The 115,343-nt window shown below is 67.9% G+C and carries 97 protein-coding genes, 3 tRNA genes and 1 riboswitch (1 of these 101 only partly in view); of the genes, 33 read left to right on the forward strand and 67 right to left on the reverse strand.

What is annotated here, in order from left to right; genetic code table 11:
* Window positions 1-723 carry the 3' portion of a sigma-70 family RNA polymerase sigma factor gene (locus BKA25_RS18910; RefSeq protein ID WP_069847885.1) on the forward strand. The gene continues 252 nt to the left of window position 1, outside the view, so only the last 723 of its 975 coding nucleotides appear in the window; its start codon lies beyond the left edge, outside the window; the stop codon is at window positions 721-723.
* Window positions 724-1,104: 381 nt separating this feature from the next.
* Here BKA25_RS18910 and BKA25_RS18915 read toward each other — a convergent pair whose 3' ends face one another.
* On the reverse strand, window positions 1,105-1,572 hold the full coding sequence (locus tag BKA25_RS18915) for a hypothetical protein (protein ID WP_221312373.1): 468 nt from the start codon (window positions 1,570-1,572) through the stop codon (window positions 1,105-1,107).
* 161 nt (window positions 1,573-1,733) lie between these two features.
* On the reverse strand, window positions 1,734-2,117 hold the full coding sequence (locus BKA25_RS18920) for a VOC family protein (RefSeq protein WP_069847883.1): 384 nt from the start codon (window positions 2,115-2,117) through the stop codon (window positions 1,734-1,736).
* Window positions 2,118-2,271: 154 nt separating this feature from the next.
* Between BKA25_RS18920 and BKA25_RS18925 the strand changes: the two genes are divergently transcribed.
* The 3 genes from BKA25_RS18925 to BKA25_RS18930 all read left to right on the forward strand — a co-directional run bounded on the left by BKA25_RS18925 (window position 2,272) and on the right by BKA25_RS18930 (window position 4,799).
* Window positions 2,272-3,186: an SPFH domain-containing protein gene (locus tag BKA25_RS18925; protein ID WP_069847881.1), complete on the forward strand. Its 915-nt coding sequence runs from the start codon at window positions 2,272-2,274 to the stop codon at window positions 3,184-3,186.
* Between the two features lie 4 nt (window positions 3,187-3,190).
* On the forward strand, window positions 3,191-3,439 hold the full coding sequence (locus BKA25_RS27975) for a type II toxin-antitoxin system antitoxin (RefSeq protein ID WP_069847879.1): 249 nt from the start codon (window positions 3,191-3,193) through the stop codon (window positions 3,437-3,439).
* Window positions 3,440-3,707: 268 nt separating this feature from the next.
* Window positions 3,708-4,799, forward strand: a complete 1,092-nt coding sequence (locus BKA25_RS18930) for a 3-deoxy-7-phosphoheptulonate synthase (RefSeq protein WP_069847877.1) — start codon at window positions 3,708-3,710, stop codon at window positions 4,797-4,799.
* Window positions 4,800-4,893: 94 nt separating this feature from the next.
* On the opposite strand, the gene BKA25_RS18935 is transcribed toward BKA25_RS18930, so the two are convergent.
* Together BKA25_RS18935 and BKA25_RS18940 are read right to left on the reverse strand one after the other, a co-directional pair.
* A complete protein-coding gene (locus tag BKA25_RS18935; RefSeq protein WP_069847875.1) occupies window positions 4,894-5,364 on the reverse strand; it encodes a hypothetical protein in 471 nt (156 codons plus the stop codon).
* A gap of 102 nt (window positions 5,365-5,466) precedes the next feature.
* On the reverse strand, window positions 5,467-6,273 hold the full coding sequence (locus BKA25_RS18940) for a sulfite exporter TauE/SafE family protein (protein ID WP_069847873.1): 807 nt from the start codon (window positions 6,271-6,273) through the stop codon (window positions 5,467-5,469).
* 252 nt (window positions 6,274-6,525) lie between these two features.
* Here BKA25_RS18940 and rpsT point away from each other — a divergent pair, with 252 nt between their 5' ends.
* Entirely contained in the window at window positions 6,526-6,786 is a 261-nt protein-coding gene (rpsT, locus tag BKA25_RS18945; RefSeq protein WP_069847871.1) for a 30S ribosomal protein S20, read from the forward strand.
* Between the two features lie 186 nt (window positions 6,787-6,972).
* Here rpsT and holA read toward each other — a convergent pair whose 3' ends face one another.
* Window positions 6,973-7,956 (reverse strand): DNA polymerase III subunit delta, encoded by a 984-nt coding sequence (gene holA / locus BKA25_RS18950; protein WP_069853420.1) that lies wholly within the window; start codon window positions 7,954-7,956, stop codon window positions 6,973-6,975.
* Window positions 7,957-8,134: 178 nt separating this feature from the next.
* A riboswitch (SAM riboswitch) is annotated at window positions 8,135-8,265 on the forward strand.
* A gap of 11 nt (window positions 8,266-8,276) precedes the next feature.
* Here holA and thrC point away from each other — a divergent pair.
* On the forward strand, window positions 8,277-9,539 hold the full coding sequence (gene thrC, locus BKA25_RS18955; RefSeq protein WP_069853419.1) for a threonine synthase: 1,263 nt from the start codon (window positions 8,277-8,279) through the stop codon (window positions 9,537-9,539).
* Between the two features lie 82 nt (window positions 9,540-9,621).
* On the opposite strand, the gene BKA25_RS18960 is transcribed toward thrC, so the two are convergent.
* From BKA25_RS18960 to BKA25_RS19005, 10 genes are all read right to left on the reverse strand, one after another.
* Window positions 9,622-11,994 carry a ComEC/Rec2 family competence protein gene (locus tag BKA25_RS18960; RefSeq protein WP_069847869.1) on the reverse strand — a complete coding sequence of 791 codons (2,373 nt, stop codon included), beginning with the start codon at window positions 11,992-11,994 and terminating at the stop codon, window positions 9,622-9,624.
* A complete protein-coding gene (locus tag BKA25_RS27980; RefSeq protein WP_069853418.1) occupies window positions 11,991-12,692 on the reverse strand; it encodes a ComEA family DNA-binding protein in 702 nt (233 codons plus the stop codon). Before BKA25_RS27980 ends, BKA25_RS18960 begins: the two co-directional genes overlap by 4 nt.
* A gap of 376 nt (window positions 12,693-13,068) precedes the next feature.
* On the reverse strand, window positions 13,069-13,929 hold the full coding sequence (locus BKA25_RS18970; protein ID WP_069847867.1) for a DegV family protein: 861 nt from the start codon (window positions 13,927-13,929) through the stop codon (window positions 13,069-13,071).
* Entirely contained in the window at window positions 13,926-14,735 is an 810-nt protein-coding gene (gene octT / locus BKA25_RS18975) for a diglucosylglycerate octanoyltransferase (RefSeq protein WP_069847865.1), read from the reverse strand. Before octT ends, BKA25_RS18970 begins: the two co-directional genes overlap by 4 nt.
* The gene (locus tag BKA25_RS18980; protein ID WP_069847863.1) at window positions 14,732-15,343 is read right to left on the reverse strand and encodes a histidine phosphatase family protein; all 612 of its coding nucleotides are present in this window, start codon (window positions 15,341-15,343) and stop codon (window positions 14,732-14,734) included. The genes octT and BKA25_RS18980 overlap by 4 nt, the downstream gene beginning before the upstream one ends.
* The gene (rsfS, locus tag BKA25_RS18985; protein ID WP_069847861.1) at window positions 15,340-15,765 is read right to left on the reverse strand and encodes a ribosome silencing factor; all 426 of its coding nucleotides are present in this window, start codon (window positions 15,763-15,765) and stop codon (window positions 15,340-15,342) included. Before rsfS ends, BKA25_RS18980 begins: the two co-directional genes overlap by 4 nt.
* 583 nt (window positions 15,766-16,348) lie before the next feature.
* The gene (nadD, locus tag BKA25_RS18990) at window positions 16,349-16,954 is read right to left on the reverse strand and encodes a nicotinate-nucleotide adenylyltransferase (RefSeq protein ID WP_084643598.1); all 606 of its coding nucleotides are present in this window, start codon (window positions 16,952-16,954) and stop codon (window positions 16,349-16,351) included.
* A gap of 73 nt (window positions 16,955-17,027) precedes the next feature.
* On the reverse strand, window positions 17,028-17,252 hold the full coding sequence (locus BKA25_RS18995) for a ferredoxin (protein ID WP_069853417.1): 225 nt from the start codon (window positions 17,250-17,252) through the stop codon (window positions 17,028-17,030).
* 14 nt (window positions 17,253-17,266) lie between these two features.
* Window positions 17,267-18,460, reverse strand: a complete 1,194-nt coding sequence (locus tag BKA25_RS19000; protein ID WP_069847857.1) for a cytochrome P450 — start codon at window positions 18,458-18,460, stop codon at window positions 17,267-17,269.
* A gap of 163 nt (window positions 18,461-18,623) precedes the next feature.
* Window positions 18,624-19,973 (reverse strand): glutamate-5-semialdehyde dehydrogenase, encoded by a 1,350-nt coding sequence (locus BKA25_RS19005; protein ID WP_084643597.1) that lies wholly within the window; start codon window positions 19,971-19,973, stop codon window positions 18,624-18,626.
* A 93-nt stretch (window positions 19,974-20,066) separates the two neighbouring features.
* Here BKA25_RS19005 and BKA25_RS19010 point away from each other — a divergent pair, with 93 nt between their 5' ends.
* Complete coding sequence (locus BKA25_RS19010; protein WP_221312375.1) at window positions 20,067-22,187, forward strand: RecQ family ATP-dependent DNA helicase; 2,121 nt, start codon at window positions 20,067-20,069, stop codon at window positions 22,185-22,187.
* Here BKA25_RS19010 and BKA25_RS19015 read toward each other — a convergent pair.
* The 11 genes from BKA25_RS19015 to BKA25_RS19065 form a co-directional block, all read right to left on the reverse strand.
* Complete coding sequence (locus tag BKA25_RS19015; protein WP_446323462.1) at window positions 22,177-24,015, reverse strand: DUF7937 domain-containing protein; 1,839 nt, start codon at window positions 24,013-24,015, stop codon at window positions 22,177-22,179. The genes BKA25_RS19010 and BKA25_RS19015 overlap by 11 nt on opposite strands.
* A 186-nt stretch (window positions 24,016-24,201) precedes the next feature.
* Window positions 24,202-25,338: a glutamate 5-kinase gene (gene proB / locus BKA25_RS19020; protein WP_069847852.1), complete on the reverse strand. Its 1,137-nt coding sequence runs from the start codon at window positions 25,336-25,338 to the stop codon at window positions 24,202-24,204.
* Window positions 25,335-26,777 carry a GTPase ObgE gene (gene obgE, locus BKA25_RS19025; protein ID WP_069847850.1) on the reverse strand — a complete coding sequence of 481 codons (1,443 nt, stop codon included), beginning with the start codon at window positions 26,775-26,777 and terminating at the stop codon, window positions 25,335-25,337. The genes proB and obgE overlap by 4 nt, the downstream gene beginning before the upstream one ends.
* Window positions 26,778-26,904: 127 nt before the next feature.
* A complete protein-coding gene (gene rpmA, locus BKA25_RS19030) occupies window positions 26,905-27,162 on the reverse strand; it encodes a 50S ribosomal protein L27 (protein ID WP_069847849.1) in 258 nt (85 codons plus the stop codon).
* A gap of 14 nt (window positions 27,163-27,176) precedes the next feature.
* Window positions 27,177-27,488, reverse strand: a complete 312-nt coding sequence (gene rplU / locus BKA25_RS19035; protein WP_069847847.1) for a 50S ribosomal protein L21 — start codon at window positions 27,486-27,488, stop codon at window positions 27,177-27,179.
* A gap of 144 nt (window positions 27,489-27,632) precedes the next feature.
* Window positions 27,633-29,150 carry a hypothetical protein gene (locus BKA25_RS19040; RefSeq protein ID WP_069847845.1) on the reverse strand — a complete coding sequence of 506 codons (1,518 nt, stop codon included), beginning with the start codon at window positions 29,148-29,150 and terminating at the stop codon, window positions 27,633-27,635.
* Window positions 29,140-31,494: an ABC transporter permease subunit gene (locus tag BKA25_RS19045; RefSeq protein ID WP_069847843.1), complete on the reverse strand. Its 2,355-nt coding sequence runs from the start codon at window positions 31,492-31,494 to the stop codon at window positions 29,140-29,142. Before BKA25_RS19045 ends, BKA25_RS19040 begins: the two co-directional genes overlap by 11 nt.
* Window positions 31,491-32,807, reverse strand: a complete 1,317-nt coding sequence (locus BKA25_RS19050) for an ABC transporter substrate-binding protein (protein WP_157420999.1) — start codon at window positions 32,805-32,807, stop codon at window positions 31,491-31,493. The genes BKA25_RS19045 and BKA25_RS19050 overlap by 4 nt, the downstream gene beginning before the upstream one ends.
* Window positions 32,804-33,454, reverse strand: a complete 651-nt coding sequence (locus BKA25_RS19055; RefSeq protein ID WP_069847840.1) for an ATP-binding cassette domain-containing protein — start codon at window positions 33,452-33,454, stop codon at window positions 32,804-32,806. Before BKA25_RS19055 ends, BKA25_RS19050 begins: the two co-directional genes overlap by 4 nt.
* Before the next feature lie 203 nt (window positions 33,455-33,657).
* Window positions 33,658-36,519 carry a translation initiation factor IF-2 N-terminal domain-containing protein gene (locus tag BKA25_RS19060; protein WP_069847838.1) on the reverse strand — a complete coding sequence of 954 codons (2,862 nt, stop codon included), beginning with the start codon at window positions 36,517-36,519 and terminating at the stop codon, window positions 33,658-33,660.
* A 176-nt stretch (window positions 36,520-36,695) separates the two neighbouring features.
* Window positions 36,696-37,655 (reverse strand): TIGR03936 family radical SAM-associated protein, encoded by a 960-nt coding sequence (locus BKA25_RS19065; RefSeq protein WP_375791860.1) that lies wholly within the window; start codon window positions 37,653-37,655, stop codon window positions 36,696-36,698.
* A 135-nt stretch (window positions 37,656-37,790) separates the two neighbouring features.
* Here BKA25_RS19065 and BKA25_RS19070 point away from each other — a divergent pair, with 135 nt between their 5' ends.
* Window positions 37,791-39,197, forward strand: a complete 1,407-nt coding sequence (locus BKA25_RS19070) for a S8 family peptidase (protein WP_069847835.1) — start codon at window positions 37,791-37,793, stop codon at window positions 39,195-39,197.
* Window positions 39,198-39,240: 43 nt separating this feature from the next.
* On the opposite strand, the gene idi is transcribed toward BKA25_RS19070, so the two are convergent.
* From idi to BKA25_RS19115, 9 genes are all read right to left on the reverse strand, one after another.
* Window positions 39,241-39,813, reverse strand: a complete 573-nt coding sequence (gene idi / locus BKA25_RS19075; RefSeq protein ID WP_069847833.1) for an isopentenyl-diphosphate Delta-isomerase — start codon at window positions 39,811-39,813, stop codon at window positions 39,241-39,243.
* A gap of 77 nt (window positions 39,814-39,890) precedes the next feature.
* A complete protein-coding gene (locus tag BKA25_RS19080) occupies window positions 39,891-41,858 on the reverse strand; it encodes a TIGR03960 family B12-binding radical SAM protein (RefSeq protein WP_069847831.1) in 1,968 nt (655 codons plus the stop codon).
* A gap of 44 nt (window positions 41,859-41,902) precedes the next feature.
* Window positions 41,903-42,757 carry an ABC transporter permease gene (locus tag BKA25_RS19085; RefSeq protein WP_084642710.1) on the reverse strand — a complete coding sequence of 285 codons (855 nt, stop codon included), beginning with the start codon at window positions 42,755-42,757 and terminating at the stop codon, window positions 41,903-41,905.
* Entirely contained in the window at window positions 42,757-43,590 is an 834-nt protein-coding gene (locus BKA25_RS19090) for an ABC transporter permease (protein ID WP_069847829.1), read from the reverse strand. Before BKA25_RS19090 ends, BKA25_RS19085 begins: the two co-directional genes overlap by 1 nt.
* Window positions 43,590-44,522, reverse strand: coding sequence for an ABC transporter ATP-binding protein (locus BKA25_RS19095; RefSeq protein WP_069847827.1), 933 nt, complete (start codon window positions 44,520-44,522; stop codon window positions 43,590-43,592). The genes BKA25_RS19090 and BKA25_RS19095 overlap by 1 nt, the downstream gene beginning before the upstream one ends.
* A 181-nt stretch (window positions 44,523-44,703) precedes the next feature.
* Window positions 44,704-45,114, reverse strand: coding sequence for a nucleoside-diphosphate kinase (gene ndk, locus BKA25_RS19100; RefSeq protein WP_069847825.1), 411 nt, complete (start codon window positions 45,112-45,114; stop codon window positions 44,704-44,706).
* Window positions 45,115-45,227: 113 nt separating this feature from the next.
* Window positions 45,228-45,704: a DUF4233 domain-containing protein gene (locus tag BKA25_RS19105; RefSeq protein ID WP_236750563.1), complete on the reverse strand. Its 477-nt coding sequence runs from the start codon at window positions 45,702-45,704 to the stop codon at window positions 45,228-45,230.
* The gene (gene folC / locus BKA25_RS19110) at window positions 45,701-47,068 is read right to left on the reverse strand and encodes a bifunctional tetrahydrofolate synthase/dihydrofolate synthase (protein WP_069847823.1); all 1,368 of its coding nucleotides are present in this window, start codon (window positions 47,066-47,068) and stop codon (window positions 45,701-45,703) included. The genes BKA25_RS19105 and folC overlap by 4 nt, the downstream gene beginning before the upstream one ends.
* A complete protein-coding gene (locus BKA25_RS19115; protein WP_221313559.1) occupies window positions 47,065-49,653 on the reverse strand; it encodes a valine--tRNA ligase in 2,589 nt (862 codons plus the stop codon). Before BKA25_RS19115 ends, folC begins: the two co-directional genes overlap by 4 nt.
* Before the next feature lie 251 nt (window positions 49,654-49,904).
* Here BKA25_RS19115 and BKA25_RS19120 point away from each other — a divergent pair, with 251 nt between their 5' ends.
* Together BKA25_RS19120 and BKA25_RS19125 are read left to right on the forward strand one after the other, a co-directional pair.
* The gene (locus tag BKA25_RS19120; protein WP_157420998.1) at window positions 49,905-50,927 is read left to right on the forward strand and encodes a hypothetical protein; all 1,023 of its coding nucleotides are present in this window, start codon (window positions 49,905-49,907) and stop codon (window positions 50,925-50,927) included.
* Window positions 50,928-51,021: 94 nt separating this feature from the next.
* The gene (locus tag BKA25_RS19125) at window positions 51,022-53,370 is read left to right on the forward strand and encodes an FdhF/YdeP family oxidoreductase (RefSeq protein ID WP_069853413.1); all 2,349 of its coding nucleotides are present in this window, start codon (window positions 51,022-51,024) and stop codon (window positions 53,368-53,370) included.
* Between the two features lie 85 nt (window positions 53,371-53,455).
* Here BKA25_RS19125 and BKA25_RS19130 read toward each other — a convergent pair whose 3' ends face one another.
* Window positions 53,456-53,602 carry an MFS transporter small subunit gene (locus BKA25_RS19130; RefSeq protein ID WP_172803752.1) on the reverse strand — a complete coding sequence of 49 codons (147 nt, stop codon included), beginning with the start codon at window positions 53,600-53,602 and terminating at the stop codon, window positions 53,456-53,458.
* The gene (locus BKA25_RS19135) at window positions 53,599-54,984 is read right to left on the reverse strand and encodes an OFA family MFS transporter (protein WP_069847818.1); all 1,386 of its coding nucleotides are present in this window, start codon (window positions 54,982-54,984) and stop codon (window positions 53,599-53,601) included. Before BKA25_RS19135 ends, BKA25_RS19130 begins: the two co-directional genes overlap by 4 nt.
* A 541-nt stretch (window positions 54,985-55,525) precedes the next feature.
* On the opposite strand from BKA25_RS19135, the gene fdhD reads away from it, so the two are divergent.
* Together fdhD and BKA25_RS19145 are read left to right on the forward strand one after the other, a co-directional pair.
* A complete protein-coding gene (gene fdhD / locus BKA25_RS19140) occupies window positions 55,526-56,446 on the forward strand; it encodes a formate dehydrogenase accessory sulfurtransferase FdhD (protein WP_084642709.1) in 921 nt (306 codons plus the stop codon).
* 111 nt (window positions 56,447-56,557) lie between these two features.
* A complete protein-coding gene (locus BKA25_RS19145) occupies window positions 56,558-57,466 on the forward strand; it encodes an alpha/beta hydrolase (RefSeq protein WP_069847816.1) in 909 nt (302 codons plus the stop codon).
* A gap of 11 nt (window positions 57,467-57,477) precedes the next feature.
* Here the strand turns inward: BKA25_RS19145 and BKA25_RS19150 are convergent, their stop codons facing one another.
* The 9 genes from BKA25_RS19150 to BKA25_RS19190 form a co-directional block, all read right to left on the reverse strand.
* Complete coding sequence (locus tag BKA25_RS19150) at window positions 57,478-58,092, reverse strand: RBBP9/YdeN family alpha/beta hydrolase (RefSeq protein WP_069847814.1); 615 nt, start codon at window positions 58,090-58,092, stop codon at window positions 57,478-57,480.
* Window positions 58,093-58,583: 491 nt separating this feature from the next.
* A complete protein-coding gene (gene clpX, locus BKA25_RS19155) occupies window positions 58,584-59,864 on the reverse strand; it encodes an ATP-dependent Clp protease ATP-binding subunit ClpX (RefSeq protein WP_069847812.1) in 1,281 nt (426 codons plus the stop codon).
* 156 nt (window positions 59,865-60,020) lie between these two features.
* Window positions 60,021-60,647 carry an ATP-dependent Clp protease proteolytic subunit gene (locus BKA25_RS19160; RefSeq protein WP_069847810.1) on the reverse strand — a complete coding sequence of 209 codons (627 nt, stop codon included), beginning with the start codon at window positions 60,645-60,647 and terminating at the stop codon, window positions 60,021-60,023.
* 46 nt (window positions 60,648-60,693) lie between these two features.
* Window positions 60,694-61,293 carry an ATP-dependent Clp protease proteolytic subunit gene (locus BKA25_RS19165; protein ID WP_069847808.1) on the reverse strand — a complete coding sequence of 200 codons (600 nt, stop codon included), beginning with the start codon at window positions 61,291-61,293 and terminating at the stop codon, window positions 60,694-60,696.
* Between the two features lie 188 nt (window positions 61,294-61,481).
* Window positions 61,482-62,915, reverse strand: coding sequence for a trigger factor (gene tig, locus BKA25_RS19170; protein WP_069853412.1), 1,434 nt, complete (start codon window positions 62,913-62,915; stop codon window positions 61,482-61,484).
* A gap of 376 nt (window positions 62,916-63,291) precedes the next feature.
* Window positions 63,292-63,368: transfer RNA gene (locus tag BKA25_RS19175), tRNA-Pro, on the reverse strand.
* A 274-nt stretch (window positions 63,369-63,642) separates the two neighbouring features.
* Window positions 63,643-64,386 (reverse strand): methyltransferase domain-containing protein, encoded by a 744-nt coding sequence (locus tag BKA25_RS19180; protein ID WP_084643596.1) that lies wholly within the window; start codon window positions 64,384-64,386, stop codon window positions 63,643-63,645.
* 350 nt (window positions 64,387-64,736) lie between these two features.
* Window positions 64,737-64,807, reverse strand: a tRNA-Gly gene (locus tag BKA25_RS19185).
* 104 nt (window positions 64,808-64,911) lie between these two features.
* Window positions 64,912-65,523, reverse strand: a complete 612-nt coding sequence (locus tag BKA25_RS19190) for a TetR/AcrR family transcriptional regulator (protein ID WP_069847803.1) — start codon at window positions 65,521-65,523, stop codon at window positions 64,912-64,914.
* 96 nt (window positions 65,524-65,619) lie between these two features.
* Here BKA25_RS19190 and BKA25_RS19195 point away from each other — a divergent pair, with 96 nt between their 5' ends.
* Window positions 65,620-66,276: a hypothetical protein gene (locus BKA25_RS19195; protein WP_069847801.1), complete on the forward strand. Its 657-nt coding sequence runs from the start codon at window positions 65,620-65,622 to the stop codon at window positions 66,274-66,276.
* A gap of 123 nt (window positions 66,277-66,399) precedes the next feature.
* Here the strand turns inward: BKA25_RS19195 and BKA25_RS19200 are convergent, their stop codons facing one another.
* Together BKA25_RS19200 and BKA25_RS19205 are read right to left on the reverse strand one after the other, a co-directional pair.
* Window positions 66,400-67,194 (reverse strand): peptidoglycan recognition protein family protein, encoded by a 795-nt coding sequence (locus BKA25_RS19200; protein WP_069847799.1) that lies wholly within the window; start codon window positions 67,192-67,194, stop codon window positions 66,400-66,402.
* Window positions 67,194-67,400 carry a hypothetical protein gene (locus BKA25_RS19205; protein WP_184285096.1) on the reverse strand — a complete coding sequence of 69 codons (207 nt, stop codon included), beginning with the start codon at window positions 67,398-67,400 and terminating at the stop codon, window positions 67,194-67,196. Before BKA25_RS19205 ends, BKA25_RS19200 begins: the two co-directional genes overlap by 1 nt.
* Before the next feature lie 441 nt (window positions 67,401-67,841).
* Here BKA25_RS19205 and BKA25_RS19210 point away from each other — a divergent pair, with 441 nt between their 5' ends.
* The 3 genes from BKA25_RS19210 to BKA25_RS19220 all read left to right on the forward strand — a co-directional run bounded on the left by BKA25_RS19210 (window position 67,842) and on the right by BKA25_RS19220 (window position 71,159).
* Window positions 67,842-70,238 carry a phosphoketolase family protein gene (locus BKA25_RS19210; protein ID WP_069847797.1) on the forward strand — a complete coding sequence of 799 codons (2,397 nt, stop codon included), beginning with the start codon at window positions 67,842-67,844 and terminating at the stop codon, window positions 70,236-70,238.
* Window positions 70,239-70,320: 82 nt separating this feature from the next.
* On the forward strand, window positions 70,321-70,737 hold the full coding sequence (locus tag BKA25_RS19215) for an ASCH domain-containing protein (protein WP_069847795.1): 417 nt from the start codon (window positions 70,321-70,323) through the stop codon (window positions 70,735-70,737).
* A gap of 56 nt (window positions 70,738-70,793) precedes the next feature.
* On the forward strand, window positions 70,794-71,159 hold the full coding sequence (locus tag BKA25_RS19220) for a hypothetical protein (protein WP_069847794.1): 366 nt from the start codon (window positions 70,794-70,796) through the stop codon (window positions 71,157-71,159).
* A gap of 12 nt (window positions 71,160-71,171) precedes the next feature.
* On the opposite strand, the gene BKA25_RS19225 is transcribed toward BKA25_RS19220, so the two are convergent.
* Genes BKA25_RS19225 through modA form a run of 3 tightly spaced genes read right to left on the reverse strand, consistent with a single transcriptional unit; the run spans window position 71,172 to window position 73,803 of the window.
* Window positions 71,172-72,218 (reverse strand): ABC transporter ATP-binding protein, encoded by a 1,047-nt coding sequence (locus tag BKA25_RS19225; protein ID WP_069847792.1) that lies wholly within the window; start codon window positions 72,216-72,218, stop codon window positions 71,172-71,174.
* Window positions 72,215-73,027, reverse strand: a complete 813-nt coding sequence (modB, locus tag BKA25_RS19230) for a molybdate ABC transporter permease subunit (protein ID WP_069847790.1) — start codon at window positions 73,025-73,027, stop codon at window positions 72,215-72,217. The genes BKA25_RS19225 and modB overlap by 4 nt, the downstream gene beginning before the upstream one ends.
* Entirely contained in the window at window positions 73,027-73,803 is a 777-nt protein-coding gene (gene modA / locus BKA25_RS19235; RefSeq protein WP_069847788.1) for a molybdate ABC transporter substrate-binding protein, read from the reverse strand. The genes modB and modA overlap by 1 nt, the downstream gene beginning before the upstream one ends.
* Window positions 73,804-74,050: 247 nt before the next feature.
* Between modA and BKA25_RS19240 the strand changes: the two genes are divergently transcribed.
* Both BKA25_RS19240 and BKA25_RS19245 read left to right on the forward strand, forming a co-directional pair.
* Window positions 74,051-75,268 (forward strand): GNAT family N-acetyltransferase, encoded by a 1,218-nt coding sequence (locus tag BKA25_RS19240; RefSeq protein WP_069847786.1) that lies wholly within the window; start codon window positions 74,051-74,053, stop codon window positions 75,266-75,268.
* A gap of 190 nt (window positions 75,269-75,458) precedes the next feature.
* Window positions 75,459-76,226: a hypothetical protein gene (locus BKA25_RS19245; protein ID WP_069847784.1), complete on the forward strand. Its 768-nt coding sequence runs from the start codon at window positions 75,459-75,461 to the stop codon at window positions 76,224-76,226.
* 194 nt (window positions 76,227-76,420) lie between these two features.
* On the opposite strand, the gene BKA25_RS19250 is transcribed toward BKA25_RS19245, so the two are convergent.
* The 4 genes from BKA25_RS19250 to BKA25_RS19265 are packed head-to-tail and all read right to left on the reverse strand — an operon-like array spanning window position 76,421 to window position 78,662.
* Complete coding sequence (locus tag BKA25_RS19250) at window positions 76,421-76,999, reverse strand: hypothetical protein (RefSeq protein ID WP_157420996.1); 579 nt, start codon at window positions 76,997-76,999, stop codon at window positions 76,421-76,423.
* A gap of 10 nt (window positions 77,000-77,009) precedes the next feature.
* Window positions 77,010-77,819: an Fpg/Nei family DNA glycosylase gene (locus BKA25_RS19255; RefSeq protein ID WP_069853411.1), complete on the reverse strand. Its 810-nt coding sequence runs from the start codon at window positions 77,817-77,819 to the stop codon at window positions 77,010-77,012.
* Complete coding sequence (locus BKA25_RS19260) at window positions 77,819-78,184, reverse strand: hypothetical protein (RefSeq protein WP_069847780.1); 366 nt, start codon at window positions 78,182-78,184, stop codon at window positions 77,819-77,821. The genes BKA25_RS19255 and BKA25_RS19260 overlap by 1 nt, the downstream gene beginning before the upstream one ends.
* Before the next feature lie 4 nt (window positions 78,185-78,188).
* Entirely contained in the window at window positions 78,189-78,662 is a 474-nt protein-coding gene (locus tag BKA25_RS19265) for a ribose-5-phosphate isomerase (protein WP_069853410.1), read from the reverse strand.
* Window positions 78,663-78,760: 98 nt separating this feature from the next.
* Between BKA25_RS19265 and BKA25_RS19270 the strand changes: the two genes are divergently transcribed.
* The 3 genes from BKA25_RS19270 (at window position 78,761) to BKA25_RS19280 (ending at window position 81,565) form a co-directional block, all read left to right on the forward strand.
* Window positions 78,761-79,522 (forward strand): 2-phosphosulfolactate phosphatase, encoded by a 762-nt coding sequence (locus BKA25_RS19270; protein WP_069853409.1) that lies wholly within the window; start codon window positions 78,761-78,763, stop codon window positions 79,520-79,522.
* Between the two features lie 19 nt (window positions 79,523-79,541).
* Window positions 79,542-80,360, forward strand: coding sequence for an MBL fold metallo-hydrolase (locus tag BKA25_RS19275; protein ID WP_172803751.1), 819 nt, complete (start codon window positions 79,542-79,544; stop codon window positions 80,358-80,360).
* Between the two features lie 185 nt (window positions 80,361-80,545).
* The gene (locus tag BKA25_RS19280) at window positions 80,546-81,565 is read left to right on the forward strand and encodes a hypothetical protein (RefSeq protein ID WP_084642703.1); all 1,020 of its coding nucleotides are present in this window, start codon (window positions 80,546-80,548) and stop codon (window positions 81,563-81,565) included.
* A 24-nt stretch (window positions 81,566-81,589) separates the two neighbouring features.
* Here BKA25_RS19280 and BKA25_RS19285 read toward each other — a convergent pair whose 3' ends face one another.
* On the reverse strand, window positions 81,590-83,020 hold the full coding sequence (locus BKA25_RS19285) for an aldehyde dehydrogenase family protein (protein WP_069847778.1): 1,431 nt from the start codon (window positions 83,018-83,020) through the stop codon (window positions 81,590-81,592).
* A 110-nt stretch (window positions 83,021-83,130) separates the two neighbouring features.
* Window positions 83,131-83,760 (reverse strand): mycothiol-dependent nitroreductase Rv2466c family protein, encoded by a 630-nt coding sequence (locus BKA25_RS19290; protein ID WP_069847776.1) that lies wholly within the window; start codon window positions 83,758-83,760, stop codon window positions 83,131-83,133.
* A gap of 179 nt (window positions 83,761-83,939) precedes the next feature.
* Here BKA25_RS19290 and pepN point away from each other — a divergent pair, with 179 nt between their 5' ends.
* Window positions 83,940-86,498: an aminopeptidase N gene (gene pepN, locus BKA25_RS19295; RefSeq protein WP_069853406.1), complete on the forward strand. Its 2,559-nt coding sequence runs from the start codon at window positions 83,940-83,942 to the stop codon at window positions 86,496-86,498.
* 77 nt (window positions 86,499-86,575) lie between these two features.
* Here pepN and BKA25_RS19300 read toward each other — a convergent pair whose 3' ends face one another.
* Both BKA25_RS19300 and ctaJ read right to left on the reverse strand, forming a co-directional pair.
* Window positions 86,576-87,058, reverse strand: a complete 483-nt coding sequence (locus BKA25_RS19300; protein WP_069853405.1) for a DUF5130 family protein — start codon at window positions 87,056-87,058, stop codon at window positions 86,576-86,578.
* Window positions 87,045-87,326: an aa3-type cytochrome oxidase subunit CtaJ gene (gene ctaJ, locus BKA25_RS19305; protein WP_069847774.1), complete on the reverse strand. Its 282-nt coding sequence runs from the start codon at window positions 87,324-87,326 to the stop codon at window positions 87,045-87,047. Before ctaJ ends, BKA25_RS19300 begins: the two co-directional genes overlap by 14 nt.
* A gap of 597 nt (window positions 87,327-87,923) precedes the next feature.
* Here ctaJ and BKA25_RS19310 point away from each other — a divergent pair.
* Window positions 87,924-88,310 (forward strand): hypothetical protein, encoded by a 387-nt coding sequence (locus BKA25_RS19310; RefSeq protein ID WP_157420995.1) that lies wholly within the window; start codon window positions 87,924-87,926, stop codon window positions 88,308-88,310.
* Window positions 88,311-88,448: 138 nt separating this feature from the next.
* Here BKA25_RS19310 and BKA25_RS19315 read toward each other — a convergent pair whose 3' ends face one another.
* Entirely contained in the window at window positions 88,449-89,123 is a 675-nt protein-coding gene (locus BKA25_RS19315; protein ID WP_375791861.1) for an HNH endonuclease, read from the reverse strand.
* A 188-nt stretch (window positions 89,124-89,311) separates the two neighbouring features.
* Here BKA25_RS19315 and BKA25_RS19320 point away from each other — a divergent pair, with 188 nt between their 5' ends.
* The 9 genes from BKA25_RS19320 (at window position 89,312) to BKA25_RS19360 (ending at window position 98,934) form a co-directional block, all read left to right on the forward strand.
* Window positions 89,312-91,429: a prolyl oligopeptidase family serine peptidase gene (locus BKA25_RS19320; RefSeq protein WP_069847768.1), complete on the forward strand. Its 2,118-nt coding sequence runs from the start codon at window positions 89,312-89,314 to the stop codon at window positions 91,427-91,429.
* A gap of 31 nt (window positions 91,430-91,460) precedes the next feature.
* Window positions 91,461-92,066, forward strand: coding sequence for a DUF3558 domain-containing protein (locus tag BKA25_RS19325; protein WP_069847766.1), 606 nt, complete (start codon window positions 91,461-91,463; stop codon window positions 92,064-92,066).
* Between the two features lie 385 nt (window positions 92,067-92,451).
* Window positions 92,452-92,823 (forward strand): hypothetical protein, encoded by a 372-nt coding sequence (locus BKA25_RS19330; RefSeq protein WP_069847764.1) that lies wholly within the window; start codon window positions 92,452-92,454, stop codon window positions 92,821-92,823.
* Window positions 92,820-93,455 (forward strand): DUF3558 domain-containing protein, encoded by a 636-nt coding sequence (locus tag BKA25_RS19335; RefSeq protein ID WP_069847762.1) that lies wholly within the window; start codon window positions 92,820-92,822, stop codon window positions 93,453-93,455. Before BKA25_RS19330 ends, BKA25_RS19335 begins: the two co-directional genes overlap by 4 nt.
* Window position 93,456: 1 nt before the next feature.
* Complete coding sequence (locus tag BKA25_RS28460; protein ID WP_069847759.1) at window positions 93,457-94,854, forward strand: hypothetical protein; 1,398 nt, start codon at window positions 93,457-93,459, stop codon at window positions 94,852-94,854.
* Between the two features lie 67 nt (window positions 94,855-94,921).
* Window positions 94,922-95,698, forward strand: coding sequence for an ESX secretion-associated protein EspG (locus BKA25_RS19345; protein WP_069847757.1), 777 nt, complete (start codon window positions 94,922-94,924; stop codon window positions 95,696-95,698).
* 92 nt (window positions 95,699-95,790) lie between these two features.
* Window positions 95,791-96,753 (forward strand): mechanosensitive ion channel family protein, encoded by a 963-nt coding sequence (locus BKA25_RS19350; RefSeq protein WP_069847755.1) that lies wholly within the window; start codon window positions 95,791-95,793, stop codon window positions 96,751-96,753.
* 57 nt (window positions 96,754-96,810) lie between these two features.
* Window positions 96,811-97,194, forward strand: coding sequence for a globin (locus BKA25_RS19355; RefSeq protein WP_069853404.1), 384 nt, complete (start codon window positions 96,811-96,813; stop codon window positions 97,192-97,194).
* 144 nt (window positions 97,195-97,338) lie between these two features.
* Entirely contained in the window at window positions 97,339-98,934 is a 1,596-nt protein-coding gene (locus tag BKA25_RS19360; RefSeq protein ID WP_069847753.1) for a glycoside hydrolase family 13 protein, read from the forward strand.
* Between the two features lie 93 nt (window positions 98,935-99,027).
* On the opposite strand, the gene BKA25_RS19365 is transcribed toward BKA25_RS19360, so the two are convergent.
* The 7 genes from BKA25_RS19365 to BKA25_RS19395 all read right to left on the reverse strand — a co-directional run bounded on the left by BKA25_RS19365 (window position 99,028) and on the right by BKA25_RS19395 (window position 114,615).
* Window positions 99,028-99,681, reverse strand: a complete 654-nt coding sequence (locus tag BKA25_RS19365; RefSeq protein ID WP_069847750.1) for a DUF8185 domain-containing protein — start codon at window positions 99,679-99,681, stop codon at window positions 99,028-99,030.
* Window positions 99,674-100,090 carry an acyl-CoA thioesterase gene (locus tag BKA25_RS19370; protein ID WP_236750559.1) on the reverse strand — a complete coding sequence of 139 codons (417 nt, stop codon included), beginning with the start codon at window positions 100,088-100,090 and terminating at the stop codon, window positions 99,674-99,676. The genes BKA25_RS19365 and BKA25_RS19370 overlap by 8 nt, the downstream gene beginning before the upstream one ends.
* Window positions 100,091-100,215: 125 nt before the next feature.
* Window positions 100,216-105,228: an NAD-glutamate dehydrogenase gene (locus BKA25_RS19375; protein WP_236750557.1), complete on the reverse strand. Its 5,013-nt coding sequence runs from the start codon at window positions 105,226-105,228 to the stop codon at window positions 100,216-100,218.
* 153 nt (window positions 105,229-105,381) lie between these two features.
* Window positions 105,382-110,016, reverse strand: coding sequence for a hypothetical protein (locus BKA25_RS19380; RefSeq protein ID WP_157420992.1), 4,635 nt, complete (start codon window positions 110,014-110,016; stop codon window positions 105,382-105,384).
* Window positions 110,017-110,026: 10 nt separating this feature from the next.
* Window positions 110,027-111,703, reverse strand: a complete 1,677-nt coding sequence (gene ettA, locus BKA25_RS19385; RefSeq protein WP_069847744.1) for an energy-dependent translational throttle protein EttA — start codon at window positions 111,701-111,703, stop codon at window positions 110,027-110,029.
* Between the two features lie 204 nt (window positions 111,704-111,907).
* Window positions 111,908-112,390 carry a single-stranded DNA-binding protein gene (locus BKA25_RS19390; RefSeq protein ID WP_069847742.1) on the reverse strand — a complete coding sequence of 161 codons (483 nt, stop codon included), beginning with the start codon at window positions 112,388-112,390 and terminating at the stop codon, window positions 111,908-111,910.
* Window positions 112,391-112,581: 191 nt separating this feature from the next.
* Window positions 112,582-114,615 (reverse strand): bifunctional copper resistance protein CopD/cytochrome c oxidase assembly protein, encoded by a 2,034-nt coding sequence (locus BKA25_RS19395; protein ID WP_069847740.1) that lies wholly within the window; start codon window positions 114,613-114,615, stop codon window positions 112,582-112,584.
* 379 nt (window positions 114,616-114,994) lie between these two features.
* Between BKA25_RS19395 and BKA25_RS19400 the strand changes: the two genes are divergently transcribed.
* Window positions 114,995-115,070, forward strand: a tRNA-Arg gene (locus BKA25_RS19400).
* Window positions 115,071-115,343: the final 273 nt, after the last annotated feature.

Consider the following 115,343-nt stretch of genomic DNA (forward strand, 5'->3'; position numbering starts at 1 on the left):
CACCGGGCGAAGAATCACCTGCTGGAGGCCAACCTGCGCCTGGTGGTCAGCCTCGCCAAGCGCTACACCGGCCGAGGCATGCCGTTGCTCGACCTGATCCAGGAGGGCAACCTCGGGTTGATCCGCGCCGTGGAGAAGTTCGACTACACCAAGGGCTTCAAGTTCTCCACGTACGCCACCTGGTGGATTCGTCAGGCGATCACCCGGGGAATGGCCGACCAGGGCCGCACGATCCGGCTACCCGTCCACCTCGTCGAACAGGTCAACAAGCTGGCCAGGATCAAGCGTGACCTGCACCAACGGCTGGGCCGCGAGGCGACCCACGAGGAACTGAGCGAGGAATCCGGCATCCCGGCGCACAAGGTCGGCGACCTGTTGGACCACTCCCGCGACCCGGTGAGCCTGGACATGCCGGTCGGAGCCGAGGAGGACGCCCCGTTGGGCGACTTCATCGAGGACTCCGAGGCCACCGACGCGGAGAACTCGGTCATCTCCGGCCTGCTCCAGGACGACCTCCGTCGAGTGCTGGGCACGCTGGACGATCGCGAGCAACATGTGATCCGACTGCGCTACGGGCTCGACGACGGCCAGCCGCGGACGCTCGACCAGATCGGACGCAGCTTCGGTCTGTCGCGGGAACGGGTTCGCCAGATCGAACGCGAGGTGATGGCCAAGCTCAGGCAGGGCGACCGTGCCGAACGGTTGCGTGCCTACGCGAGCTGATTCGTCGGCCGCATCACCCGAACAGCCGAGTTGACTTGTGATTCAGATCACGGCAATCTCGTAGTCAAGCGCGCGCGGGGACGGTCGATCAGCCCGTCCCCGCCTCCATCCGGGAGGTCGGACTCGTCGGGGGCGAGTCCGACCTCCCGTCCACGTCCGAGAACGACTCGCGCGCCAACCCGGCCCACTGCCTAGCCCGTCGACCTGGCGCCTCGGCGTGCCCGAGCACCGAGCGGCATCGGCCGTCGAGGAGACCCAACGCTCGTGCGCGATGCTCCCCTCTCTCCAGCGTGTGTCGTACGCAGCACGATGCCCGGCCCCGCATTCGCGGAACCGGGCATCGGCTGGGGGGCTGGTCGGTTGGCCTGCTGGGGAACCCGATCAACTCGCTTCGAGGACCACGGTGCGCTCGCCGATCGGCTCGGCCAGTTCGACGCTGACCGGGCGGATACGGATGTCCTGGGTGCAGATCGCGTCCTCACCGGGGCCGGTCTCCACGAGCTCGATGGTGACCGAGTCCGCGGTCTCCTCGACGAGCTCGGCGCTGACGACCGTGCAGCCACCCTCGCGGCCATCGGTGCCGACCACGGTGCCGTCCTCGCTGGTCCACACCTCGACGGGGTAGTCCTCGGGCAGCGCCGCGCTGTCGACCTGCTCGACGGCGAAGGGCTCCGCGTCCGCAGGTGCCTCCTCGATCGGCGGAATCTCCGGCGCGGACATGTCCCGGCTGTGCGACTCGGTCGCCTCGGTCTCCTCGGGTGTGGGCGTCCCGCCGTACCCGACGTCGTCTCCGGTATCGGCGCACGCGGAGACTGCCAGGAGCAGGACCCCCGCACCTACTGCGTTCATAAGGCGTCTCATGCTCATAGGACGGAGTGCGCGCCGGACCGGGTTGCTCCGAATGGTGCAGTTACCTGTTCGTTATCTTCGCGTGGACGCCGGGAGGACCGACCGGGCAGCTCGGCGCAGCCACCCGGATCACGCGATGTCGACATCCCTTGCCGGACCGACTATGGCAACGGCCGGATGTCGCGGCGGAGCGGATGGTCGGCCGGGATCTCGACCAGGACGATGCGCATCCCGTCCGGATCCTCGATCCACGCCTCGTCGAGCCCCCATGGCTCGCGACGGGCCTCCCGGAGGATGGGTAGATTGCGCCCGCGTAGCTCGTCGAGCGTCGCAGACAGATCACGAACCTGTAGCCACAGGGATTGATCGGGGCTCGCACCGCGACCGCCCTCTCCGGAGACCTCCAGAAAGCCGGAGCCCAGGAAGAAGACGGTTCCGACGGCGAACTCCCGGTGGACCGCCAGTCCGAGAGTGTCCCGATAGAACGCCACACTGCGGTCGCGATCCGCCGGTCGCAGCAGCATCCGACCGCTCAAAACCTCCATAGCCACGCCCTTCTCCGCTCGAAGTCAGGATCTTCAGCCTCGCACGGCCCGAGGACTCCTACCGGACTCAGCAGGATCGATCTCGCCCTGCCGATCAAAAATCTGATATCAGTTTGCTATAGTCGGCGGCAACGGAGAACAACGGGAGGAAACCATGACCACCTCGACACCGGCTATCGAGCAGGTGCCCATGCCGGCACCGGTAGTCCGCGAACGGAAAGCGTTCGTGGCATCCGGACCACTCATGCTGCTGCTCGGGTTCATCCTGCTCGTCGGCGGAGTGATCCTCGGCTTGGCGGGCATCGACCGCGGCATCGCACTCATCGGCGTGGCCGCAGTCGTGCTGATCCTGGGGATCGTCATCCTCAGCGGCCTGATCATGGTGCAGCCCCGCGAGGCGCGTGTCCTGCAATTCCTCGGCCGTTACACCGGCACCGTCCGTGAGGACGGACTGCGCTGGGTCAACCCCTTCACCTCACGCACCAAGGTCTCGACCAGGATCCGCAACCACGAGACCACCGTCCTCAAGGTCAACGACGCGGATGGCAGCCCCATCGAGATCGCGGCCGTGGTCGTCTGGCACGTCGAGGACTCGGCACGGGCCATGTTCGAGGTCGACAGCTTCGTCCGGTTCGTCCAGACCCAGACGGAGACCGCGGTCCGTCACATCGCCACCAGCTACCCCTACGACTCCAACAGCTCGACCCGAACCTCCTTGCGCGAGAATGCCGAGGACATCACCGAGCAGCTGTCCGCCGAGATCGGGCTCCGGGTGGAGTCCGCCGGGGTCAGGGTCATCGAGTCGCGATTGACCCACCTGGCCTACGCACCGGAGATCGCCCAGGCCATGCTGCAGCGGCAGCAGGCAGGCGCGGTCGTCGCCGCCCGTACTCGCATCGTCGAAGGCGCCGTCGGCATGGTGGAGATGGCGTTGGACAAGATCGCCGAACACGGCGTGGTCGAGCTCGACGAGGAACGGAAGGCAACCATGGTCAGCAACCTTCTAGTGGTTCTGTGCGGCGACCGGTCCACGCAACCGGTGGTCAACACGGGATCCCTCTACCAGTAGCGCCGTGGCGGAGCGAAAAAGCGTCCTCCTCAGGTTGGACCCAGCGGTGCACGACGCGCTGGTGCGGTGGGCCAACGATGATCTGCGCAGTGCGAACTCGCAGATCGAATTCCTCCTCCGCCGTGCCCTCGACTCCGCTGGACGACTCCCCAAGAACGCAGGTAAGCCCGCCCGGCGCGGTCGACCACCCAAGAAACAACCTGACGAGCCGCCACCCGAGACCGACCCCGTCGAGAAACCGATAGACGAGTGAATCGGCGTAGTACGCGATCGAAGTCGACCGACTCGCAGTGCCTCGGCGGAGGTGCTACTCGAAACCTCGGGTAGCATCTCCGCCGTGCAGCGCTATTGGTGGTTTACCGAGCCGGCCCTGGGTGGGCCGGGCGGCGAGACCACGCGCTGACCAGACAACTCCCATCCAGAGCCGGCGAACAGGGTCTTCTCCCTGTTCTCGCGTGCACTGCCCATTCATGGCAGGCCGGCTCTGATGCTGTTGGGGTTCGGTCTGCGGAAAGGCGCCGATCGTGTCCCTCGCAATCCCCGCCAGCACCGACTCGGTTCGAGATCGGCATATCGCCGAGATCAGGCCGTTGGTCTCCCCCGCCCTGCTCCGTGACGAACTGCCGCTGAGCGACGATGCCGCTCGGGTCGTCACCACCGGACGGGACGAGGTCACCGACATCCTCGACGGTCGGGACGATCGCCTACTCGTCGTGGTCGGACCATGTTCGGTGCACGACCCGGACGCCGCGCTGACCTACGCTCGCCGATTGGCCGAGCTCGCCCAATCGGTAGGCACGGAACTGCGCATCGTGATGCGCGTCTACTTCGAGAAGCCCCGCACCACGCTCGGGTGGAAGGGCTTGATCAACGACCCCGAGCTCGACGGCAGCTTCCAGGTCAACAAGGGCCTGCGGTTGGCGCGGAAGCTGCTGTTGGATATCCTCGATCTCGGTCTGCCGGTCGGCTGCGAATTCCTCGACCCGATCACACCGCAGTACATCTCCGACACCGTGAGCTGGGGCTCCATCGGCGCGCGGACCGCACAGAGCCAGGTGCACCGACAACTCTCCAGCGGCCTGTCGATGCCCATCGGCATCAAGAACGGCACCGACGGGGATGTACAGGTCGCGGTCGATGCCGTCGCTGCGGCAGGCTCCAGCCACGTCTTCACCGGCATCACCGACGGCGGTTTGGCCGCGATCCTGCGCACCACCGGCAACCCCGACTGCCATGTCGTGCTCCGAGGTAGCTCGGCGGGACCCAACTACGACGCGGCGACGATCGCCACGACGATGGACCTCCTGCGATCCGCCGGACTGCCTGCCCGCGCGATCGTCGACGCCAGCCACGGCAACAGCGGCAAGGACCACCGAAGGCAACCGGTCGTCGCGGGCGAACTCGCCGAGCGATTGGCCGGGGGCGAACAGGGACTGGTCGGCGTGATGCTGGAGAGCTTCCTCGTCGAGGGCAGGCAGAACGTCGTGGCGGGCGAGGAACTCCGCTACGGCCAGAGCATCACCGACGCCTGCATGAGCTGGGAATCGACCGAGTCCACGCTGCGTACGCTGGCCGACGCCGTCGCCCGACGGCGCGGCGCAGCGGCAGGCTGACCGATCCGGTGACCACGCCGGGAGGACTCCGGGCAGCCCGCAGGCTCGGAGCCCCCGGCGTCGGGGCCGATCGATCGGTGGACTCGAACCTCGGTCAGACCAGGCCCTCGAAGGCGTCGTCGAGGTACGCGCCGAAGTCGGGGCCCGCTTGATTGGTCAACACGTGCCGCATCCACGCTGCGCGTTCGTAACCGGTGACCGCCAGTTCCCAGACCGTCGCGGCGGGCGCGTCACGGACCTCGACGAACTCCTCGGGCCGCTCGACCGGCGCGTGGAAGGTGCGTTGCCACAGTTCATGCCGCCGCATCCACCAGTCCACCGACACCACGCACGCGTTCCGTGCGTCGTGGGCAACGAGGTAGGCGACACCGTGGGCACCCTGATCGGCTCCGACCGCGCCCAGGACCTCCACCGCACGCGAGACACCCGCGTCGACCAGTTCGGCTCTCGGATACCAGGTGCCCTCCGCGATGCCATAACACTTGATCCGCCAACCACCCGCCTCCTCGATGCCGAGGAAACGAACCGGACGCGGGGCATAGGACGTGTCTGTCCGAGGCTGCACGCGGTCATCCTGATGCCGCCGGACACCGCTTGTCGACCGCCAGGGGAGAACCGATACCGGACCTATGCCCGCTATTCGTTCAGAATGCTGGTGGGCGTCGATTCAGGTTCCGAAGATCAGACGTGCGCCGAGGGTCAAGGCCATCGCCGCCACCACGGAGAGGAAGACCCGTCGCACGAAGCCCGAGCCCTGACGGGTGGCGATCAGCGCCCCCGTGACGCTGCCTGCGATGTTGCAGGCCGCCATCGTCAGACCGAGTCCCCACAGCACCTTGCCTGCGGGAATGAAGTAGCACAGCGCTCCGAGGTTCGTGGCGGTGTTGACCAGCTTGGCCGTCGCCGAAGCGTGCAGGAACGCGTAGCCGAGCATCCCGACCAATAGGAAGACCAGGAACGATCCGGTGCCGGGGCCGGCCAGCCCGTCCCAGAAGCCGATGGTGAGGCCACCCAGCGCGGCCAACGCGATCTGTGCTCGGCGGCCGAAGCGCGGGGTCTCCACCGAGCCGAGTGCCGGTTTGCGCCAGGTATAGATTCCGACGCCCACCAGGGCGATCAACACGACCCAGTTGAGCACGTCGGTGGGCAGCAGGTTCGCGAAGGCCGCCCCGCCGACCGCGCCCCCGAAGGCGATCAGTGCCATAGGCACCGCCGTCCACCAGTCGATACGCGTCCGTCGAGCGTAGGTCGGGACCGCCGAGGCCGTGCCTGCGAACGCCGCCACCTTGCTCGTGGCCAGACTCAGCAGGGTGTCGCCACCCGGCATGACCAGCAGCAGCGCGGGCAGCTGTATCAGTCCCCCGCCTCCGACGATCGCGTCGACGGCACCTGCGGCGAAGGCCGCGACGCATAAGAAGAGAAGCGCTGCCAGGGACACGTCGGCGAACCCGGCCCACTCCAGAGGACTCGACACCCATCGAGCCTACGATCAGTGCGTGGCGGCTCAGACCTGCGTCGATGGCGAGAATCGTCACAGCCCGACCGGCTTCCGGCGCCCCACGGCGCGCGGTTTCCCGGCTGTTAGACTGCGCCGTCGTGCCGTGTGGCATTCCGCCATGGAGGAAGACTGTCGTTCCCGATCCGGGCTTCGCCTGCGTGAACGCTCGGCAGCGCCACGAGAGATACGCGGCACGACTGACACACATCGAGACCGAGGGGTTGTCGCATGGCGAACATCAAGTCACAGGTCAAGCGGATCCGGACCAACGAGAAGGCCCGGCTTCGGAACAAGGCGGTGAAGTCCTCGGTCAAGACCGCGATCCGCAAGTTCCGTGAGGCTGCCGAGGCCGGCGACAAGGACAAGGCCATCACGTTGAGCCGCGAGGCGGGCCGCAAGCTGGACAAGGCTGCCAGCAAGGGCGTCATCCACGCGAACCAGGCCGCCAACAAGAAGTCGGCGATCGCCAAGCGCGTGAACCAGCTCTGAGCTGTCTGCCAGGACTTCGTCCTGGCTATCCGTGACGCAGGCCGTCGGCCGCGTACAGCGGCAGCTCGGTGGCGCACGGACAGGTCGATCGAGACCGCCGAGGGGCATTCCCTCGGCGGTCTCTCGCTTTTCAGAGCGTCGGAGCGCGGTGACACAGGAGACCGCACCGCCGCAGACGCAGGTCTCTCAGTGGGCGGCGGATCTGGCGTCGATGATTCCGAACACCGCGCGTTCCAGCGCGTACGAGGAATCGGCCGCCATGCCCTTCACCTCGCCGTTGAGCGCGGCCACCAGGTGCATCGCCCTGCCCAACCCGGCTTCCTCCCAGCCTCGGACCTGGGTACGCACCTTCTTGATCTTCCACGGCGGCATGCCCAGTTCACCAGCCATCTGCATGGGATCCCCATTACGGGCGCCGCGCACCAGGGCGATGCTGCGCACGGCGTCCGCCAACGCGTCCGCGATCAGCACGGCGGGCACCCCGGTCTGCAGAGCCCACCGAAGTGCTTCGAGGGCGCCCGTCCGATCGCCGGTGACGGCCTTCTCCGCGACGGCGAACCCGGTGACCTCCGCGCGGCCCCGGTGGTACCGACGGACAACCGTCTCGTCGATGGGTCCGTCGGTGTCGGCGACCAGTTGAACTGCGGCGGCGGCGAGTTCTCGCAGGTCCGAGCCCACCGTCTCGACCAGGGCCGATACCGCCCGAGCGTCGATCCGGCCACCGACCCGCCGCACCTCGTTGCGAACGAAGGCCTCGCGCTCGTTGCTCCGAGTGATCTTTCCGCATTCCTCCACGGCTGCGCCGTTGCCCTTGAGCGCGGCCGGAAGCTGTTTGGCCAGCTTGGCACGACCGCCGCCGGAATGGACCACGACCAGGACGATCCCGTCATCGGGCTGCGGCCGATAGGCGACGAGCGCCTCGGCGAGCTCCGCGCCGGCGTCCTGGGCCGTATCCACCACCACCACCCGCCCCTCGCCGAACAACGAGGGGCTCACCAACTCGGCGAACCGTGGCACGGTCAGTTCGGCTGCTTTGATCCGGACCGTCTCGGTCATCGGGTCGAGTGCCTTCGCCGCGTCCGACGCCGCTCGCACGGCGCGCTCGACGAGTAGCTCCTCCTCCCCCAGGACCAGCAGAAGCGGGGCGGCCGGGGCGGCTTGCTTGCTCACCCGACCATCCTGGCACGGGTGCCCGACCGGCTTCGGCGCCGAGAGGCCGACGGCGGTCCGATCCTGCCGCGCGGATGCGGCGAAGGCCACCGTCGGAAGAGGGCATCCGGTCCCACGCTTCGGACGCAGGGTGGTTTCGGACTGTTTCGATGCCCTAGGGTTGGCCGCACAACTGAAGACTTCATCCAGAGGGGTAGAGGGTCCGGCCCTACGAAACCCCGGCAACCGGCGTCGCCTGCCAACCGCGCTCTGCGGGCTGTCGACGATCACGGTGCCAATTCCGGCCCGCGACAGCGGGAAAGATGAGGAGAGGCCTCGCGATGACGACCACCCTGCGCAATTCCACGGATGCCACGTTGGATCTCGGTCCGGCAATCGCATTGTCCTGCAGGGAGTGCGGCAACCGCATTCCGCTCGCGGCCGAATTCGCCTGTGCCGAATGTTTCGGACCGCTGGAAGTGGCCTACGAGTTCGGCAGGATCCGCCGGGAGGACATCGAGGCGGGCCCCCGTTCCATCTGGCGCTACCGCAACCTGCTCCCCGTACCCGCCGACGTCGATGAGCACGCCAACACCCAGCCCGGACTGACCCGGCTCGTGCGTGCCGACCGACTGGGCGCCGAACTCGGGCTGAAGAACCTGTGGGTCAAGGACGACACCGGTAACCCCACCCACTCTTTCAAGGACCGCGTGGTCGCTGTGGCCTTGGCCGCAGCCCGGGAATTGGGATTCCAGGTGTTGGCCTGTCCCTCCACCGGCAACCTCGCCAACGCCGTCGCCGCTGCGGCGGCTCGTGCGGGTTGGCGCTCCGTGGTGCTGATCCCGTCGACATTGGAGCGGGCCAAGGTGTTGACCACCGCGGCCTACGACGGTGCCCTCATCGCGGTGGAGGGCAACTACGACGACGTCAACCGGCTTGCCACCGAGCTGGCGGCCGAGCACGAGGACTGGGCGTTCGTCAACGTCAACGTGCGGCCGTACTACGCCGAGGGCTCGAAGACGCTCGGTTACGAGGTCGCCGAGCAGCTCGGCTGGCGACTTCCGGAGCAGATCGTCGTCCCGATCGCCTCCGGTGCGCAACTCACCAAGGTCGACAAAGGCTTCCGCGAACTGGGCGAACTGGGTCTTGTGGAGCCCACGCCCTACCGGATCTTCGGTGCCCAGGCCACCGGCTGCTCTCCGGTGTCCGCCGCGTTCCGAGCGGGCAGTGACGTGGTCCAGCCCGTTCGCCCGGACACCATCGCCCGTTCACTGGCGATCGGCGCACCTGCCGACGGCCCCTACGTGCTCGACGCCGTCCGACGCACCGGCGGTGCCATCGAGGACGTCAGTGACGAGGAGGTGGTCGCGGGCATCCGCCTGTTGGCCAGGACCGAGGGCATCTTCACCGAGACCGCAGGCGGGGTCACCGTGGCCACGACGAAGAAGTTGGTCGAGGCCGGAAAGATCGACCCGGAGGCCGAGACGGTACTGCTGATCACCGGCGACGGCCTCAAGACCCTCGACGCGATTCAGGATCACGTCGGACCCACGGCCACCGTGCCGCCGTCGGCGCAGGCCGTGCACGAGGCGCTCGGCTACTGAGCGAACCGGCGTCTCGAATCGGACTTGGGACTTCGGGGCGGTCGAGGAGCCGGCGGGATCGGTGAATCGGTCCCGCCCCGGCTCACGGCTGGGCCACCTCCGGGGTACGACGAGCCACCAACGGCGCCTCGGCTCCCTCGGCCACCGCCACGTCGCCGCCGAGGTCGGTACGCACCACCTCGGCGCCCAGCGTCGTCAGCTCGTCGATCACCGTGGCATTGGGATGCCCGTAGCGGTTGTCGGCACCCACGCTGATCAGGGCGACTCTCGGTCTGATCGCCGCGAGGAAACGTGGTGAGGTGTAGCGCGAGCCGTGATGCGGCACCTTGAGCACGTCCGCACCGAGGTCGACGCCCGAGCCGAGCAGGGCATCCTGACCGGCCAATTCGACGTCCCCGGTCAGCAGTACGCGACCGACCGGCGTCGTCGCGCGGATCACCAACGAGGCATCGTTGATCTCCGTGCCGGATTCCTCGTCGACCCGGGTAGGTGGGGCGACCGGTCCGAGTACCTCCATGGTCAGCTCGGGCCAGTCCAGGCGTTGATCGGCCCGGAGCTCCACGATCGGCACCTGGGCCGCAGCCGCCGATTCGCGCACCCGAGTATCGGCCCAGGCGGGTGCACGAAGCGGGCCGACCGCGACCGCCGACACCCGCCGCCCGGTCATCGCCGAGGTCAGCCCGCCGATGTGGTCGGCATGGAGATGACTCAGCACGATCAGCGCGAGAGTGTGGACGCCGAGATCACGCAGGCATGCGTGCACGGCCCCGTTGTCCGGTCCGGTGTCCACGACCACCGCGCTGCCGGGCTCGCCGGTGGCGAGCACGATGGCATCGCCCTGTTCGACGTCGCAGGCCACCACCGTCCAATCCCGTGGCGGCCAACCCGGTGCGACGATCCGGCTCGGCACCAGGAAGAGCACCAGCACCAAGACCAGTGCCAGCACCAGGGTCCGGGTTCGCCGCGATCGCACGAGGAGGATCAGCACCACGAGAACCACCGCGAGCAGCACCCCGCCGCCCATCCCGCCCGGCCAGTCCAGGCGCGCCCCGGGAACAGCAGCGGCATGACGTCCGACCAGGATCAACCACCACACCTCGGGCCCGGCCAACCGCACGAGCAGCTCGGCGGTACCCAGGTGCAGCGGCGCGATCAGCGCCGCCAGCACCCCCAGCACCGTGGCAGGTGGCACCGCCGGTGCTGCCAGCAGGTTCGCCAATACCGAGATGAGACTGACCTCGCCGGACAGCCCGGCGACCAGCGGGGCGGTGGCCAGCTGCGCGGCCATCGCGACGGCCAGAGCCTCCGCGAGCACAACGGGGACACCTCGATCCCGCAGGGCACCCGCCCACCTCGGCGCCAGGATCACCAGACCCGCCGTCGCCGCCACCGACAATGCGAACCCCGGATGCGTGGCCAACTCCGGGCGCACCATCAACAGGACGATCACCGTTCCCGCCAGCGCCGGCAGGGCACAGCGACGCCGTCCGAGCACCAAGGCCAGCAGGGTGACCGCGCCCATCGCAGCCGCCCGAAGCACGCTGGGTTCCGGACGAGCCAGGATCACGAAGCCCACGAGCGTCACGCCCGCTGCCAAGGTCGACGGGATCGGCCCGAGGCTCAATGCCCGACATCCCAACAGGACGGCCCCGCACAGAATCGCCAGATTGGCGCCGGACACAGCGGTCAAGTGCGTCAATCCCGCAGCTTGGAACTCCTCCTCGACCTGAGCCGATTGATCGCGGGTGTCGCCGACCACCAGTGCGGGCAGCAGGCCTGCCGGATCGGGATGCAGCACGCTGGCTGCGGTCCGCAGTCCACCGCGGATCACGTCGGCAGCCGATTGCCACCACGAGACCGGCCCGACCGCCGTGGGTGGTCCCCGCACCCGGAGCACCGCCACCGTGAGGTCGCCGGAGCGGGCAGGGAGCAGCGAGCCCTCGACGGTCACCTGTTGACCGGGTAGCAGCGTCGCCCATTCGGGGTCATCGGCGAGGACTATCGTTCCTCCCCAGGTCGGGGTCCATCCGTCGTCCCCTCGCATCGCGGTCAACTGAGTGCGGATCAACAACCTGCCGTCGTCCGGCGAGCCTGCATAGCCCGCGCTGCTCAACCGGACCGGATCCTCGGTGAGTCGTAGCCGCACGAGGGCCTCGGCGCCTCGCTCGGCTGCGGCCCGCAGTTCATGGCCGCTGGTGTGTTGGACCCGAAGGGCGATACCGATCGAGGCCGTGATCGTCAGTGCCCCGACGGCCAGCACGCCCGCCATCATTCGTCGAGCGAGCGGGAATCGATGCCAGGCCCGGAGGCCGCAGCCGATCACCAGCAGGCAGGCCACTATCCCGACCAGGATCGCGGCGTGGTGGCCGCCGTACATCCCGACCAGGGTGGTGCCCCACACCGCCAGCGCCGAGGGCACCAGTCGGAGGTCACGGCGAGCCGGTTGCTCGATCATGCCGTCACCAGGTCCTTCAATCGCTCGTACCTGGTGGGGCCGATCCCGTCCACCTCGCGCAGGTCCTCGACGGAATCGAACCGACCGTGTTCGGTCCGCCAATCGAGAATGCGTTGCGCGGTGACCGGCCCCACGCCGGGCAGCGAGTCGAGCTGGGCGACCGATGCCGCGTTCAGGTCGATCGCGGCACCACCACCGGCGGTGGCCGCGGCCTCGCCACCGCCGACCACGCCGCCGTCGGACTGCGCTCCGGGTGGCACGGGCGCATCGACGTGGATCTGCTCACCATCTGCCAGCGGACGAGCCAGGTTCACCGTGTCGAGATCGGCATCCGGGTGTGCCCCGCCCGCAGCCGCCACCGCGTCCGCCACTCTGGCTGGCGCGCTGAGCGTGACCAGTCCGGGTGTCATGACCCGCCCGACGACGCTGACCACCAGTTCGGCGGGCGCCGTCGTCGTCTCTGCCACCGAGGTCGACGAGGTCTGCGGAGTGGCGGCGGCGGGCACCAGCGGTAGTGGTTCCGCAGCAGGCGCGGACCGCCAGAGCAATCCCACCGTGACGACCAAGGCGATACCCACCGCGCCGAGCCCGAGCGCCAGCGCGCCCGATCGGCCGGGGTCCAGTCGGGCCGAGCCGATGCCAGCGGGCACCCAGCGCCGGACGAGGCGGTTGAGCCTGCCTTCGGTGGGTAGCTTCACGGAGGTCGGGTCACCGACGCGACTGCGATGTCGCCCGCCGACGGGTGGAGCACCTCGACCGGTCCCGTCCCGCCGTCTCCAGCCATCCCCGACGGCCCTCGTCACACCGGCGTCCGGCGGCACGCCATCGCCGTCCTCCCCGGTGACGATGACGTCGAGTCGCCGCCGAGGGCCCGGGAAGACAGCTCGGCGTGGTGTCGTGGAAACGGCCATGCCGTGCATTCAAGCCGTCGATCACGAGCAACACCCGAGTTCAAGATCCACATGTGGATGGATCGGACGGTGTGGACAACTCCCCGGTCAGAACGCGACGGCGGCCTTCCGATCGCCCTCGGTTGCGTAACGTCGTGGGGTTACGCCCAGCCACTCGGGTGGCTCAGCCGATCAGGTCAGGGCCGCCCGGCAACACGACCGCGCCCAGCACGCCGGGCCCGGTATGCGCGCCGATCACCGCGCCCAACTCCGAGATCAGACAGGCCCGGCAGCCGGGAACGCGTTCCTCGATCCTCGACGCCAGTTCCACCGCTCGCTCCGGCGCATCCAGGTGGTGCACCGCCACGCCGACATCGCCGGACCCGGCGGTCTCGACGACATGGTCGACCAGCCTGGTCAGCGCCCGCGCAGAGGTGCGGACCTTCTCCAGGGGGACGATGCCGCCGTCGTCGACGTGTAGCAGCGGACGCACCGCCAGCGCCGTGCCAAGGAACGCCGCCGCAGTGCCGATACGACCACCACGTCGCAGGTACTCCAGGGTGTCCAGACAGAAGAAGGCCCTGGTCCGCAGCGCTGTCTCCTCGGCGATCCTGGCAGCCTCGTGGCCATCGGCACCGGAGCCCGCCGCGATCGCGGCCGACAGGACCGCATAGCCCAGGCCCATCCCGGTGGAACGAGAATCGATCACCTTGATCCGGTCCGAGCCCAGTTCCTCGGCTGCGAACCACGCCGCATCCCAGGTTCCGGAGAGGTCTGCCGACAGGTGCACCGAGACGATCATCTCGGCGCCGTCCCGCAGCAGTTCTCGATAGACCGCGGCGAACTCGCTCGGTGTCGGGCGGGAGGTGGTGACCAGGCGGTGGGCCCGGAGGTCGGCGGCGAGTTCCTTCGGGCCGACGTCGACGCAGTCTCGCCGCGACCGGCCGTCCACCAGGACGTGCAGCGGCACCACCCGCACCCGATATCGCTCGGCGAATCCCTCGGGGAGGTGGGCTGTCGAATCGGTGACGATGGCCACGGTCATCCCGGGCGCCTGCTGTTCTGCCGCCAGGCCATCGCTTCGATGCCGTGGTGCGTCGGCCGTATCGCCGTCCGGATGGGTTCGCCGGTCGCGATGACCAGCTCGGCCAAGGCCAGCCCGACGGCATGATGTGCCGTCCAGCCCCAGTGCAGCCCGTCACGGTTGCCCTGGCCGGAGTCCAGGTGGTCGGTGACCAGCGAAGGCAGATCGAGCAACGGGATGCCGACTCGGCCGCCCCAGGCCCGGATCTCCGCTTCGGCAGGCGCATGCCCGGTATGGATCCGGGCATAGGAGTCGGCGCGGTGGACCGAGGGCACCATCGCGATGATCGGTAGCTCGGGACGTAGCGCTCGGATCGCCCGTCTGCATTCATCGAGATACCGGACCGTCAGCCGAGGCGGCAGCGCCACCGGCTTACCGCCCATGGCCCGGGTCAGCGACGGCTGGAGCCGCCGGTAACCCGCCCGGACCCGTCGACGCAGGCCGTCGGGACGCAGGTACCGGATGCCTTCCCGCAATGCCGTCGGCAGCGGCGAGGGCAGCGTGTCCATGCTTCCGACACCCAATACCACCGCGCGGACCAGCGGCAACGCGGCCCACACCCTCGGATCGCCGGTCAATGCCCACCAGGCGTCCCGTGCCGTCCAACCGAGCCCCGCGACGAGTTGAGCGGTACCGCCCAACTCTGCGGCGGCGACATTGGGCCACAGCCTCGGTTCGTCGGCCGGATGTGGGCCCTGCGGACCGTGGAAGGCGAGGGAATCGCCGAGGACCAGCAGCTCCCCACCTCTACGATCCGCCGCGTTCACTCCGAGATGCCTGCGTTGTACTGCCGTAGCCGCCACACGATGTCGTCGGCACGGCGTTCCAGAACCGTCCAATGGCAGTTCCCGATGCCACCGAGTTGCAGCCAATGGGGCAGATCCAGACCGAGCAACCGCCCGGTGAGCGTCGTGATCAGACCACCGTGGGCGCACAGCAACACCGTGCCCGAATACTCCTTATCCAGGTCTGCGACGACGCTTGCGGCGCGGTCCGCGACCTGGATCCGTGTCTCCCCGTTCGGCGTCGGCTGAGTCGGATCGTCGCGCCACTTCGACAGCAGCCCCGGCCAGGCCTCCTCGATCTCCACCGAGGTCAGACCCTCCCAATCACCCATGTGCGTCTCACGCAACCTGGTGTCGGTCTGAGTCTTGACGCCGGTGATCAGGTGGAAGGCCGACGCGGTGTCGGCAGCACGACGAAGATCCGAGGTGACCACGACCTCGGGTTCGAAACGAACCAACTCGGGCGCGGCACGGCGAGCCTGCGCACGCCCCCGCTCGGTGAGTTCGGTATCGAGGTGGCCCTGCAACCGGCCCTCTGCGTTGTGCCCTGTCTCGCCGTGCCGCCAGAGCACCAATCTGGACAGCGTCACGCCTGATCGTCCTCGGTCGCCGAAGCCGCCTCGGCGCTGTCCTCGGAAGACGTCGACGTGGGGGCTCCATCGTCGAACGGCACCCTCGGACAGTCCTTCCACAGCCGCTCGAGCCCGTAGAACGCACGTTCCTCGGCGTGTTGCACGTGGACGACGACGTCCACGAAGTCCAACAGCACCCACCGGCCTTCACGGGCGCCCTCACGGCGTACCGGCTTCACACCGATCTCGCGCAGCTTCTCCTCGATGCCGTCGACGATGGCCGAGACCTGACGCTCGTTGGGCGCCGAGGCGATCACGAAACAGTCGGTGATGACAAGCTGATCGGACACGTCCAGCACCACGATCTCGTGGGCCTTCTTGTCCGCCGCCGCACGGGCGGCGACGAGCGCCGTCTTCCGCGCCTCGTCGGTCGCTACCACAGTTCTCCCTCCGTGGCGGGCAAGCTCGCCCGCTCGAGTGTCTGAGCGTACCGGTGCCCGGTACATCGCCGACACGCAAAAAGACGTGAGGTGACGTAGCCGGGTGTTGGAACGATCCTGGTCCGACGTCAGGCCCCGGTACAGCCCGCACCCGGTGCGGTGATGCGAGCGGGAACCAGGACCACCCTGGCCGACTCGTTTCGTCGCTGACCTGGTGTAATCGATTGCCGGACTACTTCGTGCCACAGGGGTCACGCCAGCTCGACAACACCGTCGATCCACAGCGCTGCTGCGCCCGAGACGGGCGGGAACGCCCCCATCCGGACGTCGAGCGTGCTGCCCACCCGGCTCCGCGACATCGGCCGGTTCGAGGTCGATCCCGCCGCACAGGCCGATGAGGCCACTACCTATCGGACAACGCAGACCGGCGCCGAGCTCTCGCCGATGGCATACCGTGGCTCCACCTCGCCTACGCCCTGCGCCAGACCGCATCGGCGATCACCGTGCTGGACCACACGACGGACCGACTCCAGAACCGATCGGACTCATTCCCACCGACCCCCGATGGCGACAAGACAGCAGGTCAGCGACTGGAATCGACGTATAGGTCCCGCTTGGAGATGTACTGGACGACGCCGTCGGGAACCAGGTACCAGACGGGCATCCCCTCCGCCACGCGCGTGCGACACGCCGTGGACGAGATCGCCATCGCGGGCACCTCGATCAGCGTCACCGAGCCTGCCGGCAGGTGGTGGTCCGCGAGTTGATAGCCGGGCCTGGTCACTCCGACGAAGTGCGCGAGCGCGAACAGCTCGTCGGCTCGACGCCAGGACAGGATCTGCCCCAACGCGTCGGCGCCGGTGATGAAGAAGAAGTCCGTATCGGTGTAATGGGTGCGCAGATCCCGCAGGGTGTCCACGGTGAAGGTGGGCCCGTCGCGGTCGATGTCGACACGGCTGACCGAGAACCTCGGGTTGGACGCCGTCGCGATGACCGTCATCAGATAGCGGTCCTCGGCGGCGGTGATGACCTGGCCGTCCTTCTGCCAGGGCTTTCCGGTGGGCACGAACACGACCTCGTCCAGTTCGAAGCGTGCCTGTACCTCGCTCGCGACCACCAGGTGGCCATGGTGAATCGGGTCGAAGGTGCCGCCCATCACACCCACCCGCCGACGGGCAGAACTCTCCATCGGACTCACCGCCGTCGTCTCGGACACGAACGGGCAGCTTACCGGTCGGGTGGATGGGCGGCGGCCGACCAGGTCAGTCGACCGGTGCTACGACCTTCCCACCGACCAACTCACGCACCAGGATGGCCTCGACCGGGCAGCTGTCCGCGGCGTCGATCACCCCATCGTGCGCGTCGATCTCCTCCGAGATCGCGCTGGCCGCAGCGCCGTCGAGCCGGAAATGCTCGGGCGCGGTGCCTGCGCACATGCCCGATCCGACGCACGCCCCCTGGTTGACGTCGATCTTCCAGCGACTCATGACGTCGTCCTCCCTCACCAGCTGACCGGAAGCCTGACCAGACCCCGGACCAGCACCGGACTCTTCCATTCGAGACCATCATCCTCGACGGCGAATCGGAGCTGTGGCAGTGCCCCGAACAACGCGGTCAATCCCACCTGAAGCATCATCCCGGCCAGCGCGGCGCCAGGGCAGCGGTGTGGACCATGCCCGAAACCGAGATGCGGACGACCGATCCGATCCGGGTCCAGATCCTCGGGTCGTTCGAAGGCGGCCGGATCCAGGTTCGCCGATCCGATGGCAGGAAGCACGGCCTCCCCCGCCCGGATGAGGACGTCACCGAGCAGTACGTCCGACAAGGCATAACGGGCGAAGCTTGCACTTGCGCCGAGCGGCACGAAACGTGTCAGTTCCTCTACCAGGGTGGGGGCCAGACCAGGATCTGTCCGCAGGCGATCGACCAAGCCCGGCCACTGGATGAGGAGGTAGATGAAGTTCGAGAGTTGACTTGTGACGGCCTCGTTCCCCGAAGCGAGTACACCGATCCAAGTCGGGACGATCTGATCCTCGGAGATGACTCCGTTGTCGGCCGCGTCCACCAACTCTCCGAGTAGACCGACTGACGGGGTCCGCCGGTGGCGGTTGATCAGTTCGGCGAGATATTCCGCCAACCTCGCCATGCTCTCGTCGACCTCGGCTGGACTCATCGTGGTCACACTCAAGGTGGCGTCGGTCCACTCGCACAACTGTTTGCGGTCCTCGGTCGCCATCCCGAGAAGTTCGAAGGTCACCTCGGCTGCCAAGGGGATGGCGAAGTCGTGGACCACGTCGGCAGGCGGACCGGTGTGCACCATCTCAGCGATAAGCGAGTCAGCTACTGACCGCGCCGTCGGGCGCAGCTCCTCGATCCGGCGCGTATTCAAGGACCGCATCACAATCCGCCTACGCGGAGTGTGTTCCGGTGGGTCCAGGGATAGCAGGCCGCCCTGGATCACGTCCTCACTCATCCTCGGCTCGTCCCGGCCGGTGGAGGCGGCACGGCTGAACCTGGGATCGGACAACACCGTCCGAACGTCCTGGTAGCTGGTAGCGAGCCAGGCGTCCTCTCCGTAGGGCATCCGGACTCTCACCACCGGCTCGGTGGAGCGCAAGGCCGCATATGTCGGATCAAGCTCTAAGCGGTCGACCGACCCGAAGGGATAGCTCCTCGGTTCGCCTGCTGTGACCATCCAGTCGTCTCCTCATCGGCGGCTTCCGAGATGGAAGATCCACACAGAGAGTAAGAATACGACTACCCAAAGTCAACGAGGGTGGTGAGCGGTGCGCTCACACGCATGACGGTATGCCGGGCGGGGTAGCGAGCCGCCGCCCGGAAACCGATCGAGAAAAAGATCACGACCTCGGGCGTACCTGTCCCTCGCCCCAGATGACCCACTTGGTGGAGGTCAGTTCCGGCAGGCCCATCGGTCCCCTGGCGTGCAACTTCTGCGTCGAGATACCGATCTCGGCGCCCATGCCCAGTTCGGCGCCATCGGTGAAGCCGGTCGAGGCGTTGACCACGACCGCCGCAGCATCGACCCGGGCGACGAACCGCTTCGCGACCCGCAGGTCGGTGGTGAGCACGGCCTCGGTGTGCCCCGAACCGTGTCGCCCGATGTGATCGATGGCGTCCTCGAGGGAGTCGACCACCTTCACCGCAAGGTCCATCGACAGGTACTCGGTGTCCCAGTCCGCCTCGGTGGCAGGCACCGACTCCGGCAGCAGCGCTGCGGCGGTGGCGTCGGCATGGAGCAGCACCTCGGCGGCCCGCAGCTCCGAGCCCATCCTCGGCAGGAAGGTCTCCGCGACGGAGCGATGCACCAGCAGGGTCTCGGCGGCGTTGCACACGCTGGGGCGGCGGGTCTTGGAGTTGAGCACGATGCGAACTGCCCGATCGAGGTCGGCGGACTCGTCCACGTACACATGGCAGTTGCCCACCCCGGTCTCCACGGTGGGAACGGTGGCCTGCTCGACGACGGCGTTGATGAGACCGGCGCCGCCACGGGGGATGACCAGGTCCACCAGACCGCGCGCGGTGATCAGGTGCCGAACCGAGGCTCGATCGTGGCAGGGCAGCAGCTGCACCGCGTCGACCGGCAGCTCCCGAGCCGCCAGGACATCACGCAGAATCCCGACGAGCGCGGTGTTGGACCGCTCGGCGGAGGACGACCCACGCAGCAACACCGCATTGCCGGACTTCAGCGAGAGCCCGGCGGCGTCCACCGTCACGTTGGGCCTGCCTTCGTAGACCATGCCGAGCACACCGAGCGGCACCCGCAGTTGCCGCAGTTCCAGCCCGTTGGCCAAGGCGCCGCCCCGCACCACCTCGCCGATCGGATCAGGCAGCTCGGCGATGGCCCGCAACCCCTCGGCCACCGCAGCGATGCGCTCCGGAGTCAGGGTCAGGCGGTCGACCAGATTCGCGGCCATATCGGCCTTGTGCGCGATCGCCCGATCGGCCTCGTTGGCCTCGACGATCTCCGGGGTGCGTTCGAGCAGTGCCTCGGCCATGGCGACAAGAGCGGAGTCCTTCTCGCCCCGCGTCAACAACGCGGTGTCCGCAGCGGCCGAACGAGCCCGTCGCGCGGCATCGAGCACCTCGATCCGCAGTGCCTCGCCTGCCAACGGGTCGGCGGGAGAATCGACGGCGGCACCCGGGGTGTGCCTGCCTTCGGTGTCGGGGTTCTCCACGGCCTCATCCATCGTCGTGCTGGTCATCTGCCCAGCGTAGAGGCTTTCCGCCACCGGCATCGACTGAGTTCCCACCCGGTGCGATGTCCCCGTGCGGCCTGAGGTATGCCTGAGCATGTGGACGAGCAGGGGTTGCGAGAACTGGCCGAGGAGCGACTGCGCGCGCTGGCAGGCCCGCAGGCACGACTACGTGCGGACCAATGGGCGGCCATCAGTGCGTTGGTGATCGACCGCAGGCGGGCGCTCGTGGTGCAACGAACGGGCTGGGGCAAGTCCGCCGTCTATTTCGTCGCGACCGCGTTGTTGCGCGAGCTGGGCGAGGGCCCGACGATCATCGTCTCGCCGCTGTTGGCCCTGATGCGCAACCAGGTAGAGGCCGCAGCAGCCGCAGGCGTGCACGCGGCCACGATCAACTCGGCGAACGCCACCGAATGGGAGCAGGTCCAGGACGCCGTGGCCTCCGGCGAGGTCGACGTTCTGCTGGTCAGCCCGGAGCGGCTGAACAACCCGGATTTCCGCGACACCGTCCTTCCCGCGCTGACCGAGAGCGCCGGTCTGCTCGTGGTGGACGAGGCACACTGCGTCTCCGACTGGGGGCACGATTTCCGTCCCGATTACCGCAGGCTCCGGACCCTGCTCACCGAGCTGCCCCCCGGTGTCCCGGTGCTGGCGACCACGGCCACCGCCAACGATCGCGTGGTGCACGACGTCACCGAACAACTCGGCCTTGGTCAACCGGAAGCGCAGACCCTGGTGCTGCGTGGACCGTTGGACCGGGAGAGCCTCCATCTAGGTGTCCTCCGGCTGCCGACGGCCCAGGCTCGGCTCGGCTGGCTCGCCGAGAATCTCCCGAATCTCACCGGATCGGGGATCGTCTACACCTTGACCGTCGCCACCGCGGAGGAGGTCGCGGGCTATCTGCGCGACCGAGGCCACGAGGTGGTCGCCTATACCGGTCGCACCGAGGCAGCCGAGCGGGAGCAGATCGAGGCCGATCTACTGGCGAACCGGGTCAAGGCCGTGATCGCGACCTCGGCGTTGGGGATGGGCTTCGACAAGTCCGACCTCGGATTCGTCCTCCACCTGGGAGCTCCGTCCTCGCCGATCTCCTACTACCAGCAGATCGGCCGAGCGGGACGTGGTGTCGAGCGGGCCGACGTCCTGCTGCTGCCCGGCAGGGAGGACGCCGACATCTGGCGCTACTTCGCCTCGTTGGCCTTCCCCCCGGAGCCGGTGGTCACCCAGGTGCTCGCGGCGTTGAACGGCGCGGACCGACCGTTGTCCACCTCGGCGTTGGAGCCTCGAGTCGAGCTGTCCCGCAATCGACTCGAGGTCGTGCTCAAGGTGCTCGACGTCGACGGGGCGGTACGTCGGGTGCGCGGAGGCTGGGAGGGCACCGGGGAGGCCTGGTCCTACGATGCCGCGCGGTATCAACGGATCGAGCAGGCCAGGCAGTCGGAACAACAGGCCATGCTCACCTACCTGGACACCTCCGGATGTCGGATGGAGTTCCTGCGCACCCAACTCGACGACCCGCAGTCGGCGCCCTGCGGACGCTGTGACAACTGCACCGGAACGAACTGGTCCAACGAGGTGTCGACAGCCGAGCAGGAAGCGGCGGGCGAGCGGCTGCGCAGGCCGGGTGTCGAGGTGGGCACCCGTAAGCAGTGGCCCACCGGACTGGCCACCATGGGTATCGAGGCCACGGGTCGGATCGATGCCGGTCATGCAGCGGAACCGGGTCGGGCGCTCGGGCGACTCACCGATATCGGGTGGGGAAACCGACTGCGTGAGCTGTTGGCCTCCGATGCGTCGGATCAAGCGGCGCCCGAGGACATCGTGACCGCCTGCGTGACGGTCCTCGCCGCGTGGGATTGGCGGCAACGACCGGTGGGAATCGTCGCCGTCGGCTCCCGCAGGCGGACGAGATTGATCCGCAGCCTCGCGGAGCGCATCGGTGCGCTGGGCAGGCTCCCGGTGCTCGGTGAGGTCGCCGTGCTCGGCGATGCACCGCACCGCGCGAACAGCGCCCAGCGGGTTGCGGCGCTGTGGAACGCCTTCGAGATCCGGGAACCGCTCGCCGGTCGACTGGCCGGTGTCGAGGGCCCGGTCCTGCTGATCGACGACCACGTCGACAGCGGTTGGACGATGACCATCGTGGCGAAGGCACTTCGGCAAGCAGGAGTGCCCGCCGTCCTGCCCTTCGCCTTGGCGGTCACGAACTGACCCCCGCCTGCTTCTGCCTCCCGTCCGAGGCGGCCCGTCCGTCCGAGACCGAGTCGTCGGTACCGGCAGGCGCCTGCTGGGTCTCGACGGCCGGTTCCGACTCGGCAGCCGGTTCCGACTCGGCAGCCGCATTCGACGCAGCAGTCGAGACGCCGGAATCGCCCGGGTTGATAGCGGTCTCGGGACTCGGAGTCGGCTGTTCTGCCCCGGTGGCCGCCGCGAACGAGATCCGCTGTCGGAGTGGGTCCGCGACCGCCGGATCAGGAGTTCCGGGCCCGAAGCCGGGTTCCTGATCGGAGGCGGGCTCGGGCACCGAGTCCGCCACGATCCGGATCGGACCCGTCTGCGGCGCGCCCGGGTCGCCGGATGGCGTCGGCCCCGGGTAGGTGTGGGGGCGGGCGAGAGCACCGCGAACCGACGACGGAACGGTGAGCGCGATAACCACCAGTGCGGGTAGCCCGAACGTCGAGCTGATCAACAGCGGGTCGGCGACGACGATCCCCGGCACGCCGCTCTCGGCGACCATCGCCCGGACGACGATGCCCACCACACCGAACATCAGGAACACCGAGGCGGTGGTCACCGCAATCGGCCGACCACGCCCGGGGTCACGCCGAAGCACGGCCCGAGCGGTGAGCGAGCCGACGACCAGGGCTGCCGAGAAGATCAACATCATCACCCGGACACCGCGATCCTCGGTCGCATCGAAGAGCGTGATCAGCAGGTGGATGAAGCCCGCCACTCCCGTTGCGGCGATGAGTTCCAGCGCCCGACCCGCCGTGCTCAGCCAGCCGAGGTGATCCGGCAGCCGGTTCATCGTGCGCAGCACTCCGGGTGCGGCCACGAACACGGCTGCCGCAGGCCAGAAGACCAGGCCGCTCAAGGGCCGGTAGATCGACTCCACAGCGGGCGTGAACACCATCGTGATGAGCAGGACCGCACCCAGCCAGATGACCACCCGCCGCCAGCCGGGGTCGCCCAACACGATGCCGACGAACGGCGGCACCGTGAACACGACCATCGACAGGACCAGCGAAGCCATTCCCAGCAGGGTGACCGGTGCGAATTCGCCAGCCCGGTCGATCATCCCGAGCACGGTGCTCAGCAACAAGCACAGCACTGTCAGCGCGGCGACCGTCACCGAGGAGATCCGGCAGGCCTCATCCAGGCCTCGGCGCACCCAGAACAGCTCCCACGCCCTCGGCGACAACGCGAGGACCGCACCAGCCAGGCCGATACCGAGGCCGGAACCGAACCCACCCTCGATACCTGCGGCAGCCGCGTCCAATCCGCCGCTGTCGAGCGCCACGCCGTGATCGGCCGCTCGGCCCCCGACGATGTCCAGCACCAGAGTGGTGATCACCACCGTGAGATACGGGAGCACCAACAGCAGCCGGATCAGCCATGCGCGAAAGGGATCCGGTGGCCGAGATAGCGCACCGGAGCGGACGATGTAGGGCGCCGAGACCGCGAGCAGCACCAACACCGCCGTCAGTACCACGGGAACCCGATCGGCACCGAACCCGGACCCGTCCCAGGGCGATGCGAGCGACAACACGACGAGAAGCAGCGCCACGCCGTCACGCAGGTAGTCCGAGACAGAGATCCGTCCCGGTTGCGTGGCTGCGGCGACGGGCGGTCTAACAGGCGGCTGTCCGAGATTTCCAGCCGGCGCGCCGATATTCGCTCCGACACCCGCAGGGGTTCCCGATTCCGTTGCGGCAGACGCCCCGGCGGCAGCCGGAACGAAGTGAGGTCGTGCCGCCACGCAATGGGAGCAGGCACTCGCGCCCCCCGTAGCGCTCCCGCAGCTCTCACACGTTTTCACCGGGTCTCCTCACCGCTGGAAAACATCGAGACGCGCGTCTGCTCTCGCCAGAGAGATGGCAGAGCTCGCCAGCGTCGATACCACATCGCATTGTTGCGGTAGCCGCGCTTCCCGTTCCGCGCGGGATGCTGCTCCCCGACGGGTCTGTCCGTCGCCGGAGGATCACGAATCAGCGCGCAGGCCCGATCACTGCAACACCACGAGGTCGTCCGCGTGCACGATCTCCCGGCGGAACTCGGCGGGCAGCTCATGGGTGGATCGTCCGATCAGCTCCGGCAGCTCGGAGGCGTCGTAGCCGACCACCCCTCGGGCCACCACCCGATCGCTCCGGTCTACCAACTCAACGACGTCACCCGCGTGGAAATCGCTGGTCGTGTCAAGGATTCCGGCTGCCAGCAACGAACGACGTCGCTGTGTCACCGCCTGCACCGCGCCATCGTCCAATCGAACCCGACCCTTGGCGCCCGCCGCATATCCGAGCCAGAACCGCCGGGCCGACAATCGAGCCCCGGTGACGGCGAAAGCCGTACCGACATCGGCCTGATCGAGCGCACGCGCGGCATCATCGGCACCGGCCAACAACACCGGGATACCCGCTGAGGACGCCAGCTTGGCGGCGGCCAGTTTCGAGGCCATTCCGCCGGTACCGAGCCCATCTACCCGACCGTCGCCCGCCTGTACCTGCACGAGGTCCTCGGGTCCCCGGACCTCGGTGATCCGGGTGGCACCGCCGTGTCGCGGGTCGCCGTCGTACAGGGCGTCGACATCGGAGAGCAGGACCAACGCATCGGCGCCGACCAGGTGCGCGACCAACGCGGCCAGGCGATCGTTGTCACCGAATCGGATCTCGTCGGTGGCCACCGTGTCGTTCTCGTTCACCACCGGCACCGCCCGCAGGGCGAGCAGCCGTTCGAAGGTTCGCTGGGCATTGCGGTAGTGCGCCCGACGGATGACGTCGTCGGCGGTGAGCAGCACCTGGCCGACGACCCGCTGATGGCGTCCGAAGGAGGTCGCGTAGGCGTGTGCCAGCGCGAGCTGTCCCACGCCTGCCGCCGCCTGCTGGGTCGCCAGATCCTTCGGCCGACGAGCCAAGGCCAAGGGGGCGAGCCCCGCCGCGATGGCACCGGAGGAGACCAAGACGAGTTGACCACCACGCGCGCAACGGTCGGCCACCACGTCGACCAGGGCATCCAGCCGAGCACGGTCCAGGCCGCCGTGGGCGGTGGTCAGCGAGGAGGAACCGACTTTGACGACGAGCCTGCGTGCCGTACCGACTCGCTGACGCGTCTCGGACCGTGCAGTGGCAGGCTCGTTCACCGTCATCCCGCTGTGTCCTCCACGTCGAGACCTCGTCGGATGCGCGAGGCCGCTTTACGGTCCTTCGCAGGCACGCGGTCGTTGCGCTCCAGCCTTCGGTCGGTTCCTCGGCCGGTCATCGACACCGCCACGCCCGCAGGGGTTGACGGCTCCCAGTCGAAGGTCAGACCGCCGAGGGTCACCGAGGCGCCGGGCTCGGCGCCCAGCGCGGCCAGCTTGTCCTCGACACCCAGTCGGGCGAGCCGGTCGGAGAGGTAGCCGACTGCCTCGTCGTTGTTGAAGTCGGTCTGGCGCACCCATCGTTCGGGCCGCTCGCCGCTGACGATGAAGGCACCGGGCTCAGCCGGGTTCGGTGCGACCGAGAAGCCGCTGTCGTCGACCGCCTTCGGACGCAGCACCAGTCTGGTGGGCTCCTGTGCGGGCTGGGCAGCGCGGTACTCGCTCACCACGCGTCCCAGCGCGAAGTTCAGCTCCCGCAATCCTTCCCTGGTCGCGGTGGAGATCGGGAAGACCTCCAGGCCACGTTCCTCCAGGTCGGGGCGAACCATGTCGGCCAGTTCCCTGGCCTCCAGGATGTCGATCTTGTTCAGCACCACGATCCTGGGTCTGCCTGCGAGATCGCCACCCAAAGACGGCGTGTAGCGGGCGAGCTCCTCCTCCAACGCCTCCAGGTCGGAGACCGGATCGCGGCCGGGTTCCTCCGTGGCGCAATCCAGGACGTGGACCAACAGCGCGCAGCGCTCGATGTGCCGCAGGAAGTCGAGCCCCAGGCCCTTGCCCTCGCTCGCGCCAGGAATCAGACCCGGCACGTCGGCCATGGTGAAGACCGTCTCACCAGCGGTGATGACACCCAGATTGGGTACCAGCGTGGTGAACGGATAGTCGGCGATCTTGGGCCGCGCGGCGGAGAGCACCGCGATCAGCGAGGACTTGCCCGCCGAGGGGAAGCCCAGTAGGCCGACATCGGCGACCGACTTCAGCTCCAGAACGAGCTCGGCCTCCTCGCCGGGCTCACCGAGCAACGCGAAGCCGGGCGCCTTGCGCGCCTTGGATGCCAAGGAGGCATTGCCCAGGCCGCCACGACCGCCCTGCGCGGCGACGAGCCTGGTGCCGTGCCCCGTGAGATCGGCGAGGATATTGCCGTCGGGATCGGTGACCACCGTGCCGTCGGGAACCTTCAGCTCCAGGTCGACGCCGGTGGCGCCATCCCGGTTGTTGCCCTGGCCCTGCTTGCCGTTGGTGGCGCTGGCGTTCGGGTGGTAGTGGAAGTCCAACAGCGTGTGCACGTTGGAGTCCACGACGAGGATGACGTCGCCGCCTCGGCCACCGTTGCCGCCGTCCGGGCCGCCCAGCGGCTTGAACTTCTCCCGGTGTACGGAGGCACAGCCGTTTCCGCCGTTGCCTGCGGCCACATGAATCGCCACTCGGTCGACGAAACGCGACACGGCGGTACTTCCTCTCTCACTGTCCGGCTCCGGTGGTCACCGGCTCGGAACCGACACAAGGCGAGGGGCGGTCCGGATCTATCCGGGCCGCCCCTCGCCAGGGTCGAGCTATCGTCTTCGGCGGGACTCAGCCCTGCGCCAGAACGATGTTGACGGTCTTGCGACCACGCTTGCTACCGAACTCGACCGCTCCAGCGGAGAGCGCGAACAGCGTGTCGTCCTTGCCTCGGCCGACGTTGACGCCGGGGTGGAACTTGGTGCCGCGCTGGCGGACCAGGATCTCACCTGCGCTGACGACCTGACCGCCGAAGCGCTTCACACCGAGCCGCTGGGCGTTGGAATCGCGGCCGTTCCGGGAGCTCGATGCGCCCTTCTTGTGTGCCATGGCTGCTCAGGTCCTCACTTGTCGGAGATGCCGGTGACCTCGACGCGGGTCAGCTTCTGCCGGTGACCCTGGCGCTTGTGGTACCCGGTCTTGTTCTTGAACTTGTGGATGCGAATCTTGGGGCCCTTGGACTGCTCGACGACCTTGCCGGTCACCGCGAACTTCTCCAGGGCGGACGCGTCGTGCGTGATGTCGTTGCCATCGACGACGAGCAGCGCCGGGAAGTTGACCTCGGTGCCCGGCTCGCCCTCAAGCTTCTCGACCTCGACGACGTCGCCGACAGCCACCTTGTACTGTTTGCCGCCGGTCTTGACGATCGCGTACATCAGGACGGAAGTCTCCTGCTACTCGACGATGATGGACGGCGTGCGAACACAGATCGAGAAAAGCGGATTCTGTGTGAATTCGCACGGCTGGGTTCGCCCGGACGGCGAACCGGAGCCCAGGTTACGTGTCCGGTTGTCACAGGGTCAAACCGGGGTCCCCTCACCCGCAGCAGACCGCCGTGCCTGGCCGAGACCGAGCATACGTTCTGCCTGGTCACGATACCTACGAACCAGAATCAGACCGGGCGATTCCTCGGAATCATCGACCCGCAGGCGCAGGCTGCGGTCGAGGCGTTCGAGCGCCAGGCTCGCCGCTCGCCGCACCGTCCATTCGCCGGGCTCGTCGGTCAGCTGCGCGCCGAGGTCCGGCTGAGCGAGCAAGGCCGAGCCGCTGTGCAGCAGACATCGCGCCAGACCCGCCGCATCACCGAGCTCGACGAAGAGATCGGTGGCCTCCCGCCACAGCCTCGCAGCTCTGACCCGATCACCCAGTTCCCATTCCGCCACACCGCGCAGCTCCACCGCATGGGCCCTGGCCGTCTGGTCATCGACCTGTCCGGCCAGCCATTCCGCCTCGTGAAGGTGCTGCAACGCATGCCGAGGCTCACCACGGCGTAGCCGCAACGCGCCGAGATTGATCCGGATCCCGATCCAGCCCTTCAGATCGGAGAAGGGCAGCCGGTCGGCCGCATCCCGCAGGCAGCTCTCGGCCTCCTCGAGCGCGTTGTCCTGGGAGTGGGCAGGCAGGGTGCCCGCCAGCCTGCCGTGTTCCACCTCACGTAGCCGAAGCACCGCCCAGGCGTTGTTCTCCCGCCCCGACAGCGAACCCGAGTACGTCATGGTGATCTCGCCGAGTTCCTTCTCGGCCTGTTGTGGCAGGTCCTCGAGCTGGAGGGCCGTGGCACGGGTGATGCGGGCCAGGTTCTGCACCTCGGAGTCGTGTCGGCGAGGCAGGTGCTCCGGCCAGGCTCGCCGCCACCGTCGCCGCGCCACGCCACGCTCGCTCGCCGCCGCGATCGCATCGGCGAGCGCGTGTAGGTCGGCGCCCCGCCGCTGCCGGAGGAACCAGACCTCCAAGGCGTGCGCGACGGCGCGCAGCCTGCGGGCGGCACCGGGCCGTCGATCCTCGATTCGAAGCAGGTCCAAGAGCCGCGATTCCTCGGCGGCGAACCAGCGTTCGGCCCTGGCCCGTCGATGGGCGACGAAGAGGTCCTCGGCGAAGAATTCCGCGCGACGGGCGTAGTAGCGCAGCGGATAACGGCGGTCTCGTCCGCCGCGCCCGAGGCGGGTCCGCTCGGCGGCCGGTTCGTCGGGCGAGTCGACGTCGGGAGGCCGCCTGCGCTGCCAGGACCGCAGTGTTCGCAGCCCGATCCAGGCCAATGCCGCCACGCAGATCCCGGCGGCCAGGATGATCGTCAAGGAGATCCGGCTGCCCGGACGGGCCAGCACGACCTCGGCTATCGCCGCCGAGAGCAGCACCAACGGAAGCCAGGACAGCACCTTGACCGCCCAGTCACGGGCGACCTCGGAGTGCCAGCCACGCCACGGACGGCCGCTCGACGTGGCCTTCTGCTCCGAGCCCGAGGGACTCGACACGGCATCGGACGCCGCCTCGTCGGCCGCCGTCTCTCGATTGACATCGGGAAGGTCGTCACGCGGCATCTCGGCGCACCCCCGCCAGTCCTCGAACGGCCGTCCGCCACCCGACGATCAACACGAGCAGCGGGACCATCAACGACAACACCGCCCCGGCGGCCAGCGGACCCGCCGAGGTGTGGAACCAACGGCTCTCGCCCCACAGCAGCACCGTGAGCGGCGAAGCGAGCGTCCCGCCGAGCAGCAGTCCCATCACCAGGTCGTTCCAGACCAGGACGAACTCCAGGACCGCGACGGCGACCACCGCGTCCCAGTGCCGCCGGATGAGACCGAAGGCTTCCGTCCGCCGATCGACCTCGCCCGTCAACATTCGCTCGGAACCGCTCGGCGCGGTCAAAAACGCCCCGCGCATCAACAGGATCGCGAAGGGCAGGCCCGCCGCCGTGTGGGCAAGAATCAGCGCGAGATTCAGGTTCGTCCCAGTGAGATTGCTCGACCCGAACCACTCGGCCATCGGTGCGGCATAGAGCTGCACGGGAGCGACCGCCAGCAGGGCGAGAGCGACCACGATCGCGGTGGCCCGGCGCGGACCGGCCGCGCCCCATGCCAACGAGTGGGCGACCGATCCTGCGATGACCGCCACCAACAGTGCCGTGGTGCCCGCCATGAACAGGCTGGCACCGAGCGCGCCGAGCAGGCCGCTGTCGAGCATCTCCCGCACCGATTCCAGACCGAGACCCGCCGTGCCCGGACTCCACCAGCCGTGCAAGGCGGCATCGGCGGGGCTTCGCAGCGCGGTGCCGACCAGCACCACGATCGGCAATAACCACACCACGGCGATCAGGCCGAGGGCCACCGCGACGGAGCCGCGCAGCAGAGCGCTCCTGCGCGGTGGGCTTCCGATCCGACCGTCGACTCGGCCGCGAGGTACCAGCGGCAGCAGCACGCTGGTCACTCCCCGGCTGCGCCGCACACCCCAGACCGCCCCGAGCGCGACCACGGCCACCATGACGAACAACAAGGTCGCCATCGCAGCGCGTTCGCCCTGGGTCGCCTCCGCGGAACGCCACCACAGCACGGCACCGACGTCGACCTCGGCCTGCAACGGGCCGGGCACCAGGACCAACACCAGATCGAAGAGCCGCACCGCGGCCACGATCAAGGTCAACATCACCACGAAGACCACCGGCCGGAGCAACGGCAGGATCAGCCGGGTCACCCGCCTGATCGGGGTGAGGCCCTCTGCCTTCGCGATTCGCACCAGATCCGGTGGGATCGCATCGAGCCTGGCCCGAAACAGCGAGACGGCGAACCCCAGCCACGCCCAGGTGAAGGCCGCCACCAGCGGGAGCCACACGACCTCCGCCCGATACGGCTGCGGGCCCGACCAAGACGGCGTGATCGCGTGCTCCGGGATGATCAGCCGGTAGTCGATGAATTCGGCCTCGGCGTCCGCCGACGGACGCAGCCGCAGGGTGAATCCGCCTCGCTCATCGGTCACCGTGCTCACCGGCTCGGCCCCGGAGGCGTCGGCCAGGATCGGCACCCCGGGCAGCGGACCCCATTGATCGACCAGGGAACCCGTGATGAACTCGGAACGCGGTTGGTCCGGCTCGGGGCATGAGATCGGCGAGAGCTCCCCGGCAGGCCGGTTCGCTGCGGGCGGCACACTCGACGGCCGGCCCCCGGTCTCCGCAGCTGCACCGGACACCGATGCGTCGGCTTCGCGGAGGGTGACCACTCGGAGATCGACATGGCAACCGGCGCGATGACCGAAGGTCGTGGCCAGGTCGCCCTGATCATGTAGACGGGCCGGATCGGGCAGGGTCTCGTCGGGCCGAGCGCCCGGCGCCGGAGCCGGCTCGGCGAACATCTCGTACACGCTCGTCGCCAGCGCGCTGAGCGTGCCGCGCTCGGGATCCGGGTCGATGAGCAGTCGGAAGGCCGCTCCGGTGACCAACATCGAGGCGGCCAACGGGATCAGTAGCGACAGGGTGAGCAACCGCGATCGCGTGCCGGCCAATCGGCTCAGAGCCGCGATGGACAGGCCCAACAGGCTGACTCCGATGGCGACGACGGCCCAGAGTCCGCTACGCGCCAGGGCATCGCGCATCGTCGGATCCGTCAGGACACCGAGGTAATGCTCCAGACCGAAGCCCCCATCGGGTCCGGGGATGCGCAGACTGCGCCAGATGGTCACCAGAATCGACGCCACCAGGAGTACGGCGAGGACCCCGGCGAACAGATTCGCCGCCAATCGCAGGCCGGCAGGATGTAGAAAATGCGCGCGCTGCGGACGGCCCGCCGAATGGTGGGTGACTCCCGCAGTGATGTCCCGACTCGCCAATTCGAATTCGATCGGCTCGATGGGTTCCTCGGCGGCCGTATCGGGATCGGCCCGCTCGCTCACGGTCTTCCCACCGGCGCCCCGGCGCCGTGCATCGGCCGACTCATACGCTCCCCCATGGCTGATGCGAGCCGAGCGATCCGATCCTGCTGCGCACCCTGTACATCCCGCAGGAATCGCTGGAGTTCACTGCCGAGTCGGCCCCCCAGCGCACCGATGTGATCGGACAGATCGAAATTCAGATCCCCGTCGACCTCCCGGATCTCCTTCGCCAATCCGGCCAGAATCGGATGTCGATAGCCCGCATCGGGAAGGTCCTGCTGCAGCGACAGGAATCCGCCTTCGCCCGCCCAGATCCGGGCCGCCGCGCCGCCCGCAAGCCATTCGACCAGCGCAAGCGCGCTCGGGGGAGCCTGCGCGGTCACCACCGCGACATCGCCGCCGACCACCAGCGGGGGTGCCTCGCCGGACTCGGCGCTCGGGAACGGAAAGAAATCCCAATCCCAGCGACCACCGGCATTCATCGGGCCGTGCTCGTCGATCAACGAATAGACGAAATCCGATCCCGCGACCATCAAGGCAGCATTCCTGGCGAAGACATCCAACACCGCGTCGTCGTGCTGGGTGGCCAATGCGGCATCCACTCCACCGGCCAACGCCCTGGGAGTGCCCCATAACCGCCCCAACCGACGTAGCGCCTCCTGTACACCTGCGCTCGTCCACCCGATTCCGGCCTGCGCCATCCTCCGATAGGCCGCCGCGTCGACGGAGAGCAGGACGTTCTCGAAGAAGTCGGTCAACACCCAGCCGTCCGAGGCGCCCAACGCGAGTGGGGTCAACCCGTGGTTGATCAATCGGTTGTTGAGCGCGATCCACTCGCCCCAGGTGCCAGGGACGTCCTCGCCCAGATCGTCGAATGCCTGCCTGCGGTACCAGACACAGGATTTGTGCGCGACCTTGAACGGCAGCCCGTAGGGCCGCCGGTCGACGGAGACCACGGACCGCCACGCATCGGGGACCACGTCCTCGTCGAAGGGGAGCGGCAACAGCCGGCCCGCGACGACGTTCGCCCGGATCAGGCCGGGCTGTGGCACCAGCACCACATCCGGCGCGCCGACCGGCCGAGGCCCGAGCGCTGCGGCGATATCGTCGCCCATCGGCACCAGCTGGGTGGCCACGCCGAATGGCTGAGCGGCGAAGGCGTCCAAGACCTTGCGGAACGCCGCGAGTTCCCGCCCACTCCAGGCCACCGCCACTCGCAGCGGCCCCGTCTCGCTCGCGCAACCGGCGATCGGACCCGCGATCAGGCACGCCCCCAACGGAAGCAGCATGCGGCCGAGGACGTGTCTGCGGGAGAGACCTCGGGAGCGGGTCACGACACGACCGTCGGATCGCCGCGAGATGCCCCGAGATCCACGATGTCGGGGCCGGGGACCACACCGTCGAGGCGGTGCCGATCATCGGTCACCACCAATAGAGCGACGCCGGCTCTGGCCGTGGCATCGAGTCTGCCCGCCCATCGGGGAAAACCGACCCTGTCCTCCACGACGGCGACGCTGCGACCTCGGAACAGGACCCTGGCGAAACCAGTCTGTTGACGCTGTCCCGGAGTGGCCCGATGCGGGTGGCGGTCGAGCCCCATCAGCAGCCCGGCGCGTACTGCCGCGCGATCCGCGTCATGGGCCAGCCGTCTGCTCGCGTTCGGGCCGTCCGGCAGCCTGCCGAACAGGATGTTCTCGCGAAGGGTCAGGTGCGGTAACAAGCCGCCGTCGGCGGGGACCAGTCCGATCAGGGGGCGGGTGCCGTCGGCCTCGGCGGAGCCGGGTCGCGCCCTGGGGCGCCCATCGACGGTGATCGTTCCCGCCGCAGGCTCAGCCACTCCGACGACCGCATCCGAGAAGCGGCACGCGAGGCTCGCATCGGGGAGCACTACCCCACCGACCAAACCGATCGCGACGGTGAGGCGCACCGGCCGGGGCATCCCGTCGATGCGGACGTCACGCAGCGCCAGACCTTCCCCCATCCGATCCTCCCGACCACAACGGCGTGTCCGTCATCACAGTAGTCAGTTGCACCGGGGTCGGATAGCAGGTCGGAAACGAAAGGACAACGGCTACGCACTCGTTATGGCCGAGGAAAACGGGGTGGCAGGGAAGAGCCGTAGAAAAACGGTGGGACCCGAATCCACCTCGGGTCCCACCGTCGATTCAATTCGAGTCGGTTATCTCATGCCGATTCGGTTCCGCTGCTCTTCGGCGGGCCCGCGGGCCGAGCGGCCGACCGCCTGCGTTGCCGTCGGACGACCGGGGCCGCTGCGGGCTCCGGCGTCGCAGGTGCGCTGCTCACCTGTTCCGGCTCGACGACCGTCTGCACCGCGTGGCCGTTGCGCGCCGAGGCGGCAGGCTCCGGGGCGACAGTGGTGGTCCCGGCGTCGACCGGTTCCCGACCGGTGGACTCGGCGACGGCAATCGAGGACGTCGCCTCGGCCGTCCGGGCGCTCGCTCGCAGGGCCTTGGCCTCGGCACGGGCCTCGGCCCTGCTCTGCCGCCTGCCCTGCACCGGGCTCTCGCCGTTCTCCCGATTCCCGTCCGCCGAGCCGACCTCGACGGCGGCCGCCTCGGTCGTCGAATCCGTCCCGGTGTTGCCCTTGGAACGCACCCGCGATCGGCGAGACTGCGTCGGAGCGTTGCCGTTCTGCTTCTCGGGGCCTGCCGCGCCGTTGCTGTGCGCGAGTCCCGCCGTCGACTGCGGGTGCTGGTGGTTTCCGGCGCCGTTGTTCTGCGCGGCTGCCCCGGAACCGGACGTGCCGGTCGCCGCTCCCCCGATGGGCTCGGTCGAGATGATGACGCCCCGACCACGGCAGTGTTCGCAATTGGTGCTGTAGGCCTCGAGCAGTCCGGTACCGACCCGCTTCCGGGTCATCTGCACCAGACCCAACGAGGTCACCTCGGCGACCTGATGTCGGGTTCGATCCCGCCCCAGGCACTCCGTCAATCGCCGCAGCACCAGGTCCCGGTTGGACTCCAACACCATGTCGATGAAGTCGATGACGATGATGCCGCCGATGTCGCGCAGCCGAAGCTGCCGCACGATCTCCTCGACCGACTCCAGGTTGTTCCGGGTGACGGTCTCCTCGAGGTTTCCACCCGAACCGGTGAACTTTCCGGTGTTGACGTCGACGACCGTCATCGCCTCGGTGCGGTCGATCACCAGGTATCCGCCCGAGGGCAGCCAGACCTTCCGGTCCAGGGCCTTGGCCAATTGCTCATCGACCCGGAACTCGGTGAAGGCATCCTTGAGACCGACGTGCCGCCGGAGCCTGCCCGCCAGGTCGGGTGCCACGTGGTTCACATACGACTCGATGGTGTCCCAGGCCGTGTCGCCCTGGACGACCAGCCCGGAGAAGTCCTCGGTGAAGAGATCCCGGACCACCTTGATCAGCAGGTCCGGCTCCTCGTAGAGCAGCTGCGGGGCCTGGGTCCGGGGAATCGCCGCCCGTTCCTTGATGACCTCCCACTGCGCACGAAGCCTGCGCACGTCTCGATCGAGGGATTCCTCGCTGGTGCCCTCCGAGGCGGTCCGGATGATGACGCCTGCCTCGTCCGGGACGATCCGCTTGAGGATCTCCTTCAATCGCTTGCGCTCGACGTCGGGCAGCTTGCGGCTGATTCCGGTCGCGCCGCCGCCGGGCACGTACACCAGGAATCGACCCGGCAGACTGATCTGCGTGGTCAGCCTGGCGCCCTTGTGGCCGACCGGTTCCTTGGTGACCTGCACGAGCACGCTGTCACCCGTGGACAGGGCCTGCTCGATCTTGCGAGCCTTGCCTTCGAGTCCTGCGGCATCCCAATCGACCTCGCCCGCGTACAGCACCGCGTTACGGCCTCGACCGATGTCGACGAACGCCGCCTCCATGCTCGGCAGCACATTCTGTACCCGACCGAGGTAGACATTGCCCACGATCGAGCCGTTGCCCGACGAGGTGACGAAATGCTCGACGAGCACGCCGTCCTCGAGGACCGCGATCTGCGTCCGGTCGCCACGCTCCCGCACGACCATCCGCCGCTCCACCGACTCACGACGGGCGAGGAACTCGGCCTCCGACAGGACGGGCACGCGCCTGCGGCCTGCCTCGCGGCCGTCCCGCCTGCGCTGGCGCTTGGCCTCCAGCCGGGTGGAGCCGCGCACGGAGCGCACCTCGTCCTCGACGACCGGCTCGACCTTCGAAGCGGGCGGCTTGCTCTCCCGAACGTGCACGACGGTGTTGGGCGGGTCGTCGGAGCGCGCGGCGGTCTCGTCGTCCGCGGTGCCCTTGCGGCGGCGGCGCCTGCGGCGGCGCCTGCTGCCCTCGGTCTGCTCCCCGTCGGCGTCCTCGGTGTCGGCCTCGGCCTCCGGCTGCTCCTCGACGACGGGCGTCGAGGGGGCGGGCTCGGTCGCCGTCGGTGTGGTGTCCGTGTCCTCGCCGTGTTCGTCGGTGCCCTCGGCATCCTGGCCGCCTCGACCGCGTCCCCGACCACGACGACCACGCCGACGCCTGCGCCTGCTGCCGGAGTCCTCGTCCTCGTCGCCGTCGTCGGTGCTGGTCGGCGCCGGAGCAGGCTGCTCGACGGGCTCGACGGGCTGCGGAGCCTCCTTGATCGGTGTCTGCTTGGCGGGCGCCTGCCGGACGGCCGGTACGGCGGCGGGTGCCTGCGGCGGCAGGAAGACGGGCTGCGGCGGCGCGAACACCGGTGCTGCGGCCCCGCGCGGGCCGGACTCCTCCGGCGCGGGAGCGGGTTCGGGCTCAGGCGTCTCGGCCCCGGACTCCGGCGTGCCCGCGACGGCCACGTCCGTCGGAGCGGCGGCGAGCTCGCTGTTGGGGGCCAACTCGGCAATGACCTGAAGTGCCAGCTCCCGCGACACACTGGACTGCGCGCTGCGCACCTCGGTGCCCAGCGCGGCCAACGCGCTCATCACGTCCTTGCTGCGAACCTCGAGCAGCTTCGCCAACGCATGCACTCGTAGCTTGGCCGGTAGCTCGGTGCCACCACCAGCCCGCGCGTCGGTAACCCCGCTGCGCTCGTCAGCGGGCGCGTTCTCCATCGACATACGGCTCCTCCGCCCCCGGGCGCGTCCTTGGGCGGACGCGGCCGCGCAGGGGCCTTCCTGTTCGTCTCCGTCGCGTCGAGCGACGGGAATCCTGTTTGAAGCCTGCCGTCTCCTCAAGCCTGGACTCGAGCAATCCGTGCAGGCTGATGCCTACGACGCCGTGTGGGCCTGCCCCATCATTCCCTGTGACAGGGAACACCCGACTCTGCTCGGGCGACCGCTCTATCAGCGGTCAACGGATCGACTAGACGCCCATCATCGTCGAGCCGCCCCTGCGCCATCCGGGTCGCCTTCGCGGGTACCGGCGGCTCCACAGCAGCGACGACGCGAAGCGCACTCAGCACGTCGTCCGGTCGCACGGTCGGAGTCACCTGCCGTACCACCGCCACGAGTATCCCATACGGTCTTTGCACAGCGCGCCGATCAAGCTGCCCGGCGCGCCGGGCGACCACCTCATCACCCTGTGTTGCGGGCTCACCCGATCGATTCGTTGCTGCGCCGCTGGTCGGGACTGCGGGTGCGAGGAGAGTCGATTCTCCAGTGATAGTGGACACGGTGGCCGACACCGTCTCCGGATCCGATTCCGAGGACAGCACCTCGGCTCGCACGATCGCGGCGCGCGCGTCGATGGCACGAAGTCCGTTCTTGGTCATCCGTTCGACCTGCACCGCCGACTCCGCCAGCATCAACTCGGTCGCCGCGCGCAGCGCCTCGGGATCGATCCCCGGAACATCGATCCGCCAACAGCTGGCGGTGAGCCGCTCGGCCAGCGATCCCGGTCCGGCCACGGTGGCCTCGACGACGTCCAGCCCGGGCGGCAGGGCCGTGTCCAACTCGCGGGCCAGCACCAACGGGTCGACGACCTCGGCCAGTGCCAGTTCGACGTACTCCGCCTCGCTCGCCGCACCGGTCGGTGCGGCACCCGCCCAGGAAACCTTGGGATGCGGGTTGAAGCCCTGGGAGTACGCCATCGGAACCCCGGCCCGCCGTAGGGCTCGTTCCATCGAACGAGCCACATCACGATGTGAGGTGAACCGCAGTCGCTCACGTTTGGCGAACCTCAGACGGAGCCGCTGCACCGGAGGTTGGGACGGATTCGGTTCGGATCTGCCGCTCAGCTCACACCATCCTGGCACCGCGTGTCGGGGGTCGCACAGACGGTACCGCGTGCCGATGGATGGGGCGCTTGTCTCCCGACGTCCGAATGGTTACCGTCCGCACATCGCCGATCGTCTCCTCGGCGAACGGTGATCGAAGCGACGGGAGCATCAGTGCCTCTCCTCAGCTCCGCGGCGGCGGCTGCGGTGGGCGTCGCGCTGGTCACAGCAGGTCAACTCGCCGTACCTGCGGCGCGACCGAGCATCGACTCGGACCCATCCTCGACCAGCTGTCTGACCGCCGAGGCCTTCCGGTACCTCGTGCTCTTCGAACCGGGTACCGATGACGACACGGCACGCAGCGCGATCGAGACGGCCTGCGGAACCCAGACCGTGAACTACTCGGAGATCGGCGTCGCCGTGGCGACCTCGGCGGATCCGAGATTCGACGAACTGCTCGGGGCCGACAGGGTGTTCTCCGCAGAACGCGCTGCCAGGGAACTCATCGGGCCGAGTGCCCTCGAAACAGACCGGGACGTCTCGGCGGCCGGGTCCACGCGGCCCGCCACGTCGTTCCAGGTACCCGGCTGGGCACAGCGCGTCGCGACCGGCAGTGCGGAGGTACTCGTCGGAGTACTCGACTCCGGTATCGACGCCGGGCACCCGGCCCTCATGAGAGCCATCGACACCGAGGCATCCGCAGGCTGCCTGAGCGGCGCTCCGGATCGCTCGGCAGCCGCCTGGACCGCGACGAGATCCGTACACGGCACGCACGTCGCGGGCATCATCGGCGCCGAGGGTGCGGACACGAGCGGGGTGGCCCCCGGCGTGCGATTGGCGTCGATCCGGGTGGTCGACGAGACCGGGGCGGTCTATCCCGAGGCGGCGGTGTGCGGATTACTCTGGGCTGCGGCCGAGGGCGTCGACATCGCCAACAACAGCTACATCGTCGATCCGTGGAACGCGCGCTGCACGGACGTGCCCGGTCGGGCGGTCGCGACGGAGGCCGTGCAGCGCGCGGTCCGATACGCCTCCCAGCAAGGGGTCCTACCCATTGCGGCGGCGGGGAACAATGCGTCCGACCTACTGGCTCTCGGCAGGCAGAGCGCCGCAGCGGCCGAATCGGGCGGCGACTGCCGTCCGTTACCGGCGGGGCTGCACGAGGCCGTCACGGTCTCGGCGGTGGGTCCCGAGAATCAGAAGGCCGGATACAGCTCCTACGGGCTGGGCGTGATCGACGTCGCCGCCCCCGGCGGTGAGCATCGGCGTGGCACCGACGACGGGGTGAGCGGCTGCATCAGCTCGACCGTGCCCGGCGGCGGTTACGACCGGTTATGCGGAACCTCGATGGCGGCTCCCTACGTGTCGGGGGTCGCCGCGCTGCTCGCCTCCCGACACCCGGAGGCGACGCCCGCCGGACTGCGCTCGATGCTGCGGAACCAGGCCATCCCGCTGCCCTGCCCTCGGGAGTACGACCTCAACCACGATGGCACCCAGGACGCGGAATGTCGCGGCACCGCGATGTACAACAGCTTCTACGGATCGGGCCTGGTCAACGTCCTGAACGCGGTTCGCTCCTGATCCGCCGGAGCCCGACCCCGGAAGGACACCGGCTGCCCCGGTTTCAGCGGGTCGCGGCGAGGTAGTCGCTGGTCGCCGCAGCGACCTGCGGCAGCCATGGGGTGAAGGAGTCCGGGTCCCCGTCGGCCAACTCCGCGAGGACCTCGGACAGCGGGCTCCACCGCAGGGCGAGGACCTCGCTGGGATCCACCTCCGTCGGCATCCCGCCGAAGCGGCCGACGAGGACATGGTCGTATTCGTGCTCGACGTAGCCCTGTTCCGGGTCGGCCGCCCGGTACACGAACGGACCGGCCTCTCGCAGTTCGTCGACCTCCACCCCGAGTTCCTCACGCAACCGGGTGCGCGCCGCATCGACCACCGACTCGCCCGGCCAGGGATGTCCGCAGCAGCTGTTCGTCCAGCGAGCCGGGAATCTCAGCTTGGCGGGCGAGCGCTGCTGCAGGAGCACCCGGTCCTCGGCATCGACCAGCATCACCGAGAACGCCCGATGCAGGATTCCCCCGTCCGAGTGGGCGGTGTGCACCGACGAACGTCCGACGGCCCGGCCCTGGGGGTCGACCAACTCGACCAGCCGCTCCTCACGGCCCCGCTGTCTGTCCTGCGCTGTACCGACCATCCGGGGTCCTCCTGCTGTCGGGGCCCGCAACTCGCCGAGAGTCACGGCCTGCGGTGGCGTCGCCTCAGCGTCCGGCCTCAGACGCCGGAGGACAAGGACGGATTACGTACCGGGCTGCCCTTTCCGACCGGGGTGATCGACAGCATCGGCCGACCGGTGGGACCGATCTCGATGTCGGTGCCCATCGCGGGGCACACGCCGCAGTCGAAACAGGGGGTCCAGCGGCAGTCGTCCTGCTCCTGCTCGTCCAGCGCGTCACGCCAGTCCGCCCACAGCCACTCCTTGTCGAGACCGGAGTCGAGGTGGTCCCACGGCAGCGTCTCGTGTTCGGTGCGCTCCCTGGTGGTGAACCAGGCGATGTCGACCCCGAACGCGGGCAGCTCGTCGGCGCAGGCGTCCAGCCAGCGGTAGTACGAGAAGTGCTCGGTCCAGCCATCGAACCGACCGCCCTGGCGCCACACCCGCTCGATGACGCGGCCGATCCGCCGATCGCCCCTGGAGAGCAGGCCCTCGATCAGCGAGGGCTTCCCATCGTGGTAGCGCATCCCGATACTGCGGCCCAGTTTCCGATCCTCGTTGACCGCCGCCCGCAGCCGACGCAGTCGGGCGTCGATCGTGTCGGGATCGGTCTGGGAGGCCCATTGGAACGGGGTGTGCGGTTTCGGCACGAACCCGCCGATGGAGACCGTGCATCGGATGTCCTTGTTACCCGAGGCCTCCCGACCTGCGCGAATGACCTCCTTGGCCATCGCCGCGATCTGCAGGATGTCCTCGTCGGTCTCGGTGGGCAGCCCGCACATGAAGTACAGCTTCACCTGCCGCCAGCCGTTGGCGTAGGCGGTGGTGACGGTGCGGATCAGGTCTTCTTCCGACACCATCTTGTTGATCACCCGGCGGATCCGTTCGCTACCGCCCTCCGGAGCGAAGGTCAACCCGGAGCGCCGTCCGTTCCTGGCCAGCTCGTTGGCGAGGTCGACGTTGAAGGCGTCCACCCTGGTGGAGGGCAGCGACAAGCCGGTGTTGGTGCCCTCGTAACGATCGGCCAGGCCCTTGGTGACCTCGGCGATCTCGGAGTGGTCCGCGCTGGACAGCGACAGCAGACCGACCTCCTCGAAGCCGGTGGCCGCGATCCCCTGTTGCACCATGGCGCCGATGCCCTCGGCCGAGCGTTCCCGCACCGGACGGGTGATCATGCCCGCCTGGCAGAAGCGGCATCCTCGCGTGCAGCCTCGGAAGATCTCCACGCTCATCCGCTCGTGCACGCTCTCGGCCAGCGGAACGAGCGGCTGCTTCGGGTAGGGCCAGGCGTCGAGGTCCATGGTCGTGCGCTTGACGACGCGGGCGGGCACCCGGTCCCTGGTGGGTCGCACCTCGTCGATGGCCCCGTCCGACAGATAGGTGACCTCGTAGAACCGGGGCACGTAGACGTTCCCGGTCTCGGCGAGTCTGGTCAGGATCTCCTCCCGACCGCCTGGTCGTCCCTCTGCCTTCCAACTCCGGATCAGCTCGGTGACCTCGAGAACCGCCTCCTCGCCATCGCCGAGGACGGCCGCGTCGAGGAAGTCGGCGATCGGTTCCGGGTTGAAGGCCGCATGCCCACCAGCCAGCACGATCGGGTGATCTTCGGTGCGGTCGACGGCATGCAGCGGAATTCCCGCCAGGTCCAGGGCCGTCAAGAGATTCGTGTAACCCAGTTCCGTGGCGAAGCTGACGCCCAGCACGTCGAAGGCACCCACCGGTCGATGCGCGTCGACGGTGAACTGCGGGACATCGTGCTCCCGCATCAGAGCCTCCAGGTCCGGCCAGACCGAGTAGGTCCGCTCGGCGAGCACATCGGGCTGCTCGTTGAGGATCTCGTACAGGATCATGACGCCCTGATTGGGCAGCCCCACCTCGTAGGCATCCGGGTACATCAACGCCCAGCGGACCGTGGTCGCGTCCCAGTCCTTGATTGTCGCGTTCAGCTCACCGCCGACGTACTGGACGGGCTTGGACACCCGAGGCAACAGCGGTTCCAACCGAGGAAAGACGGACTCGACGCTCACGGCGCACAGGGTAACCGTCGTCCCGGGGCCCGTCGCCAACCCGATCACGTCAGCAGCAGCTTCTCCAGGCGTCGGGTCGCCACGATGACGCCGATACCGGCCATCACGACGAAGTACCCGACATGCCCGATCAGGCCCCAACTCACCACGCCGGTGGCCAAGGCACGCATCAGTTCGACACCGTGGAACAACGGCAGACACTGCACCAGGAACTGGGCAACCCTCGGGTAGACCTCCAGCGGGAAGAACGTGGTGGAGAACAGCGCCATCGGGAGGATCGCCAGCTGGACGAAGTCGAAATCCTGGGTGGATCGGATGAATGTGGTCGCCGCCATACCCACCGCAGCGAAGGCGAAGGAGATCAGCAGGGCGACGGGCAGGGCCAACAACGCCCACGGAGAGGTGATCAGCCCCATGCCGAACATCACACTCAAGAACCCCGCCGCGTACACACCACCTCGGAGCACCGCCCAGGCGATCTCGGCGATCGCAACGTCCAGCGGCCCCATCGGCGTGGCCAGCACCGCGTCGTACAGCTTGGCATAGCGCAGTTTGAAGAAGATGTTGAACGTGGCGTCGTAGACGGCGCCGTTCATCGCCGAGACGGCCAATAAACCGGGGGCGATGAACGCCGCGTATTCGATCGGCGCCCCGCCGGGTCCGCTGATCTGGCCGACCATCCCGCCGAAGGCGAAGCCGAACGAGATCAGATAGAAGACCGGCTCGAAGAAACCCGAGAGGATGGCCAGCCAAGCGCCCTTACCCGCCAGCAATGATCGTTCGACCAGTCTGCTCGCCCGCCCCGCGTACAAGCCCGGCGGAAAAATCCGCAAGCCGCTCGCCCACCTGCTGGGCTGCGGATCGGTCTCGCGTTCGGTCCTCGTCTGCTCGACGGTCATCACACCACCAACTGCTTGCGGAAGAGTCGGCACGACAACACCGTGCCGATGGCGAGGAGACCGCCGAGATAGGTCAGATGGCCGACCGTCGGGAGAAGAGTCAACGTGCCGAACGCGGCACCTCTGGCCAGCTCGCTGCCATGCCAGAGCGGCGTGATCCAGGCAATCGGCTGCAGCAGTTCCGGCAGGTTGCTGATCGGATAGAAAGTCCCGGCGAACAACATCTGCGGCATCACAACGAAGCGGAACAGCGCATTGAATCCGTCGCCCTCGCCCTTCATCGCCGCAGCCAACGCCACCACAGGAGCGGCGAAAGCCATCCCTGTGAGCACCGAGAACGGCAGAGCGAGTAACACACCTAACCCACTGACGGCGCCCATCAGCGCCGCGACCAACAGGAAGGCCACCCCGGAGAAGGTCAGCCGCAAAGCAATCCACACCAGCTTCCCGCAAGCCAACTGCGCGGGAGTGATGGGCGTCGCGGTGACCGCCCAGAAGTTCTTCTGCCACTTGAAACCGGACAAGACCGGATAGGTGGCTTCGCCCGCACCGTTCTGCACAGCCCCCACGACCAGCATGGCCGGAGCCAGGTACGCCAGGTAGTCCATGCCTGCGGTTGCTTCACTGGGTTCGATGAGAGCGCCCATCCCCATGCCCAGGGCCACCAGGAACAACACCGGCAGCAGAACGCTGGAGATCACCGTCGAGCGCCAGTTCAGCCGGTACCAGATCCACTGCCCTTCCAGAATCAGCAAGATCGAGGCAGCGAAGCCACTGACCCGTCCGGTGGAGGCTCGGGCACGCGCAGCGGTCGAGGTATGCGAGGTCACCATCAGTCCACCAACGTCCGGCCGGTGAGCCGCAGGAAGACGTCTTCCAAGGTGCTTCTGCGAACGAGGCTGGACACCGGTTGCACGTCGCGGCGGTGAATGGCCGCCAACGAGGCCTCACCATCCGTCGTGTAGAGCAGCAGCCGGTCGGGCAGCGTCTCGATCCGCTCGGCGGTATCGGCCACCAACGGCGCGAACCGCTGCACCTCGCCCGGCGGGAAGCGCAGTTCAAGCACCTCTCGGGTGCTGTACTGCGTGATCAGCTCACGCGGCGATCCCTCGGCGGCGATCCGACCGCCGTCCATCACGACCAGGCGGTCGCACAGCTGCTCGGCCTCGTCCATGTAGTGCGTGGTGACGATGAGGGTGACGCCGTCCTGCTTCAGTCGGAACAGTCGGTCCCACAGCACATGCCTGGCCTGCGGGTCGAGTCCGGTGGTCGGCTCGTCGAGTAACAGGACCTCGGGGTCGTTGACCAACGACCTGGCGATGGTGAGCCTGCGCTTCATTCCGCCGGACAACGGTTCCACCTTGTCGGCGGCCCGTTCGGACAGCTGGGCGAAGTCGAGGAGCTCGACCGCCTTCTCCCGCACTGCAGCCCGGGACAGACCGAAGTATCGGCCGTAGACCTGCAGGTTCTCTCGCACCGACAGTTCGACGTCGAGGTTGTCCTGCTGGGGCACCACGCCGAGCCGCGCCCGGATCCGGGGGCCATCGACGCTCGGGTCCATTCCGAGCACGCGCAGCTCGCCGCCGGTACGCGGCGAGACACAGGCGATCATCCGCATCGTGGAGGACTTGCCTGCTCCGTTGGGGCCGAGGAATCCGAAGGCCTCGCCGGGCCGCACGGCGATGTCGATCCCCCGTACCGCCTCGAAATCCCCGAATCGTTTGGTCAGGCCCTCCGCGTACACCAGGAAGTCGCTCGTCGTCACGAGGGTGAAGGCTATGCGAGGACCCCGACCGAGGAAACCGAATTCGAAACCACTATCCGTTGCCGGCGGCTACCCGGCCGTCATCCGAGGCAGCACCCGGGCGCCGCCGTACCCGAGCCGACCCGCGTAGCGAGTCGATCGGGCCGACGGCGAGGGCATCGAGAACGATGCCGACCGGCGATCAGAGGTTCGGGAACCAGAGCTTGATCTCCCGCGACGCCGACTCGGGCGAGTCCGAGCCGTGGACGAGGTTCGATCCGGTCTCCAGGGCGAGGTCGCCCCGCACCGAACCGGGGGTCGCCTTCTCCACCGGGTCGGTGCCGCCCGCGATCTGACGGAACGCCGGGATCGCCCGCGGACCCTCGACGACCAGGGCCACCACGGGCCCGGAGGTGATGAAGTCGAGCAGCGAGCCGAAGAATGGCTTGCCATCGTGCTCGGCGTAGTGCTGCTCGGCGAGATCGCGACTGACGACCCGCAGCTCGAGCGCGGCCAGACGCAGGCCCTTGCGCTCGATACGGGAGACGACCTCGCCGACGAGGCCACGTTCCACGCCGTCGGGCTTGACCAGGACCAGGGTGCGCTCGCTCACGGCCGTTCTCTCTCCTTCGGGATTCCCGGCGACCGGGAAGGTCGGGTGCGGCAGCAGTCGCCGCCGTGCTGTCGGTGCGCAGAGCCTAGTCAGGCGACGCGATGGCACCGTCGTCAGTCCTGCGCCTGTTGTTGGCTGGGCAGCAGACCCTCGTCCATCCGGCGGGCGACGTCGTGCTTGAACCACACCAGTGCGGCCCACACCAGTACGAACGGCACCCCGGGGATGAACAGGAACGGCTCGATCAGGCCGACCGCCAGCAGCAGGCCCTGTAGGCCCAACGCGGCCGTCAATCCCCAGCTTCGGCCCTGGACGCCCGCCGCGAGCATCAACAGCACGACCAGAACCAGGACGAAGGTCCAACCCAGGCTGCCCGCGCCGTCGCCGAGCCTGCCGACCACCAGCAGGGCCAGTGCGACGACGATCGCCTCCAGCACCAGCGTGCCCGCGAAGACGCCACGCAGGCCCTTCCACGGGTCGACGGCGGGCGGCGGGACCGGTACGGTGCCGGTGGCCGCGTCGGCCGGCTCGGTCTCGGCGGCCGCCGAGCTATCGGGTCCGGTCTCCGCCCGGTCGATTGCGTCGCTCACCCTGGCTCCTTGCCGAAGAAGTGCCTGGCCTCACCTGCAGTGATCACCGATCCGGTGACCACCACGCCTCGGCCCGCTGCGGGTTCATCCGGATCGTCTGTCTCGCCGGACATCCGCATCGCGGTCTCCAGCGCTTCGCCCAGGGCGGGCTTCACTGTCACCTTGGCCTCACCGAACAAGGCGATCGCCATCTCACCCAGCGTCTCGGCGGGCAACGCCCGGGGCGAGGTGTTCTGGGTGATCACCAGGTGATCGGCGACCGCGCCCAGCTCGGTGAGGATGCCTGCGGCGTCCTTGTCGCCGAGCACACTCACGACGGCGACGAGGCGATCGAAGGCGAACTCACTGGTGATCGCCGCCCGCAGCGCGGCCGCGCCGTGCGGGTTGTGGGCGGCATCGACCAGCACGGTGGGTGCGGCACGCACGGGTTCGAGCCTGCCCGGGCTGCGTACCTCGGCGAAGCCCTCCCGGATCACGTCGATGTCGAGCATCCGCTCCCGGCCCGCACCGAAGAACGCCTCCACCGAGGCCAGGGCGATCGCGGCGTTGCGTGCCTGGTGTGCGCCGTGCAACGGCAGGAAGACGTCCTCGTACACCCCGCCGAGCCCCTGCAGCCGGAGGAGCTGCCCACCGACCGCAACCGTGCGATCGAGGACGCCGAACTCCTCGTTCTCCCTGGCCACGGACGCGTCGACCTCGATGCAGCGTTCCAGGAGCACCCGGGTGACCTCGGGCGACTGCGCGGCCAACACGGCCGTCGAGCCCGGTTTGATGATGCCCGCCTTCTCGTTGGCGATGCCCAGGATGTCGCTGCCCAGGTACTCGACGTGATCCAGCGCGATCGGCGTCACCACCGATACCCGGCCGTCGACGACGTTGGTGGCATCCCAGCCACCGCCCAGGCCCACCTCGATCACCGCGGCCTCGACGGGTGCGTCGGCGAAGGCCGCGAAGGCCATCCCCGCGAGCACCTCGAACTTCGTCATCCGGATCTCGCCCTGGCCGTCCACCATCGAGATGTAGGGCTCGATGTCCCGATAGACCTCGACGTAGCGCTCCGGGGAGATCGGGGCCCCGTCCAGCGCGATCCGCTCGGTCACCGTCTGCAGATGCGGACTGGTGAAGCGCCCGGTGCGCAGGCCGATCCGGCCGAGTAGTGCGTCGATCATCCGGACCGTGGAGGACTTGCCGTTGGTGCCGCCGACGTGCAGCACGGGATAGGCGTGCTGCGGAGAACCGAGCAGGTCGGCCAACACCGAGATGCGGTCCAACGACGGCGCGATGGTCGATTCCTGCCACCGCGTGTCGAGCTCCTCCTCGACCTCGCGTAGCGCCTGGACGGCGTCCGACTCGGTGCCGCTCATGCGGTGTTCTCCGCAGGCGCGGGCAGGGCGGCCAGCCGCTCGGTGATGCGGTTGCGGTCCTCGATGGCCGCGTCTCGTCGAGCGGTGATCTTCGCGACGACCTCGGCGGGCGCCTTGCCCATGAAGGCAGGATTGTTCAGTTTGCCCTCGCAGCCTGCGAGTTCCTTCTCGGCCACCGCGAGGTCCTTGGTCAGGCGCTTGCGCTCCGCCGCGACGTCGACCGTCCCGGAGGTGTCCAGCTCGATCTTGACCTCGCCGGTCGGGAGCCCGATCTCGAAGGAGACCGTGACCGCGTAGTCGGGACCGGGCTCCGCGAGCCGAGCCAAGGCACGGATCGCGGGCACCTGGTCGGAGAGGTCGGCGCAGCACGCGCCCCGCACCGCTCCGACGACCGGCTGATTGGGCTTGACCCCCTGGTCGGCACGGAAGCGGCGAATCTCGGTGACCAGCCGCTTCAACGAATCGACCCGGCGCGAGGCACGCTCGTCCGGCTCCTGACCGGTGCGGGAGGGCCACTCGGCGACGACCAGCGACTCGCCGCCGGTCAGCTCGCGCCACAGCACCTCGGTCACGAAGGGCATCACCGGGTGCAGCAGGCGCAGCAGGGTGTCCAGGACGTGTCCCAGCACCGCTCGGGTGGCCTCGGCCCGCTCGCCGCCCTCGGCGATCTGCACCTTGGCCAGCTCGACGTACCAGTCGCAGAACTCATCCCAGGTGAAGTGGTAGAGCGCCTCGGTGGACTTGGCGAACTGGAAGTCCTCCAGCCGGTCGTCGACCTCGCCGATCAGCTGGTCCAGCGAGTCGAGGATCCACCGGTCGACGTCGGTCAGTTCCGCCCGGGGCGGCAGCGCACGGGAGACCGTCGCGCCGTTCATCATCGCGTAGCGGGTGGCGTTCCACAGCTTCGTGCCGAAGTTCCGGGAGGCACTCACCCACTCCTCGCTGACCGGGACGTCGACACCGGGGTTGGCGCCCCTGGCGAGGGTGAAGCGGACGGCGTCGGCGCCGAAGCGTTCCAGCCAGTCGAGCGGGTCGACCGTGTTGCCTGCCGACTTCGACATCTTCTTGCCGTACTGGTCGCGGACCATGCCGTGCAGCACGATGGTGCCGAAGGGCGGCGTGCCGTCCATGGCGTACAAGCCGAGCATCATCATCCGGACGACCCAGAAGAACAGGATGTCGTAGCCGGTGACCAGCACCGAGGTCGGATAGAAGCGTTCGAGTTCCGGGGTCTGCTCCGGCCAGCCCATCGTGGAGAACGGCCAGAGGCCGGAGGAGAACCAGGTGTCCAGGACATCCTCGTCCTGGTGCCAGCCGGGTCCGCTGGGCGGCTCCTCGTCCGGGCCGACGCACACCGTCTCACCTGCGGGTCCGTACCACACTGGGATGCGGTGTCCCCACCACAACTGCCGCGAGATGCACCAGTCGCGCATGTCGTCGACCCAGTCGAAGTACCGCTTGGACATCTCCGGCGGGTGGACGGCGACCTTCCCGTCGCGGACCGCGTCACCGGCGGCGGCCGCAAGCGGGCCGACCTTGACGAACCACTGCAGAGACAGCCTCGGCTCGATCGGCTCCTTGGAGCGCGAGCTGTGGCCGACGCTGTGCCGGTAGGGCCGCTGCTCCTCGACGATGCGACCCTGCTCGCGCAGCGCCTCGCGGATGGCCTTGCGGGCCTCGAACCGGTCCATGCCGTCGAACTCGGTGTCGGTCCCGGCGATGCGCCCCTGCTCGTCCATCACCGAGATCATCGGCAGCTCGTGCCGCTTGCCGATTTCGAAGTCGTTCGGGTCGTGCGCGGGCGTGACCTTGACCGCGCCGGTCCCGAACTCGCGGTCGACGTGCGCATCGGCGACGACCGGGATCCTCCTGCCGGTGATCGGCAACGTGATCAGGGTGCCGATGAGGTGCTGATAACGCTCGTCCTCCGGGTGGACCGCGATGGCGGTGTCACCGAGCATCGTCTCGACACGGGTGGTGGCCACGACCAGGCTCGCGTCACCATCGCCGTAGCGCATCGACACGAGCTCGCCGTCGACCTCCTTGTGCTCGACCTCGACGTCGGACAGCACCGATCGCAGCTCGGGCGACCAGTTGACGAGCCGTTCCGCCCGATAGATGAGGCCGTCGTCGAAGAGCTTCTTGAAGATCGTCTGGACGGCGCGGCTCAGACCCGCGTCCATCGTGAAGCGCTCGCGGGTCCAGTCGACGCCGTCCCCGAGCCTGCGCATCTGCCCGAGGATGGAACCGCCGTGTTGCTCCTTCCACCGCCAGACCTGCTCGACGAAGGCCTCGCGGCCCAGTTCGCGCCTGCTGGTGCCCTCGGAGAGCAGTTGCTTCTCCACGAGGGCGTGCACCGCGATACTGGCGTGATCCATGCCCGGCAGCCAGAGGACCTCGTGGCCCTGCATCCGACGCCGACGCGTCAGCACATCCATCAGGGTGTGCTCGAAGGCATGACCGACGTGGAGGCTGCCGGTCACGTTGGGCGGCGGGATCACGATCGAGAACGGGGGGCGATCGGAGGCGGGGTCCGCCGTGAAGTAGCCGCGTTCTACCCACTGCTCGTACAGCCGGGGCTCCATCTCGGCGGGGTTCCACTTCGCGGGCAGGGTCGACTCCGGCTGGCGGGCATGGGTCTGCGTCACCCGAAAAAGTCTACGGAGCGTTGTCGAGCTGGTTGCGGCGGTCCTCCACCGGGCAGGCCGCCGACCTGGTAGGCAACCGATCGCGCCGACGGCACCGGACGCTCCCTCGGCGAGCAATGAAGATCAAAAACGGTCGGTTATGCCTGTTATCTTGCGAATATCAACGTGATCTTTCTCAGGGGGAAGTCGTGGAACAGCACCCGGGCCAACGGGCACCCGACGAAAAGTGGGACACCACGTCGGGGAACCCGGGTCCCGCGCAGCCGGGGTTGAACCCGCTGGGCGAACGCCAGTCACCTCGGCTGCGGTGGATACGCGTCCTCGCCCTGGTGACGATCATCGGCGGCATCCTGGCGGGCGCGGTGCTCTACGGCACCGGTCGACTCGGCATTCCCGCCGTGACCGAGGCGGATGGTGCCGACTCGACCACCGAGGAGCCGCCGCCGCCCGAGGAATCGGAATCCGCCACGGCGGCCCCGATGACTCCGCCGGTCCAACCGGTCGACCTGGACACCCCCTTCGTCCGCACGGCTGCGGCCAACTGGGCCGAGGGTGAGGCGGGCGTCGTCGCGGCCGAGGCGACCCCGATCGGAGACCATCCCGCCGCGACGGTGCAGGAGGCCGTCGACGCCGCTCGCGCGGCGGTGATCGCCGCGCGGCTCGACCCTCGATCGCTGGTGGAGCACGATCCGGAGGGCCTCCTCGGCCTGTTGGCACCGGACCTGCAGACCGGACTGCGCGAGACCTTCGCCGAGGACGACGTCGAAGCCGGGCTGTGGATCACCCGCGTGGACGACTCGGGACCGCTGCTGCCGGTACCGCCGAGGGTGAGCGGGCAGATGACCGTGGATCTCGATGCCGACGGCGAGATCCTCGTTCGGACCGACTACCTGTTCGCCTACGCCTTCGAGCCGCCCGAGGAGGTGGCGGACGACCCCGGCCTCACCAACAGCGACCTGGTCGTCTTCACCCGCGTCGAGCAGGACTTCTCCTATGTCACCGGCCAGGAATGGGCCGATAGTTCGCAGGGACTGTGGTCGGAGGAACTAGTGACGTTCAGCTATGGGATGGCCTGTGACACCGCCGACGAGGGTTTCCTGGCTCCGGGCTTCACCGAGACCCCCAGCAGCCCGCTGACCAGCCCGGGAGATGTGGACATCCAGGGCATGTTCGATGCCGACCGCCCGATGCCGACCGAGGGGAACTGCTGATCCACGGTGCCGGGCCGTCGCACCACGGCGGTCCGGCACCGTTCGATAGCCGGGCCCCCTGGTTCTCCCACCCTGCTTGTCGCAGGATGGTGGTATGACTCGCGAGGCACCCCGGCAGGACATCGACGAATCGGAGCTGGTCGTCTCCGAGCCGAAGGAGTGGGCTGCGGGCATCCCCGGCGTCCTGGTCTCCCTCGGCCGAGGCATGGATCAGATGGGTGCAGGACGCACGGTGAAGACGCTGCGCCTGCTCAATCAACGCAAGGGCTTCGACTGTCCGGGCTGCGCCTGGCCGGAGGGGCAAGGGCACCGCAGCTTCGCCGAGTTCTGCGAGAACGGAGCGAAGGCGGTCGCCGAGGAGGCGACTCGACGACGGGTCGACGCGGACTTCTTCGCCGAGCACTCCGTAGCCGAGTTGGCGCAGCGCACCGACTACTGGTTGGGCAGCCAGGGCCGGTTGACCCATCCGATGGTCCTGCGACCGGGCGCGACGCACTACGAGCCGATCTCCTGGGCGGAGTCCTTCGAACTGATCGCGAGCGAGCTGCGCGAGCTGGACAACCCGGACCAGGCGGTGTTCTACACCTCCGGACGCACCAGCAACGAGGCCGCGTTCCTCTATCAGCTCTTCGTGCGGTCCTTCGGCACCAACAACCTGCCCGACTGCTCGAACATGTGCCACGAGTCGTCGGGCTCGGCGTTGAATCAGACCCTGGGCATCGGCAAGGGCTCGGTCAGCCTGGACGACATCCACCATGCCGATCTGCTGCTGATCGCCGGGCAGAACCCGGGCACCAATCACCCTCGGATGCTCTCGGCATTGGAGAAGGCCAAGCGCAACGGCGCGAAGATCGTCGCGATCAATCCGCTTCCCGAGGCGGGCCTGTTGCGCTTCAAGAACCCGCAGAACATCCGCGGTGTGGTCGGCAAGGGCACCAGCCTGGCCGACGAGTTCTGCCAGATCCGGATCGGCGGCGACCTGGCCTTGTTCCAGGCGCTGGGCCACCTGCTGTTGGCCGCCGAGGACGAGGCACCCGGCACCGTCCTGGACGGCGACTTCATCCGCGAGCACACCCATGGCTTCGCCGAGTACTCCGCACACCTGAAGACCCTGGACTGGGCGAAGGTCGAGGAAGCCACCGGTCTCGAACGGAGCCAGATCGAAACGGTTGCCCGCATGCTCGCCGAGTCCAAGCGCACGATCGTGTGTTGGGCGATGGGCATCACACAACACAAGCATTCAGTCCCCACGATCCGCGAGTTGGTCAACGTCCTGCTGTTGCGCGGCATGATCGGCAAACCGGGCGCGGGCGTCTGTCCGGTGCGTGGCCACTCCAACGTCCAGGGCGACCGGACCATGGGCATCTGGGAGAAGCCGCCAGCGGCCTTCCTCGACGCCATGGAACGGGAATTCTCGCTACCGATGCCGAGGGAACACGGCTTCGACACGGTCGCGGCCCTACAGGCGATGCGCGACCGCTCCGCCGAGGAACGCGGCCTGGTCTTCTTCGCCCTCGGCGGCAACTTCGTGGCGGCGAGTCCGGACACCGAGGTCACCGAGGCGGCCCTCCGGTCGTGTTCGCTGACCGTGCAGGTTTCAACGAAGCTGAACCGCTCGCATGTCGTGCACGGGAAGACCGCGCTGATCCTCCCGACTCTCGGGCGGACCGAACGCGACATCCAGCACACCGGGGAGCAGTTCGTCACCGTCGAGGACTCGATGTCGGCGGTGCACATCTCGCGGGGCAGGTTGGAGCCCGCCAGCGAGACGCTGCACTCCGAGGTGTCGATCGTCGCCAGGTTGGCCCGCGCCGTGCTCGGCGCCGAGCATTCGGTCCCGTGGGAGGACTTCGAGCGGGATTACGACGAGATCCGGGATCGGATCGCGCGGGTCGTCCCCGGTTGCACGGACTACAACGCGCGAGTGCGCGAACCCAACGGCTTCATCCTGCCCAACCCGCCGAGGGATTCGCGGTCGTTCCCCACCGCCACCAAGTTGGCGAACTTCACCGCGAACCAGCTGGAGGTGCTGCGGATTCCCAAGGGCCGGCTGCTGTTGCAGACGCTGCGCAGTCACGACCAGTTCAACACGACCATCTACGGACTCGACGATCGCTATCGCGGGGTCAAGAACGGTAGACGTGTCGTGTTCGTCAACCCGAAGGACTGCGCACGGCTTGGGGTCGAGGACGGGCAGATCGTCGATCTGATCAGCGAGTGGTTGCTGCCCGATGGTCGGATGGAGGATCGGCGCGCCGAGGCCTTCCGGGTGGTGGCCTTTCCCACCGCCGTGGGCTGCGCGGCGGCCTACTACCCGGAGGCCAACCCGCTGGTTCCCTTGGATTCGGTCGCCGACGAGTCCAATACACCGACGTCCAAGTCGATCGTCATTCGGTTGGAGTCCTCGAAGCGGTCTGCTGCGGACGAGACGGTCCAGAACTGACGCGAGGCCGGGGACGGTTCGGATGATCCGGACCGTCCCCCGCTCAGGGTCGATCGCCGCGCGGCCTTGAGCAGGTCTGCGTAGGTCAGGACGTGAAGAGCCCGGCCACCGTGCCGATGAGCTGGGCCAGTCCGTAACCGAACGGCAGGCTCACCCACAGCCAGGCGACCACCATGAGGGCCCGGCGGCCTCCGCTCGCCGACGTCTCGGTCGGAGGCTGCTCGGCGTTCATCGGTTGACTCCTTCCGCAGCGTCTGCGTTCTTGTCCTCGGCGGGCTGCGCGGCGGGTTCCGGCTCATGGAAGCGAGCGTTGACCGGCCGGATCAGCTCGTTGGCCACGAAGCCGATGACCAGCAGGACGATCATAGCGAACAGCGACGTGGTGTACAGGTCCGCACCAGTTCGGCCCGCCGCCTGCTGGGAGTCGGCGACCGCGTTGACGATCAGCGGGCCGAGCACGCCCGCCACCGACCAGGCGGTGAGGAGCCGACCGTGGATTGCGCCGACCTGGTAGGTACCGAACAGGTCCTTCAGATATGCCGGGACGGTGGCGAAGCCGCCCCCGTAGAACGACAGGATGCCCATCGCGGCGAGCATGAACACCGGCATCGACAGGTGGCCGACCAGGGCGATGACCAGGTACAACAGCGCGCCGACTCCCAGATACACCCGGTAGATGTTCTTGCGGCCGATCAGGTCGGACGTCGAGGACCAGACGAAGCGGCCCGCCATGTTGGTCAGCGACAGCAGGGCCACGAAGCCCGCCGCAGCGCCTGCGGCGACCGGGGTGGGAGTGTCGGCGAAGAAGTCGACGATCATCGGCGCCGCCTTCTCCAGAATTCCGATACCCGCCGTCACGTTGAGGCACAGCACGATCCACACACACCAGAATTGAGGCGTCCGGATGGCGTTGCGCGCGGAGACGTTACCGGTGCTGATCATCTTGCTCGGTTTGGCGACCGCCTTCGCCTGTCCCGGCGGCCGCCAGTCCGAGGCGGGCACCCGGATCAGCAGCACGCCCAGCGACATGAAGACCGCGTAGGCGATGCCGTGGACCACCAGGGTGGTCGCGATACCGGCCGAATCGACGCCGAAGTTGCCCAGCATCCAGGAAGACCACGGCGCCGCGATGAGGGCGCCGCCGCCGAATCCCATGATCGCGATGCCGGTGGCCATGCCCGGCCGGTCGGGGAACCATTTGATCAGCGTGGAGACCGGTGAGATGTAGCCGATCCCCAAACCGACGCCGCCGATACCGCCGTAGCCGAGCACCACGAGCCAGAACTGGCCGGTGGCCACGCCGAGGGCCGCGACCAGGAAGCCGCTGGAGAAACAGACCAGCGAGACGAACATCGCCCACCGAGGGCCGTTGCGTTCGACGAAGGTGCCGCCGAAGGCCGCCGAGAGGCCCAGCATCACGATGCCCAGTTGGAACGGCAGCGCGCTCTGGGTGCCGCTCAGGTCCATCGCGGACTCCAAGGGCGGTTTGAACACGCTCCAGGCATAGGCCTGACCGATGGCCAGGTGAACGGATAACGCAGCAGGCGGGACGAGCCATCGGCTCCAGCCCGCCGGGGCGACGATCCGAGATCGATCGAGCAGACCGGGAGACATCGACCACTCCAAGCACGTAGCAAGCACCAGAACGGGTGGGCGAACGCTACCCCGAGTGAGCTGACCCTCACGAGCACCGGAGAGAAGAAATTTCTTAGTCAACTAGGCAGTCGATCACCGCCCTCTCCGGAGACGGTCGCCACAACAACGCCCATGAACAGGCATGATTCGCTGATGATCGCTCGGGCCCCTGACGCCGATCGCAACCAGAATCACGGTGAACGCGACGAGACCATGATCTTCCAGCCGAGCGTGTCGCCCGAATACTGGTCCGATCAAGTGACCACCTGATCAGGTGATCACTCCGGGCTTGTGCCACTTCGTCATCCGCGAGGCCCTCGTCGCTATCGCTGTCGTTGACGGGCACTGCCTTCACCCGGTGTCACGGAGGCGATCGGCGGGTGACACCCGATCGCGGGCACCCGCGCGCTCCGGCCGCCGCTGGACCATTCGTCTCCCGTCTTACTCGACCAACCGAGGTACCGTCGGGTGATCGGTGAACACGAACGAGTGATCAGGCCGTCTTGTCGAAGGAGGCGCAATGGGCCGAGTGACCGTTCGCAGGCAGGTGCTGCGGATCTCCGGTGGGACCGCCCGCGTTCGACCCGATGCCCTCGCGGCCGAGGAACCGCTCGAGCAACGCGTCAACGGCCGGGCGCTCGCTGTGACAATGCGGACACCGGGCAGCGACGTAGAACTGGCCCACGGCTTCCTGCTCACCGAGGGCGTCATCGCGCACCGGGAGGACGTGGCGATCGCCCGCTATTGCGACGGGGTCGACGACCAGGGACGCAACACCTACAACGTGCTCGACATCGCCCTCGCCGACGGAGTCGCGCCGCCCGAGACGGGGGTGGAACGCAACTTCTACACCACCTCGTCCTGTGGCGTCTGTGGCAAGGCGGCCCTCGACGCGGTCCGGCTGCGTACCCGACACTCTCCGGCAGACGACGCCCTGCGCATCTCGGCCGACACGCTGAGCGCGTTGCCCCCAGCGCTGCGCGCCGCTCAGCGGGTCTTCGACAGCACCGGCGGACTGCACGCCGCCGGACTGTTCACCGCCGACGGCACGCTGCTGGCCGTCCGCGAGGACGTCGGCAGACACAACGCCGTCGACAAGGTCATCGGTTGGGCGCTACTGGCGGACCGGGTCCCGCTGAGCGGCTGCGTGCTGATGGTCTCGGGCCGGGCCTCGTTCGAGCTCGTCCAGAAGGCCGCGATGGCAGGCATCCCGCTGTTGGCGGCCGTGTCCGCGCCATCCTCGCTGGCGGTCGACCTCGCCGACGAGCAGGGCATGACGCTCGTCGGATTCCTCAGGGGCGACTCGATGAACGTGTACACCGGCCGCGAGCGCGTCATCGTCGACTCGGCCGAATCACCTGCCCAGCCCGTGAATGCCACCCACGGAACCCCGGCTGCGGCACCGGTGGCCCTGTCTCCTGCCACGCCCTCCTCCAGGTGAATTCGCCCGGCCACCACTCGCTCGTCCGTGAGCAGCGGTGGCCGACTTGGCGCAGCTCGACGACGGTGGTTTTCGAGCCAACCGTCGCCCCTGACGTCGAGGAGGTCCTTCATGGCACCGGACACCACCCCGGATTCCACTCCAGAACCGAGCAGGCGCCGTTTCCTCACCGTGCTTGCCGGTCTGGGTGGGCTCGGTGCCGTGGCGTTGACCACCAAGAGCAGCCTCACCCATGACATTCCCCACCAGGCCAGTGGCCTCACCGGCGGGATGTCGCTCACCGAGCTCAGCCGGGGTAGCACGTCTCGGGCGATCATCCACCAGGAGCAGGTGTGGTCGGCGGCGCGCGGGCGAACCGTCGGTCTCGTCACGCTGATCCCAGCAGGCTCGCATCACGGCAGGCTGCCGGTGTGTGTGGTGCTGCACGGCCGGACCGGGCACTCCGAGGAGGTCACGGCCGCCCCGATGCCCCGGACCCTCGACGACACGATCACTCGTGGAGGCACGCCCTTCGCGGTGATGGCGGTGGACGGCGGCGACGACTACTGGCACGAGCACAACAAGGGCGACGATCCGATGGGGATGCTGCTGCGGGAGGTCCCGATGTGGGCGGCCGCCCGAGGCCTGGGCGCCCCGGAGGCGGCGGTGGGCGTGTCGATGGGCGGCTTCGGGGCGTTGCTGTACGCACGCAGACGCCGCGAGCAGGGCAGGCCGTTGCGTGCGGTCGGTGCCATCGCGCCCGCACTGATCCTCTCCTGGGAGGAGATGAGCAAGCGCAACGCCTTCCACGACGAGGCCGACTGGGCGAGCATGGACCCGCTTCGCAACATCCCAGCACTGGGCAACGTGCCGGTGGGCATCTGGTGCGGTACCGAGGACAGCTTCATCGAGGGAGCCCGGCAGTTCATCGACAAGGCGAACCCCGAGGTCGCCACCCTCGGCCCCGGAGGCCATACCCGGGCCTTCTTCGACGAGTCCGTGCCGCCCGCGCTTGCCTTCGTCGGCAGCAGACTGCGCTGAGCCCGACCTCGTCAGCGACCATCCGCCGGCCGGTCCCGACGTGCGGTGTTCAATGCCGCAGTCGCGGGGTCGACCACCCAGTCCAGGGCCTGTGACCACGGGCCGAACCCCGCCTCCACATCCAGGTGGCGGCCGTCGGGCACCACATCGATCTCGATGCCCAGGGCGGCCGCCAGCCTGCTGGTCTCGGCGACGCCGCCCCACGGATCGCCGACCCCGACGACGAGCCGCGTGACCCCGGCCGCCCGCCGCAGGCTCCACCCGTCCGCCGCCGGATAAGGCAGCCCGCTCAAGTCCGGATGACGCCAGTTCCAGCCTGGTGGAGCCACCAGCAGCACCCGATCCGCCCGCCTCCCCCGCCCGTCCAGCACCGCAGCGTGGTGCATCCACACCAGGGCTGAGCAGCAGTGTGCGACCACGACGAGTTCCGCCGACCGTGGCACTCGGGCGACGCGGCGTTGCACGACGGCCAGCCACTCCGCCAGTACCGGGGTGTCGGCCGAGGGCAGTTTCGGGAAATCGACCTCCCAGCCCCGGGCGTACAGCCGGGGCGCCAGCCACAACTGCCAGTGCTCCGGTTGGGGAGTCCGCCAGCCGTGTAGCAGGAGCACGTGCCGGTCCGGCATCCCTGGTCTCCTCACCGTCGCCTGTCCCGTCCCGAACCGCCCGCAGCCGCCCGCCACGGGTCGAGGTCGCGGCGCCGCCGGATTCCCGCAGGCGGCGAACGTCCGGCCGAGCATGCGACTGCCACCCGTCCTCGGACTCTGCGCGTTCCGACCGAGCCGCGCTCGTCGAGCCGGTGTGCCCGGGCGGTGAACCGGTCTCACGAGGCCGGTGTGCTCACTGCGCTCGCCGGTGCAGCGAACTCGGCTCGCCGGGTCACACCGGCCCAATGCTCACCCAACGCCACCCGACCTCAAACCACCGTGTGGTTGCGGATCGACGGGCTTCGACTCGGTACGGGTGTGAGCGGTGATCATCAGCCGGACAGCGGTGGGTGCATCGTGCGAAGCGCCCCAGAAACGCACCGACGGCCGAGGGGCCGGAGCCACACGCACGATCGCACTGACGCTGTGGGGACAGCGTCAGTGCGATCAGCGGTGTCGTCTCTGCCGACTCAGGCCGACTTCTCACGCCGTTCGCGTCGAGACGCCTGCCGCGCGACGATGGTCGGGTTCACGTTCTCCCGAACGGTCTGCTCGGTGATGACGACCTTGGCGACGTCGCTGCGGCTCGGGATGTCGTACATCACCGACTGCAGTACCTCTTCCATGATCGCCCGCAACCCACGGGCACCCGTTCCCCGGAGGATCGCCTGATCGGCGATCGCCTCCATCGCCTTCTTGGTGAACTCCAGCTCGACGCCGTCGATGTCGAAGAGCTTCTGGTACTGCTTGACCAGCGCGTTACGCGGCTCGGTCAAGATCTGCACCAGCGAATCCTTGTCGAGGTTGGTGACCCCGGCGACCACCGGTAGACGACCGATGAACTCGGGAATCAACCCGAACTTGATCAGGTCCTCCGGCATCACGTCGGTGAAGAAGTCCATGGCGTCGATCTCGGCCTTGGACCGGATCTCCGCGCCGAAGCCGAGGCCGCGCTTGCCCACGCGATCCTGGATGATCTTCTCGAGGCCCGCGAACGCCCCGGCCACGATGAACAACACGTTCGTCGTGTCGATCTGGATGAATTCCTGGTGGGGATGCTTGCGTCCACCCTGCGGCGGCACACTCGCCGTGGTGCCCTCCAGGATCTTCAACAGGGCCTGCTGCACACCCTCGCCGGAGACATCTCTGGTGATCGACGGGTTCTCGCTCTTGCGGGCGATCTTGTCGACCTCGTCGATGTAGATGATGCCGGTCTCGGCCCGCTTGACGTCGTAATCCGCCGCCTGGATCAGCTTCAGCAGGATGTTCTCGACGTCCTCGCCGACGTAGCCCGCCTCGGTCAACGCCGTGGCGTCGGCGATCGCGAAGGGCACGTTGAGTAGCTTCGCAAGCGTCTGCGCGAGGTAGGTCTTACCGCAGCCGGTGGGCCCGAGCATCAGGATGTTGGACTTGGTGAGCTCGACGCTCTCCTCACGTCCATCCTTGGCTCGATCGCCGGCCTGGATCCGCTTGTAGTGGTTGTAGACCGCCACTGCCAGTGACCGCTTGGCACCGGACTGACCGATCACGTATTGATCGAGGAATTCGTGGATCTCGGCGGGCTTGGGCAGTTCGTCGAGCTTGACGTCTCCCGCCTCGGCGAGCTCCTCCTCGATGATCTCGTTGCAGAGGTCGATGCACTCATCGCAGATGTACACACCGGGACCCGCGATGAGCTTCTTCACCTGCTTCTGACTCTTCCCACAGAATGAGCACTTGAGCAGGTCGCCGCCGTCACCGATACGTGCCATGACCGCTGACCTCTGTCCCCTCTGGCACATCCTGACTCGGTGTGCCTGGCCGTGTACGTCATCGACGGTACCTTGCCTGCTCCCAGTCGCCGGGGGCAAAGCCTCTCCCGTCGCCGCCGAGTGTGTCGGGACCTCCGACACACTCGGCGTGTCGGGTCAGTTCTGCGAGAGCTTCCGGTACGGAATCACCTCGTCGACCAGACCATATTCCAAGGCTTCCTGGGCCGTCAGAATCTTGTCCCGCTCGACGTCCTCGCGGACCTGCTCGGCCGACCGATTCGTGTGCCTCGCCAGTGTGGCCTCCATCTGGCTCCGCACTCGCTGGATCTCGTTCGCCTGAATCTCCAGGTCCGAGACCTGACCGTAAACGCCCTCGATCGCGGGCTGGTGGATCAGCACCCGCGCGTTGGGCAGGATCAACCGCTTACCCGCCGTACCCGCAGCCAAGATCACTGCGGCAGCCGAGGCCGCCTGACCGAGACAGGCGGTCTTGATGTCGGGCCGGACGAATTGCATCGTGTCATAGATCGCCATCAACGAGGTGAAAGATCCACCGGGCGAGTTGATGTACATGGTGATCTCGCGGTCGGGATCGTCCGACTCCAGGCACAGCAACTGCGCCATCACGTCGTTCGCCGAGATGTCGTCGACCTGCGATCCGACGAAGATGATCCGTTCCTCGAACAGCTTGCTGTAGGGGTTGGACTCCTTGACCCCGTAGCTGGTCCGCTCGATGAAGGACGGAAGTACATAACGAGACTGTGGACGGTGAAGCTCGTTCATCGTGGTGACTCCTCGAGGTCAGCCTGGATCAACGCGGCGGCCGGGATCAGCGCCGGCTTGTGCCCTTGGTGTTGGGCAGCTGGTTGGTACGGCTGACCACATGATCGACGAAGCCGTACTCCTTGGCCTCCTCGGCCGTGAACCACCGGTCGCGGTCCGAGTCGGCGGTGATCCGCTCGACCGTCTGCCCGGTGTGCTCGGCGATGAGCTCGGCCATCTCCTTCTTGTCCTTGATCCACACCTCGGCCTGGATCGCGATGTCGGAGGCGGTGCCACCGATTCCGGAGGACGGCTGGTGCATCATCACTCTGGCGTGCGGGAGCGCATACCGCTTGCCGGGCGCCCCGGCCGACAGGAGGAACTGACCCATCGAGGCGGCGAAGCCCATCGCCACGGTCGACACATCGGGCTCGATGAGCTGCATGGTGTCGAAGATGGCCATACCCGCGAAGACCGAGCCACCCGGTGAGTTGATGTACAGCCTGATGTCGGCCTCGGGGTCCTCGGCCTCCAACAGCAGGAGCTGAGCGCAGATCTGGTTCGCGATGTTCTCCTCGACCTGGGAGCCCAGGACGATGATCCGCTCACGAAGCAGGCGCTCGTAGACCGAGTCGTTCAAGTTGAGACCACTATTGTTCGAACGCATCTCGGGTGTGTTGCTGGGTGGGTGCTGCGTCACGTCTGCCTGCCTTCTCCAACCAGTGATGGGGCGGGTCCGTCCACATCGGCAGCGCTACCGATGTTCCGCCGTTGGTCATCCGGATTACTCAATCGACAGTAACGAACACGGGCGGCGCTGCCTTCCCAGCACCGCCCGTGTTCGCCCAGAGCGTGTTACTTCTCCGCAGTGGTTCCCGTCGTCTCGGCCTGACCGCCCTCGGTGTCGGTCGAGGAGTCGGACTCGACCGCGTCGCCCTCGATGACCGCGCCGCGCTCGGCCTCGGGCTCCTCGGAGCCGAACAGCTCATCGAGGTCGAGGGTGTTGCCGGAGGCGTCGGTGACCGTCGCGTGCCGGACGACACCTGCCAGGGCCTTGCCCCGACGCACGTCCGCGTAGATGGCGCCGAGCTGGTTGGACTGCTGCGCCCGCTGCACGTACTCGTCCGGGCTGATGCCGAAGCGCTGCGCCTGGTAGACGATGCGCTGGGTCAGCTCGTTGTCGGACACCGTGACCTGATCGGCGTCGGCGATGGTGTCCAGCACCAGCTGGGTGCGCACCGCCTTCTCCGCCTCGGCCTTGGTCTCGGCGTCGAAGCCCTCCAGGGTCTTGCCCTGCTGCTCCAGCCACTCGGCGAACTTGGCCTCGCTGTGGTCGAAGGGGTGGATCGCGTCGTGCTTGCGCACCTCGATCTCGGCCTCGACGACCTTTTCGGGCAGCGGAACCTCGGTGGTCTCCAACAGCACCTCGAGGACCTTGTCCCTGGCCTCCATGCCCTGCTGCATCCGCTTGACGCGGCCGATGCGCTCGCGCAGGTCGGCCTTCAGCTCGTCGAGCGTGTCGAACTCGCTGGCCATCTGGGCGAACTCGTCGTCGGCCTCGGGAAGCTCGCGCACCTTCACCGACGTCGGCTTGACCTTGACCTCGGCCTCGCGGCCGGTGTGCTCCCCCGCCACCAAGGTGGTGGTGAAGGTCTTGGTCTCGTCCTGCGACGCGCCGATCAGCGCGTCGTCGATGCCGTCGACGAGCTGGCCCGAACCGATCTCGTACGAGAGGCCCTCGGTGCGTGCGTCCTCGACCTCGACGCCGTCGACGGTGGCGGAGAGGTCGACGACGACGAAGTCGCCTGCCTCGATGGGCCGGTCGACGCCGGTCAGCGTGCCGAACCGAGCCCGCAGCTCGTCGAGCTGGGTGTCGATGTCGGAATCCTCGACGGCCACGTCGTCGACGGAGACGGCGAGCTCGCCGAAGGCCGGGATGGTGATCTCCGGACGAACGTCGACCTCGGCGCTGAAGGTGAGCAGGTCACCATCGTCGATCTTGGTGACCTCGATCTCGGGCCTGCCGAGGGTCCGCACCTCGCCGCTGTTCACGGCTTCCATGTACTTCGCGGGGATCGCCTCGTTGACGACCTCGTCGAGCACGACCCCTCGTCCGAGCCTGCTCTCCAGGACTCGCGAGGGAGCCTTGCCCGGTCGGAAGCCCGGGATCCGGACCTGCGAGGCGAGCTTGCGGTACGCACGGTCGAAGTCGGGCTTGAGCTCGTCGAACGGCACCTCGACGTCGATCCGTACCCGCGTCGGGCTGAGCTGCTCGACGGTGCTCTTCACGTGATCTCCTTGGGACGTTGCGATCTTGGCCGGCCGGACGTCCACACCGCCGGATTCCTGGTGAGCAGGAACCGAGGGAGCGCCCTGGCCTGCACGTAGTGCTGGTCAACGCCAAGAAGTCAGCCGGTGACTCTTGAAGCCCCCGGGGGAATCGGGGTCGGACTGACTCACGGGGCGCCGCCTGTCGGCGCGATTCTAGGCGAGGTCAGGACGGGCGCGAGCACGGGGATGCGCGCTTCGGGCCGGAGCCACGCCGGCTCACGGGCCGAGCGTTCGGGCCTGCGCATGAAATGCGTCGTCACCGGAAGGCCACGGCTGGGATCGGGGCGACGAGCGCCTCGGCATCATGAGGCCGAGGCGTCGACGAGGAGTTCTGTGGTCGGGCTGACAGGATTTGAACCTGCGACCCTCCGCTCCCAAAGCGGATGCGCTACCAAGCTGCGCTACAGCCCGTTCGCGGGAGATCGTAGCGCACCCCGAGGCGTCCGTTCACCGACGATCGCGTCCGCGTCGCCGCGTTCGATCTGTTGCCCTGATCCACCGGGAACGGCCGCACCACCGTCACCGACGCCCGCTCCGGCCTGGAGCGGCCAGAGTAATGGACCGGTCGGTCCAGAACGGGTGACCTTGCCCCACGCTTCGACCACGTCAGCTCGGTGATCAGCAGTTTCTGTGGCTGCGGCGACCAAGAGAAAAGCGGAGGTGGCGTCGGATCTACGGCTCGGTGCTACAGCGATGCGGACATCGACGAGAAATACTGCTCTGAGGGCTCCTTCTTCTGACCGGTGATGAGCGCGAAGGTCAGAAGTTCGCCACGGTCGGTATCGAGCATCGAAATCGTGTCGCGGGACCCCTGCCTGACAAGCTCGTTGGGGGAATGTTCGGCACAGACCTCGCACCACAGCTTCCAGTCGAGCCAGCCATCGGGTTGCGCCCTGCTTGCGGTGACCTCGACCAGTCCGGTCTGCTCCCACTGGAAGCGCCACCATTCGGGTGTGTGAAAAGCAAGGGCCTCCCATCCCGCGCCAGACCGGAGATATTCCGGGATACCGCCGAGGGCGCGCAATTCGCGGTGCAGCGATGGCACGGCGATCGACAGCTGCCCCCCTGCCTTGAGGAACTTACCGATGTAACCGAGGTACAGATCGTCAGTACCGAAGTAGTGATAGCTGCCTACTGACAGGATCGCATCGAATTGTTCTGATTCGAACGGCAGGTCATGTGCTTCGGCACGCACGGCGTGGACCTGGTCGACGACTCCTGTCTGCTCGAACCGCGCGGTGTTCTCCTCCGGCGCGACCCACAGCTCCGAGGCCCATACCTCGACGCCATACTCGCGCGCCAGGAAGATCGAGGTCATACCCAGTCCACACCCGAGGTCGAGAACCTTCATTCCGGGCCGGAGCGAACAGTCCCGACCGAGGTCCTCAAGCAGCCATAGTGGGTTGGGACCCATACAGTTGTCGACCATCCACTGTGGATCGTAGGTCGCCGCACGTGGGTACTTCTCAGGCCTGACGAGTGCATCCAGCGAAGTCACCGCATCTTGGTATCAACCGGCGTTTCGACCCGACAACGGATTTCTCCTCGGCGCGACTACGGCAACTCGTCGGTTCGATGAACCGACGAGTGTGTCCGCAAGGCCACGCGCCGTGCTCGGCACCGCGGTCGACGTCCTGATCAAGCGCACCCGAATCGGATGAGAGGTGGGCCTGCACCGGAGCCCGTAGCGTCCGTCGCCCAGTCTGACTCATCCCGGAATAACGGCGGCGCCCCTCCCATGATCGGGAGTGGGCGCCGTTTCCGCTGGTGGAATCTCTGAGCGGGCGACGGGAATCGAACCCGCGTAGCCAGTTTGGAAGACTGGGGCTCTACCATTGAGCTACGCCCGCGTGCACCCTGCGGTGCTGCCATTGCAGTCTAGCCGGTGGATCGATCGGCCTCGCACTGGGGCTCGACGATGACCACTCCCCGCTCTCGGGTCCGCCCCGGTCGGTCAGTCGGAACCGGAACCCAGGAGTGAGTCGACGGCCAGGTAGAGCGTGTCGGTCTCGGACTGCAGGATCGAGTCCTCGGCAGGCAACGCCCGCTCCAAGCCGAGCCCGTTGACGAGGGTGATCAGGAATCTCGCCCGCTTCGTGTTGTCGCCTGCGGCGAGCGCCCCCTCGCTGACGAGCACCGTCAACCAGTACTCGACTCGACGCTGCGCCTCCCGACCTACGGCGAGGTACGCCGCCCGCTGCTCCTCCGTCGACTCGGGGAGCAGGAAGTCCTCGAAGACCTTGCGGGTGGCCTCGCGAGCCTGCGCCCCCACCCCGGCAGGCGCGAGTACCTGGCGTAGCCGACCGACCAGTCGGTCCCTGGCAGGTACCGAGGTGTCGTGGATCTGGTCGTCCTTGATCACCAGGTCGTAGATCCGGGTGAGCACCTCGTCCTGGAGCTCGCGCTGCGTCGGGAAGTGGTACCTGAGCGAGCCCATGCTCACCCCGGCTCGTGACGCGACCGCGCGCACGCTCAGTCGCGCCGCCGGGTTCTCCCCGAACATCGTCATCGCCGCCAGCAGGACTTTGTCTCTGCTACCGAGCTCACCGCCGGCTCGCACCGTCATGTCTGCCTCCCTCGCCTGCACTAATACACCGTGCTAGTCTCACTTTGGCAACTAGCACAGTGTGCTAGACGGCTGCGTCGAGCGTCGGGGGTAGGCATGTTGCAACAGTGGCAGCGGCGGCGGGCCGCAAAACGCCTGAAGGCGGGAACCGGGCGTCCGCTGAAGCGTTTCCGCTGGTGGCAGACGTTTCTCTCCCGTGCGCTGCTCCATCTCCAGTTAACCGAGGACGACGGCCGCGAGATCGTCTACAGCATCGATGTGCGACACGGCGGCAGCGGAGAGAACGGCGAGGTGATCGCGCACCTCTACCGGGATGGTCTGCATCACGCCGAGAGCAAGGTGCCCGCGATCTTCCCGATCGAGGGTGGCGAGATCCAGGTGGCGACGACGCAGTTCGGCGTCAAGCGCTGCCACTACGTCACCGACTACGGGGTGGAGCACCAGCTCACTCCGGACGCGAAGTCGCCGGAGGGGCGCCGCGCCCGGTTGGAGCGCAACCACCCGACGCTGAGCGGATTCATCGGCATCGTCTCGGTGATCTTGCTGGTCGCCGGGCTCGGCCTCAACCTCGTGCAGATCATCGAACCGATCTCCGAGATCCCGCCTATCGCCGAGAACCTCGGAACCTTCGAGTCGCCGATCCGCCTCCCGCTGTGGCTCAACATCGCGCTCGGGTTCGGGGCAGCCCTGGGGAGCACCGAGCGGGCCCTGCGGATGCGCTACCACTGGCTGCTCGACGGGGGCGGGAACTAGCTCCGGCGCCGGTGCGCGGAGGGACGGCGATTCCGCGTTCCTCCGCGCACCACCGATCGGATCATCGACAACGTCGACACAGATGACCGACGTCGCGGATGACTCACTCACGAGAACCGACGCTCAGCGCGCGGCCAAGGTCTGCCGGGTGAGCGCCTCGACCCGGGTGATCGGGGCCGTCCAGGCCGCCGCCCAGGTGTCCGGGCCGACCTCGCCGTCCGCGGCCAGGCCCTTCTCGCGCTGGAAGGCCAGACAGACCTCCTTCGAGGCCGGTCCGTACTCGGAGTCGACCGTGAGCGACCAACCGCGATCGACCATCCGCTGCTGCCAGGTGCCCACGCTGCTGTGTCGGGTGACGGGTGGGTAGCGGAACACCACGCCGGGCCAAGCGGGAGCGCCGGGTGTCCCACCGCCCCCGCCGGGATTCAGCGAACCGTCCTGCACCAGCGCGTACAGCCGGTCGCCTGGGCAGGCGGTGGCCAGGTGGTTCCGGTGTCCGTTGATGCCGTTGGCGGCATTGCCGACGTCACGGAGGTTGGAGATCGCCGACTTGATGCCCGCGATGAGCCCGGCCGGGACCGTGTCGGCGGCACCGATCAACGCGCACACGCCGTACCAGTTCTGGTTTCCCGAATTGGTCCCGTTCGACGCGGTGCGCACGTTCGGTCCACGACCATGGAAAACATAATCGTGGACACACACGAGGTAGGTGTAGGCGATGTCCGCCCAACCGTTTCCATCCATGTGCCCGTTCTGAATTCCACGGACCTGCGCGGCGCACTGCGAATGATCCGGGCGGGCGACATTGCCGCTTCCGACGTAGTGCACCGTCACGCCGCCGTTCTGTGGCGTGATGTTTCCCGAGACGTTGCCCGGAGCGCGTGCTCCCCAGCTTGCTCGGCTCACGAACGTCGTCATCACACGCCTCCCTGCTGGCAGGAGACGCCCGCGTTCAGCGGCTCACCGGTGAACTCGTCGACCTCGGCCTGCGGGACCAGGCCTGCAGCCTGGTTCGACGTGGCGGCCGCCGCCGTCGGCGACAGCACCGCGATCGCGGCACCCGCGGCGAGGACACTTCCCGATAACCCCAGGAAGCCACGTCTTGATCTCACTGCTTCGGACACTCGACATCCTCCGAGGTTCGTCCCAGATAGTGGTTTGAGCAGAATCGTCGGTGGCGCTTCGATCTTTTCGGGAATCGTTGTCATCAAACTCGAATAGAATCGGCTGAACCACTCAACGTCATGCGCCGCAGCAAATCGGCGGGCATGCCAATGGTTCCCCCAGAACCTTGACGAGTAGATTCTCGACGCATCGAATAGCGGAAGCGTAACGCGCGCCGAGTGGTCGATCAACGGTTCACCGACTCGTCGGGCAACTTTGTGAAAAACCTACAAGACATGGCGGTCGTTCGACACACGTCCGACCCCGGATCGGCGGCGGGTTCGGCGCGCAGAGCAACCCCTGACCCGCCCGTCCGCTGCCGCGCCGGCGTTTCATCGGTCCGGCGATCGGGCAAGCTCCAGGCGCCAGCGAGAGACCTCCAGCGTCTTCGGGAGTCGTCGATGACGATCGGAACCGAACCGCACGATCCGCTCGACGCGAGTGAGCTCGAGAGCCTGCACCGCTGGTGGCAGGCGGCGAACTACCTGTCCGCCGGGCAGATCTATCTGATGGCCAACCCGCTCCTGCGCGAGCCGTTGCGCCCGGAGCACATCAAGCCTCGACTGCTCGGCCATTGGGGCACGACACCGGGTCTGAACTTCGTCTACGCCCATCTGAACCGGGCGATCATGCGCCGCGATCTCGAGATGATGTACGTGATCGGCCCGGGCCACGGCGGTCCCGGTCTGGTCGCCGCGTCATGGCTGGAAGGCAGTTATGCGGAGATCTACCCCGATGTCGGACACGACCTCGATGGCCTGACCCGGCTGTTCACCCAGTTCTCCTTCCCCGGTGGGATCCCCAGTCATGTCGCCCCGGAGACGCCCGGGTCCATCAACGAGGGCGGTGAACTCGGCTACTCGCTGGCGCACGCCTACGGTGCGGCCTTCGACAATCCCGGGTTGACGGTCGCCTGTGTGGTCGGCGACGGCGAAGCCGAGACCGGTGCGCTGGCGACCTCGTGGCATTCGACCAAGTTCGTCGATCCCGCACGGGACGGCGCGGTTCTGCCGATTCTGCACCTCAACGGGTTCAAGATCGCCAGTCCGACGGTGCTCGCCCGGATTCCCGAGGAAGAGCTCCGCTCACTGCTACGCGGGTACGGCCATGAGCCTCGGTTCGTCATCGGGGACGAGCCCACCGCGATGCACCAGTCCTTCGCCTCGGCCCTGGACGACTGCCTCGACGACATCGCCGAGTTCCAAGATCGGGCCCGCCGCAGGAACACGCCGGACCGGCCCAGGTGGCCGATGATCGTGCTACGGACCCCGAAGGGGTGGACGGGGCCACCGACCCTGCACGGCAAACGGGTCGTCGGCTCCTGGCGAGCGCACCAGGTTCCGCTGCCCGGACCGCGCACGGATCCCGAACAGCTTCGTCAACTCGAGGACTGGCTGCGCAGCTACGGCCCCGAGGTGCTCTTCGAACCGGGGGGTGCGCCGATCCCGGAGATCCGCGAGCTGCATCCGGTCGGCTCTCGGCGGATGAGCGCCAGCCCGCACGCCAACGGAGGACTGCTGCTGCGGGCGCTGCGGCTACCCGACTTCCGCGAGTACGGCGTGGCGGTCGACCGACCCGGCGCGACCACGGCCTCGGCCACCGGGGTGCTCGGTGAGTTCCTGCGGGATGTGTTGCGGTCCAACGCCGAAGAGGGCTCCTTCCGGCTGTTCTCTCCCGACGAGAACAACTCCAATCGCCTCGGCGCCGTGTTGGACGCGACCGGCCGCAATTGGAACGCGGTCCGCGAACCGGAGGACGATGCTGCCCTCGCCGTGGACGGCAGGTTGATGGAGATGCTGTCCGAGCACACCTGCCAAGGATGGCTGGAGGGCTACCTGCTGACCGGCCGACACGGGTTGTTCTCCTGCTACGAGGCCTTCGTGCACATCGTGGACTCGATGTTCAATCAACACGCCAAATGGCTGAAGGTCACGCGGGAACTGCCATGGCGCAGACCGATCGCCTCACTCAACTATCTGCTCACCTCGCATGTCTGGCGGCAGGACCACAACGGTTTCACCCACCAGGACCCTGGATTCATCGATCACGTGATGAACAAGAAGGCCGAGATCGTCCGGGTGTATCTGCCGCCGGACGCCAACACGCTGCTGTCGGTCACCGATCATTGCCTCCGCAGCAAGGACTACGTGAACGTCATCGTGGCGGGCAAACAGCCCGAGGCGCAGTACCTCGACATCGAGGCGGCGGCGACGCACTGCACCAAGGGCATCGGAGTCTGGGAGTGGGCCAGCAACGATGCCGAGGGCGGACCGGACGCGGTGCTCGGCTGTGCCGGGGATGTGCCCACCTCGGAGGTGCTCGCGGCGGTGGACCTGCTTCGGACCCGACTTCCGGAACTGCGGCTGCGCGTGATCAACGTCGTCGATCTGATGCGCCTGCAGGACGAACGACAGCATCCGCACGGCCTGTCCGACATCGCCTTCGACTCCCTGTTCACCACCGACCGGCCGGTCATCTTCGCCTACCACGGCTATCCATGGCTGATCCACCGATTGACCTACCGCCGGGCCAACCACGAGAACTTCCATGTGCACGGCTACAACGAGGAGGGCACCACCACCACGCCCTTCGACATGTGCGTGCTCAACAAGATCGACCGATACCACCTGGCGATCGACGTGATCGACCGCGTCGGCGGACTCGGTGCCGCCGCCGATTACGCGCGTCAGGAGTTCCAGGACACGCTGATCCGACATCGGCGGTACGTCACGACCCACGGCGAGGATCTTCCCGAGGTGCGGGACTGGTCGTGGCCGTCGTGGAACAACCGGAGTTGAGACGGCTCGTCCGGCGCCGCGATCCGGTGGCCCAGCTGGCGCCCACCGCCTCGGTGAACCGGGCGGGGTTACCCTCGCCGACGTGCCACCCGAAGATCTTCCCCGCGCCGAGTTCGGCTTCCCGGGTCCGCTGCGGGATCTCCTGCTCCGGGCGATCCACGAGGGACGTAAGACCACCACCACAGCCTTGTTCACCGAGTTCGAGGCTGCGGACGAGCCATTGCCCAAGCCCGGCAGCCGCGAGGTGCTGATCGACTCGGCAGGCCTGCCGGTCGGGGTCATCGAGATCGTCGAAGTCCGCCGTCTTCGACTGGCCGAGGTCGACCTCGCGCATGCGATCGCCGAAGGCGAAGGACATCGTTCGGTGCACGATTGGCGCGTCGACCACGAACGCTTCTGGCACAGCCACGAATTCCGCGACAGCCTCGGGGATCCCGACTTCGCCGTGGATGACGACACCCTGGTGGTGACGCAGCGATTCCGACTCATCTCACGGTGAGGGCCGAAGGGTCGCTTCGGATCGATGGCACCGCCGATCGATCTAAGCTGAGCGTCATGTCCGCCGAATCGCACGGTAGTTCACCGGCTTCCGACGATGTCGCAGCCAGCATCGCCGCGCGGCGCAGTCTGGGGCCGGATTCCGAGGATGCGGTGATCGCGGCCTTCCTCGACCGAACCGGCGAGTCGATCGATCGTCGGGTCGAGGAACGGGTCGCCGCCGAGTTACAGGGCAGGGAGACCAAGGCCGCCGCGAACTGGTACGGCAAGCAGCGCAGGGACTCCCAGGCCCTCGCACTGGCGATCGTCTCGCTGGTCCTGGCCGTTCCGATCACGATCCTCGCCCCGGTGGGATCGGGGACGTTGATCGTCATCTGGCTGGCGATCGTCGCGTTGAACCTCGGGTTCCGCTTCTCCGGCTGAGCACCGATCGACTCAACACGGATAGACCCGGATCTCGCTGGTGCGCACCGTCGCGAACAGCGCGCTGCCCGGGGAGATGCCGAGTTCGGCCACCGTTGCCGGGGGGACGTCGGCCGACACGGCGGGGTTGCCGTCGAGTCGGATCCGAACGCCACCGCCTGCGGCCGCCACCTCGGCCACCCGGACCGGCCAGGAACCGGGTACGGCGGCGCGATGCAGCCGGACAGCGCTGGGTGGGAAGGCGAGGAAGACCGAGCCGGTCGTCTCGGCGGCGAACTCCAGGCGGCCGCCACCGTCGATCTCGACGAGACGGCCGTCCGAGGTGGCGCGACACAGGTTCAAGCCGACGAGCGTGGCCACGTAGTCGGTGCGGGGCCTGCTCGCGATCTCCAGCGGGGTGCCCTCCTGCACCACGCTCCCGGATTCCAACACGACGAGCCAGGTCGCGAGCGTCAGCGCATCCAGCAGGTCGTGGGTCACCAACACCGCACAGCCGTCGAACTCCGCGAGCTGCGTGCCGAGTTCGGCGCGCACCGACAGGCGGGCGTTCGCGTCGAGCGCCGCCGTCGGCTCGTCCAGGAGCAACAGGTCGGGCCGTACCGCCAGGGCCCTGGCCAGCGCGACCCGCTGGGCCTGCCCGCCGGACAGGCTGCCGGGCATGCTGTCGGCCAGCGCAGCGATGTCCAGGCGCCGCAGCCAATCCAGGGCGGCAGCCCTGGCCGGGCCGCGTTTGATCCCTCGGGATCGTTGGCCGAACGCGACGTTCTCCAGGGCGCTCAGCTGGCCGAAGAGCCGGTGATCCTGGAAGACCACGCCCAACGGCCGTTTCGAGGTCGGGACGAAGCGGCCGGACTCCCCCGGCTCGTCCCACACCTTCTCGCCCAAGGCGATCCGGCCTTCGTCCAGCGGGGTCAGCCCGGCGAGAGCCCGCAGGGCCGTGGTCTTGCCCGCGCCGTTGGGGCCGAGCAGGGCGACCGTCTGGCCTGCCCTCGCTCGCAGGGTCACGTCGAGCCGGAATCCGCCGGCCCGCTGCACGACCAGCCGCGCGTCCAGACTCATCGCAGGCCCCCCACCCAACGCTCTCGTAGCGTGATCAGCACCAACACGCAGACCGCCAACAGCACGAGGCTGAGCACCACGGCGGCGTCCGGGCTGCTCTGCAGCGCCAGGTACACCGCGGAGGGCATGGTCTGCGTCGTGCCGGGCAGGTTGCCCGCGAAAGTGATGGTGGCACCGAACTCGCCCAGCGCACGTGCCCAGCACAGGACGGCCCCCGCCAACACGCCCGGTGCGACGGACGGGAGGGTGACCCGCCGGAAGGTCGTCCATCGGGACGCACCCAGGGTCGCGGCCGCCTCCTCGAATCGCCGGTCGGCACCACGCAACGCTCCTTCCACCGAGAGCACCAGGAAGGGCATCGCGACGAAGGCCTCCGCGATCACCACCGCGACGGTGGTGAACGGGATCGTCACGCCGAACCAGGCGGTCAGGTGCTCGCCGAGCAGGCCTCGACGGCCGAGCAGCAACAACAGTGCCACGCCGCCGACCACCGGCGGCAAGACCAATGGCAGCGTCACCAGCGCCCGCAGCAGCCTGCGGCCGGGGAACTCCGATCGGGCCAGCACCCAGGCCAGGGGCACTCCGAAGAGCAGGCACACCACGGTGGCAGCGGTCGCGCAGAGCACCGAGAGCCGCAGCGCCGCCAATACCTCCGGGCCGGCCAGTCGGGCGGGCAGTTCCGCCCACGGTGCCGCGACCACGAGTCCGACGAGCGGGCCGATCAGGAAGAACGCGGCCAGCACGGCGGGCACCAGCACCAGCGGGGGCACGCCCCCGATCTCGGTCCGTCGCGAGGATCGCCCGACCATCACGGGGCTTCGAAGCCGAGTTCGGTCAGCACCTCGGTGCCTCTGGCCGAGCGAACGAACTCGATGAAGGATTCCGCGAGCCCGGCCTGCGGGGCATCCTCGACGAGCGCGATCGGGTAGTCGTTGACTACGTCCTGGGACTCGGGAAAGTCGATGCCCACGACGGTCTCGCCCGCCGATCCGACGTCGGTGCGATACACCAACCCCGCATCGGCCTCGCCGAGGACGACCTTGGTCAGAACGGCCTTGACGTCCTGCTCCTCGGTATCGGGTGCCGGGGTGAGTTCGGCGACGTCGAAGACGGCGGCGGTGGCGGCACCACAGGGCACCTCCGCAGCGCAGAGCGCGACGGTGTTGCCCGCTTCGGCCAGGTCCTCGAGGCCCTCGACATCTGCCGGGTTGTCCGGTGGCACCGCGATCCGAAGCCGGTTCGCCGCGAACAGGACAGGGTCCTGCGCCACGACACCCGCATCCACCGCCCGATCCATCGTCGGCACGTCGGCGGTGGCCAACACATCGGCTGGCGCGCCCTCCGCCAGTTGGTGGACCAGCGCGCCGCTGCCCGCGAAGCTCAGCCGAACGGTGACGCCGGGATTGGCCTGCTCGAACCGGGTGCCCAGCTCGGTGAAGCCCTCGGTCAGGGACGCGGCGGCGAAGATCGTCAGCTCTCCCGAAGCGCCCTCCGGTCCACCGCCTGTCTGCTGGCCGGTCGTGCCACAGGCCAACAACGGCAGCGCGCATAACAGCAGTGCGATTCGGCGCGAGGCAAGCGTCATAGCGTCTCCCGTCTTGTTCCGCTTCATCGTCGCTATCGAGGTCGATCGTCCGAATCTACGGCCTCATTGTGGTTAGACAATCCGCATCCTCGGTCAACCGAACGATGTTGTCCAGCCTGGCCGCCATGCCGAATCGACAGGCGCCGCCGCATCGCCGCAGAGGGGGCTTCAGGCCGTCGTCGGCCGCAGCACTCGGACGGGGTAATTGCCTTGTCAATCACGAGTTCATCCCGGTAATACGACCGGCATGACCGACGACGGACTGACCACGCGAGCGCTCACCGACGCCGACTTCGACCAGTTCCGCGACGTCGCGGCGGGGGCCTTCCTCACGTCCGACCCCGAACTGTGGGAGGTCAACAGGGCCCTGTTGGAGATGGACCGCACCCATGGGGTCTTCGAGGGACCGGAGTTGATCGGCGGCGGCAGCATCCTGACCAGGGATCTCACCCTTCCCGGCGGGGTGCGGCAGCCGGTGGCGGCGGTGACCTGGGTCGCCACCGCACTCGGACATCGTCGTCGTGGCGTTCTCAGCACGGTGATGGCGACCCAGTTGACCGGTCTCCACGAGGCGGGGGCCGAGCCGATCGCCTGCCTCGGAGCCTCGGAGGGCGGCATCTACCGCAGGTTCGGTTACGGCGTCACCACCGAATGGGCCGACACCGAGGTACCGGGCAAATCCCCGTTTCGCCCCGAGGTGGACCTGGGCGAAGATCGGGTTCGCGAACTGCCTCGAGATCGGGCCTGGGCGCTGATCGGCGATCTCTACGAACGGACCGCCGCCGAGACCGGCTGGATGTCCCGGACGCCATCGCAGTGGTCGTTGCCCCTGCTGGACACCCCGAGTGTCCGGGCGGGCGGCAGTGCCCTGCATTTCGCGCTGCACCCGCAGGGTTATGCGATCTATCGCGTGCACTTCGGCAGCGATGCGCGCGGTCCCCGATACCGGTTGACGGTCATCGAGCTGGTGGCCACCACACCCGTCGCCCATGCCGCGCTCTGGCGGTATCTGCTGGACGTGGACTGGGTCGCCGAGGTCCGTTATCCGAAGTGCCCGGTGACCGACCCGATCAGCTCGCTGCTCGCCGACGGCAGGCAGGCCATCCGCAGACACCTGGATGCACTGTGGCTCCGCATCGTCGATGTGGACCGCGCGCTGGCCGCCCGGCACTACTCGGCGCCCCTGGACGTGGTCTTCGAGGTGGTCGACCGTCGCTGCCCATGGAACGAGGGTCGGTGGCGGCTGTCGGTGGATCAGGCGGGCACCGCGACCGTGGTGGCCACCGCCGAGGCGGCCGACCTCACGATCGGCGCCGCCGAACTGGGGGCGATCTTCCTCGGGTCCACCCGGTTGAGCACCCTCGCCGCAGGCGGGCTGGTGCGGGAGCATCGTGCGGGGGCGATCGCCGCCGCCTCGCGTTCCTTCCTCGCCGATCCGGTGCCCTATTGCACCGTTGATTTCTGACGAGCAGCTGCCAGTCCACTATGGACTCTGCTGTACTCGTGGTTCGCAGTGAACGCGCGATGGTGCAAGGGATTTCGGGCTCGACGGCTAGATCCACTCCACCGGGGCGTACACCGAGCCGACACCAGGAACCGGTAACGTCTGAATCGTCGGTTTTCGCGGCACTGCCGCGCCGAGAACTGGAGGATTCGTGGGCACCGCAATCGTTCTGATCGTCCTCGCGGTCGTGGTCATCGGAGGGGCGGTGGTGTTCGCACAACGACGCGCGAAGGCGCGACAACTCGAGTTGGACGACGCCAAGGCCGACGCCCGCCGCTGGGTGGAGCGCCTCGGCGGTCAGGTGATCAACCTGACCGGCAACAACGACGCCTCCAAGCAGGCATTGGCGGACGCCTCCGAGCGGTACACCGCCGCAGGCTCCCAGATGGAACAGGCCAGGACCGCCGAACAGTGCAACCTGGTCACCCAGACCGCGATGGAGGGCCTCTACTACGTGCGGGCGGCCCGCACCGCGATGGGCATCGACCCCGGTCCGGAGCTGCCCGACCTCTTCGGTCAGGGTCGCGCGGGCAAGGTCACCGAACAGCGCGAGGTCGAGTTCGAGGGCAGGCAGATGGTCGCCTCGCCGGAGCCCGACCAGTACGCCTCGCACTACTACCCGGGCGGCGAGGTCGCGGGCAGGCCGGTGCCGCAGGGCTGGTACAGCGAGCCGTGGTGGAAGCCCGCGCTGGTCGCGGGCGCCTGGGGCGTCGGCTCGGCGCTGCTGTTCAGCGCGATGTTCTCCGGAATGTCCGGGGTGCCCACCGACGTCTACGGCGACGGGTACGACGACGGTTTCGAGGCAGGCCAGGAGCACGCCGAGCAGGAGGCCGCGGAAGCGGAGGCCGATTCGGGCGGCGATGACTTCGGCGGCGGAGACGACTTCGGCGGCGGCGATATGGACTTCGGCGACTTCTGATCCTGTGGTGGTCTCACCACCGATGCATCAATAGTCACGAATGTGGTCGACTGACAACGATGCCGTGTCACCCTGAATGCCTGGGGTGACACGGCATTCGTCGTCTTGGTCGTTGTCACGATCCTGCGCGCTCGACGACTGGAGAACCCGCAGTGGCCGTGGGCTACGGCCACTCGCGTCTTACCTTGGACCGGCTATTCCTCCGCACACCGAGGAATCCGCACTTCCGTCTGCGCCACCGCCTCGAATCGGCGTCCCGCCTCGTCCCGATACACCGCACGGATCGCCTTGATCGAGCCCGAACCATCGGCGGCTTCCAGCCCGACCGCGAGGGAGAATTCCTTATCAGGCTCGATCGTCGCTCCCACTGTCTGCTCCCGCGCCGCCCATGCGTCCACGGCGCCAAAGGAAGAGCCCAACGTCTCCGGCGAGGGTGGATAGCCTGCGTCGTTGGCGGGAACCAGGGTCACGGTCCCGTCCTCGGGGTCGGTACCCGGGACCGGCACCAACACGGCCTCGACGAGGGTCATGCCCTCGGCCGAGGTCAGGGTGATCTCCTCGATCACCACCGGACCGGTTCCCCGATTCCACAACGGTTCTACCCTGGTCGCTCTCGGGTTGTCGCCGACCGCCGGGGCGCATAACCGGGACACCGTCTCGCTGAACTGCAACGGCCCCGCGCCCTGTGTGTGGGCGCTGTCGGCGCAACCGGCCACCACGGCCAGCACCATGACTACGGCTGGCAGGGCGCCACGGTTGTCGCCACGGCTCACCGCCTTGACCTCATTCCGGCTGGCAATCCGGACACCAATAGAGCTTGCGGCCCTGTAGTTCCGTCAGCAACACCGTCGTTCCGCAGATCAGGCAGGGCATCCCGGCCCGGCGATAGACGTAGACCTCGCCGCCGTGCCGGTCCTGGCGAGGCGCCCGGCCGGTGACACTCGGATCGTGTTCCGGTCGTACGGTGTCGATCCGGCCGACCCGTACCCCCTCGCCCATCAAGAAGACCAGATCGGTCCAGATCGCGTCCCAGCTCTCCCGCCCCAGCTTGGCGCCGGGCAGCATCGGCGGGATGTTGTGCCGAAACAGGACCTCGGCCCGGTAGACGTTGCCCACCCCGGAGAGGATCGACTGGTCCAACAGCAGCGCGGCAATCGAGGACCTCGACCGTGATATCCGCCGGAAGACCAGGTCGGGGTCGGCATCGGAGCGCAGGGGATCCGGACCGAGCCTGGCCTGCAGCTCGGCGACCTCCGCCGAGTTGAGAATGCGGCAGGCCGTCGGCCCACGCAGATCACTGAAATGATCCGCGCCGATCAGCCGCATCCGAACCTGGCCGACCGGCTCGGTGACCGGCTTCGGATACTCGACGAAGGTGCCGTAGAGCCCGAGGTGGATGTGCACGGTCCGATCGCCGTCGTAGGTGTGCAGCAGGTGCTTGCCGTGTGCCTGTGCCTCGATCATCGTGGTGCCGTCGAGCAGTGCGGCCTCGGCGGCGAAGCGCCCCTGCGGACTGCTCACCGACACCGGTCTGCCCGCGAACAATCGATGATGCAGCAGGGCCAACCGATGGAGGGTGTGTCCTTCCGGCATCAGCTGATCATCCACCAGAGGACGAAGGACACGATCACATAGCCCAGCAGGGCACAACCCGTCACCGCGGCGATGTCGCGCAGCGCGAGCCCGAGATGCAGACTCCGCCCGCCCTTCTCCCTGGCTCGGCCGAGTACGACCGCGAGCACCAGGGCGACGAGTACCGAGGCCGCGCCCGCCACGGGCAACATCACCCCGATGCCGAGCCCGCAGTCGGGAGCGCCGCAGATCTCCTCGATACCGCCCGCCAGCGCGGGCACCGCCGCAGCCTGGACCCGCTCCAGGAGTTGGACGCCCACGACGGTGAGCGGGCCGGCCACGAGGGGCACGAGCCACCAGCGCACCGGTCGGGCGAAGTCAGGCATCTGCTCAGCCTGCGGGAAGCGGCGGCGGGGTGCCGGTCTTCTCGTAGTCGCCGATCAACGTCAGTCGTCGAACATGGCGTTCCTCGCCGGTGAACGCCTCGTCGAGGAATGCGGTGACGATTCCGATCGCCTCTTCCGTGGTGTGCATCCGGGCACCGACGCCGATGAGTTGGGCGTTGTTGTGCCTGCGTGCGAGCCTCGCGGTCTCCTGACTCCAGGCGAGCGCCGCGCGAGCACCGGGCACCTTGTTGGCCGCGATCTGCTCGCCGTTGCCGGAGCCGCCGATCACGATGCCGAGGCTGCCCGGGTCGGCCACCACCCGGCTGGCAGCCTCGATGCAGAACGCGGGGTAGTCGTCGTCGGCGTCATAGGTGTGGGGACCCACGTCGACGACGTCGTGACCGAGACCGCGAAGGTGGTCGGCCAGTTCGCTCTTGAGTGGGAAGCCTGCATGGTCGGCACCGAGGTAAACACGCACGCGCGCAGTCTGCCAGGTTCCCCGCGCAGGGCAAGGAATCGAGGTCGGCCCGCTCGATCCGGTTGCGCCCACTACCGTGAGTGATCTTCGATACGGCCATGGCCGATCCCGCGATCTTCCGACAGTCCGCTCATCGGATCCGATTCGACTGGGGCGTGGAGGGGCTCGACGCGCTCGCGCCGGACTGCGCGGTGTTGGTGGTGATCGACGTGTTGTCCTTCAGCACCACCGTCGACGTGGCGGTCGGACGCGGAGCCACGGTGTTGCCATTGCCGTGGCGCGACGAGCGCGCCGGCGTGGCGGCCACCCAGGCCGGTGCGGTGCTCGCCGGGCCGCGCAGCGGTCCCGGTTGGACGCTGAGTCCGGCCTCGCTGGCCGATCTGCCTGCCGAGACGCTGCTGGCGCTGCCCTCGCCCAACGGCGCGACGTTGTGCGCCAGGGCCGCCGAAGCCGACGGCACGGTGCTGGCCGGTTGTCTGCGCAACGCACGTGCCGTCGCCCGCCTGGCCCGACGACTGGCCGGGACCGAACCGATCGGTGTCATCGCCGCAGGGGAACGGTGGGGGGTGAACGCAGGCCCGGTGCGCTTCGCCATGGAGGACCTGCTGGGCGCAGGCGCGGTGATCGCCGCATTGTGCGCCGACGGCGTCACCGATCCGTCTGTCGAGGCCGAGTTGGCCGCGCTGACCTTCGAGGCCCATCGGGATCGCCTGCCGACCACACTTGCGCAGTGCGTGTCGGGCCGCGAGCTCATCGACGAGGGCTTCGCCTCGGACGTCGAACTCGCCGGACAGCTGGAGATCAGCGACGCGGCCCCCCGATTGGAGAATGGCGTTCTCCGCGACGACCCGACCGTCTGAACGACCGACAGGAGACACCGTGGCCGAGCTCCGAACATCCGACGCCCACTGGGAGCCGATCGCGGACGGCGTGTCGGTCCGCAGGCATCGCGAACTGGATCTGTCGACCGGGCTGGTCGTTGGCGACCGGTCATGCCTGGTCATCGACACCTGCGGTGACCGCAGGCAGGGCGCGGAACTGGCTGCGGCAGTACGCGAGGTCACCCCGTTGCCGTGGATCGTCGTCTACACACACGGCCATTTCGACCATTGCTTCGGCACCGAGGCGTTCCTGCCGTGCCCGATCTGGGGACATGAGGCATTGCCCGGTTTCCTCGCCGAGTCGGCCGTCGAGCAGCGGGCGCTGTGGGCAGCGCGGTATCGGGCGCAGGGCGCCCCGCGGCGAGCCGCCGACCTCGAAGGCTCGCAGGCCCTTGCACCGGACCACACGGTGACCGACCGGGTGGAGATCGATCTCGGCGGGCGCACGGTGGTGCTGGAGCACCTCGGCCCGGCACACACCGATCACGACCTGATCGTGACCGTGCCCGATGTCGATGTCGTCTTCACCGGCGATCTCGTCGAACAGGGGGCGGTTCCGGCCTTCGAAGGCTCCTCTCCGCGCGACTGGGCCGACGTCCTGCTCCGACTCGCGGACCGGGGCACGGCAGCAACGCGTTTCATTCCGGGGCACGGCCATCCGGTCGACACCACATTCGTTCGAACGCAGGCCATCGAAGTACGCGAGTTGGTGGAACTGGCATCGGCGATCAGCCGAGGCGAGGCCGCCGTCGACTCCGCCGGGACGCACCCGTATGGAGCAGCCACCGTAGAGGAGGTCCGCAAGCTGCTCGCGTGATCTGGGCTTTCCTCAGCGCTATCCCACTTACTGATCAACTTGACCAGTCAACGATATGCGCGTGCCCGGTGCGGATATCGTGAGCGGGCCTGCCAGCCGATGCGGCAGCGCCTCGACCCGTCCCGGCGGGTACCCGACGCCAGGGCAGGCCCCGCACTCAGTCCGCCTGCTGCGAGGAGGTCCCGATGCACGCAGACCGGCGACCACCACAGTCGGCGCCGCCGGAATCCGCACCGGTACCGGACCCGGCCCGAAAGACTCCCCTCGGCGGTCCGCAGGACGCCACCCGGCGCGACGAACTAGCCGAGGCATTGGCCAACGGACCGTTCAGCGACGCACTGCGGCTGGCCATCGAGGTGAACGGCCTCAGCCTGGACCGGCTGCAGCGACGGTTGGCCGACCGAGGTGTGCGCGTCAGCCTCACGACCCTGAGCTATTGGCGGCACGGGCGAAGCAGGCCGGAGCGCCCGGATTCACTGCGCGGTGTCGGCATCCTGGAAGAAGTGCTCGGCCTGCCGGAACGGTCTCTCATCGGTCTGCTCGGTCCGCGTAGGCCCCGTGGTCGGTGGGTCACTCGAGGCCACGGCACCGTGGACCTGGACCAGCTCTGGACCGAACCCGAGACGATTCGCCAGCTGCGCGCGCACATCGACCTGCCGCCGCCGAACCAGCTCAGCCCGGTGAGCGTCCAAGACGTCGTGTTGGTCGGTTCGCAACGCGACGAACGGGCCGTCCGCACTCGAATGGTGATGGAAGCCGCCGTGGGCGGGGTGTTCCGCAGTTTCCTGGTCTACCGCACCGAACCCGAACGCGCGGTGGCGATCACCGCGACCCGGCATTGCACGCTCGGCACGGTCATCCACGACCCGAGCGGATTCATGATCGCCGAGCTCGTGCTGGACCGAACGCTGGCCGAGGGCGAGACCACGATCTTCGAATACGAGGTCGTGGCGCAGCCCGGCGAACCGATCCTGTACCACGACCGACGTTTCGTGATGCCGACTCGGCAGTACGTCCTCCAGGTCGAGTTCCAGCCCGACATGCTGCCTGCGCGCTGTGTGCGTTACCACCGGCCCAACGCCGATTCCGAGCCACAGGGCGTGCACGAGGTCGCCATCGGCGCCTCGCACACCGCCCATGTGATCGAACTCGACATGGCTCCCGGCATCTACGGCATGCGCTGGGACTGGCCGGAACTCGGATGATCCGGCCGCCCGACCCGCGCCGCGTCAGCGCTGGATGGATTTGACCTCGAGGAACTCCTCCAGTCCGAACCGCCCGAGTTCGCGGCCGACTCCGGACCGGCGGTAGCCACCGAAGGGCGCCAGAGGATTGAAGGCGGCACCGTTGATGTCGACCTGCCCGGTGCGCAGCCTGCCCGCCACCGCCAACGCCCGGTCCGAGTCGGCGGAGAACACCGCGCCGGAAAGGCCGTAGTCGGTGGAATTGGCGATTCGCACCGCGTCGTCATCGTCCTGATAAGGCATGATCGACAGCACCGGGCCGAAGATCTCCTCCTTGGCGATGGTCATCTCGGGACGGACATCGGCGAAGACGGTCGCCTGCACGAAACTCCCCTCGCCCAGATCGCTCGGCGTCTCGACGCCACCGGCCACCAACCGCGCGCCCGCATCGATGCCCGATCGGATGTAGCCCAGCACGCGCTCGCGCTGTGCTTGCGAGGCCAACGGGCCCAGCTTGGTGGCCGGATCGGTCGGGTCCGCCGGGACATACCGGGCCGCAGCCGCCTGGACCAACTCGACCGCTTGGTCGTGCAACCGTTGGGGCACCAGCATCCTGGACCAGGCGGTGCAGGTCTGCCCGGCGTTGAGGAAGCAGTTCGCCACGCCGATCTTGACCGACTTGGTCAGGTCGGCATCGTCCAGGATGACGTTCGCCGACTTGCCGCCCAATTCCAACGAGACCTTCTTGATCGTCCCGGCGGCCAAGGCGGCGACTCGGCTGCCTGCCGCGACGGACCCGGTGAAGGACACCATGTCGACCAAGGGATGCGTGACCAGCGCCTCGCCGACCACCGGGCCGGTGCCGTGCACGATGTTGACCACTCCGGCAGGTACGCCGGCAGTCGCGACGATCTCGGCGAACAGCCCGGCGGAGACCGGAGCCAGCTCGCTGGGCTTGACCACCACGGTGCACCCCGCGGCCAAGGCAGGGGCGACCTTGGCGACCAGCTGGTGCAAGGGGTAATTCCACGGGGTGATGCAGCCGACGACCCCCACCGGCTCCCGCGTGATCAGCGAGTTCCCGATCTCTTCAGTGAACGAGTATCCGCCGTCGATCAGGTCGGCGATCGACGCAGAGGTGGCCGCGGGCAGGGCGGCCTGCACCTTGGTGGCGAAGGTGATCGGCGAACCCATCTCGGCGGTGATCACGCTCGCCAACTCGTCGGCCCGTGCCGCGATGCCCGAGGACAACCGCCGCACGATCGCCGCCCGCTGCGTGGCCGGGGTCGCGGCCCAGGCCGGCCAGGCGTCGGCGGCGGCCCGTACGGCCGCGTCCACCTGGGCTGCGGTACCCGCCGGGATCGTGGAGATCGACCGGCCGGTCGCCGGATTCACCACCTCGATCCACCCATCGCCGTCGGTAACCGTCTGGCCGCCGATCAGGTGGCCGGTGCTGGTAGCGACAGGAACCGTCATGGGTCCTCCAGGGATCGGTGTCGGTGTGCTCTCCCACTGGCGAGCCTGGCACAGGAGGTTCACCGACGGCACCCTCCCCGCCGATCGGGCGGCGGGGAGGACTTGGCCGATCAGGTGAAGTCCAGGTCCCCGGTGCGGGTCCTCTTCAGCTCGAAGAAGTACGGGTACTCGGCGAGCATCCGCGCGCCGTCGAAGATCCGGCCGGCCTCCTCGCCACGCGGGATCTTGGTGAGTACCGGCCCGAAGAAGGCGGTGCCGTCGATGTGGATGGTGGGCGTGCCGACGTCCATTCCCACCGGGTCCATGCCTGCGTGGTGACTTTCGCGGAGCCGGTCGTCGTACTCGGTCGAGTCGGCGGCTGCGGCGAGTTCGGCGGGCAGCTCGTTCTCGGCCAGCGCCTCGGCGATCACGGCCACGTAGTCGGTGCGCTTCTCGTTGTGGAGCCGGGTGCCCATCGAGGTGTACAGGCCTGCCAGCACCTCACTGCCGTGGTGCTGCTCGGCGGCGATGGCGACACGCACCGGTCCCCACGCCCGTGTCATGAGCGCTCGGTACTCGTCCGGAAGATCACGTCCTTCGTTGAGCACGGCCAGACTCATCACCTGGAACCGAACCTCGATGTCGCGAACCTTCTGGACTTCCAGGATCCAGCGCGAGCTGATCCAGGCGAAGGGGCAGGCGGGGTCGAAATAGAAGTCCACCTTGGTGACGGCACCGCTGGTGTTCGAGTCCTGCGTCATGCACGTTCTCCTCTTGGCATCCATCGGGTGATCGCCGGTCTGGCGTCGCATCCACGACAACCACGTTGCTTCTCGGAGGATTCCCGGTTCGGTGGACTGTTGTCGGTCGTCTGCCCCACCGGGGCACGACGTGATTGGATTCGGGCGACCTGACCAAGACTGTTGACCGAGGTGATCCGTTGCCCGCCCCGAACCTGACCCGCGAAGCCGCCCGCGAGCGGGCCGAATTGCTGAGCGTGACGTCCTACGCCATCGACCTGGACCTCACCGATGGCAAGGGCGGTCCCGGCGAGAAGACCTTCCGATCGATCACCACGGTGCGCTTCCGCTCCGCCCGGGTCGGCGCGCGCACGTGGATCGATCTGGTCGCCGAGCGGGTCGACCGGGCCGTGCTCAACGGCGTCGAACTCGACCTCTCGGGCTACCGCGAGGAGGACGGCATCGCGCTGCCCGACCTCGCGGCGGAGAACGAGCTGATCGTGCAGGCCGACTGCCGGTACATGAACACCGGCGAGGGACTGCATCGCTTCGTCGACCCGGTGGACGAGGGCGTGTACCTGTACACGCAGTTCGAGACCTCCGACGCCAAACTGATGTTCGCCTGCTTCGACCAGCCGGACCTGAAGTCCGTCTATCAGCTCACCGTGACGGCCCCGCCGAGCTGGAAGGTGATCTCCAACGACAGCATCGAGGCAACCACCTCGGTCGGTGACGCGGCCAAGCATGTCTTCGCCACCACCAAACCCATGTCCACCTACCTGGTGGCACTGGTTGCCGGGCCCTACGCGGAATGGCGTTCGGAGTACGAGGACGAGCACGGCGTCGTCCCGCTCGGCCTGTACTGCCGTTCCTCGCTGGCCGAGCACCTCGACGCCGAGCGCCTGTTCACCGAGACCCGTCAGGGTTTCGCGTTCTACAACAAGGCGTTCGGGGTGCCTTACCCGTTCGGGAAGTACGACCAGTGCTTCGTGCCCGAGTTCAACGCGGGCGCGATGGAGAACGCGGGCTGCGTGACCTTCCTGGAGGACTACGTCTTCCGGTCGCGGGTCACCCGGTACTCGTACGAACGCCGCTGCGAGACCGTGCTGCACGAGTTGGCCCACATGTGGTTCGGCGATCTCGTCACGATGCGCTGGTGGAACGACCTGTGGCTCAACGAGTCCTTCGCCACCTGGGCCAGCGTGCTCGCGCAGGCGGAGGCCACCGAGTACGAACACGCCTGGACGACCTTCGCCAACATCGAGAAGTCCTGGGCGTACCGACAGGACCAACTGCCCTCGACGCACCCCGTCGCCGCCGACATCCCCGATCTGCACGCGGTGGAGGTCAACTTCGACGGAATCACCTACGCCAAGGGCGCGAGCGTCCTCAAGCAACTCGTCGCCTACGTCGGCCTGGAGAACTTCCTGGCCGCGCTGCGTGTCTACTTCGACCGCCATGCCTGGGGCAACGCGACACTGGCCGACCTGCTGGCCGCGCTGGAGGAGGCATCCGGCCGGGACCTGTCCTGGTGGAGTGCCGAATGGCTGGAGACCACGGGTCTGAACTCGCTTCGACCACGGTTCGAGCTCGACGACGCGGGCCGGTTCACCCGCTTCGAGGTGTTGCAGGGCCCCGCACACCCTGGCGCGGGCGAGCGACGCACCCACCGACTCGCGGTGGGCGTCTACGACGACGACGAACGCGGCAAGCTCGTGCGGACCCACCGCGTCGAGGTCGACGTCTCCGGGGAGAGCACCGAGATTCCCGAGTTGGTCGGGGTGTCCCGAGGCAAGATCGTGTTGGTCAACGACGACGATCTCACCTACTGCGTCATGCGGCTGGATCCCGACTCGCTGGCGGCGCTGATCGACCGGATCGCCGACATCGACGAGTCGCTGCCCCGAACCCTCTGCTGGTCGGCGGCCTGGGAGATGGCTCGCGAAGCCGAGCTGAAGGCCAGGGACTTCGTCACCCTGGTGCTCAACGGGGTGCACGCCGAGGGCGAGGTGGGCGTGGCGCAACGCCTCCTCATGCAGGCGCAGACCGCGCTGTCCTCCTACGCGGCACCCGACTGGGCGCCGGAGGGTTGGCGACGACTCACCGGCAGGGTGCTGGAACTGGCCAGGGCCGCCGAACCGGGCTCCGACCACCAGCTCGCATTCGTCAACTCCCTGGCGGGTTCGGTGCTCACGGGCGAGCAGCTCGGGGTGTTGCGCGGTTGGCTGGACGGATCGGATCCGCTGCCCGGCCTGACCGTGGACACCGACCTGCGTTGGCGACTGCTGCATGCGCTGGTCGCACACGGAGCCGCCGATGTCGACGAGATCGACGCGGAGCTGCAGCGCGATCCCACGGCGACCGGCCGTAGGCATTCGGAGCGGGCCAGGGCACTGCGACCGACCGCGGAGGCCAAGAGCGAGGCCTGGCAGCGTGCCGTGCACGATGACGAGTTGCCCAACGCGATCAACGAGGCGATCATCCACGGGTTCTCGCATCCGGCGCAGAAGCAGCTGCTCGCAGGCTACGTGCAGCGGTACTTCGCCGAGATCGACGATGTGTGGCAGCGGCGCTCCATCGAACGCGCCCAGCCTGCCGTCGTCGGGCTCTTCCCGTCTTGGGCGGTCGACGCGAACACGGTCGCGGCCGCCGATGCGTGGTTGGAGAACGAGCACCCGACCGCGCTGCGGCGTCTGGTGTCGGAAGGCCGGGCGGGCATCGTCCGGGCCCTGGCCGCGCGGGGCTTCGACAACCACTGATCGAACCCGGCGGGGGTGCGGCTCGTGCCGCGCTCCCGCCGGTCTCGCCGTCGGGGCGAGACCGGGGGTAGCACTTGTTACGGTTCGTTTCCTGCTTGGTCGGAGAGCATCCGAAGGCCGCTGAGCAGCCCGCCCACCAGGTCGCCCTCCTTGAAGGACGCGACCATGCTCATCACGGCGAGTTTGCAGCTGCGGTTCGGCACCCGTCGGGCGGCCTCGCCCCCGGTGACCACCTCGACCACTCGGCCCGCCGGTGACACGGCGATCAGCAGCGCATCCCGCGCCGAGGCACCCATGGAGGCGTGCAGTTCCTCGGCCCGCGCTCGGCTGTCCTCGCCGAGGGCACCGAGATAGATGCTGAAGTCGAGGCCGGTGGAACGCCCCGCCAACGTCAACGCCTCATCGAGCCTGGCCAGCTGCGATGGCGTGAACGGCAAGGCGGGTTCCTGAGTCACAAGCCTGCGGGCGACCGACACGCGGCCGGTGTGGGTCACCACAGCGCCCAAGCCGTGCTCGGCGTTGTCGACCTCCACTCGGCGGGTCAGTTCACCAGTTCCCACGAGCACCTCCCCTGGCCGTCGACGCGATTCGGTCGTCGTCGCCCTCTACCTGGTCCCCGTGCTCCTCGGCGGTGGCGGCCCTGGCCCGCTGGGCATCGCTCAGCCCTGCGGGGTTCGCGGTCCACCACACCGGTTGGAAGTCCCACTCCTGGCCTGGGCGATAGCGCGCAGCCCGAGCGGTCTTCTGCCGCAGGGTCAGCATCGCCACCACGCCGCAGATGACCAGGGGGATCAGCACGAAGACGAGGATTGTCTCCACTACGGTCACGCCTCGTACGGTAGCCCACCAGCCGACCACCAGGGTGTCTGCGTGTCCAGGGCAACCGATGCCATCGGCTGCGCATCGCCGCCGAGATCGTCCCCCGGCGCGTAATCGACCACCGGCTCACCGATGAACGAACGGCGGCGGAGTCTGCGCGCCCGCCCACGGTCGGTCTCCGCAAGGACCGCACACAGCGGAACCAATCATCACGCTACGAATCTGATTCGATACCGACCGTTGCCTTCGGCTTATACCCTCACTACGTCGGGTAATTCTTGAAGTAGGGAGTTGGCAGCCGATAGATCACTCGGTCAGACCAACAAGCTCCCCCGTTCGGACCCGAGCCAGAAGGGGGTGAATGCCACTCGCATTGGCGGCTTGTCCTGCTCCGCTCAGCTCTCTACTTTCACCTGTACAGGCCTTGAACTACGGCGTAATCCGGGAATTCACTCCGATCAATGTCAAGGAGATGACGAGATGCTTACCAACTCTCTCATTTGGAGTAACTCCGCCACCCGATCCAGGGATAGCCGCGCTACCGACCGACACAGCAGCTGGGCAACTCTCCGTATTGAGGCTTCCCTTCTCACGTCCGGTGTCCGGGTGACGCGGCAAACACCCTCCGCAGGCGTCCGAGTGACCCGCGCCGAGTCCCCCACCGCCCCCACGGCAGGCGTGCGGGTCACCAGAGGACGCGACATCATCTCGACTCCGGCGACGACGACCTGCCTACCGTCGGCAGGCGTGCGGGTGACCAGACAGTCGCCCTCGGCAGGCGTTCGGGTCACCCGTCGGCAGCCGAGCGCGGGAGTGCGCGTCACCAGAGCGGGAGTGCGAGTGACCCGGGCCGGAGTCGGTGTTACCAGGGCGGGCGTCCGAGTCACACGGAATGCGCCGACCGCCGGGGTCCGCGTGACCCGGCGACAGGACGACCACGTCGATCGATCGACGTGCCGCGCAGGTGTCCGCGTCACTCCCGGCGGCCGCTGAGCAGCATCGCCGATCGCAGCCATACCGCCAGGAATCCCCGATTGAGAATTCCTCCGAACACCGATGACACCGACGGACCGTCTCGACCGGTGGCGGTCAGACGGCGCGCAGCCGATCAGGCGGGCGGGCTCGCAATGCTCACGCTGCGGGCTCGCCCAGGTAAGGCAACCACAGCGGATCGGTCTCGCCACCTGCCAACAACCGCCAATAGGGCCCAGCAGGCGCCCTCGGAGTCACCAGCAGACGCCACCCGAGTTCACGCAACAGCCGGTCGGCCTTGCGGTGATTGCATCGGGCGCAGGAGGCGACGCAGTTCTCCCAGGAATGGCTTCCGCCTCGGGAACGCGGGACCACGTGATCCACGGTCTCCGCGCGACCGGCGCAATACGCGCAGCGATACCGGTCCCGCAGCATCAACGCCGCCCTGGTCAGGGGCACCCGCCCGCGATAGGGCACCCGCACGAATCGGCTGAGACGGATCACCGAGGGCACTGCCTGCGCGGTGTCGACCGAGTGCACCGCCAAGCCCTGGGGGTCGTCGTGCACGACTTCGGCCTTGCCGCAGATCACCAACACGACGGCGCGACGCAACGGCAACGCCGCCAGCGGCTCGAAAGTGGCATTGAGCAGCAGGACCTGCCGCCGGGCCCAGGGCGACATCGGGGCAGGCTTCGGGACGGGCAGCCCCGGTGACGGAGTCGGCTGTGCTCTGACTATGCTCGGCGAACAGATCTTGGCGCCCGCCGTGCGCACGACAGCGTTCGGCGCCCACTCCGCAGGAGCGCCGACCGAAGTGGGTTGTCGATCTGGCACGCAACCACCTCCACTGGTACGGGAACCAGTCGACCACACTTCGTGCCGTCCTCGCACTCCTGAATCGCCAACCGGTCGGTGAACACCGCGTTTCCCGCCGCCCCGGCACGCCCGGTGCCTCCAGAGATCGCCGCGACGCGCGCCGGGTTGGTGGCCGCGAGAATGGGCCGTTCTCCTAGAGTGCGGCGATGGCCACCGACTCGCCGAGCTACCCCGATGCGATCCGCTGGGATCTCACCGACGACCTGCACGGGCAGATGATCGCCGATCCGTACCGCTGGTTGGAGAGCCCCGAGGACCCGGCGACGCTGCGTTGGCAGGAGCAACAGGACGACCTCGCCACCACCGCTCTCGGATCGCTGCCCGGCCGGGAACGGTTGACACGTCGGCTCACCGAGCTGGCCAGTGCGGGGTCGGTCTCGGTCCCCGTATGGCGCGCGGGGCGCGCGTTCTTCACCCGCAGGCGGCCCGGCGAGGACCATCCGGTCTTGTACGTGCGCGACACCGCCGAGGACGGCACCGTCACCGAACGCGTCCTACTCGACATGAGCAGCTGGGATTCCAGCGGTCGCACCACGCTGGACACCTGGTCGCCCAGTAGGGAGGGCGCACTGCTCGCATTCCAGGTGTCGGTGGGCGGCGACGAACACTCTCTGCTCCACGTTCTGGACGTCGACAGCGGCGAGATCGTCGAGGGTCCGATCGACCGATGCCGATACTCCCCGGTGTCCTGGCTGCCGGGCGGCCGCGAGTTCTTCTACGTGCGACGGCTGCCCGCCCAGGAGGTGCCGGAGGACGAGGCCCAGTTCCACCGCCGAGTCTGGCGGCACACGGTCGGCACCGACCCGACATCCGATGTCGAGATCCACGGCGCCGGGCTCGACCACACCAACTACTACGGGGTCCGGGTCTCGGCCGACGGGCGCTGGCTCATCGTCGACGCCCGACCGGGTACCGCGCCGAGGAACTCGACGTGGATCGCCGACCTCGCAGCGGGCGGTGAGCTCCGCCTGATCAGCGACGAGGCCGAGAACGCGATGGTCCACGCCTGGGTCGGGCGCGACGAGCGGCTCTACCTGCTGACCACCCGCGACGCGCCGCGCTGGCGGCTCTGCGTCACCGCACCGAGCACTCCGGAACCCGCCCACTGGCAGGAGCTGATCGCCGAGGACGACGACTCGGTCCTGTCGGACATCGGTTGGCTGCCGGGCACCGACGAGGTTCCGGCGCAGCTGATCGTGCTGCGATCTCGGCACGCGGTATCGGAGTTGTCGCTGCACGATCCGGCGAACGGTGCCAAGACCGGGTCCATCGACCTGCCCGGCCCCGGCACCGTCACCTCGCTGTCCACCGTGGACTCGCGCACCGACGTCGATGGCGATCGAGTCTGGTTCGGTTGGACGGATTTCCTGACTCCGCCCGGTGTGCGTGGCTACTCGGCCACCACCGGGCGGGAAAGCCTGGTGGAGGCCGCTCCCGGCTCGGTGGCACCGCCTGTGGTGCACAGCGAGCAACTCGTGTACACCTCCGCAGACTCCACCCCGGTGCGACTTTTCCTGATCCGTCCCGAGGCCGCTGCACAGTCACCCCGTCCGGCGATCCTCACCGGTTACGGCGGGTTCTCGGTCAGCAGGCGCCCGGCCTACAGCTCCGCCGCGCTCGCGTGGGTGGAGGCAGGCGGGATCTGGGCCACCGCCTCGCTGCGCGGCGGCGGCGAGGAGGGCGAGGCCTGGCACCGGGCCGGGATGCGGGAGAACAAGCAGAACGTCTTCGACGATTTCCACGCCGCGGCAGGCGAACTCATCGAGCGCGGATTGACCACTCCGGAGCAACTCGCGATCATGGGCGGCTCCAACGGCGGTCTGTTGGTCGGTGCGGCATTGACGCAGCGCCCGGAGCTCTACCGGGCCGTGGTGTGCTCGGCGCCCCTGCTGGACATGGTGCGATACGAGAGGTTCCTGCTCGGTCGAACCTGGAACGACGAGTACGGCAGCGCCGACGACCCCACCGAGCTCGGCTGGTTGCTGAGCTACTCGCCGTATCACCGCGTGATCGAGGACGTGGAATACCCGTCCGTGCTGTTCACCGTGTTCGAGTCCGACAGTCGGGTCGATCCCTGTCATGCCCGCAAGATGTGCGCAGCCCTGCAACACGCCACGCTGGGCACCATCGAGAAGCGGCCGATCATTCTCCGCAGGGAGACCGAGGTCGGCCACGGCTCTCGATCCGTCACCCAGGCAGTCGCCCTCTCGGTCGATCAACTCGCCTTCCTCGCCAACGAGACCGGACTGGATCTCGTCGGTTGATCGACCTATCGCCGAGTGGGAGCAACGACGTATGAACCGCATCCTGCGCACGACCCTCTGCACCACCGCGTTTGCAGCGCTGGCGTTGTCCGGGTGTTCCAACGACGTTGGGGGCGAGGTAACGACCGTCGATCAGGCGGTGGCCGATGCCGAGGCATCTTCGCCCTCCGATGAGGAACGCACCGTCGACGACCTCGACGTCGATGCGGCGGCGCAGAATCCCTGCGTGCTCCTGACAGACGAGCAACTCGCGGGCTTGCAGTTGGTCGAACCCGGTGAGCTTGATGAATCGGGCGGCGTCGGGCAGTGCAGCTGGTCCAACCGGGAGAGCACCTCGGTGAAGCGGCTCTTCGCTGGCCGCGATGATGTCGCCGGTGGTATCGCCGAACTCACCGCGAACTCCGCGAGTTTCCCTTTCTTCGAGGCCGGCATCGAGGTCGCAGGCAGGCCAAGCGTGCACTACGACACGATGGCGGAGCCGATCGGGCAGTGCTCGGTTCAGGTCGATCTCACCGCCGACAGCGCGCTCCTGATCACCGCATACCTGGCAGAAGAGGACCCGGCCTACCACGACCCGTGTACGAAGTCCGACGAGATCGCCAGCCTGATGATCGAGAACATTCATGCCGGTTTTTGAGACGGGGCGCCATCATGGAGGGAAAGGCGTTCCCTGCCCGTTGGTCGGGCAGTCGACCCGACGGTCGATCAGCCCGCATATCCAATCGACGAAACGGGATTGGATCCTGCTGATTGATCACATCGAGCCAGCCCGTTGCCGGTCGGTCCGGTGACCGGTCGCACCGCCGGAACCCGCAGGCCACGGTAGGCGCCCAGGTTTCGGTATTGCCATGTTGTCCGTACACCAGATGGATTAATCTTGAGTGGAGGCTCGAACTAGCCCACGCGCCGGGAGCTTCGGCGACGCAGGGTGGTCGGGCGACCACTGGGGAACCGTTGATCTTTTTGCGGCGTCTCAGTAGGGACGATCACGTCGATGACCTGGAGACCTGGAGAGAAGCACGATGGAAGACCGCGGATATCCCACCGATCCTGGACCCGGCCCCGCCGTCAGTGGTGGGTCGTTCGAGGTCGACCCGGAGAACATCCAGAAGCTGATCGACGGGCTCAATGAGGCGATCGATGAGCTCAACGACATCAGTCGTGACGCAACGTCCCGTCTCGGCCAACTGCAGCCACCAGGTGCAGACGACTACAGCACCGGCGCTGTGCGGTTGATCACCGACCGAGTCTTGGAAGATGACGGCGCGCATGGTGCGGCGAACAAGGCCTTCCGCGAGGCGCTGGAGGCCACCGTCGACAACCTCACCACCACGCTGAACGAGTACCGACGCATCGAAGAAGAGAACTCGCAGATCGGAAACATCGACGTATGAACCGCACCCTGCGCAGCACTCTCTGCGCCACGGCACTTGCAGCACTCGCATTGGCCGGGTGTTCCAACGAGACTGGCGGCGAAGCCACACCCTCCGGCCCGACCACAGACGCTCCCGGCGAGACCTCGGCCGCAACCGACACCGAGACGTCTGGTGCAGAAGGAGACCGCGCCGTCGAAGACCTCGATATCGGTGGCGGGGCCGAGGACCCATGTTCGCTACTGACCACAGATCAGGTCACCGGATATGGATTCGCAGAGGCTGGCGAAGTTCGCGAGTCCGGAGTGAGCACACCGGAATGCAAATGGAGCAACCGGGAAGGCACTTCGCTTACGGACGTCTACGTCCATCACGACAACACACCTGGCGGGCTCACCGGTTTGATCTCGCGAGAAGCGAACTTCCCGTTCTTCGAGAGCGGAGTCGAGGTCGTGGGCCGACCTGCTGTGCATACCGACATCACAGCCGCCCCCGAAGGGCAATGTTCGACCTACGTCGACCTCACTGCTGACAGCACGCTGTCCATCTACGTCTACATCTCCGAAGACGACGCCGCTGCCTACAGCGACCCGTGTGCCAAGGCCGACGAGGTGGCCGCGCAGGTGATCGAGAACATTCAAGGGGGGATCTGAGATGACTAGCGGTCCCATCGTCCCGCAGTGCCGTGCGGTCGACGGCGATGAGATCTACGCCTGGTTCCACACCAACGCCACCGGTCCGGAAAGCACCACGGACACGAACTACGAGGCGTGGCACGAGGTCGGGCTGAAGTATCGCGGTGTGCAGGAGATCATCGACCGGGCCGTGGAGAACGCCCAGGTCGGCTGGTCCGGTGCTGCGGCAGACAGTGCAGGCAACACGATCCGGCCGTTCAGCGAGTACGCGGTCAACGCCGAGGAGACCTGCACCGACATCTCCTACAAGGTCGCCTCGCAGAGTGGCGCGTTCCGCTCGGCGGCGGGTGACATCGCCAAGCCGCCGGAGGTCCCGGAGGAGCCCTGGTACGGCTGGGTGCCCTGGGAGATCGACTACGACCGCAAGAGCCAGGAAAACCAGGAACAGAACGCCGCGAACATCGCCGCGTACAACGCCTACGGCGTGGACACCTCGGAGAACGTCAACAACCTGCCTGCCTTCGAGCAGCCTGCCGCGGTGCAGATCTCGATGAAGGGCGCCGACACTCTCGGAGTCAATCCGGACGGTAACGGTGGCGGCGGCGGTCTCCCCGGTACCGGCGGTGGCAGTCCCGGTGGCGGCGGCGGAGCCGGTGGTGGCGCAGGCGGCGGCGCCTGGACCCCGCCCGGTGCGGGCGGCGGTGGCAGCGGCGGCGGCGGTGGTGGCGGTGGTGGCGGGTACATCCCGCCCGGTGGCGGTCTTCCCCCGGGAACCACGCCGCCCCCGCCCCCCAGCATCACGCCGGATGGCCACATTCCCAACACGCCGTCGCCCAACATGCCCGGCGGCCCCGGTCCCGGCGGACCGCAGATTCCCGGCGGGCCTCATGGTCCGAATGGTCCCGGTGGTGGTCCTGGCGGCTTCTACCCCGGCGGGCCGAACGGGCCCAATGGTCCCGGCGGACCGGGCGGCGGCCGGGCCGGTGGTCCCGGTGGCGGCATGGGCGGCCGGATGCCCGGCGGTCCCGGCGGCATGGGCGGCGGTCGGATGCCCGGTGGCTTCGGTCCCGGCGGCGGCTTCGGCGGTGCGGGCGGCGGCGGTGGCGGCTTCGGCCCGGCCGGCGGTTCCGGCGGCGGCATGGGTGGTGCCCGGATGCCCGGGGGCTTCGGTCCCGGCGGCGGCGGGTTCGGCCCCGGTGGCGGCGGTGGCTTCGGCCCCGGTGGTGCCGGCGGTGCCGGTGCCGCAGGCGGTGGCATGGCCGGTGGCGGCGGCGGCCGGGGCGGCAACTCCCAGGGCGAGGACGACAAGGAACACAAGCGCGCCGACTACCTGGTCGAGACCGAGGACGTGTTCGGTGACGGCCAGCGGGTAGCCCCCGCCGTCCTCGGCGAGACGGGCCCGACGAACTACCGCTGATACGAACAACCCACGCACCGGACAGGTGGTTCACCTGTCCGGTGCGTGATCGCGATCGGGAGCAAGGATGTTGCGGAGCAAGATCACCATCTCCAACGTGGCCTACGACGTCTTGTGGGAGCAGGAGAAGCTCGAAGACAAACATCTCGCGCTGCGCACGAAGTCCCCGGGAAGAACCTTCGATGAACGCCGTGAGCTGGTGGACCAGGCATGGCAGGAGCTCGGCAGGTTGGGGTTGGCCAGGGGCCGTGAGGCGCATCCCGATCTTGTCGACGCCCTACACCTGATCAAGCGGGCCGCTATCGAGTTCTACGGCTGGTTCAGCAGCGGGAAGAAGGACACTCGATCCGCGTTGGCCGTGGCACACGGCGAACAGGCCCTGCTCGCCGAGCTCGTCGACGACGAGTTGAGCTTCGCGCCACTGCGCTCCACCGGTCTGATCGACGGTCTGGTCTCCGCGCTGCCGCCCAATCCCGGCGGTCGAGGACGCTCCTTCAATTTCCCCAAGGCGGCGTTCTCCGGTGGGGACAAGCCCTCAGCGCAGAACGACCTGGGTTTCGAAGGGTCCTCCGGCGGTAACGGCGGCACCGACATCAAGGCGTTGAAACAGCTGCTCGGGCAGCCACGTTCATCAGCGGGGCAGCTCTACGTCGCGCGCCGCGACCGCTTCGGGAAGCGGCATCGCGTCGAGAACGCGCTCAGCTTCTTCGACCCGCCGCCCGGCCGGTACCTCGCGCAGGAGACCCCTGGTCCCGACGGCACCACCTGGATGGTCGTCGCGCCCGCGAACGCCAGGGCCCTGTCGGCACGGCTGTCCGAGATGGTGGGGACGCTTCCCAGCTGATCTCGCGGAGTTTTTGGCTTGATCGCGCCGGCCGCATACCGTTGATCACGAATCCGTGACGGCACGCTCGAGCACGATTACCATGACGCTCTGTGTTCATCCCCACGACGGCACCCGCCTGCGCACAAGAGCAGGACTCCTGGTGTGACCGGGTCTACCAACTCACCGACAACGCTGTCCTCGCGCAGATCTCCCCTGGCCTGATCACCGCGATCCAGATCGTCCTGATCTTCCTCGCTGCGTCCATCATCCGCTTCGTGCTGCACCGCCTCATCGGCCGGGCGACACAGATGGACGGAAGCCAGAAGGTGCCTGCTCTGCTGCGTCCCCTCCGGGATCGCGCACCGGACGCCCTGGGGCCGCTACTGTCCGAGCGACGCATCCAGCGGGCCAGAACGATCGGCTCCGTCCTGAAATCGATCACCTCGTTCCTGGTGTTCGGATTCGCCCTGATCTTCTCGCTCGATCAACTCGGCATCGAGATGGCACCGATCATCGCCTCCGCCGGGGTCCTGGGTGTTGCTCTCGGTTTCGGTGCGCAGAACCTGGTTCGGGACTTCCTGTCCGGGATGTTCATGATGATGGAGGACCAGTACGGGGTCGGCGACATCGTCGACCTCGGCGACGCGACGGGCACGGTCGAGGCGGTCGGACTCCGCGTCACCACAATCCGCGATCTGGGCGGCACCGTCTGGTATGTCCGCAACGGCGAGGTCCTGCGGGTCGGCAACTTCAGTCAGGGGCACGCCGTCGCGGTGATCGATCTCCCGCTGGCCCACACCTCCGACGTCGACGCGGCGCTCCAGCTGGCCCTGGCCACCGCTGCCGAGGCTGCGGCGCAGGCACCGCTGGCCGAGAACGTTCTGGAGGCCCCCGAGATGTTGGGTGTCGACCAGATCACCTCGGACACCATCACCATCAGACTGACGGTCAAGGTGCGGCCCGGAAAGCAGTGGGCGGTGCAGCGTGCCCTGCGGGCTCGGATCAAGATCGCATTCGATCAAGCGGAGATCAGCGCCCCCTATCCCAGCGGCCGACACTTCTACCAGGGATGACTCCTTGGTTACCACCCTGGCGGGAAGGGCGTTGCGGGCGTGAGCGAGTATGGACGTGTGGGCGCATCGGAGAACTTCTACGAGGCAGTCGGAGGCGAGCAGACCTTCCGGAGGATCGTCGCCCGGTTCTACTCCGAGGTGGCTCGGGACGAATTGCTGCGCCCCATGTACCCGGAAGAGGACCTGGGGCCCGCCGAAGACCGGCTTCGCATGTTCTTGGAACAGTACTGGGGCGGTCCGCACACGTACTCCGACCAGCGCGGTCACCCCCGGCTGCGCATGCGCCACGTCGGCTTCACCATCGGTGAGGCCGAACGCGTCGCGTGGCTGCGCTGCATGCGCGTGGCGGTCGATGAGGCGGACCTCGATCCCGCCCATCGCGACCGACTGTGGTCCTACCTGGAGATGGCCGCTCAGACGCTGGTCAACTCCTGGCACTGACCACAGGCGGGCGAGAAGCCGGACCCCGAGCACGAACGACCCCCGATCGGGGCGATTCGTGATCCACTTCTCTGCCCAAGGCCGCCATGCCCGATCACCCGTTTGAGGCAACTTCCCCCGAAACAGATGGCAGGATGGCTCCCTGTGCGACGATCTGCCGACCTTCAAACCGAGACTGCGGAGAACTCCGCGTGGTGGCGAAACGCAGTCTTCTACCAGGTCTACGTACGCTCCTTCGCCGACTCCGACGGTGACGGAGTCGGCGACATCAACGGCATCCGGGCGAGACTCGGATACCTGGAACTCCTCGGCGTCGATGCCCTGTGGCTGACGCCGTTCTACCGCTCTCCGATGGCCGACCACGGTTACGACGTGGCTGACCCCAGAGATGTCGACCCCCGATTCGGCGATCTGGCGGCCTTCGATCAGCTGGTGAGCGAGGCTCACGCCTGCGGCATCCGGGTCACGATCGACCTGGTACCCAACCACAGCAGTGATCAGCATCCCTGGTTCCAGCAGGCGTTGCGGGCGGGCCCAGGCAGTCCGGAGCGGGATCGCTACGTCTTCCGTTCCGGCCGTGGCCCGGATGGCTCCCAGCCGCCCAACAACTGGACCAGCATCTTCGGTGGCCCGGCCTGGACCAGGCTGCCGGACGGGCAGTGGTACCTGCACCTGTTCGCCCCGCAGCAACCCGATCTGAACTGGGCCAATACCGAGGTCTGGAACGACCTCGAGCAGACCCTTCGGTTCTGGCTCGATCGGGGCGTCGACGGCTTCCGCATCGACGTGGCGCACGGCATGGCCAAGCCGGACGGGCTGCCGGACATGGACCCCCGCGCAGACCAGGGTTCGGCGGTACTGCACGACAACCGGCTCGATCCCCGGTTCGACAACGATGGCGTCCACGACATCCATCGCATGGTCCGCAAGGTTCTCGACCAGTACCCGGGCCGCGTCGCCATCGGCGAGATCTGGGTCAAGGAATCCGAGCGATTCGCTCGCTATCTTCGGCCCGACGAGCTGCACCTGGGGTTCAATTTCAGGCTCGTCGAGGCACGGTTCAACGCGGAATTGATCCGCGAGGCCATCGATCACTCGATGTCGGCCCTGTCGGCCACCGATGCCCCACCGACCTGGACGCTGTCCAACCACGACGTGGTCCGTCACGTGTCCCGCTACGGTGGCGGCGCCATCGGGGTGCAGCGGGCCAGGGCGATGACACTGGTCGAGCTGGCTCTGCCGGGAGTCACGTTCCTCTACAACGGCGAGGAACTCGGGCTGCCCAACGTCGAGCTGCCGGACTGGGCGTTGCAGGATCCGATCTGGGAGCGTTCCCGGCACACCGAACGCGGCCGGGACGGCTGTCGGATTCCGATGCCGTGGGAGGGCGAGACACCGCCCTTCGGTTTCTCCACCCGGGCCGAGACCTGGCTGCCGATCCCACCGGAATGGGCGGGATTGTCAGCCGAACATCAACTCGAGGATCCGGACTCGATGCTGTCGCTGTACCGGCAGGCCTTGGAGTTGCGCAAGACCACCTCGGCATTCGAGGGCACCGAGGTCGAGTGGTACGGGGCTCCGGAGGGCTGCTTCGCGTTCCGACGCAAGGGCGGCGGGCTCATCTGCGCGCTGAACACCTCGTCGGTTCCCGTTCCCCTGCCGCCTGGGGAGATCCTGTTGTCCAGTGGGCCGCTGGGTGATGGCGAATTGCCGCCGGACACGGCGGCCTGGCTGCGCTGACGGCCTAGGCTCATCGACACAGACGCCGGATGCGATCGATTCGCATCCGGCGTCTTGGGTATATCGAACGGGTGCTGTCGACCCGCGTCGTCCTCAGATCAGCAACGGCAGCATGGCGTGCCTGCGGCGCACCACCGAACCGAATCTGGCATCCAGGCGAAGCCACGAATCGGTGGCGACGACACGCACCTGGTCATCGGCCGTATCGCCTCCCACGAAGCCCATCCCGGAGAGGGCGAACAGGCAACGCAACGGGATCTTGACGTCGAGTCCGGACCCGCTGACGGTCAGCACCGTCTGATCCAGCAGCGACGCGGGCGGCGTGCCATGCGGCCCGGAGTTCTCCCTGGCCACCGATACTCCCCGGTCGGCGAGTTCGGCGATCGTGTCCGCAGGCACGTCGTCCACCCGCTGCCACCCGTTGACCGGCGGCAATGCCGATCGCCACATGAGGTCCTGCGGCAACCCGGGGTCCAACCGGTCGCCGCGCACCATGGTGAGCGTGGTCAGCAGGTCGTTGGCCCAGACCGTGGTGTCGTCCGGCGCGAGCACTCCCTCGACCGAGCGAGTGACCAGCGCGTCGAACGGCGTGGACACCCAGGCATCCAGCATCGGCGGCGCATCGGCCTCGATTCCGGGGCGATTACGCAACCGCACCACCGCCTGTTGGTCGAGACGCACCGCGCGCGCCACGAACGCGCCGAGGTCGTCTCGCGCGGCAGCGTCGCCGAGTCGAAGCTCAGCCATGGGAATTCACCGCCTGGGGTCGTGGAACGGGAACCTTCGCTCGCCAGCCTGCCAGGAAGTCACGCTCGGTATCGGTGAGCCTGCGTGGCCTGCCCACGGCGAGGTCATAGGGCACCATCACCGTCTCGGCCGTCGCCGCAACCGGATCGTCGGCCGACCGTCCGCTGCGCAGCACGTAGACCAGGGTGAACGACGCGGCCCGCAGCTCGTTGACGGCGATCTCGACGCGCAGCGCGCCACCGTCGACCACCAACGGCTTGAGGTAGTCGACGGTGAGCCGGGCGACGACGGCACCGTCGGCCATCCCGACCTCACCGCGTCGACCGCCCTCGACGAACAACAGCGCGACCCGCGCCTCCTCCAGCAATGTGACCGTGTTCGCGTGGTTGACATGACCGAACGCATCCATGTCGGACCACCTCGGCGTCACATCAGTGACATACACACCCAAGGGACGAATGCCTCCCAGCGGATCGACCTCGTATAGCCGTCGGCTCACCATAACGCCGGCCGTTACGTCGGCCGGACATCTGCTCATCTCACCATGCTGCGGATCTGCCTGGCCGCCACCGACAAGGTCGCCAGGTCGAGCTTGGCGACGCTGTTGATCGCGGACAACGTCGTCCCGGCTCGTTCCAACCGTGAGGAGTTCGCCTGCTCCCACTGGTCGATCTTCTCCTGGACGCCTTGGTTCGGGTCGCTGTTGCGCAGTACGTCGATGGTGATCTTGCGCAGCGAAGTGTAGACGTCGTCTCGGAGCGCGAGCCGCGCCAACGCATGCCAGCGATTGCCCCGTTCCAGGTCGCTGACGGAGTTCAGAATCCGGTCGATATCCAGGTGCGCGGATACCGCGAAGTACAGCTCGGCGGCCTCCACCGGGGTGCGCTCGCGGCTGCCGCCGCCGTCTCGTTCCGCCAGCTCCGCGACCTCGGTGATGTCCAGGAGGCTGTAGGTGTGCAGCAGTGCCGCGACCCGCTCGGCGGTCGCCGCAGGCACGCCCGCGGTCACCAAGCGCGTCGAGAACTCCGTGGCGCTCTCCAGCTCGCGGCCCCGCAACAGACCGAGCACCTGCGGGGTCAGCTCCTGGATGACGGGCTTGAACCGGGCGATCTCGGCGCCGACGGCGAGCGGTTGCGGGCGGTTGGACAACAACCACCGTGCCGACCGGTCCAACAGACGCCGCGACTGGAGCACCAGATCGTCGGCGACGTCGCTGGACACGATCGTGTCCAGCTCGTCGACCGCCTGCCACAGGGCAGGCAGATCGAATACCTCGGTGACCACCGCGAACGCCCGCACGGCGTCGGTGGTGGTCACGCTCATCTCCTCGGCCAGCCGGAAGGCGTAGGAGACGCCGCCGCCGTCGACCACCTCGTTGACGAGCATCGTGGTGATGATCTCGCGGCGAAGCGGGTGCTGCGAGATCAGCTCGCCGAAGCGCTCGCGCAGCTGTGTCGGGAAGTAGCTCGGCAGCCTGCCCGCGAAGATCTCGGCCTCCGGCAGGTTGCCCGCCAGGATGTCGTCCTTGAGCGCGAGCTTGACGTGGGCCATCAGCGTGGCGAGTTCCGGCGACGTCAGTCCCTCGCTCGCCTTGTCCATCGCCTTGAAGCGCGCCACGCTGGGCAGTACCTCGAGCTCGCGGTCCAAGCCGTGGTGTGCTTCGAGGTTGGCGACCAGCCGCGCGTGCACCGACACCATCGGGGCCGCATGCGACCGGGAGACACCCAACACCGCGTTCTGACGGTAATTGTCGGCAAGCACGAGTTCGGAGACCTGGTCGGTCATCTCGCCGAGCAACGCATTGCGCTGCTCCGGATCCAGACCGCCCGAGGCGATCACCCGGTCCAGCAGGATCTTGATGTTGACCTCGTGGTCGGAGCAGTCCACCCCGGCCGAGTTGTCCAGGGCATCGGTGTTGACCTTGCCGCCCACCTTGGCGAACTCGATCCGACCACGCTGGGTAAGACCCAGGTTGCCCCCCTCGCCGACGACCTTGACCCGCAGGTCGCGGCCGTCTACCCGGAGCACGTCGTTGGCCTTGTCACCCACATCGAGATGCGATTCGTCGGAGGCCTTGACGTAGGTGCCGATGCCGCCGTTCCACAACAGGTCGACCGGTGCGCCCAGGATCGCCTTCACCAGCTCCGGCGAGGACAGCGTGGTCACCCCTTCGTCGAGCCCCAGTGCGGCACGCACCTCCGGTCCGATCGGAATGGCCTTCACGCTGCGCGGCCACACGCCGCCGCCCGCGCTGATCAGCGTGCGGTCGTAGTCCTCCCAGCTCGAACGAGGCAGTGCGTAGAGCCTGCTGCGCTCCGCGAAGGACGTCGCCGCGTCGGGCTCGGGGTCCAGGAAGATGTGCCGGTGGTCGAATGCGGCGACCAGACGGATGTGCTCGGAGAGCAGCATGCCGTTGCCGAAGACGTCACCGGACATGTCGCCGACCCCGACCACGGTGAAGTCGTCCTGTTGGGTGTTCACGCCGAGCTCGCGGAAGTGACGTCGCACGCTCTCCCAGGCGCCCTTGGCGGTGATGCCCATCTGCTTGTGGTCGTAGCCGGCCGAACCGCCGGAGGCGAAGGCGTCACCCAGCCAGAAGCCGTAGGACTGTGCGACCTCGTTGGCGATGTCCGAGAACTTCGCGGTTCCCTTGTCCGCGGCCACCACCAGGTAGGTGTCGTCTCCGTCGTGCCGGACGACCTGATCGGCGGGCACCACTCGTCCCGCGTCGAGATTGTCGGTGAGGTCCAACAATCCGGAGATGAACATCCGGTAGCAGGCGATGCCCTCGGCGAGTGCGAGCTCCCGGTCGCGCCCCGGCTCGCCGGTCGGCGTCGGCGGACGCTTCACCACGAAGCCACCCTTGGCGCCGACCGGCACGATCACCGCGTTCTTCACCGCCTGCGCCTTGACCAGGCCCAGCACCTCGGTGCGGAAGTCCTCCCGGCGATCCGACCAGCGCAGACCGCCTCGCGCGACCGCCCCGAAACGCAGGTGCACGCCCTCGACCCTCGGCGAGCACACGAAGATCTCGAATGCGGGACGCGGCTCGGGCAGGTCGGAGATCTCGCTCGGCCGGAGCTTGATCGCCAGATACGACTTCTGCTCGCCGTCCGCATCACGAACGAAGTAGTTGGTGCGCAGCGTGGCCCGGATCAGGGTCACGTAGGACTGGAGGATCCGGTCCACGTCGAGGCTGGTGACCTCGTCCAGCAGACCGGTGATCTCGGTGAGGAGTTCCTCGGTGGTCTCTCGACGCGACTGCTCGGAGTGGGCGGGGTCGAACCGGGTCTCGAAAAGTCGGACCAGGGCCTTGGTGACCTGCGGGTTCGCTCGCAGGGTGTCCTCGATGTAGTCCTGGCTGTAGGCGGTGCGGGCCTGCCGCAGGTACTTGGCGTAGGTGCGGAGCACCACGGCCTGTCGCCAGGTCAGATCGGCGCGCAGGACCAACGAGTTGAAGCCGTCGATCTCGCAGCGTCCGTGCCAGGCCGCGACGAACGCATCCTGGAACCGGTTCTGGAACTCGGCCATGTTGAGGGTGGTCTGTTCCTCCAGGAGTGCGGTATCCAACCGCAGTCCGAAGTCGTACACCCAGCACTGCACGCCGTCGTGCCGGTTGACCTCGTAGGGTCGTTCATCGACGACCTCCACGCCCATCCGCTGCAAAATCGGCAGCACCTGGGACAACGTGACGCGCTCGCCGACCATGTAGAGCTTGAAGCGGCGCTCTCCCGGCTCGCCGACGGCCGGTCGGTAGAAGGAGATGTCGACATCGCCCGGGCCCGAGAGGGCGAAGAGTCGCCGTAGGTCGGCAAGCCCGTCGGCGGCGGAGAAGTCCTCCTTGTAGGCCTCCGAGAAGGCCGAGGCGTACTGCCTTCCGCGCTCGACTGCCGACTCGGACCGCCGGTCCTCGCCCTCGATGCTCGACACCCGAGGGCTGGCCTCGGAGGCGATGACCTCCTCGACCATCAGATCGCTCCAGGTGCGGACCGCGAAGGCGAGCTGGTCCTGGAGCAGCCCGGTGTCGACCTCGACCTCGTCATCGGGGTCGGTTCGCACCATGAAGTGCACCCTGGCGAGCAGCGACTCGCCGATCCGAGCGCTGTACTCGAGTTCGACTCCCCGGAGCTCCCGGAGGAGCACCTCCTGCATGGCCAGCCGCGATGTCGTCGTGTAGCGGTCCCGGGGCAGGTAGACCAGGCAGGAGAAGAATCGACGGAATTCGTCGCGACGCATGAACAGACGCAGCTGACGCCGCTCGACCAGCGAGAGCAGCCCGGCCACGGTGTCCTGCAGGGTCTCGGGATCGGCCGAGAACAGCTCGGCGCGCGGGTAGTTCTGGAATTCCTCCAGCATCCGCTGCCCGGAGTAGGACTCCAGCGGGAAACCGGCTCGGCGGATCACGGTCCGCACCTTGCGGGCGACCACGGGGATGTCGAGGACGTCTTCATGGAGCGCGGTGGTGGTGAACAGGCCGAGGAAGCGGTGTTCGCCGTTGACCCGGCCCTCGTCGTCGAAGGTCTTGATTCCGACGTAATAGGGGTGCACCGGGCGGTGCACGGTGGACGGCGCGCTGCCCTGGGTCAACACCAGCAGATTCGGGGCCAATGCCCGCGCCATGCCGTCCGGTACGTGGGCGAAGCCCTTCGTCTCCAGGCTGTCTCGACGCAGCACACCGAGACCGGAGGCCAGCACGGTACGCAGCGCGGCCTCGTCGTGACCCGGATCGGTCTCGGTACCCGTCGAGGACTCGACGGCGGCGGAATCGGCGGCGGGTTCGGCGATGAGTTCGTAGTGGCGATAGCCCAGGAAGGTGAAGTGGCCCGCAGCCAACCACCGCAGCAGCCGAGCACCGTCACGAACCTCGGTGACCGGCACCGGCAGCGTCGCCGACTCCAGTTCGTTGGCCAGTGATTGGGCCCGCTCCGCCATCCGGTCGGTGTCCTCGATCACCTCTCGGACGTCGTTGAGCACCGAATGCAGGCCTCGTTGCAATGCCTCCCTGGCCTCGAGGTCGCCGACCGGCGCGATCTCCAGATGCATCCAGGATTCCACGAGCGCGTCCGCGGGCGGGTCGCTCGGGTCGGCCGAGTCCAGCACCTCGTGCATTTCACCCGCCAGGTCGCGTCGCACCACCACGATCGGATGCACGATGCGGATCACCGAGGCGTTCTGCCTGCTCAGACCGGCAACGACCGATTCGACCAGGTACGGCATGTCGTCGGTGACGATCTGGACCACCGTGACGTCGCGGGTGACGCCCGCCTTCTCGTCCTCGGGCGCGAAGACCCGGATCGCGGGTCTGCCCGCCACGCGGTGTTGGGCGAGTTCGACATGTGAGGACAGCATGGCGAGGAGTTGATCGGAATCATGCGCGACGACCTCCTCGGCGGAGACGTCGCGGAAGTACAACCTGAGCAGGCGACCGAGCGAGGGTTGGGTGTCCGCAGCTCGGTCGAGCAACTCGTCGCGAGTGGAATCGAGGGCGGCCGCCCGGTCCTGCCGGTGCTTCGGTGCCGCCTCGATGCCGTCGCCATTGACGCGCATCTCGGAACGTGCTCCTATCGAGGTCATATTCAACGACTCCACACTCACTGGATCTCGGATCTTCGAGACCGAACCACCATAGGTCTCGACCGCAGTCGGGTTGTGTCCGAGGGTGCCTGGAAAACGGCCGTCATGAGGGCTCTTTCACCCACCTCAATCCCCCGGCGGTGTCCAGACCCGATCGGAATCCGAGTCGTTCTCCGCGTGGGGACCAGCATCGACGCCGGGATCGCTCGCACCGGTGGACTCGTGGGCCAGCGTTGATGCCCGGACTGCCCAGTCCACACCGGTGGTCGGCGACGCCGGGAGTCGCGGGGTGCGGTCGGCGCCCGGGTGGGGGGTATCACCTTCCGAGCCGGCACGCGGTGCCGGTGCCTGCGGCGCGGTGCGATCCGACGACCGACCGGCCCGAGGCAGTGGCGGCGAGTGTCCGCCGCTCGGTACCGAGCGGTCGGCCGTACCGGGTGCGGCGGGCGCGATGGGTTCGGCCGAGCGCTGGGCAGGCGGATCCTGCGGCGGCTGGTCGGACGAATCGGTCGGGGCCGGGAGGTCCAGCCCGCGCAGGCTCGACTCGTAGGCCACCATCGCGTCGGCCAACAGGTCCCCGATACGCACCTGGGAACGCACCCGTCGCAGCCTGCCGCTGCTCGTCGTCTCCTCGGCTGCGGGCTGACCTACGGAGCGTTCCGCCGCAGGTGAGGAGCGTTCCTCGGGAGGTCGGATCCCATCGACGACGAACGGCGGCGTACCGACCGGCGCGACCGTGTGGCTCGCCATCGGGTCGATCAGCATGCCCAGCGGCGGGGTCGTGGGCGCGACGGCCTCGTCCGGCGCGGCTTCCTTGGGCTGCTCGGTGATCCGAGGGATCGGTTGGGTAGGCGATTCGTCCGCCGACTCCCAGTCGGGTCGGGTGCCCTGCCTGGGCACCGCCGCCGAGGGAGCGGATAGCGGGGGGATCGCCGCTCCCGGTTCGACTGCGGCACGCGAACCCGAAACAGCCGGAGCATCGGCTGGTCCGATTCGTTCGAGGGACTCGGCCGACCGGTCTGGTTTCTCGGCGGCCGCAGCGGGCGGGCCCGCAGCCGACTGAAACGGCTGCATGGCCGAGACCGGATCAAGATCACGTTCTGGCTCTGCGCCGTCGCCGGTTTCCTCCTGCGCTGCCGGGGCGGCGCTCGGTGGGCCGATCTCATAGCGATCGGCCGCGATCTCTGCGGCCTCGATCGGAGCGGCCTTGTCCGGAAGGTTTACGCCCTCGCCGACACTGCCTGCGTCGGACGAGCGATGCGGAAGCGCCGAGCCTGCCGGGTCCAGCGGGTCGGAGGCACCGCCGACCGCCCAACGAACAGGTCGGTCGGAGTCGGAATCCTCGACTGTCGCGCGGGAGTCGCCGGCATCCTCGGGCGGCGTCACGCCCTCGGAAGGGGCCGGTATGTCGCCGACCTGCGGCTCGATGGCGAAGGAGCTGCGCCGCAGCATCGAATCCGAAGTCCCGACGGTCTCCGCCTTCGGGGTCTGTTCCGCCCGCTCGACCTCGCGCTGGCGATCTGGGACGCCGTCGGTATCGGCCGGTTCGCCGTCTGCGGGTCGCGCGGCGCGCGGCGGGATGGCCTGGTCTGTGCCGAACTGCTGCGACTGCGACTGCGACTGCGGTGTCGGTGTCGGCGTCGGCGTCGGCGTCGGCGTCGGCGTCGGCGTCGGCGTCGGTGGTGTCGGTGGAAGGGAGAAGCTGGCCGAACCGAACATCCCGAAGGGCAACCGGTCCGGCGAATTCGAATCCCCGATGACGGCGTCGTCGGTCTCGGACGCCGCAGGCTCCTCGGTCTCGTAGGCGAGCAGCGGGTTGGTGGTTCCGATCCCCCGGAACAGCGCCAACGAAGTGGGTGCCAGATCGATCTCGAGCCCCATCGAGGCGATATCGTCCGGCCCGATGGAGAAGCCCGACGGCGGCGTGTTCTGGTCGTCGGAGACGACCGGTATCGGCGCGGTGATCTCATTGGCATTGGCCGCGTCGACGAGGCCGGTTCCGGGATCGGCCTGCGATGACTCGACCGACGGCGGAGCAGCCGCCGTCGATGACCGTGGTGGCAGGACTTCGTCGGACGTCGATGGTGTCTCAGGCCCGCTACCCGCAGCGGCATCGTGCTGTTCGGGCCGCACCGGGGTGCCATCCGTTTCGGAACCGAGCCCGGCCGGATGATCGGCACCGGAGGAATCGGCCACCGATGTGTAAGCGGAGCCCGTAGAAACCGTGGCACCCGACGAGGTCACCGCTGGTTCCGGCGCCGGCTGTCCGGAGGCGATGAAAACCTCACGGCTGTCCTCGAGGCCGGCTGCGGACCCGGAGAGAGCCTGCTCCGGCAGGTCACGCCATGCGGTCGAGCCGGCAGCCGACTCCCCCATGGCGATATCCCAGGGCAGCACGGGTGCCGCCTGTCGAGCCGGTTCGCCAGGTTGTTCCGTTGCTTCGCCCGACGTCGTTCCCACTGTCGGGTCACCGGGTTCGCGATACGCACCGACGAGCTCGCTCCGCTCGCTCGTGGGCTCGTCGAGCTTCGGGGGCGGCACCGCTGTCGGCGGGGAATCCTTGGTCGGTTCGGTGTAGGCGCCGGCCGGGTCGGCTTCGGTATCGCCGGTGCCCGCGGCCCAACCGACGTGTCGCGGCACCTGGTGCGACGGATCGATCCGCCATTTCCGTGGCGCCGACTGCGAGTGGTCGGCGCGATGGTGGTCGGCAACCGCAGCGTCCGGCGCGAACGAGGACGCGGCGGCGGGCCGGTCGAGCCCGTGATCGGTGGGTCCTGTCTCGGTGGGCCCGCCGTCCGTGAGCCCGCTTTCCATGGGCCTAAGGTCCATACGCTCCGCGTCCATGAGCCCGGCATCGGCAGCCCCGCTATCGGTGGGCGCCGTCTCAACGGGAGTCGCAATGGTGGACGTGGCGGAGAGGTCGGGACCGATCCGCCAGTCCGGCGTCGGTTCCGTCGGTTCCCCATCCGGCGATGCGGACGTCTGGTGTGCCCGCTGGGCGGCCTGTCCGGATGCCGGATCACTCGCGACAGGTGATTCGACGAACCGCCCTGGCTCCTGAGCCGGTTCTGGTTCCGAGTCCGCAGCCCGCCTGCCGAAGGTGTGCCGTCTCGAACCATCCCCGGCCAACAAGGTCGCGGCCGACCACGAGCCATCCCGCCGGGCACCGTCCACGTCGTTGTCGTGGACGGCGGCGCCCTCGGAGTCGTCCGACGGATCCGGCGCGGCTCGGCGCCCGCTCCGACCTCCGGTGCCACCGGCTGCGAAAGCGGGAGTCGGGCGGGCCGGGTGGTCTTCAGCGCTTTCGGTCGTAGCCGACTCATCGAGGCCGGAGGCACCCGAGGAGCGTTCGAGATCGCCGGTTGGGGCCCCTGCCTTGCTGGGCCCCGCAGCATTCGCCCCGGAGTCCTCGACCTCGACATCGGCGGCTTCGGCACCGGTGATCGCCGCGTCGTCCTCAGCGAGCCCGTCCGCTCGCCGCTCCCCGATTTCCACGGCGCCCTGGCTCGCTCCCACGATCTGCCAGGACGCAGGCGGTCGTGCCGCCTCGTCGTCGGCCAGGTCGCTGGGTCCCGATCCCGGGTCGGTGAAGACGACCGGCGCACGTGGTGTCCCCGCCGATATCTCGGCAAGCCGGGTATCGCCCGGCGCGGCGAGCAGTCGTGCCAGCGTGGCGTTCAGGGCTGCGGCGTCGCCCATACTGGAGGAGAACTCGGAACCGAGCTGTAGCCGTGCCGCATGCACGGACCGCTGCCTGCGTTGCTCGGTGACATGTGCGGCGCGCAGACACCGCAGAGCCTCGGGCAACTCGTCGATCGCCTCGTGGAGGTACGACAGCGCTTGAAGACTCTCGGAGAGCAGCGGGTCGAGGTTGTGCCGTCGAGCATCGTCCACCGCCACCGACAACAGCTCGCGCGCGGTGTCCGGCCGCCCGGCAGGCAGGTGCAACCGGGTCGCCAGCACCACGCGCAGCCAACCGAGCGCCGAGGCCGAGGCCGCCCGGGATGGCTGTTCGAGTGCCGGACGCGCTACCTCGAGGGCTCGCTCGGGTCTGCCCTCGTCCAACAACAGGTGGACCCGCTCCAGCATCAGCCGTGCGTAGACCTGTCCGCTGTCGGTGGCCCCACCACGGACCGCCGCCAAGAGGTCGAGACCGGCCAGCACACAACGTTTCGCATGGCTCGATTCGCCGCGCCTACGGTGGAAACCCGCACGTAGCGACTGGATCAAGGCCTGTCGGGGCAACAGGGTGTCCGGTGTGAAGGCGTCGTCGTCCCGATAGAGGCGGTCGGCCTCCGACAACGCCTGCGACCATCCCTCGTCGCGGCTACCACCGGGCAGGCATTCGGCCAGTTCCAGCAGACCACCGGCCCGGATACCCGCAGCGAGCCGCTCGTTCTCCAACACCGGGCGAAGCAGGCCGAACGCGATCAACGGCGCACCGACGATGCGTGCGCTGTGCGCGAGTTCGACCCGCAGCGGCGCTGCGAGCTCCACGAGACGCTCTGCCTCGATCTCACGCAGCGCGGCGATACCCCGTTCGACGACCGACACGCCGTGACCGAGCCGGTTGAGGGCGAAGAGTGCCATGGTCTCCGCCGACAACCGGCCGAAATGATCGCCTTCTTCGGTGGCGAGCCTGCGGGCCCGTTCACCGGTGAGGAGCGTTACCTCGGGTGCACTCCAGCGCAAACGCCAAGCGAGCTCCACAGCGGAGGCCACCTCGTCGTTCGCCGGTGTCGCACCCCAGGCGGACGCCACCATGCTCCGTTCAGTCGCGGGTCAGTTTGCGCTTGGTGACCCGGTGCGGACGCGCCGCGTCGGCTCCCAGACGCTCGACCTTGTTCTTCTCGTATCCCTCGAAGTTTCCTTCGAACCAGTACCAGTTTGCCGGGTTTTCGTCAGTTCCCTCCCACGCGAGGATGTGGGTGGCCACCCGGTCGAGGAACCAGCGATCGTGGGAGATCACGACGGCGCAGCCGGGGAACTGCTCCAGCGCGTTCTCCAGGGAGCTGAGAGTCTCGACGTCGAGGTCGTTGGTCGGTTCGTCGAGCAGGATCAGGTTTCCACCCTGCTTGAGCGTGAGTGCGAGGTTCAACCGGTTGCGCTCGCCACCGGATAGGACACCCGCAGGCTTCTGCTGATCGGGCCCCTTGAAGCCGAAGGCTCCGATGTAGGCGCGAGAGGGCATCTCGACGTTGCCGACATGCATGTAGTCGAGTCCGTCGGAGACCACCTCCCATACGTTCTTCTCCGGGTCGATGCCGCCCCGGTTCTGGTCGACGTAGGACAGCTTCACGGTTTCGCCGATGCGCACGACACCGTCGTCGGCCTTCTCGAGCCCGACGATCGTCTTGAACAGCGTCGTCTTTCCGACGCCGTTGGGACCGACGACGCCGACGATCCCGTTTCGAGGCAGGTCGAAGGAGAGTCCGTCGATCAAGACCCGATCGTCGAAGCCCTTCTTCAGCCCGTTGATCTCGACGACGACATTGCCCAGCCGCGGGCCCGGCGGGATCTGGATCTCCTCGAAGTCGAGCTTCCTGGTCTTGTCGGCTTCGGCGGCCATCTCCTCGTACCGAGCCAACCGGGAGCGAGACTTGGTCTGTCGTGCCTTGGCGTTGGACCGCACCCACGCGAGTTCGTCACGCAGCCGCTTCTGCAGCTTCTGGTCCCGCTTACCCGCGACGGCCAACCGCTCGGCCTTCTGCTCGAGGTAGGTCGAGTAGTTGCCCTCGTAGACGAAGGTGCGGCCCCGGTCGAGCTCGAGGATCCACGCCGCGACGTTGTCGAGGAAGTACCTATCGTGCGTCACGGCGAGAACGGCGCCCGAGTAGTTCGCCAGGTGCTGTTCGAGCCACAGCACGCTCTCGGCGTCGAGGTGGTTGGTCGGCTCGTCGAGGAGCAACAGGTCGGGTTGGGAGAGCAACAGCTTGCACAGGGCGACCCGGCGGCGTTCACCACCGGAGAGGACCTTGACGTCGGCGTCCGGCGGCGGGCACCGCAGCGCGTCCATCGCCTGTTCCAGCTGCGAATCGAGGTCCCAGGCGTCTGCGTCGTCGAGTTCCTCCTGGAGGGCGCCCATCTCCTCCATCAACTCGTCGGAGTAGTCCGTGGCGAGCTGTGCCGCGATCGCGTTGAAGCGGTCGAGCTTCGTCTTGATCTCGCCCACGCCCTCCTCGACATTGCCGAGTACGGTCTTGTCCTCGTTGAGCGGCGGTTCCTGCTGCAGGATGCCGACCGTGAACCCGGGCGTCAGGTAGGCCTCGCCGTTGTTGGGCTGGTCGAGTCCCGCCATGATCTTCAGGACACTGGACTTACCGGCGCCGTTGGGACCGACGACGCCGATCTTGGCTCCGGGGTAGAACTGGATGGTCGCATCGTCGAGGATGACCTTGTCCCCGTGCGCCTTGCGGACCTTTTTCATGGTGTAGATGAACTCGGCCATGCCGGCGATCGTAGAGCGACGCCGAGAGGCGAGATACCTCGGCAGTCACTCACCGGCATCCGCCGCCCGCCCGCCGGGCTCGCCGCGCCGGCAGGGAGCCGCGCCACCGGATCACCAGACCGGTGGGCACGCTCGACGAGTGGATCATTCGGTCTGACGGAAAGCCAGGCTGGGAGCGGTCGGGGTCCGCCCCCAGCCTGACGCTCAAGGGACGGCCACCAGATTTACGGCGGGCGCCGGAGTCGAACCGCCATACTCGGTGTCGGTGCGCTCGCCGAGATCACCGACAAGGTCGCCGCCACCCGTCGGCGCCCGGGCGAGATCGGACCGACTCGGCCGCTCCAGGCTCGCACGGCATCGGGCGAGGTCCGGGCCGATCGCCGAGGCGGTCAACTCGGTGCGCCGAAGCCGCTGACCACCGCTGTCGAAATCGCGGCTGCGTAGCCTGCCGTGCACGATCACCGGATCGCCGCGCCGCAGCAGCGCCAACACGCGTTGGGCGAGCAGCCGGAAGCAGCGAACTATCACGAACAGTCGGTCGCCGGTCACCCACTGTCCGTTCCGGCGGTCGTAACGTCGTTCGATGCTGCCCAGCCGAAAGGTCGTCGTCGGAGTTCCCTCGGCACTGCGGCGGAACCGCAGCTCGCTGATCACCACCCCGGTGATCGTGGTGCTTGTCTCGTTCATCGATACGCCCCTGACGCTCTAGTCCGTTTCTCCGAGGTACCACTTCGAACTCCCTCGGCACTGGGACCAGGATCGTCACGATCACTACGAGCGGCAACGACGCCGTGACAAACTGTGGATGGAGAACCGTATGTGGACAACACGCCGAGGCGGGCTGCGTTCTCGGACGTGCTGCATCGGCCGGTGTGCTATCAGGGACGTTCGGACAGCTTCTTGAGCATCTCGTTGTAGGCGGCGCGGTCGGCGTCGCCGTCGGTGTCGGCTCGTCGATCCTCTCGCCGCGCGGTCCGATTCTCGCTGCGGGCCCACTGCACCAGCAGGGCGATCAGCACCACCAGCACCGGGATCTCGCCCGATGCCCAGGACAGCCCGCCCCCGAGTCGCTGGTCCTCCAAGAGATCGGTGGCCCACGGCAGGGCGAGATTGCGGTAGAAATCGCTGCCGATGACCGTGGTCGAACTCATCAGCGCGATACCGAAGAAGGCGTGGAAGGGCATCGAGGCGAACAGCAGCCCGAGCTTCCCCAACGGCGGGATGGTGCGCGGCGCCGGGTCCACCCCGATGACCAGCCAGTAGAAAAGGTATCCGGTGATGACGAAGTGGGCGTTCATCGCGATATGCGCCCAGTGCTCCTCCAGCGCGGCATCGAACAGCCCGGAGAAGTACAGGACGTAGAAGGAACCGACGAACAGGGTGAAGGCGACCGCGGGATGCGTCAGGATCCGGGTGACGCGGGAGTGCATCGCGGCGAGAATCCATTCCCGGGGCCCGGGCGGCGCATTCCGACCAGCGACGGGCAGGGCCCGCAGTGCGAGCGTGATCGGGCCGCCGAGAGCGAGCAGGATCGGCACCAGCATCGCCAACAGCATGTGGGCGCCCATATGCACGCTGAACATGGCGGGCGCATACCGGCCGATGCCCGATGACGTGGCGATCAACAGCGTGGCGCAGCCTGCCAACCAGGCGATGGTCCGACCGCGCTGCCAGGTGTCTCCGCGACGAGCAAGTCGGCGCACTCCGAGCAGGTAGAGCACCGCCAGCACGATGGCCGCCGTACCGAAGATCAGGTCGAAGCGCCAGTCCAGCGCGAGCGCGCCCAGGCTGGGTGGCCCGTCGAGGTTGTAGCCGAGAGCCAGCTCGGTGCGCGACAACTCCGTCGGGTTCAGTTCACCGGGCGGCGGTGTCCGGCCCAGTGCCACGGAGACACCCAGGGTTCCGAGCATGAGCAAGACCTCGACGGAGGCCAGGCGCACCAGGGCTCGGCCGGACCCGGTGGCGACGACGCTGGCAACACTGCGTTCCCGCTGGAAGTAGCCGACGACGCCAAGGGCGATCAGGGCGAAGATCTTGATCAACAGGAGCTGGCCGTACAGCGTGGTGAACAAGTCACCCACGCTCACCCGCACCAGTCCGTTGATGGTGCCCGAACAGGCCATGACGATCCAGCAGACCAGGGCGATCCGGGAGAACCGGGTGGTGGCCAATGCCAGGTGCGAGCCTCGCCGAATCCCATGGGCCAGTAGCGCGATCAGGCCACCGATCCAGAGGCACGCTGCGAACAGGTGGAACAGCAGGCTGTTCGTCGCGACGTCGTGGGCTCCGCCCGTGGCCGAGTGTCCGGTCATCACCACGGGAAGCAACGCGGCCAATGCCAGCGCGAAGACCGCAACCGTCCAACGCCAGGTCAGAACCAATCGGCACATGACGGCGACCACCAGGGCGAGCAGTGCGGTCAGCGCCCACGCTCCGCTCTGCTCGAGCCGGGGCACCAGATTCATCATGCTCTCGAGATCGAGAACCTCCGAGACCGGACGACCGAGAGCCTCGGCGACCTGCAGCGGAACCAGCAGGATCGACCCGACAGCCCAGAACAGGCCCGCGATACCCGCGGTACGCGCAGCGGCGTATCCGTCGGCAGCGAGCATCCCCGTGGCCTGCGGCGGGACCAGGAACGCGGCGAAGAGCAACGACCCGATGCAGACCATCGCGCCCAACTCGGCGACGACCCGCACCACCGGCAGCCCGAACTCGACCATCGCCCCTGGATCGGGCAGCCCCAACGCGGCGGTGAGCTCGTCCGAGGACAGACCGGTGAGCAATGCCGCGAGCACGATGGCGAATACGGCGCCGGGCAGCAGCAAGGCGGCCAACGCCGTCGCGCGCCGCCGACGCGGTGCGGCATCGGACTCAGGAAGGTCGCTGGCCGGGGACGTCTCGGAAGGCACCTGACGAGAGTAGGCACCGCGCGGTTGTGACCCAGCTCCGGTATCGGGCCGCCCTCGCGAAACGCCACCGCACCCTGTTCGACTGTGATGTAGGCGATAACGGGTGAAGAGGTGTTGACCATCCCGCAGCCCGGCGAGGCCGAGGGTGGATACTTACTACCTGACCGAGAACACGCCGCAGGTGGGCGCCAAGCGGCAGGTCAGCGGACACCACTTTGAGCCAGGGAGGAAAACCACTGTCTGGACCGGCGCGCGATCGGTGGGTAGTCAACGGTACAGCGATGCTGAATCGGTTGGATACCGGCTCGGCAACAAGCGCGCGCCAGAGCTGAACAAGGACTTCACGCGGGTTACCCTGGCCGCGCGTCGAACACAGAACGCCTCCGTAGCTCAGCGGATAGAGCGAGAGACTTCTAATCTCTTGGTCGCAGGTTCGAGTCCTGCCGGGGGCACCACCGAAAGCCTGCGGTGACCAGCCTGAACGTCGCCAATGGCCGGTCACCTTGCAGCACGACTGCGAAGAATCTGCGTAGCACGCCTAGCGTGGGTGCGAGCGCAGCCGCGGTCTAGGGCGCGTACTCGTCCATGGGGGCAGCAGCGGCACCTCGATGTGCAAACGGGGACAGCACGGCTCCCGCGAGGACCGCGATACCGAGCAGCACCATGAGTTCGAGCCCGTCCACCGCCTTTCCTCCTGCAGGCGCCGCCCGCGTACTCGGATGTCGACC

Source organism: Actinoalloteichus hymeniacidonis, assembly GCF_014203365.1.
Taxonomy (GTDB): domain Bacteria; phylum Actinomycetota; class Actinomycetes; order Mycobacteriales; family Pseudonocardiaceae; genus Actinoalloteichus_A; species Actinoalloteichus_A hymeniacidonis.

What these genes read in the sequence shown, in the direction of transcription:
- BKA25_RS18915 (WP_221312373.1), bottom strand. Translation starts at nt 1,572, where the DNA reads ATGAACGCAGTAGGTGCGGGGGTCCTGCTCCTGGCAGTCTCCGCGTGC.
- BKA25_RS18920 (WP_069847883.1), bottom strand. Translation starts at nt 2,117, where the DNA reads ATGGAGGTTTTGAGCGGTCGGATGCTGCTGCGACCGGCGGATCGCGAC.
- BKA25_RS18925 (WP_069847881.1), top strand. Translation starts at nt 2,272, where the DNA reads ATGACCACCTCGACACCGGCTATCGAGCAGGTGCCCATGCCGGCACCG.
- rpsT (WP_069847871.1), top strand. Translation starts at nt 6,526, where the DNA reads ATGGCGAACATCAAGTCACAGGTCAAGCGGATCCGGACCAACGAGAAG.
- thrC (WP_069853419.1), top strand. Translation starts at nt 8,277, where the DNA reads ATGACGACCACCCTGCGCAATTCCACGGATGCCACGTTGGATCTCGGT.
- BKA25_RS18960 (WP_069847869.1), bottom strand. Translation starts at nt 11,994, where the DNA reads ATGATCGAGCAACCGGCTCGCCGTGACCTCCGACTGGTGCCCTCGGCG.
- BKA25_RS18970 (WP_069847867.1), bottom strand. Translation starts at nt 13,929, where the DNA reads ATGACCGTGGCCATCGTCACCGATTCGACAGCCCACCTCCCCGAGGGA.
- nadD (WP_084643598.1), bottom strand. Translation starts at nt 16,954, where the DNA reads ATGGAGAGTTCTGCCCGTCGGCGGGTGGGTGTGATGGGCGGCACCTTC.
- BKA25_RS18995 (WP_069853417.1), bottom strand. Translation starts at nt 17,252, where the DNA reads ATGAGTCGCTGGAAGATCGACGTCAACCAGGGGGCGTGCGTCGGATCG.
- BKA25_RS19000 (WP_069847857.1), bottom strand. Translation starts at nt 18,460, where the DNA reads ATGGTCACAGCAGGCGAACCGAGGAGCTATCCCTTCGGGTCGGTCGAC.
- BKA25_RS19005 (WP_084643597.1), bottom strand. Translation starts at nt 19,973, where the DNA reads ATGGATGAGGCCGTGGAGAACCCCGACACCGAAGGCAGGCACACCCCG.
- BKA25_RS19010 (WP_221312375.1), top strand. Translation starts at nt 20,067, where the DNA reads ATGCCTGAGCATGTGGACGAGCAGGGGTTGCGAGAACTGGCCGAGGAG.
- proB (WP_069847852.1), bottom strand. Translation starts at nt 25,338, where the DNA reads ATGACGGTGAACGAGCCTGCCACTGCACGGTCCGAGACGCGTCAGCGA.
- rpmA (WP_069847849.1), bottom strand. Translation starts at nt 27,162, where the DNA reads ATGGCACACAAGAAGGGCGCATCGAGCTCCCGGAACGGCCGCGATTCC.
- rplU (WP_069847847.1), bottom strand. Translation starts at nt 27,488, where the DNA reads ATGTACGCGATCGTCAAGACCGGCGGCAAACAGTACAAGGTGGCTGTC.
- BKA25_RS19040 (WP_069847845.1), bottom strand. Translation starts at nt 29,150, where the DNA reads ATGCCGCGTGACGACCTTCCCGATGTCAATCGAGAGACGGCGGCCGAC.
- BKA25_RS19055 (WP_069847840.1), bottom strand. Translation starts at nt 33,454, where the DNA reads ATGGGGGAAGGTCTGGCGCTGCGTGACGTCCGCATCGACGGGATGCCC.
- BKA25_RS19060 (WP_069847838.1), bottom strand. Translation starts at nt 36,519, where the DNA reads ATGTCGATGGAGAACGCGCCCGCTGACGAGCGCAGCGGGGTTACCGAC.
- idi (WP_069847833.1), bottom strand. Translation starts at nt 39,813, where the DNA reads ATGGTCGGTACAGCGCAGGACAGACAGCGGGGCCGTGAGGAGCGGCTG.
- BKA25_RS19085 (WP_084642710.1), bottom strand. Translation starts at nt 42,757, where the DNA reads ATGACCGTCGAGCAGACGAGGACCGAACGCGAGACCGATCCGCAGCCC.
- BKA25_RS19090 (WP_069847829.1), bottom strand. Translation starts at nt 43,590, where the DNA reads ATGGTGACCTCGCATACCTCGACCGCTGCGCGTGCCCGAGCCTCCACC.
- folC (WP_069847823.1), bottom strand. Translation starts at nt 47,068, where the DNA reads ATGAGCGGCACCGAGTCGGACGCCGTCCAGGCGCTACGCGAGGTCGAG.
- BKA25_RS19115 (WP_221313559.1), bottom strand. Translation starts at nt 49,653, where the DNA reads ATGGAGCCCCGGCTGTACGAGCAGTGGGTAGAACGCGGCTACTTCACG.
- BKA25_RS19125 (WP_069853413.1), top strand. Translation starts at nt 51,022, where the DNA reads ATGACTCGCGAGGCACCCCGGCAGGACATCGACGAATCGGAGCTGGTC.
- BKA25_RS19130 (WP_172803752.1), bottom strand. Translation starts at nt 53,602, where the DNA reads ATGAACGCCGAGCAGCCTCCGACCGAGACGTCGGCGAGCGGAGGCCGC.
- BKA25_RS19135 (WP_069847818.1), bottom strand. Translation starts at nt 54,984, where the DNA reads ATGTCTCCCGGTCTGCTCGATCGATCTCGGATCGTCGCCCCGGCGGGC.
- fdhD (WP_084642709.1), top strand. Translation starts at nt 55,526, where the DNA reads ATGGGCCGAGTGACCGTTCGCAGGCAGGTGCTGCGGATCTCCGGTGGG.
- BKA25_RS19145 (WP_069847816.1), top strand. Translation starts at nt 56,558, where the DNA reads ATGGCACCGGACACCACCCCGGATTCCACTCCAGAACCGAGCAGGCGC.
- BKA25_RS19150 (WP_069847814.1), bottom strand. Translation starts at nt 58,092, where the DNA reads ATGCCGGACCGGCACGTGCTCCTGCTACACGGCTGGCGGACTCCCCAA.
- clpX (WP_069847812.1), bottom strand. Translation starts at nt 59,864, where the DNA reads ATGGCACGTATCGGTGACGGCGGCGACCTGCTCAAGTGCTCATTCTGT.
- BKA25_RS19160 (WP_069847810.1), bottom strand. Translation starts at nt 60,647, where the DNA reads ATGAACGAGCTTCACCGTCCACAGTCTCGTTATGTACTTCCGTCCTTC.
- BKA25_RS19165 (WP_069847808.1), bottom strand. Translation starts at nt 61,293, where the DNA reads ATGCGTTCGAACAATAGTGGTCTCAACTTGAACGACTCGGTCTACGAG.
- BKA25_RS19180 (WP_084643596.1), bottom strand. Translation starts at nt 64,386, where the DNA reads ATGGTCGACAACTGTATGGGTCCCAACCCACTATGGCTGCTTGAGGAC.
- BKA25_RS19190 (WP_069847803.1), bottom strand. Translation starts at nt 65,523, where the DNA reads ATGACGGTGCGAGCCGGCGGTGAGCTCGGTAGCAGAGACAAAGTCCTG.
- BKA25_RS19195 (WP_069847801.1), top strand. Translation starts at nt 65,620, where the DNA reads ATGTTGCAACAGTGGCAGCGGCGGCGGGCCGCAAAACGCCTGAAGGCG.
- BKA25_RS19200 (WP_069847799.1), bottom strand. Translation starts at nt 67,194, where the DNA reads ATGACGACGTTCGTGAGCCGAGCAAGCTGGGGAGCACGCGCTCCGGGC.
- BKA25_RS19210 (WP_069847797.1), top strand. Translation starts at nt 67,842, where the DNA reads ATGACGATCGGAACCGAACCGCACGATCCGCTCGACGCGAGTGAGCTC.
- BKA25_RS19220 (WP_069847794.1), top strand. Translation starts at nt 70,794, where the DNA reads ATGTCCGCCGAATCGCACGGTAGTTCACCGGCTTCCGACGATGTCGCA.
- BKA25_RS19225 (WP_069847792.1), bottom strand. Translation starts at nt 72,218, where the DNA reads ATGAGTCTGGACGCGCGGCTGGTCGTGCAGCGGGCCGGCGGATTCCGG.
- modB (WP_069847790.1), bottom strand. Translation starts at nt 73,027, where the DNA reads ATGGTCGGGCGATCCTCGCGACGGACCGAGATCGGGGGCGTGCCCCCG.
- modA (WP_069847788.1), bottom strand. Translation starts at nt 73,803, where the DNA reads ATGACGCTTGCCTCGCGCCGAATCGCACTGCTGTTATGCGCGCTGCCG.
- BKA25_RS19240 (WP_069847786.1), top strand. Translation starts at nt 74,051, where the DNA reads ATGACCGACGACGGACTGACCACGCGAGCGCTCACCGACGCCGACTTC.
- BKA25_RS19255 (WP_069853411.1), bottom strand. Translation starts at nt 77,819, where the DNA reads ATGCCGGAAGGACACACCCTCCATCGGTTGGCCCTGCTGCATCATCGA.
- BKA25_RS19260 (WP_069847780.1), bottom strand. Translation starts at nt 78,184, where the DNA reads ATGCCTGACTTCGCCCGACCGGTGCGCTGGTGGCTCGTGCCCCTCGTG.
- BKA25_RS19270 (WP_069853409.1), top strand. Translation starts at nt 78,761, where the DNA reads ATGGCCGATCCCGCGATCTTCCGACAGTCCGCTCATCGGATCCGATTC.
- BKA25_RS19280 (WP_084642703.1), top strand. Translation starts at nt 80,546, where the DNA reads ATGCACGCAGACCGGCGACCACCACAGTCGGCGCCGCCGGAATCCGCA.
- BKA25_RS19285 (WP_069847778.1), bottom strand. Translation starts at nt 83,020, where the DNA reads ATGACGGTTCCTGTCGCTACCAGCACCGGCCACCTGATCGGCGGCCAG.
- BKA25_RS19290 (WP_069847776.1), bottom strand. Translation starts at nt 83,760, where the DNA reads ATGACGCAGGACTCGAACACCAGCGGTGCCGTCACCAAGGTGGACTTC.
- BKA25_RS19320 (WP_069847768.1), top strand. Translation starts at nt 89,312, where the DNA reads ATGGCCACCGACTCGCCGAGCTACCCCGATGCGATCCGCTGGGATCTC.
- BKA25_RS19325 (WP_069847766.1), top strand. Translation starts at nt 91,461, where the DNA reads ATGAACCGCATCCTGCGCACGACCCTCTGCACCACCGCGTTTGCAGCG.
- BKA25_RS19330 (WP_069847764.1), top strand. Translation starts at nt 92,452, where the DNA reads ATGGAAGACCGCGGATATCCCACCGATCCTGGACCCGGCCCCGCCGTC.
- BKA25_RS19335 (WP_069847762.1), top strand. Translation starts at nt 92,820, where the DNA reads ATGAACCGCACCCTGCGCAGCACTCTCTGCGCCACGGCACTTGCAGCA.
- BKA25_RS28460 (WP_069847759.1), top strand. Translation starts at nt 93,457, where the DNA reads ATGACTAGCGGTCCCATCGTCCCGCAGTGCCGTGCGGTCGACGGCGAT.
- BKA25_RS19345 (WP_069847757.1), top strand. Translation starts at nt 94,922, where the DNA reads ATGTTGCGGAGCAAGATCACCATCTCCAACGTGGCCTACGACGTCTTG.
- BKA25_RS19365 (WP_069847750.1), bottom strand. Translation starts at nt 99,681, where the DNA reads ATGGCTGAGCTTCGACTCGGCGACGCTGCCGCGCGAGACGACCTCGGC.
- BKA25_RS19370 (WP_236750559.1), bottom strand. Translation starts at nt 100,090, where the DNA reads ATGGATGCGTTCGGTCATGTCAACCACGCGAACACGGTCACATTGCTG.
- BKA25_RS19375 (WP_236750557.1), bottom strand. Translation starts at nt 105,228, where the DNA reads ATGCGCGTCAATGGCGACGGCATCGAGGCGGCACCGAAGCACCGGCAG.
- ettA (WP_069847744.1), bottom strand. Translation starts at nt 111,703, where the DNA reads ATGGCCGAGTTCATCTACACCATGAAAAAGGTCCGCAAGGCGCACGGG.
- BKA25_RS19390 (WP_069847742.1), bottom strand. Translation starts at nt 112,390, where the DNA reads ATGAACGAGACAAGCACCACGATCACCGGGGTGGTGATCAGCGAGCTG.